Consider the following 113917-nt stretch of genomic DNA (forward strand, 5'->3'; position numbering starts at 1 on the left):
TGGTGCGCACACTGGTAATGATCAGAAAGAGCTTTGGCAACAAAGATTTTGCTCCCGGCGCGTTTTTGATGGAATGGTTTGTGGCCGGGAAAAACCGCTCTTTCTTCAACGAATCGCGATTGAGCCCTGGCCGGACCTGTTCTATTTTTACTCTGGAGGCGCGAGGCCGTGGCTTTAGGGCCTTTATCAAAAGAAGTGACTATTTTCCGCGGCCAACCTCTTTTTTGGCTGCAAAACGTGCTCGCATTCGAGCTTTTAATGTTTTAACCATACCCCTTTCACCTACCGCGTTGAACACTTGATCCATGAGCGATTCGCCCCTTGACCTCGATTTGAAATTGATGCCCGACTGGCTTAAAGAGCCCGCCGATAAAAATCCGTATGCGGATTACGCCGGCGAATCGCCGGATCGCGAACGCCGTGGAGGCGACCGCAACCGCGGCCCCCAGCGTGGCGGCGGCGGTGGCCGTGGCCCCCGCAGCGATTCCGGCTTCCGCCGTGGCCCCCGGCCCGGTGGCGACCGTCCCGGCGGAGGGCCCAGCGACCGTAACCGTGGCCCCCGGCCCGAAGGGCGCGGCGGCCCGCGTGGCGACTTTAAGAGCCGCGGCCCGCGGCGTCCCGATGACCGTGGAGAGCGCCCCGAGCGGCCCTCGACCCCGCGTCCGCCGGAAGTGCAGATCCCGCTCAATATCGAATTTGTCCCCGAGCCCGATGCCGTGGGAGCGCTGGCCAAGCAAATCAAGTCCGGCCACCGCGCCTACCCGCTCTACGGCCTGGGCCGCATGTTCCTTAACAAGCCCGAGCGCCACCGCGTTCGCGTGACCTCCAACGCGCCCGCCTACCCGCTCTACCAGGTCGGCGAGGACGGCCCCGTGACCACGCACCGCCCCGCCGCCGAGCGCGAGGCCTTCCGCGCGTGCAAGGACCAGTTCTACGCCGAGGAAACGACCCAGGTGGAACCGCCCAAGGGCAACTACACCAACGTCGCCCGCTGCCGCCTGAGCGGAGTGCTCCTGGGGCCCACCAATCACCACGGCTACCAGCCCGCGCTGCGCCATCTTTACGAGGCCCGCTTCAGCCGCCGCATGGATTTCAACGAATTCCTGCGCCAGGTGGAGGTCGTCAACGATCCCGCCGTCATTGAGGAATGGAAAAAGCAGGTCAGCAGCGTCACCGTCTTCCGCACCACGCAGGAGGCCGAGCCGGTTGAGTTTAAGACGCTCGCCGACGTGGAGACCCACTTTAAGGCCCACTACCTGGAGAAATCGCTCAAGAGCGCCCGCACCCTCGAAATGAGCGGCGTCGTCAGCCGCAACGTCGGTGACCGGCAGATCCGCGAGGGCATCCGTGCCGCTTGGGAAAAGGAACGCGCCTTCCCGGCCCAGACCGTCAACCGACTGCGCCCGCAGTTCCAGGAAGCCGGTCTGCACATCTGGAAACACCGCAAGCGCATCCTCTTTGTCTCCACCGTGCGTCCCGTGCGGTTCGGGTCCGAGACCCGCAGCGTTTCCAACCACGTGGCCGACCTACTCAATGTGATTGAAGCCTCTCCGAAGTGCACGCGCTCGGACATCTTCACCCACCTGCTCAAGCCGCATGAGGCCGAGCCCGATTTCGCAAAGCTCAAGGGAGCGCTGGCCGCCGATCTCCATTGGCTGACCGGCTCCGGGCACGTCATCGAATTCCACGACGGCACATTTGACCTCCCGCTGGCTCCCAAAGAAGCCGCGAAAGAGGAGGCCAAGGCGGCTGGCAAACCGACTCCCGAAGCCCAGGCTGAAGCGGGTGTGGAAACGCCCGAAGCCGAGGCCGAGGCCGCCCCGGAAGCTCCTGCGGAAAACGCTCCGGAAACCCCGGAGGCTGTGGTTGATCCGGTGACGGTCGAGCAACCGGTGACGGTTGAGCAACCGGTGGCCGTCGAGGCGCCGGTTGAGGAAGCGCCCGCGACCGAGGCGGTTGTGGCCTCCGAAGAGCCCAAGGCCGAGGCCGAGCCGAAGCCCGAAGAGGCCAAGCCCGCAGAACCGCAGGCCTAGAGGTGCGCGCGCATCAAAGCGCACAAATCTCCTCGCGCCGTGTTTAGCAAATCCTCGTGTCCCAGTTTGAACTGGGGCACGCAAGGAAGCGGCGAGAGCAGCGAGATTTATCACCCGATTCCAAATAAAAAACCCAGGGCAACGCACTCGCGCGACCCTGGGTTTTTTTATGATCGGAATTGGGAAACGCGTCTACTTGGTCAGGACCACCACTTTGAGCCCTTCCTGCCGGATGTTCACCTCCATCGCCTCCGTGATTTGGTCCAGCGGGAAGCGGTGGGTGATGAGTTCCTCCACCGGCAGCCCGATCCCTTGGGCCCGCCGCAGGAAATTGTAGGAAACCGGGTATTCCTGCACCGTGTAGAGCCACGAGCCCACCAGCGTGATCTCTTTGTTGCAGAAATCGACGTGCGGATTGACGGTGCACGACCCGTTATCGACAAAGAAGCCGACTTCGCAGACGCCGCCGCCCCGTTGGACGAAATGGTAAATATTCGAGGCGGCTGCCGGTACCCCCGTGCATTGGAAGGCAAAGTGGGCTCCGCGCCCCTTGGTGACCGTCTTGACCGCCTCCACGAGTGAAGCCTGGTCCTTGTGCTGGCGGAAATTGATCGTGTGGTCCGCACCCATTCGCCGGGCCATCTCCAGGCGCTGCTCGTCGCCGTCCACGGCCACGATGTGCTGAGTGCCCGCCGCGCGCACCACGGCTAGCATGAGGAGCCCGATCGGCCCGCACCCTTGGATCACGACCCGGCTGCGGAAATTAAGCAGCCCCGTGCTCTTGGCCCGCTCCCAGGCGTGGATGGCCACCGTGGTCGGCTCCATTAGCAGGCGCAGGTTGAGGTTCAGGTCATTGACCACGAAGAACGACGTCCCCTTGCGCACGATCATGTACTCGGCAAAGTAGCCGTTCAAATGAGTGGCGTCGTCGGGGATCAAGCCCTGCACGGAAACGTCTTCGCAGAGGTTGAGGCGGCCCGGCGTATAGAGGCAGGCCGGGCATTTGCCGCAGGTCGTCACGCTGGTCACGATCTTGTCGCCCACGCGCACCGTTTTGCCCGAGTTATCGCGCTGCACGTTCTTGCCCAGCCGGACGATCTCGCCCGTCCCCTCGTGGCCGAGAATGATCGGCGCGAGCTTCATCGGGTCGCCCTTATATTCGTGGACATCGGTGCCGCAAACGCCGCACCCTTCCACGCGGATTAAAATTTCGTCGTCGGTAATGTCGCGAATCGGAAACTCGCGCAGCTCAATGCTCTTGGGCCCCGTCAGGAGAGCGCCTTTACACTGGGCCGGGACCGTCCGTGGAGAAGGGGATGGCCGCGCCGATCCATCGGGCTGCGGCTTGCCAAGCTGTTCTGTGATAACCTGCCTGACGACACGGCTGATCTCTTCTGAATTCATCGTGGCTGGATATTAAATGATCGGGGTCGATCATTACCAGCCAAAACCTTGGAAAAATGCGGTTTCCAGAGGTATTCGGGGGGATTTCCAGTTATCGGGCCTGGTGCGCTCAAAACGGAAGGGCGAGTCGTTTAGGTTTTATATGAGCACTCTTTTGGAAGCAGACAAAGTGATCGACCAGATCGACAAGATTTCGCCGTCGAAGGACCAACTGCGGGTGGCTTCGGACGTGGCCCTGGGCCTGGGATTCGCCTCGATTGCGGTCTCTATCGCCACGTGGTTTTTTACCAAGCCCAAAGACGCCGCCCACTCCGAGCGGTTCGGCATCTTTATCGGGCTTTGGGTTCCGAGCTTCTTTATCCTGGCTAACCACCTGGCCCGCCGGGCGGAATCCAAGAAGGATTTCTAGCGGCGACGGACCGGTTGCCCGGGGGCGTTTTTTTTTAAGCCCCCGGCGCCGGAGTCGCCTCGCTGGATTTCGCCGTGGCCCGCTTGGCAAAGCGTCCGCGCCCGGCTCCCTTGGCCTTTGGTTCGCGCGGGGGAAATTCGAAGCCGACTTTCCCCTTTTCGAGCTTCAGGAAGGCGTCGAAAGCCCGGTTGGTCTTGGACGAGATGAACTTGGTGATCAAGTCCGTCTTGCCGGTTTCAATCAGCTTGCGGGCCTGCTCGACGGGGATCTCTTTTTTAAGGATCAGCCGCCCCATGCGGAAGGTGCACTCTTTGGAGGGCGTTTTTTCGCAGATGTAGGCGGTATCCGTCTCGCGTACCGGCGCTTTGCAGATGGGGCACTGGCCGATGATCGGCAGGGCGCTCAAATCGGCGGGCGTCGTATCCTCTTCCTTTTTCTCGAACTCGAACTTTGGCTTGTGCTCCTCGTCGAGGAAGAGCGCCGCCTTGAAGGCCCGGCCCATCTTGGAGCGGAAGCCTTCCAGCGGCCCGATTTTGTGTTCGGTTAAGAGCGTCTGGACCTCCTCGGGAGCGAATTCGCGGCCCGCGACGGTTTTGTAGAAAACGTAATCGCACGAGGCGCAGCGGTAGGTGCGGTAGTTCTGCTTGAGCGGGTGCGCGCCGCACTTCGGGCAGGCCACGTCGAGGTCCTCGAAGGCACCCTCGGGCGGTTCCGCGCCGTTGCGGATTTTTTCCACGATCTGCAAGGTGAGCTCGCGGATCTGGCGCATGAATTCCTCGCGGTCGAGCTGGCTCTGCTCCATCTGCTTGAGCTTGAACTCCCACTCGCCGGTCATCTCGGGCTTGGTCAGCGTCTCGATGCCGATGCCTCGTAGGCCGGTGATGAGCGAGATGCCCTTCTGGGAGGCGATCAGCTCGCGACCCTGGCGGCGGATGTACTCCTGGAGCACGAGGCCTTCGATGACCGCCGCGCGCGTGGCCGGGGTGCCGAGGCCGCGGGAGCTCATCGCCTCGCGCAGTTCCTCGTCGTCCACGAGCTTGCCCGCGCCTTCCATTGCGGAAAGCAGCGTGGCTTCGTTGAAGCGGGCCGGGGGCTTGGTTTCGGCTTCCTTGACGGCGATTTCCAGCGTCCGGGCGTCCTCGCCGGGGCGAACTGCCGAGAGGGCCGCGCCGCCCTCCTCTGTGGCCGCTTCCTTGCCGTAGACGGCCATCCAGCCGGGTTCTTTGATCACTTTGCCCTCAGTCTTGAACGGCTCGCCCTCGACGCGGGTGATGCGGGTCGTCAGCTCAAACTGGGCGGGTGGGAAAAAGGCGGCGATAAAGCGCTGCGAGACCAGGCGGAAAATCTTCCCTTCCGCTTCGCTCAGCGCACGCGGGGGCAGGCCCGTGGGGATGATGGCGTTGTGGTCGGTCACCTTGGCGCTGTTAAAAACGCGCTTGTTGGGGCGGATCCACCCGGCGTCAAGCGCCTTGCGGGCGTGGACGGTGAGGCTGGTGTCGGGGAAATCGGACATGATCCGCAGGACGTTGCCCAGATTGTCGTCGGGCAGGTAGCGGGAATCGGTTCGCGGGTAGGTGAGGACCTTGTGCTTTTCGTAAAGCGCCTGGGCGATTTGCAGCGTGCTCTTGGCGCTGAAGCCGAAGCGACCGTTGGCCTCGCGCTGGAGGGTCGTCAGGTCATAGAGCTGGGGGGCGATCTGGCTGGAGGCCTTTTTCTCCTCCGTGACGATGCCCACTTTGCCCTCGCACTTGGCCTGGATGGCGTCGGCCTGCTCGCGGTCCCAGATGCGCTCGGCTTTGAGCTGGTCGTCCTCGGATTTCTTAAACTTTTCGTCGAACCAGCGGCCGGGGTAGGTGCCCGCCTCGACGCCGAAAATGCCGTGGACCTCGAAGTACGGGCGCGGCTTGAAGGCGCGGATGCGCTCCTCGCGCTCGACCAGGATGGCCAGGGTGGGCGTCTGCACGCGGCCCGCCGTGGTGAGGCGGAAGCCCCCCTGCTTGGAGTTGAACCACGTCATGCCGCGCGTGGCGTTGATGCCCACCAGCCAGTCGCTTTCGCTGCGGCAGACGGCGGCGGCGGCCAGCGGGCGCATCTCCTCGTCGGAGCGCAGCCGGTGAAAGGCGGTGCGGATGGCCTCGGGGGTCATCGACTGGAGCCAGAGGCGGCGGATCGGCTTTTTGCAACCGGCCTTCTGGATCAAGTTGCGGAAAATCAGCTCGCCCTCGCGCCCGGCGTCGCAGGCGTTGATGACTTCGTCGATGTCATCGCGCTTGTTCATGAGGCGCTTGAGGAGTTTGAAGCGGCTCTCGGCCTTGCCGTCGGTCGGGGCCAGCTCGAACTGTGTGGGGAGGATGGGCAGATTTTTGATGTCCCACTTGCCACGTTTTGGCTCAAGGCCTTCCGGCACAATAAGTTCCAGAAGGTGGCCGACGGCGGAAGTAATGACGTACTCGTCGTTTTCGAAAAATTCGCCTTCTTTTTTAGCCTTGAGGGTCCGGGCGATGTCGCCTGCGACGCTCGGCTTTTCTGCGATGACCAGTTTTTTGCCCATGAAAATCAAAAAGTATCGGAGGGGTCCTCAGATTACACCGGGGGACGCAGAATTTTCCAAGGGTCTGGAAATCTGCGCAATCTGTGTATTCTGCGGATAACTCATAGTAATTTTACAAAGTGCTGCCCCGGGAGCTGCTTTACGAGCCGCTTGATCTGGAGGGCCAGCAGGGTAGAAGAGACTGCCCCGGGTGGCAAACCGCTTTTCGCAATGATCGCATCGATCGGGGTTTCCTCTTCCTCGATGGCGTCGTATACGGCTTTTTCGTTTCCGGCAAACTCAATCGTTCGACCAGGGGTCGGTTCCAGGGTCGGTTTTTCCGGCAGCAGGATCTGAAGGTCGTCCAAAATGTCCTCGGCGGCCATGACTAATTTCGCTCCCTGCTGGATGAGCCGGTTGCTTCCGGCGGAGGTGGGGCGGTCGATGGGCCCGGGTACGGCGTAGATGTTGCGGCCCTGTTCTTCGGCCTGGCCCGCGGTGATGAGGGCCCCGCTTTTCAGGCCTGCCTCGACGACCAAGAGCCCGTCGCTCCAGCCGCTGACGATCCGGTTACGCTGAGGAAAGGTGCCCTTGTCGGGGGTGGTCAGCATCGGGAATTCGGAGATGACGGCCCCGGACCCGGCGGCGATCCGCTCGGCCAGCGCCTGGTTTTCCGCCGGGTAGAGTTCCATAAGCCCCGAGCCAAGCACTGCGACTGTGCGCCCCTTGGCCGCCAGGGCCCCCTGGTGGGCGGCGGTGTCGATGCCCCGGGCGAGGCCGCTGACGATGGTCATCCCGGCGTAGGCGAGCTGGTAGGAGAGGCGTTTCGCACACTCCAGGCCGTAGTGGCTGGTTTTGCGGGAGCCGACGACGCTGATGGCGTGGCGGTCGCGCTCGGTCAGCTCGCCCCAGACGTAGAGGACCAGTGGCGGGTTGTAGATCTGGCGCAGCAGGGGCGGGTAGGCCGGGTCGGCCTGGGTGATCACGTCGGCCCCGAAATCAACGATCCGGGTCAGCTCGGCCTGGAGATCGACCGTGTCCTCCCAGTGGGAGAAGGCGTGGGCGAGTTCCTGCCCGATGCCCGGGAACTGCCGCAATTCTTCCGCTTTGGCCGTGAGAAGGCGTTGCGGGGATTTAAATACGTCCAGGAAACGCCGCAAGCGCACCGGTCCCAGGTCGGGGATCAGGTTCAGCGCGATGCATGCCTCGGTTTCGTTCACGGCGGGAACGCTACCATAGACCTTACCGCTTCTGGCGAACGTTTTTTTTACCGACGGGTTTACCGACGCCCGATGGGGGGGCCCAGATGGGTCGGTTGCGGGGTGTGCCCCACCTCTCCGACGCGCAGCGTCCCGCGCTCGAAACGGAGCACGGCGCAGCGCTGTTCCTGGCCGTCGGGCGACTCGGCTACGATCGGGATTTCGGAAGTGCTGTCGGGAAAAATAAAGTGATGGCGGAAGGTGCCGTCGGGGTTGAGGGCCACCGGTTTGTTGTCGATCCAGACCTTGGCCTCGGGGTGTGTGCCGCCGTAGAAGATCACCTCGGCGTTGACGTGCATGAAAAACGAGCGCGGTTTGCCAAAGGGCTGCGCGCTCCAGCTTGCGCCAAAGGAGCTCACCCCGCCTGAGCCGCCCGCCCCGGAAGCCCCGCCGAGCCCATAGCCCCAGGAGCTGAGCCAGGAACTCCAGAAGCGGGAGTCGCCCCGCGCGGCCCCTTTCCAGGAGGCGAGCCAGGAGCTTTGGAAAAATGAGGAGACCGACGAGAGCCCGCCCGCCGCGCCCGCCCAGGAGCTGAGCCAGGAACTTAAGCCCGCCGACGAAAACGAGGAGACTCCCCACGAGGCGCCGGACCAGGAACTGAGCCAGGAGCTCCAGAAGGACTCGCCCTTGGCGGCCGCCTGCCAGGAGGAGAGCCAGGAGCTTTGGAACGTCTCGGAAGCGCCCGCTGCGAGGGCCCAGGAGCTCAGCCAGGAACTCCAGAAAGAACTTTGCGCCGCGCCGGGCCAGGAGGAGAGCCAGGAGCTGAGGCTCTCATTTTTGGCCCCGGGCCACGAGGCGAGCCAGGAGCTAAGCGCGCTGCTGGGTGCGCCGATGCCGGGCCAGGAGGAAAGCCAGGAGCTGATTTCCCGGCTGACTTCCGCGCCAGGCCAGGAGGAAAGCCAGGAGGCAAAAGCGCCGATCTCCGCGCCGCTGAGCCAGGAGGAGAGCCAGGAGCTAATTTCGCCCACCTCCACCGCCGCCCTCCACGAGGCGAGCCAGGAGCTGAGGCCCAGGCCCGCGCCGCTAAAGAGGCTGGCCGTGCCGCCAAGGGCCCCTTCGCCGGGGATGAGCCCGCTGGCGCTTTCGCTAAAGAGGCGATCTTTGAGCTGCTGGCGCAGGCGGCGGTCGATCTCCGCCGGAGCGAGCTTGGCCAGTTCGTCCAAATCATTGCCCAGGAGCACGGCCAGGACGCGCCGTTGCTCGTCGGTCCAGTCGGGGATCTGCCCCAGTGCAAAGGCTAGTTTACGGCCTTCGTTTTGGAGCCGGGAGAGCGCGTCGACGAGGGATTCTCCGGGTCTGCGGGCGGGCTCCACCATGTCGAGCATCTTCTGGAAGGCCAGGTGGTAGGGGATCGTGGCAAAGGTGTCGGCCACCTGTTCGGAAAGGCCGTCGGAGGGGGTCGTCGTTTCGTTCGAACGGGCGATGACCTCCCACGTTCCCGCTTGGTTGACGAACCCGATCTCAGCGTAGAATGTGGCGTTGCCGTGACCGGCTGAAATGTACCAGTTGCGGGCTTCGGGGGTCACCTCGGCGCGGTAGGTTTCTGCCGCGGTTGCCGCGTCGTAGACCCGGAGGTGTACCTTGCCGTCGGAGAGGCGCGAGAGGGGGTATTCGGCCCAGTCGATGTCCCAGTAGCAGAAGAGCCAATGCGGGTCGCGGGCAACGAGGAAGAGGGACTTGGAGCCGTAGGAGGCTGGCAGGGGGCCGAGATCTTCGTAGGCAGGGGGGGCGGTTTCTCCGGAAGGCGCTTCCTCTAACGTCACCTCGTATTTGTGAACGTTTTCGTCCGGCCTGCCATGAACGACCGGCTGTTTTGAAAGGTGAAAAGCACCCTTCTTTCCGGTTGCTGCCGATCCCGAAATATTCCCTGTGTGAATTTTGCCCATAGCCAAAATCGTTGCTCCTGATTTTCCGCCGACGGTGGTGATCTGTTCGCGATGCTAAAGTCAAGCGGAGACAACGCAATCAAATTCCTCCAAATCAGGTTTCGCCCTAAAAGTTTTCGGCAAGGATTTCCCGAACTTGCCGAGGAGGGCGGCAAGCGGTACCTTCTGCGCTTCATCATGTTGACCAAACGCATCATTCCCTGCCTCGACGTCCACGACGGAAAGGTGACTCGCGGCGTCCAATTTGGAAAAGCCGAAGCCGGTGAACTCCGCAACGTGGGCGACCCCGTGGAGCTGGCCATTCGCTACAATGAGCAGGGGGCCGATGAGATGGTTTTCTTCGACATTACCGCCACCGCCCAGGGCCGCGCCTCGATGATCGGGGTGATCGAACGAACCGCCGATCAGTGTTTCATGCCGTTGACCGTTGGCGGGGGGATCCGCAAGGTGGAGGATATGAGCCTGATGCTCAAGGCCGGGGCGGACAAGATCAGCATCAATTCCTCGGCCATTGCCACGCCGGAATTGATCGGCGCGGGGGCGGAACGTTTTGGCAGCCAGTGCATCGTCGTTTCCATCGATGCCAAGCGGGTTGCGCCGGATCGCTGGGAGGTTTTTTCTCACGGCGGGCGCAAGGCGACGGGCCTCGACGCGGTGGAGTGGGCGAAAAAGGCCGTGGCGCTCGGCGCGGGCGAAATCGTGCTCAACTCGATTGACGCGGACGGAACCAAGGCGGGATACGATTTGGAGATAACCCGCCGGATCAGCGAGAGCGTTGAAGTACCTGTTGTCGCGAGCGGCGGGGCGGGCAAGCTGGAGCACATGGCGGAAGTATTGGCCGTGGGCAAGGCGGATGCCGTGCTGGCGGCCAGTGTGTTTCACTTTGGGCAATACACCGTGGGCGATGTGAAGCAATTCCTCGCCGGACGCGGCGTACCGGTGCGGTTGACGTAGAATTTTTTTCACCACAGAGGACGCGGAGGAAAAGGCGGGAGTCGCTTTTGCGATTCCCTGTTGTACCAGAGTTGTACTGCCGCATCTTTGGGGGCGAAAAAGAGCGTCTTTTTTGATCCCTCAGAGCGAGTATGCGCCAAGGTGCAGAAAAAAGGCACGGAAACCATTTGGGTCCCCGTGCCTTTCAGATTTTTCCTTAACCGGCGCGCGCTTACGGCGTCTCGGCGGCGACGCACTTGGCGATGATCTTCCCGCTCAAAATGCGGTTGACCGCGTTCAGGTAGGCGCGGGCGCTGGCTTCGATGACGTCCGTGCTTGCCCCCTTGCCGGTGACGAGTGTGCCTTTGCCAAAGTCACATTTGATGGTGACTTCGCCCAGCGCGTCTTTGCCCTGGGTGACGGCCTGCACGTTGTATTCCACCAGGTTGCCCTGCTGGTTCAAGATGCGGTCGATGGCTTTCATTGCGGCGTCGACGGCTCCGTTGCCGGGGCTGGAATCCTGGAGGATTTCGGTGCCGCGCTTCAGGCGGACCGTGGCGGTTGGGATGGTCGAGCTGCCGCTGGCGACGTGGATGTAGTCGAGCGCGTAACCTTCGGTGTGGTCGTCCATGGAGTCGTTGACCAGGGCCGACAAGTCGTCGTCGTAGACGAATTTCTTTTTGTCGCCGATGTCTTTGAAGCGGTCGAAGACGCTGGCCAACTCCTTGTCGCTCAAGCGGTAGCCCAAGTGCTCCAGGCGCTTGGCCACGGCGTGGCGGCCGCTGTGCTTGGTCAGGGGGAGTTCTGTTTCGCCCCAGCCGATCTCGCGCGGGTCCATGATCTCGTAGGTCTCGCGCTTTTTCAAGATGCCGTCCTGGTGGATGCCCGAGCTGTGGGCAAAGGCGTTCTCGCCGACGATGGCTTTGGAACGCTGGACCATCAAGCCGCTCATCCGGCTGACCAGGCGGGAGGATTTGACAATCTCGTGGGTGTTGACGCCGGTAGTGACTCCGCCGAAGTAATCTCCACGCGTCTTCAAGGCCATGACGACCTCTTCCAGCGCGACGTTGCCCGCGCGCTCTCCGATGCCGTTGATGGTTCCCTCGACCTGCCTCGCTCCGGCCTTCACGGCGGCGAGCGAATTGGCTACGGCCAGGCCCAAGTCGTTGTGGCAGTGGACGCTGATGATGGCGTCGTCGATGGCGCGGACGTTCGATTTGAGGTACGAAATCAACGCGGCGTATTGCTCCGGCACGGCGAAGCCGACGGTGTCGGGGATGTTGACGGTGGTGGCTCCGGCTTCGATGACGGCTTGCACGACCTGGGCCAAAAACTCGGGCTCGGTGCGGGAGCCGTCCTCAGGCGAGAACTCCACGTCGCGGCAGAGTGCCTTGGCTCGTTTGACGCCCTCTACGGCCAGGCGGATGATCTCCTCGCGGGCTTTGTTGAGCTTGAATTCGCGGTGGATCGCCGAGGTGGCCAAGAAGACGTGGATGCGTCCCCGGTCGCCCGCCGGTTTGATGGCGGCTCCGGCGGCGTCGATGTCTTTGGAGACGCAGCGGGCCAGGCCGCAGATGACGGGGCCTTTGATTTCGGTGGCGATTTTTTGGACGGCTTCGAAGTCGCCGTCGCTGATGACCGGGAACCCGGCCTCGATGACGTCCACGTTGAGCCGCTCCAGCTGCCGGGCGACTTCCATTTTTTCCCGCAAATTCATGGATGCGCCGGGACACTGCTCTCCGTCGCGCAAGGTGGTGTCGAAAATGATGACTTTATCTGACATAAAAACTCTCTCTGGTTTAAAAAAGGTTCAGGTGGATGGAAACAGGATATGAGGCTGGGCGCCGCACTCCACCAGAGGAGCAGCTGCAGCCGATTACGACGATAAGCTCCGCGAGGACCTTCCGCTCTGAAATATCAGAGGAGCGGAAGCTCGAGGAGCAACGTAAGTCGGCTGGTCAGCAAGTGATGCATTGGTAATGCCAATGCTATAAACCGGTCCGTGGAAAAATCAACCGGAAAAATGGAAGGGCCCGAGCCGGACCCTCTTCCGGGCTAACCGTTCTGGTTTTTTGTTTCGGGAGTCGTCACCGAGCCGGCGCTCAGGCCGCTGGTGGTGGTGGTGTTCCCGGTGGCGTTGTTGATGACGTTGGAGCTGGTCGGCAGGGCGTTGTAAACCTGGCCAGAGTTGACGTTGGTCACGATGGAATCCAGCTTGGTATTCAAGTTGGAGTTATCCGTCTTGAAGGCATCGGCAAAGCCGCTGATGACTTTCGAAACATCGCTGCTTCCCGAGGTGGTCTTGATTACCGATGCGGTGATGCCAACGACTTCGGCGGCTATTTCGGGGTGGCTTGCGGACAGGACGGAGGCGACTTCGCGGCCCACTTGGGCGATGGCTTGCTGGTTGGCCTGGGATTTGCCCGGCAGGGAGGTCACCAGGATGGCGACGGTCTCGGCGATTTCACCATGAAACTGCAAGGCAGAGCCCTTGGCCAGGATGGCGTTGACGAGGGCTTTGGCGATGCTCGGGGCCTCGGCGGCGAGGGCGGGGTTTTTCTCAAATTCACGGCCAATGGCGGCGGCGAGGTAATCACCCCGGATGCCGGTGGCTCTTTCCACGCCCGCGATGACCTCGGCCGCGCTCTTGGGATTGGCGACGGCGTATTCCGCTGTCAGCTGGGCGATTCGCGAGGAAGATTTTCTGGCTTCGGCGACGATTCTCTCAACCGGCTGCTGCGCTGGGCCGTAGCTTCTTTTAGGGGCCTCTTGCGCTCCGACTGGCGGCGGCAGGGTGGTTTGCGGGACGGTCGGCGCCTCGAAAATGTTGCCGTTGCGATCGGTTATGAAGCGGCCGCTCTGCGCGAAGGCAGTCGTGCCGAGCAGGAGTAGGGCGGGGACGATTTTGAGCAGAAGGTGGGTTTTCACGGTGGGATCGGTTGGGTTAGGGTGAAAAATAGAGCAGGGCACGAAAACCTCGGTTTTTTTTTGGAAAGTTGTAGCGGTTTTTTAGCGGTTCATTTCGCTCATGCCGGATTCTGGGTGGTCTAATTTCGGGATACTAGGGTGTTCCGTGCAAAAATCAAACAAATCCTATTTTAGGCACCTCTAGAAACCAGCGGCACGCCACCCATTCTGTCTTTGCGCCCTTTATTGGGGAGGCGTTGCCTGGAGCTCCGGACTTTTGGCCGGGTCGGTGGCGAGGATGGACTGGGCTTCCACGATGCCGATGGTGTGGGCGTCCTTGGTGCCGAGTTTTCGCGCCTGGGCCAGGGCGGCTTTGGCTTCTTCGTCTTTGCCTAAGAGGGAGAGGTGGGTGCTGTAGTAGGCTTGCAGGACGCCCAGGTTCGGGTCGAGCCGGATGGCTTCGAGGTAGGCGCTTTCGGCGGCGTCGAAGTCCCGCGCGCCGTCGAGGGCCTGGCCCATGCGGACCAGGGCGTTCTCGTCGTTCGGGAAGAGGGCGAGGGACTGCCGGTAGGCGGTGACGGCGTTTTCAAACAGGACGGGCCGCATGGCTTTGAGGGGCATTTGCGTGGCGGAGATTCGCCAGGCCTCGCCCAGGTAGAAGTACGGGTAGGGGTCGGACGGGTCGGCCTTGATGGCTTGGTTCGCCCAGTCCTGAGCCTCGCGCAGCAGGCCGTCGCGCAGGGCGGCGCGCGCTTTTTCCGTCCAGTACTCGCCCTCGAAGCGGTAGGCGGCCGCGGCGATGAGCGCGAGGCCCGCCAGGGCGATGCCCGCGCGGGTGAGTTTCAGGGTCGTGTTCCAGGCGGGGGCCTGGTCGGGCTTGCCTGTTCCCGGGTTGGCCAGGAGGCCTAAGATCCACGCAAAGAGCAGGGCGTTGCCCGGGATGTGCATGTTGAAGTCGATCACGGAGTGGGCCATGAGCGTCAGGACGGCGCTGACGGCTCCGACGGTGAGCGCCAGGGCGTCGCTGCGCGGGACGGTCAGCGTATTGCAGAGCCGCCGCAGCGTGATGGTGCGGATGTTGCGCAGGCCGACGCCGAGGTGGAGGCCCAGGAATGCGAGCAAAAGCACTTCGCCGACGACGCCGTACTCGGCGAGCAGCTCGAGGTAATCGCCGTGGGAATGGATCGGGTCGGCCTGGATCTGCGGACGGCGGTACTGGCGTCCGAACCAGAGATGGCTTCCGGCTCCCGTGCCCAGGAGCGGGGCTTCTTTGAATTGATCGAGGGTGGCCTGCCAGTTGTAGATCCGCACGTCCTGGGTGGACTGGGAAATGCGATCCAGCCGATCCCGGACGTGGCGATTGAGGAGCATCAGTTTGCCCGCGCCCGCTGCCAGCAGGACGGCGATGGCGACGGAGATGAGGACGGTCCGCAGGAGCCCCTGGCGGTTATAGATCCCGACGATCCAAAACGAAATCAGCGTGAATGCCACGAGGCCCCCGGCGCTGCTCAGGTAGCCGCCCCGGCTGCCGGTGATGACGACGCCGAAAAAGCAGACCGCTGTGGCGTAGCCTGTGACCAGCTTCGCCCCGGCGCTGAAACGGCTCCAGACGGTGAGGCTCAGGGCCATGATGCCGATGGCCTCCAGATAACCGGCAAGGTGGTTGGGGCAGATGAGCAGGCCGCTGGCGCGCGAGTCGTAGCCGTTGCGCAAAAAGCCGAAGAGCATGAACTCGTTGCCGTTCTTAAACTGGGCGATGCCGATGACGACGTGCACCATGGCTAGCCCCAGCAAGGTGAGGAGGAGCCAGACGCGGGCCTTGGTGGCGTGCAGGTAAAAGGCGGTGATCAGGTAGACAAGCAGGCAGCCCGCCACCATGAAGGCGTCCGTCCGGGCCATGTAGGCGACCGGGGAGAACCAGGCGCGCACGAGAACGTAGGCCGTCAGGAGCACGGCGGAGACGACGCAGAGCGGGGAGGGCTTGGGGGCCGGTCTGCGGATGAAAAAGAGGGCCAGCAGGGCGCTCAGGCCGATCAGCGCGTAGGTGGGGTAGCTGAATAGGAGCCGCGTGCCGCCGATAAGGAATTGAATGAGAACCAGCGAAACGCCAAGCAGGGAGACAAGGAGGTAGTTCACGGAACAAAAAAAAAGGCGGTTCCGAAGAACCACCTTTATTTAAAATCAGCCTAAGCTGGAAAGCTACTATTTCTTGATTTTCTTCAACAGGGGGAGGCCCGTGTTGGAGTTTTCAGAAACTTCGTAGCCCGCCGGGAGCTTGTCGATGGCCGCTTCGCCCGCAACGCCCGCGAAATAGTAAAGGGTCACCTGCTGGCCGCCCTTAAGTTGTTGCTTGCGTTCGTGGAGGAAATACTCCTTGCCACTCTTGGCGCTTTTTACACTGTAAGCCATATTCTTCGATCGGTTTGGTTTGGGTTGGTTAAAAGGTTAGAGAAGCCCTGCCTTCTTGAGGGTGGCGTAAGCCCCGTTTTTGGAGACGGTCTTGAGCGCGCGAGCCGAGAGCTTGATGACTACGAAGGAGTCGAGCTCAGGCACCCAAAGGCGCTTGGTTTTCAGGTTAGGGGTGAAGGTGCGCGGCACATTCTTGGTGACGTGACGGCCGACGCCACCTTTCTTTTTGGCCATACCACGGCGGTGGATGACGCTGCCGCGGGTGATCCCCGCTCCGGTGATGGTGCAAATCTGTGACATAGCGTTTCTATCTGAAAGGGCGCTAAAAGTGGACGTTTAGCGGCCATGGGTCAAGCGTTTTTCTGGAAACAATCGATTTCTCTGTGGATTTACTGGGGAAGGGTGCTGATTCCGGCCTGAATGGCGGCTTTTTGGGCGGCCACGAGCTCGCGGATGCCTTTGCGGCCCAGGGCCAGCATGGAGGCCAGTTCCGCGTCGGTGAAGACGGACTCCTCGCCGGAGCCTTGCAGCTCGACGAATTCCTGGGCCTCGGTCATGACCAAGTTCATGTCCACGGCGGCGTCTTTATCCTCTGTGTAGGCGAGGTCGAGCAGCGGGACGCCGCCCACCATGCCCACGCTGATGGCTGCGACGAGGCCCTTGAGCGGGTTCCGGGAGAGCTTGCCCGCGCGGATCATTTTCTCAAACGCCAGGGCGGAGGCCACGCAGGAGCCGGTGATGGAGGCGGTGCGAGTGCCGCCGTCGGCCTGGAGGACGTCGCAGTCGATCCAGAGGGTGTTGGCCCCCAGGGCCCGCAGGTCTACGACGGCCCGCAGGGAGCGGCCGATGAGGCGCTGGATTTCCGAGGAGCGACCGTCGAGCTTGCCCCGGGCGATGTCGCGCTGTTTGCGGTCAAGGGTGGAGTAGGGGAGCATGGAGTATTCCGCCGTGAGCCAGCCGCCGGGGACCTTCTGTTCCTTCATCCAGCGGGGGACGTCGGGCTGGATGATGGCCGAGCAGATGACGCGGGTGTTGCCCGCGGCCACGAGGACGGAGCCGGTGGCGTTCGGGGCGAAGTGCGGCGTGAAGGAAATGGGCCGGAGCTGGTCGGGCTGGCGGCTGTCGTTGCGGAGCGCGGCGAAGGGGCTGGATGGAGTGGGCATGGGAAAAAGTGTGGTTTGGAAAGCGGGGAAGATGAATCACGCCACCGTGGCGGGCGAGAACTTTTTACCCGGGCCACGCGCGGCATGGGGCGCGGTAAGCGCGGTAAGCGCGGTAAGGATGTGATTCACAAAAGGTTCAACTCTGCTACGCTGGGGGCCGTTTTTCCCATGGCCACCACGCCCAGCACCACGCCAGACCTCTTTTCCTTTTCATCCGAGCCCGCCCCGGAGAGCGCCCGCCAGCGGGTCCAGGCCCTCCGCGCCGAGCTCGACGAGCATAACCGGCGCTATTACCAGGAGGCGGCCCCGACCGTCTCTGACCAGGAATACGACCGCCTTTACCGCGAGCTGGTCGATCTGGAGGCCCGCTACCCGGAGCTGGCCACGGCGGATTCCCCGACCCGCCGCGTCGGTGGCGCGCCGCTCTCGCAGTTCGCGCAGATCCGCCACCAGATCCCGATGCTCAGCCTGGATAACACCTACTCCGAGGAGGAGGTGGCCGCGTTTTTCGTCCGGCTGGAAAAGCTGATCCCCGGCGAGAAAATCGAAACGGTCATCGAGCCGAAAGTCGACGGCGTGGCGATTTCTCTCCTCTACGAGCAGGGCAAGCTCCGCTACGCCGCCACCCGGGGCGACGGCACCACGGGCGATGACGTGACGCAGAATGTCCGGACCATCGCGGGCGTGCCTCACCGGCTTTCCGGCAAGCACGTTCCGGAGCTGCTGGAGGTCCGGGGCGAGATCTACCTGCCCAAGGCTCGCTTCGCCGCCATCAACGAGGAGCGAACCGCTGCGGGCGAGGCCCCTTTTGCCAATCCGCGCAACGCCGCTGCCGGATCGCTCAAGCAGCTCGACCCGGCGATTGTCGCCCAGCGCGGGCTGGGGGGAATTTTCTACGGCCTGGGTGTCGTCAAAGGGGCCGACTGGGCCACGCACCGCGAGGCGCTCGCCGCCCTCCGCTCCCTCGGGCTGCCGGTTCACGACCACGTCTGGATCGCCTCGACGCTTGAAGAGGTCCTGGGTGCCATCCACGAGCTTGACCAGGTGCGCCACGGCTTCCCGTTTGAAACCGACGGTGCGGTGATCAAAGTCGACGCGGCCCGGCAGCGCGAAGTGCTTGGCTATACCGCCAAGTCGCCCCGCTGGGCCATGGCCTATAAATACAAGCCCGAACAGGCCGAGACGCGCTTGCGGGAGATCACGATCCAGGTGGGCCGCACCGGCGTACTGACCCCCGTGGCCGAGCTGGACCCGGTTTTTGTCAGCGGCAGCACCGTTTCCCGCGCCACGCTCCACAACGAAGAGGAGGTGGCCCGCAAGGACATCCGCGTGGGGGATACCGTGGTGGTTGAAAAAGCGGGCGAGGTGATCCCGGCTGTCGTCGAGGTGCGCAAAGAGAAGCGCCCCGCCGATTCGGAAGTTTTTAAAATGCCGGAGACCTGCCCCTCGTGCCATACCCCCGTCGTGCGCGATGCCGAGCAGGTGGCCATCCGGTGCGTTAACCCGAGCTGCCCCGCGCAGCTCAAGCGCCGCCTGGAGCACTTCGCCTCGCGCGGCGCGATGGATATCGAGGGCCTCGGAGAAGCGATGGTGGACCTGCTCGTGGAGCGGGAACTGACGCGTGACCTGGCCGACATCTACCGCCTCAACCTCCTCAAGCTCGCCAGCCTCCCGCGCATGGGCGAAAAGAGCATCTCGAACCTGCTCTCGGCCATCGAGGCGAGCAAACAGCAGCCGCTCTGGCGCTTGATCTTTGGCATGGGCATCCTGCACGTCGGGGCCACCTCGGCCCGGGCGCTCGCGGCGCACTACCGCTTATTGGATCAGCTCATGGCGGCCACCTCGGAGGAGCTCCAGCGCATTCCCGACGTCGGCCCCGTCGTCGGCCCGGCCATCGTCCAGCATTTTGCCAACCCGGGCACGCGCGAGGTCATCGAACACCTGCGGGCCGCCGGGCTCAACTTCGGCGAACGCGACCCCGAACCGGCCCCGGCCACCGGCGGCGCGTTCCTGGGAACCACCTGGGTACTCACCGGTACGCTTAGCCAGCCGCGCGAGGAAGCGGCGGAGCTGATCCGCGCCAAGGGGGGGAAAGTGACCGAATCGGTCAGCAAAAAAACGACCTACGTGCTGGCCGGGGAAGAAGCCGGGAGCAAGCTGGAGAAAGCCAAGAAACTGGGCGTCCGGGTGCTCACGGAGGCAGAGTTCCGGGGGATGCTGGAGGGGGCGGAGTCATCGCATCAAGAAGGAGAAAACAAATGATTAAGTCTTCACATGACCGCGGGGTGCAAGTTATCGAGCTGAATCGCCCGGATAAAAAGAATGCCTTTACCGGGGCGATGTACGACCAGTTGCGCGAGGCCTTGATCGCGGCGGATGCGGACGCGTCCGTCAAAGTGATTCTGCTCACCGGGGCCGGAAACGCCTTCTCGGCGGGGAACGACCTCAAGGACTTCCTCCAGTCCCCTCCGGAGAGCGCCGATGCGCCGCCTTTTGCATTCCTCAAGGCCCTCGCCGGGGTGAAAAAGCCCGTCGTTGCGGCGGTCAACGGCGTTGCGGTAGGCGTGGGGGTTACCCTCTTATTTCATTGCGATCTGGTTTATGCGCAAGAGAGCGCCCGCTTTGCCTTCCCGTTCGTTGCGCTGGGGCTGGTTCCCGAAGGGGCCTCCAGCTTGCTATTGCCCCGGCTGGTGGGGCATCAGCGGGCCTCCGAGATCCTGCTTTTCGGCGACCCCATTTCCGCCAGCGAGGCCCATGCGCTGGGGCTCGTCAATCGCGTCATCGGCGATCAGCCGGTGCTGGATTTTGCGTTGGCGCAAGCCCTTCGCCTGACGCAACTGCCCCTGGGGGCCGTGGCGCGGACGAAAGCCTTGCTTAAGCACCCCGCCGAGGTTCAGGAACGCATCCAACTGGAAGCCGAAGCTTTCGTCGAGCGCACCCAGAGCGCGGCTGCCAAGGAAGCCTTCTCGGCATTCCTGGAAAAGCGGAAGCCGAATTTCTCCGGTTTGGATTAACCGGGCTAAATTCGGAACGAGGGAAAGCCCGCAAACAGGGCGTCCAGGGGTTCACGGAGGCGGAGTTCCGGGCGATGCTGGAGGGGGCGGAAGTTCTTTCAGTTTGATGGATTTGAGTATCCGTTCGACGGCGTCGAGGTTCGCAAGGCTTCGATAGCGTACATGAATATAAAATCCTACATCTGCGGAGGATAGGCCAAAATAAAGGTAATAAGGCCTCTCTGGGTATTCTTTCGGGGAATACTCGGAGTAAATACAAGCGATATCTATTCCTTTGTTGTCCTTTACAGGTGTGACAACGGTCCAGTTCTGTTTGCGCCGAGCGCTCCAAACTGAAACGGCTTGTTCGAATTGCTGCTGTAAACAGGCGGGAATCGAACCAGTCTCGCTCTCAAAAGCTAGCGAAATATCCGGACAGCGGTAAACCTCTTGGATGCTATCGATGGCGATGTGATGGACATCCTTGGCCATTGCTGCTGGAGTTTCCAACGTTGCAAAGCTTCCGTTGCGCTTTTGCCAGGGGGGATCGGAGGCTAGCGAAGCCGCTGCCGCCAGCAGCAATATGACGGCGGCTTTCATGCTTTACCCGATCTGAAACCGGATATCCCTCACCGCGCGCGCTCCGAAGCGCTCTTTGAACTTCGAGAGGATCTTCGTCTTCCAGACCCGGTCCAGCTCGTAATGCATTGTCGGCTGAAGCACCCGGACATAGAGCGTCCCGTGGTCCAGCCTTGCAGGAGTCGCGTGGCCAGCGATGAAATCGCCCACCAGCTCCTGCCACGCCCCCAGCACTTGTTCCTGCCGGAGGCGTTCCCCCAATCCCAGCGACTTCATTACGCCGCCGATCACATCGGAAGCGTTCTTCACGCGGTCCGGCTTGACTTGCGGTTCAGGCAAGCCGCGCCATTCGGCGATCACCAAAGCTCGCTGCCAGGGGGTCATGGGTTAAGATTTAAGTGCCAGAGCGAGGAGGGGAACTATTCCCCGTCGTCGCCGATGGCCTCCACCGGGCAGCCCTCTTTGGCCTCGCGGCAGAGGTTTTCTTCTTCCTCTGTCTCGGGTTGTTTGAGGACGTAGGAGTGGCCGCCTTCGTCGTTGCGACCAAAATTGGCGGGCGCTGTTTCGCGGCAGAGGTCGCAGTCGATGCACTGGTCATCAACATAGTAGCGGCCCAGCACGTTATCTGGATACTTGTTCGCAATGTCAGCCATAGGCCTTAATACTTCGGACGATCGGGGCTGATTGCAACGTTTTTTTAGGATCAACCTGCCTGATGCATGGATCGGGGCCCACCAGCGGCCCTAATAATTGCCGGGGCGCGAGTTTTGGCTTCCTCGCGGGGCCGTTTTGCCCTCATCATTCCCCGCATGCCTTCCTTTGACATCGTATCGGAAATAGACCGGGGAGAAATCGACAACGCCATCAACCAGGCCCGCAAAGAGCTCGCCTCGCGCTTCGACTTCAAGGGCAGCACGGCCAAGATCGAGTGGCAGAAAAACGAGATCGACCTTTCCGCCGAGGACGGCAGCCGCCTGAAGGCCCTGGAGGAAATCCTCGTCGGCAAGCTGGCCAAGCGCAACGTTGACCTGCGCAACATCGAGCGCAAGCCCCCGGCCATCTCCCCCCTGGGCCACGCCACGCAGAAAATCGTCATCAAACAGGGCATTGAAGGCGAAAAAGCCAAGGAAATCACCAAAGCCATCAAAGCCAACACCGCCAAAGTCCAGTGCGCCTTGCAGGAAATGCAGATCCGCGTTACCGGCAAAAAACGGGACGACCTCCAGGAGGTCATCGCCTTTGTCCGGGCCAAGGACTTCGGTGTCGCCCTCTACTTCAAGAACTTCCGCGATTAAATCGCCCAAGATTTGCCGCGACGCCGGGAACCGCTTCCTTTATAATGCGCCCAAGTACCGACTTTTAGCCTCCCATGATAACCAAGCTCCTGCATACCCGCTACCGCGTGGCCGACCTCGAAAAGACGGCCTCGTTCTACCGCGACGTCCTGGGCCTTGAGGAAGTCAGCCGCTTTCAGTCGCCGCGCGGCTCCCAGATCATCTATTTCAAGGCCCCCGGCAGCGAGGAACTCATCGAAATCTGCCAATACGACGCCAGCGGCCCCGTGGTCGTCGGCCCGGACCTCACCCACCTGGCCTTCGCCGTGGACGACCTGGAGGCCTTCGCCCGCCACGCCGCTGCCAAAGGCTACCCGCTGTCCGACGGCCCGATCCAGAGCGGCTCCGGCTCCACGATCGCCTTTATCGACGCCCCGGAAGGTTACGAAATCGAACTCATTCAAGCCCCCCAACCCTGAGCGCACATGGAATTTGACTGGCTCGACGCCCCCTTTGACCTGAAACCGATCCCCCCCAAGGAGATCGAGGAATCCTTCGAAGACCCGTTTTCGCTGCGCATCCTGCCGGACACCGTTCAGGCCACCGAGGCGCGCTACTTTAACCTGGGCCGGGCGATGACCGGACGCGGCATTTTCACCGTCTTCTGGACCGACGGCAAAGCCTACCGGGCCATTTTTTCGCGCGAAATGACACCCGAGGAGACCGCCTTTTACGAACGTAAGAACTCGGAGCTGAGTTAATCTTTTCCATTCTCCCCGCCCCACATGAACGTCATCAATACCTGGTCGGAAGTCCCGCGCTTCGAAAGCGAGGAAGACGAATGCGCTTTCTGGAGAAACACCCGCATCGACGCCCGGCTCATGAACGGCTCGCTCCTCAAGACCGACGCCCGGGAATCAACCACCGTAACCCTGCGCATCGATCCCCGGATGCTGGCGCGCATCAAGCGCCTCGCCCGCATGCGCTACCTTAATTACCAAAGCATGATCAAGCAGTGGCTTAGCGAACGGCTCGAAAAAGAGAACGCGAACTAGGCCGCCTCACGCTTTCAACCTTATCCGCCGGAGGTGCAAAGCGCCCACGGCATCCCTATATTTTCCGTGGAAAACCAGCCTTCCGAACCTTCTCCCGAAACGCCCTCCGCAACCCCAGCCGCACCCGCGCCTGAACCGGTCCCTGCACCTGCGGACAAAACGGCCGATAAACCAGCCGAAAAACCGGCTGCCGAAGCCCCCTCCGATCCGCTCCTGGCCCTGGCCTATGCCGCCAAAGCGGCCCGCCTGAGCCCGGCCGACGAGGAACACGCCGTCACGCTGCTCAAAGAGCGCCTCACCGGGGGCCGCGCCGGAATCACCGCCGCCGTGCCCGCCATGACCGACGGGCTGCCGTGGGTCGTCGCCGTCAACGCCGTCAGCGCCGTTTGGGAAGGGCTTTCAGCGGTCATGCGCCGCCATTTGCTCGCCGCCATCGCCAAAACAGAGACCGAACCGGCCCGCCGCCTCCGGCTGAGCCTGGCCCGGGGCATCTTTAAAATCGACCCGCCCGCCGGGTTAAAGCTCGCCTCCCAAGCCGCCGCCGGGCTCAAAGACCCTGAAAACGGCGCCCTCTCCGGCAAACATAGGCAGTATTTCTTCAACGTCTTCATCGGTAAGGGCAAGCCGTGGCTGCTCCAGCTCCCGCTGGGCGACCTCAAGGCGGGCGACGCCGACGCGCTGGTCCATGCCGCCATCGAGAGCTTCTCCTTCTGCCCGCCCTTCTCGCAGCTGACCATCCTGCGCTGGGTGCACGGCGCGGGTCGGCTCAAGAAAGTCGGCGAAAGCGACCTCGCAGCCATCGTCAAGAGCGTCTCGCGCTGGAACGTCAAGCTCCAGCGGCAGTTGAAGGCCGAGATTCCCGAGCTTCCCGCCGCCGTCGAGGCAGCCCTCAAGCCCGAGGCCTCCCAACCGGCGGCTCCAGAGGAAAAACCCAAACCCGCGGAGAAGAAACCGGCCCCCGAAGTCATCACGATTCCCAAGAAATCCAAGGCCCCCCGTGCTCCGTCTCCCGAAGAACCCGGTGCGCAAGAGCCGCAAGCCGAGCCCCCCGCCGCCGAGGGAGAGGAACCCGGCGAAGCCGAGCCGCAAGCCGAGGAAGGAGAGGCTCAGGCCGAGTCGCCCGCCGCCCAAGCCCGGCCCGAACGCCGCGAGCGCCTCACCCGCGAACAGCGTCACCAGGAAAAAGTGGAGCGCCGCAAACAGGAGCAGGAAGCCCGCCGCGAAAAGCGCGAACAACGCGAACAGCGGGAGCCTCGTGAACCACGTGAGCCCCGCGAACTGCAACTGCGCGACCGTGGCGAACCGCTGCGGATCAGCAGCCGCCCCTTCGATGCCAAGGAAGCCCTTCGCGGCATCGAAGGCTACATCACCGGCCTGCGCAACGAGCTTGAAAACGCCAAGGCCCAGCTTCACCGCCAGGAAAAACAGCGCCCGCGCTCGATCCACGCCGAGGAACCGCTACCCGCCGAGGAAGTCGAGGCGCTGCGGCGTCACAACATCCGGCTCGAATCGACCGTCGCCGAGCTGCGCGCGGAGCTTGAGGACCTCGCGGCCAACCACGAGGCCATCGCCGAGAGCCGCCTGCTGCACACCGCCGAGCCGCTGAGCGAGGAGAGCGTCGGTGCGCTGCGAGCACTGCTGGGCATCAAGCTCCAGGAAGCCTTCGAGACCTACCACGCCATGCGCCTGGAACCGCTCGACAAAGTTTTCCGCCTCGACTACCGCGACCTCCTCGGGAGCGTCTTCGATGTCCTGATGGAGCAGGGCGTACCGCTGAAAAAAGAGCCGCCCAAGTCATAGAACCCCTGATTTTTGCGCCACATCAGCCGCTTTGGCGAAATTCCCTTTCCCAAAAGCGGCAAATGCCGTTAAACGAAAACCATGTCAGTACTCATTGTAGGCTCCATCGGTCTTGATACGATTAAAACCCCGGTTGCGGAACACGGCGATTTGCTCGGCGGCTCGGCTTCCTACGCCGCCGTCAGCGCCAGCTTTTTCTCGCCCGTGAACCTCGTGGGCGTCGTGGGGGATGACTTTCCCAAGGCCCACGTCGACTTTTTTGCCGAACGCAAGATCGACCTCTGCGGCCTGCAAACCGAGCCCGGCAAAACCTTCCGCTGGTCCGGCGAATACCACACCGACCTCAATACCCGCTCCACCCGCAGCATCGAGCTGAACGTCTTCGAGCACTTTACGCCGACCCTGCCGCCGGAGTACAATCATACCGAGTACGTCCTCCTGGCCAACATCGCTCCGAGCCTCCAGAGCCACGTCCTGGACCAGATGTCCCGGCCCCGGTTCATCATCGCCGACACGATGGACCTCTGGATCAACATCGCCAAGCCCGACCTCCTGGCCCTCTTGAAGCGCGTGGATATGCTGATTCTAAACGACGGCGAGGCCCGTGAGTTGACCGGGGAGAATTCGCTCATCAAAGCCGGGCGGCTGATCCGCCACCTCGGGCCGCGTTACGTCGTTATCAAGAAAGGCGAGCACGGCGCGCTGCTTTTCGGCGAGGACGCTTTCTTTTCCTGCGGCGCGTATCCCTTGGAGGAGATCCACGACCCGACCGGCGCGGGCGACACCTTCGCGGGGGGCGTGGCCGGTTACCTGGCCAGCCTCAAGCACACCGATGGCGTCACCTTCCCGATACTGCGCAAAGCGGTCGTCTACGGCACCGTCCTGGCCAGCTTCAACGTCGAAGCCTTCTCGCTGGAGCGCCTGCGCACCCTCAAGCCCGAGGAAATCGAAGAGCGCTACCGCACGATCCGCAAGATCAGCCACTTCGACGCCGAGGTATAGAAGCTTTTTTAGCTGCAAAAAAGCGCAAGATTTTCCTCGTTCCCTATCTTCAGATTGGGAACGAGGACACCCCGCAAAAATCCCCTAACAATCCGCCAGCGTCGCGCCGATCATGTCCGTATTGGCCGCGCCGGGAGGCACGATCGGGAACACATTTTCGTTCGCGTCGATGGCGAGGTTCACCAAGCTTGGCCCGTTGTGGTGGAGCGCCTCGCAGAGCGTCTTTTCGATCTCCGCCCGGGCCGTGCCCGCCAGGATGTCCCACGAGGCCAGGCCGAACGCCTTTGCCAGCGCCGCGAAATCTGGCTGCCGCTCGAAGATCGAAGCCTCGTAGCGCTTGCCGTAGAAAAGCTCCTGCTGCTGGCGCACCATCCCGAGGCGCTGATTATTCAGTACGATCACCGTCACATTGAGGTTCAGCTCCGCCAGCGTCGCCAGCTCCTGCACGTTCATGAGGATTGAGCCGTCGCCGCTCACGCAGACCGTCCGGCGCTCCGGCTCCGCCAGCGCCCCGCCGATGGCCGCGGGCAGGCCGAAACCCATCGTGCCCAAGCCGCCCGAGGTCAGGTAAGTGCGCGGTGCGCGGACCGGGTAGCCCTGCGCCATCCACATCTGGTGCTGGCCCACGTCGGTGGCCACCAGCGCATCGGCGGGAAGCAGTTCCCCTAGCATCCGGCAAAACTCCAGCGGATGAATGCCCGCTTCGCGTTGTGGGATCACAATCGGGTGATCCGCCTTCAGCTCGGCCAGGCGCTTGCGCCACGGCTCGCGGTCCGGCTGCTGCGGCAGCGCTGGAACCAGCCGCGAGAGCACCTCGCCCGCGTGCCCCGCCACGGAGAACGTCGCGAGCTTGATTTTATCGATCTCGCACGGGTCGATCTCGATATGGATAATCCGCGCGTGCTGGCAGAACTTGGCCGCGTAGCCCGTCGCCCGGTCGTCGAAGCGCGCTCCGACAACCACCAGCAGATCCGCCTCGTCCATCAGGTAATTTGTATACGGCGCGCCGTGCATGCCGAGCATCCCGATGGAGAGCGGGTGATCGCACGAGATCGCACCCAGCCCCATCAGCGTACTGGCCACCGGCGCGGAAGTTTTTTCCGCCAACTGGCGCACCCATTCCCCGGCGTCTGCTCCGATCACCCCGCCGCCGATGTAGAGCACCGGGCGGCGCGCCGCCGTGATCAGCTCCGCCATGCGGGCAATGGCTTCCGGTGCCACCGGCTCCGGCTCGGCCGCGCGGCCCGGCTCGGGCCAGGCGTCGATCTCGATCTCGCCCATGAAAACGTCCTTCGGCACATCGACCACCACCGGCCCCGGCCGCCCGGATTGCGCAATGGCAAAGGCCTGCGGGATCGCGTCGAGCAGATCCTCCGTGTGCATCACCATGAAGCTATGCTTGGTGATCGGCAGCGTGAGGCCGAACGTATCGACCTCCTGAAAGGCATCCGTGCGCAAGAGCGAGCGGGCCACCTGCCCCGTGATCGCCACCAGCGGCACCGAGTCGAGCTTCGCGTCGGCGATCGCCGTGAGCAAATTGGTTGCCCCCGGGCCGGACGTGCCCAGGCAGACAGCCGCCTTGCCCGTCACCCGCGCCATGCCCTGCGCGATAAAGCCCGCCCCCTGCTCGTGGCGCGCCAGTACGTGCCGTAGCGGGCTGTCGTAAAGGGCGTCGTAGAGCGGCAGAATCGCGCCGCCGGGAATGCCGGAAAGCGTCGTGATGCCTTGCCGTTCGAGCAATTTGCAGATGATTTGGGCTCCGTTGAGTTTCATTTTATGGCTTATCTTGATGGAATCCGGCGCGCCGTTGGTGGGAGAGATGTGGGTAAAAAACAACCCCCTCCTGGCGGCTGCCGGAAGGGGGTTTCTCGTTCGATTCTTCGCCCTACCGGCTCGCTCTAAGCTCTACATTAAGCACAACAATGCTTACGCCCCCCGCCACGACGGGGAGAAGAACGGCGACATTGTTGAGAGCTTGGCTGCGGAAGTGGCTCATTTCTGATCGGAGGTGTTACGCGGAGCCGGGCGCTTTGTCAACTCCCGGCCCATCGCACCTGGTGAAATTTTTTTTAACGACGGAAAGCCCGATTCACACGATGTTAACAAAAAGATGCATGATTTTTGCTGTCTCCTGGCTTTACTCCTGTTATGAAAAGAGCCGCTATGCCAGAATACGTTGAGTTTCAATTAGAGGGAAAGTGTGTGCGGTTGCCCATCATCGAGGGGACGGCCGGCGAAAAGGCGATTGACATCTCTACGTTGCGAGAACAGACCGGCTACATCACGCTCGACTCCGGCTACGGTAATACCGGCTCATGCGAGAGCGATATTACCTTTATCGACGGCGAACAAGGCATCCTGCGCTACCGGGGCATCCCGATCGAGGAGCTTGCCGAGAAATCCTCCTTTGTCGAAACGGCCTACCTCCTCATGTTCGGCCACCTGCCGACGGGGACCGAGCTGCACCAGTTCTCCAAGCTGCTCACCGAGAACGAGCTGATCCACGAGGACATGAAGTACCACTTCGAGGGCTTCCCCTCCAACGCCCACCCGATGGCGATCCTCTCCTCCATGATCAACGCCTCCGGCTGTTTCCAGCCGCAGATGCTCGCCGCGCACAGCCGCCGCACCTTCGATCTCCACGCCGCGCGCCTCGTCTCGCAGGTGCGCACCATCGCCGCCTTTGCCTACCGGAAATCCCACGGCCTGCCGATCATCTACCCCAAGCCGATCTATAAATACTCGGCCAACTTCCTCCACATGATGTTCTCCGAGCCGTACTGCGACTACGAGCTCAAGCCGGAGGTCGTCCGCGCGCTCGACCTGATCTTCATCCTCCACGCCGACCACGAGCAGAACTGCTCCACCTCCACCGTCCGGATGGTTGCCTCCAGCCGCGCCAGCCTCTTTGCAGGAGCCGCCGCCGGGGTCTGCGCCCTGTGGGGCCCGCTCCACGGCGGGGCCAACCAGGCCGTGCTCGAAATGCTCAAGAAAATCTACGAAGACGGCGACGACGGCACCAAGTTCATCGCCGCCGCCAAGGACAAGAAGAGCAAGAACCGCCTCATGGGCTTCGGCCACCGGGTCTACAAAAACTACGACCCGCGCGCCCGCATCATCAAACAGCGCTGCCACGAGCTGCTCGACGCCCTCAAAATTGACGATCCGCTGCTCGAAATCGCCCTCAACCTGGAAAAAGCTGCCCTCACCGACCCCTACTTCGTCGAGCGCAAGCTCTACCCGAACGTCGACTTCTACAGCGGCATCATCATGCAGGCCATCGGCATCCCGGTGGAAATGTTCACCGTCATCTTCGCCATCGGCCGCATGCCCGGGTGGATCGCCAACTACCGCGAAACCATCGAGGACCGCAACTCCCGGATCTACCGCCCGCGGCAGATCTACCAAGGCTCCCCGCTGCGGCACTACGTCCCCATCGCCGATCGCGAGACGAAGTAGGGCTTATCTATAAGACGCGGAGAAAGAGAGATGTGGAGAGGTGGCGCTGCCAAGTCGCAGCCAGCCTCGGCGTCTCTTTTTCCAGTGGCGCAGTAGCGTCATCTTTCCGTCCCCTCGTCTCCTCTTCTCCGCGTCTTCCTCCGCGCCGGGGTACTTTTTTCCGTTAGGGGTTTGATCTTTTTCCCGGGGACGTTATTCTCGGGCCCTATTCGACTATGTTGCGGAAAACCTCTCTTGCGGCCGCTGGATGCTTGGCGGCTTTTTCATTGGCGGCCCTAGCTCCCGCCCTCATCCCTACGACGGCCTTAGCGGCGGAAACGCCGACCATCACCATCAGTAAAAATGGCTCCGTGGCCATCGCCATCGGCGGCATCTCCGGCCCGGACGGCGCGCAGATCGCCAAGATCGTCCAAAGCGACCTCGCCCTCTCCGGCTTCTTCAGCTTCACCGACCCGGCCAGCGCGCCCATGGTCATCAAAGGCTCCTCCTCCGGCTCCCTGGAAGGCAAAGTCGTCGAACGCTCCGGCGGCAACGTCCTCATGCGCAGCTACGACGGCGACACCGCCAGCAAAGCCCACGCCTTTGCCAACGACATCATCCAGACCCTCACCGGCTCGCGCGGCATGGCTGGCAGCAAAATCGCCTTCATCTCCGGGCGCGGCAGCAAAAAGGAGCTCTACCTCGCCAACTACGACGGTAGCAACGCCCGGCAGCTCACCCAGGACGGCACCATCAGCGCCGCCCCCTCCATCAGCCCCGACGGCTCGAAAATCGCCTACACCAGCTACCTCAAAGGCTACGCCGATATCTATCTCATTAACCTCGCCAGCGGCGCGCGCGAACGCATCGTCAAATTCCCCGGCACCAACAGCGGCGCCTCCTTTTCACCCGACGGCAGCCGCATCGCGCTGACCTGCTCGCGCGACGGCAACCCCGAGCTCTATACCGTTGACATCAACGGCGGAAGCGCCCGGCGGCTCACGCGCACCCCGGGCGTCGAATCCTCCCCCACCTGGTCGCCCGACGGCAGCGAGATCATCTACTCCTCCGACGACGGCGGCTCGCCCCAGCTCTACCGCATCTCCGCGAGCGGCGGCTCCGGCCATCGCCTCTCCACCGGCTACGGCTACTGCACCAAGCCGAGCTGGTCGCCCGACGGCAAACGCATCGCCTTCAACGTCCGCGACGGCGGCTCCTTCCAGGTCGCCGTGCTCGAACTCTCCGGCGGCAGCGTCCGGCTCGTCAGCGGCGGCGGCGAGGCCCGCGACCCCGTCTGGGGCCCGGATTCCCGCCACCTCCTCTTCACCCAGGACGGCAGCCTCGTCCTGCTCGATACCCAAACCAGCCGCCGTTCCTCGGTGATGGGCGGCGTTGGCTCCGCTTCCGAACCCTCCTGGACTCGTTAAACCTCCAATTCTCCAAGACCCAAACCAATGAAAAAATTCCAACTCATCACCCGTCTCGCCCTTTGCGGCGTGCTGGTCTGCACCCTGGACGCCTGCTCCCTCTTCAAAAAGAAAAAACAGTACACCGGCGTCTCTGACAGCGACATGATCAGCGGCTCCCCGCTGCCCGACCGTCCGGAAAACGGCGTTTCCTTCATGAGCGCGAACGTCGACCGCAGCAAATTCTCGCCCGTCCACTTCGGCTTCGACAGCAGCGAAGTCGAGCCCTCCGATCTCGGCAAACTCAAAGAAGTCGCTTCCTTCGCCAAGCACTCCAGCAAGCAGATCATCATCGCTGGCTTCACCGACGAGCGCGGCACCGCCGAGTACAACCGCGGCCTTGGCGAACGCCGGGCCCAGGCCGTGCGCTCCTACCTCCTGCAACACGGAGCCAGCGACGGCAACATCCAGACCACCAGCTTCGGAGCGGAAATGCCCGCCTCCGAAGGGCACGACGAATCCGCGTGGGCCAAGAACCGCCGCGCTGAATTCGGCGTTGTGAAGTAAACCTGATCAACCGCGAAAAACGTAAACGGGCCGGGGCTTTCCAAACGCCCCGGCTCTGCGAAGTACACCCCACTCCCAACCGATCCCCAAAAATTTATGGCCAAGACCGAAGCTCCCGTTGAAGACAAACAGCTCGCCGCCCGCAACAAGAACCTCGACCTGGCCATCCAGCAGATCGAGAAAGACTACGGCACCGGCGCCATCATGCGCCTGGGCGACAAGACCTCGATGGAAGTCGAAGTCATCCCCTCGGGCAACATCCTGATCGACCGCGCCCTCGGCGTCGGCGGATTCCCCCGCGGCCGCGTCGTCGAGATTTACGGCCCGGAATCCTCCGGTAAAACCACCCTCACCCTTACCGTCGTCGCTCAGGCCCAGAAGCGGGGTGGCCTCGCCGCCTTCATCGACGTCGAACACGCCCTGGACCCCGTCTACGCCCGCAAGCTCGGCGTTAACGTCGACGACCTCCTCGTTTCCCAGCCCAGCAGCGGTGAGGAAGCGCTCCGGATTTGCGAAACGCTCGTGCGCTCCAACGCGCTCGACATCATCGTCATCGACTCCGTGGCCGCGCTCGTTACCAAACAGGAACTCGAAGGCGAAATCGGCGACTCCACCGTCGGTGCCCAGGCCCGCCTCATGAGCGCCGCGCTCCGCAAGCTGACCTCGCTCATCTCCAAAGCCCGCACCACCTGCATCTTCACCAACCAGATCCGCGAGAAGATCGGCGTCATGTTTGGCAACCCGGAGACCACCCCGGGCGGCAAGGCCCTTAAATTCTACGCCAGCGTTCGCTGCGACATCCGCCGCATCGGAGCCATCAAGCAGGGCGACGGCACCGTCACCGGCAACCGCACCAAGCTGAAAATCGCCAAAAACAAAGTCGCCCCGCCCTTCACCGAGTGCGAGTTCGACATCATGTACAACGAAGGCATCTCTAGCGTTGGCTCGCTGCTCGACCTCGCGTTGGAAAAGGGAATCCTCGAAAAACGCGGTTCGTGGATGAGCTACAAAGGCGCGCAACTGGCCCAGGGCCGTGACGCCGCCAAGGAAGCCCTCAAAGCCGATCCCGCGCTGTACGAAGAGATCGAGACCGCCGTCAAAGCGAAGCTCGACGAAGACGCCGGTTTGTAAAACGCGTCCCGTCCATCAACCTCACGAAGCCCGGCAGCGATGCCGGGCTTTTTTTGTTTTCACGCCCTGAAAAGGCCTCCGCCCAAATTCCATTCATACCGATTCCCCCCCTTGTGCCCAAACTCCATTTGGGCACGCCCCTGCTCCCTCAATTCCATTGCCACCCAGCGCCCTTTCCGGGCACAAAAAAGGCGGGCCGTTTCCAGCCCGCCTTCTTTGTAAACTGATCTGCCGAAACGCCTAGCGCGGCAGCGGGTAGTGCCGGGTCAGCTCGTGCACCTGAGCGCGGATCTTCGCCAGCGCGGCCTCGTCATCCTTGTGGGTGAGGGCTTCGTGGATGAAGTCAGCGATCTGCATCATCTGCTCTTCCTTCATGCCGCGCGTCGTGATCGCCGGGGTGCCGATGCGGATGCCGCCCGTGAGCGAGATTTTCTCGGTGTCAAACGGGATGCCGTTCTTGTTCACCGTGATGCCCGCTTTGTCGAGCGTCTCGCTGGCCACTTTGCCGTTGATGCCCTTCGGACGGAGGTCCACCAGCATGAGGTGGTTGTCCGTGCCGCCGGAGACGATCCGGTAGCCGTGGTGGATCAGCTGGGCCGCAAGCGCCTTGGCGTTGAGGACGATCTGCTGTGCGTAGGTCTTGAAGCTCGGTTGCAGCGCTTCATAGAGGCAGATGGCCTTGCCGGCCACCACATGCATGAGCGGCCCGCCCTGGATGCCCGGGAATACCTGGGAATCGACGGCCTTGGCGTATTTTTCCTTACACAGGATGATGCCGCCGCGCGGTCCGCGCAGGCTCTTGTGGGTGGTCGTGGTGACGAAATCGGCGAACGGCACCGGGCTCGGGTGCTGGCCCCCGGCGACGAGCCCCGCGATGTGGGCCATGTCGACGAAAAGGTAGGCGCCCACGGAGTCGGCGATCTCCCGCAGACGCTGGAAATCAAACACGCGCGGGTAGGCCGAGGCGCCCGCGACGAGCATCTTCGGCTTGAATTCGAGGGCCTGGGCGGCCAGGGCGTCGTAGTCGATCGTCTCCGTCTCGGGGTTCACGCCGTAGGCGGCGACTTCGAAGAATTTGCCGGAGAAGTTGGCGCTGTGGCCGTGGGTGAGGTGGCCGCCGTGGGCCAGGTTCATGGCCAGGATGCGGTCGCCCGGCTTGAGCACGGAGAAATAGACGGCCATGTTGGCCTGGCTGCCCGAGTGGGGCTGGACGTTGGCGTGATCGGCGCCAAAGAGGGCCTTGGCGCGGTCGATGGCGAGCTGTTCGACGACGTCGACGTTCTCGCAGCCGCCGTACCAGCGCTTGGCCGGGTAGCCTTCCGCGTATTTATTGGTCAGACACGAGCCCTGGGCTTCCATCACGGCGCGGCTGGTGAAGTTTTCGGAGGCGATGAGCTCGATGCTCTCGTCCTGGCGCTTGGCTTCCTTGGCGATGGCTTCGGCCAGTTCGGGATCGACCTTGGCGATGCTGCCGCCGGGCTGGAATTCCTCGCCCACGTGGCCGAGCTTGCTGACGCGGCGCTCATGGCGGTTGCCGCCCTCGAATTTCGTGGAAAGGAAGGCGTCGACGGTCTTTTTCACCGCTTCGAGCTTGGCGTTCTTGGCAGCGAGGCAGAGCACGTTGGCGTTGTTGTGCTGGCGGGTGATGGTGGCTTCCTCGGGGGTGTCGACGAGCGCGGCGCGAATCTGGGGAAAGCGGTTGGCGGCGATGCTCATGCCGATGCCGCTGGTGCAAACGAGAATGCCGAAATCGGCCTTGTTGGCGATGATTTCGTTGGCTACCTGGGCGGCGAAATCAGGGTAATCGACCGACTCGGGGGTGAAAACGCCGAAATCGGCAACGGGAAAGCCCTTCTCGGTGAGGTAGGCATGGAGGGCCGTTTTCAATTCGAATCCACCGTGATCCGCGGCGATCGCGATCCGGGACGTTGGGCTGGTGGCGGGTGTGGTCATGGGCTGAGGCATTTGCTTGGTTTTTTGAATGTGGGAGAGAATGCTCGGGATGGCGGCTTTGATCCTGTCGCGGCATCGCATATAGACATCCACGCTCTGGCCGATGGGGTCGGGGATATCCGAGCGCCGCTGCGGGCCGGGCATGAATTCGGTGAGGAGAAAGGCTTTGTCGGCGGCCTCGGGGAAGAACGTCAGGATGACGTCCAGGTGCCCGCGCGTCATGGCGAAAATGTAATCGGCCTCTTCGACCAGGGCTTCGGTGAGCGGCTGGCTGCGGAATTTGGAAAGGGAGAGGCCCAGGGGGCGCAGGGCGGAGGCTGAATTGACGCTGGCGGGGAAGCCCGGGGCGGCGCTGATGCCCGCGGAGGCGACTTCGATGTTGCCATCCAGGTCCTGCACGGCGTTCCGGAAGAGGGCCTCGGCCATGGGGCTGCGGCAGATATTTCCGGTGCAGACGAAGAGGATGTGTTGGGCTGGTTTCACAGATTGGGCGTCACTCCCTTCGGCCTCCCGGGACGAAGGGGAAAGGTACAACATTTCATGGATTTTTTAGACTGTCGAGGGTCAATGCGTACGATCCATCGGGGAAGGTCCTCTGGATTGCCCCCGGTGGGCCCCGGCTCCCGCCAAAATGGACGGTCTGTTCTTTCATTATTCGAAGAGCCTGCTAGGCTTGCCACGCTGTGGAAAACACTGTTCCTGAACCACCTTCGACGCCCTCTTTGCAATCCAAGGGGCTTGGCTATCGCTTTGCCCTGCTCCTGACGGGGAGCGCCGTGGCGGCCGAGGCGGTGCTGCGCCAGGCGCTGGCTGAATGCTCGGAGGCGCTGGGCCAACTGCGCAGCCGTGCCCGCCGCCGGGCGCTTTTGATTCGGCAAATCCGCGCCGTGGCGGCGAAATGGCGCGAGGAGCACCCGGCCGGACCGGTTGATCTGGATGCGGCGGGCGTCTCGGACCGTGTCGCCGCCCTTCCCGAGCGCGACCGTTGTGCGCTGGCCCTCTTTCTTTGCCTGGAGCCGGAGACGCCCGTGGAAACCATGGCCGAGCTGCTCCATCTGAAGCTTCCCGTTTTTATCAAGGCCATTGCCTCGGCCCGCCAGGCGCTGGCCCCCGCCGCCGTTTTCCCTGAAAAACCGCTCTTGCGCGAACATCGCCCGTGGGGTGGGGATCGCCCGAAGGTTGCCAAGGCCGTGGCCGCCGCCGGGGAGAGCCCCGAGCTGGCCGCTCAAGCCGAGGCGGATGCCCTGCTTTATGCCGATGTCGGCTTTCTGGAAGTCCCCGCGCCGGTTCTCGAACTGGTCCCGGCGGCTCCGGAGCGGCCTCGCCTGCGGGTGCTCCTCTTTCAGCCTGCCGTGTTGGCCATTGTACTGGCCACCCTGGTCGTGCTCGGCACGGTCATCTATATCGTCCAGGCGCGCTCGGCCGATTTCCCGGGACGGGAGACCGCCGAGGAAATCGTGGAACATTCGGGTACCGAGGTCGAGTACGAGCCCTTTGCCGCCACCCCGGCGGGGGACTTGGACGACTGGTTCGTGCTGAAAGGCTTCGCCGGGTTCGGCGTCCCCTCCGAGCTGGAAAAAGCCCGGGCGGTGGGGGGACGTTTATTCCGCTATAACGGCCTGGCGATTGCCGAGGTGGAGCTGGCTGCCAGCAATGCCCGGCTGCTGGTGTTCCATCTTGCGGACCTGAAAAAGACCTCCTTCAACCCCGGCACCAGCTGGCGTTTCTTCCAGGAAGACGACTGGGCGGTGGGGGCCACGCGGGATGACGACAACGGCTATCTACTCCTTTTCGAAGGCGATGCGGCGGCCATGCCCCGGTTTTTTGAGGCGATTCGCAAAGCATCTAATCCGTAGGACCTTTGCGAATTGGTATTGAAGCTGACCGGACAATAGCTTATCCCATGGAGCCCAGATGAAACCTATTCGTTTGATTGCGCCGGTGCTTGCCCTGGCGCTTCTTGTCGGATGCGCCCATATCAGCCGGACCGAGCGCAACACGCTCGTCGCGCACAATGTCAACCCGGCGGTTTACGACCGGATGGTTCGCGGGGATATCCTCACGCTCAGCGACATTATCGAGCTATCCCAGCGGAACGTCCCGCCGCAATTGATCATTAATTACCTCTATTCCACCCGCGCCATTTACGTGCTGGATAAACCGGCGCTCACGCGGTTGAACCAAGCCAGGGTCTCCCAGGAGCTCATCGGCTACCTCTCGCAGACGGAGTCGATGTTCGGCCCGCGCGTTTACAGCCCCCGCTACTACGGCCCGGCGCCCTATTACTACGATCCGTATTACCCGTGGCGTCCCTACCCGTACTATTACGGTCCGAGCGGGGTCGTGGTCATCCGGGGCGGGGGACATTGGCACCACTAAGGCTTTCCCTATTAAATCCGTTCCTATAAGAACCTTCTGTTTATGTCAAACACACCATCCGCTACTTCCTCCAACGCCACCGACCAGATCGAAGACCTCCAACGGCAGATCGAGCAGCTCAAGCACCGCGCCGTGCTTGAGCTGAAGGTTAAGCTGGCCGAGGCCAAGTCCCAGGTGGTCGATCTCCAGGCCCAGATTGAAAAGCTCTCCGGCGAGGTCGGCGAAAAACCGGCCTCCGGACGCCGTCACCGCACGCGCGTGACCATCGGGCAGATCGTGGACGCCATCAAAGGCGGGGCGACCAATTACCGCACCGTTGCCGCCAAGCTGGGCGCTTCGCCCGCCTCCATCGCCAACAAAATCAAAGACGAAGGCAAGGCGGCTGGGATTTCCAGCACCGGCCAGAAGGCTGCCTTTAAGCTGGTGGTGAAATAGGGGCCGGTGAAATAAGGGCGAGGGGGCCGGGACTTGAGCGGAATGCTCCGGTTCGCTATTCGATCTCGCTTTCCACCGCGCCGCGCAGGTCGTAGATCACGCCCCAGCTCCCGGCGGCGGCTACCGGGAGGCGGTCCCGCCACGGGTCGCCATTGCCCGTGCCGTATTTCTCGCGCTCGCGCGGTCCCCAGAAAAGGTAATCCGCGCCGAGTTGCCGGGCGCGCGCGGCCCAGCCCGGCTCCGCCCGCAGGAGGCGCTCCAGCGCGTCGAAATTCGGGCGGTAGGCGATGCCGTGGCTGAAGAGATGCCCTTCGTAACCGGCCACCGCCTTGTGCCCGAGCACGAGCAGCGGGTGATTGTAGGTCGGCAGGCAGGCAAAGGTTGCCGTGACCGGGATGCGCCGCAGCTGGGGTCGCAGAGAGTCGAGTTCCGTCCGGTCGGCGAGGGCGTAGCCTTGGTTCCTGGCGCTCAGCCCGGCGGCCAGCGTCAGCGCGCCCGAGGCAAAGAGCGCCACGCAGGCCAACGCCCGCAATGCCGCGCTCCCTTGCTTTTCCAGCAGGGCGTCAAGCGCGGGGAGTATGGCAAAATAACACCAAATCATGAGCTTGGTATTGTCCCACTCCCACGGCGCGAAGATCACGTAACAGGCGATGGCAAATACCGCCAGCGCCGGGAGCATAAAGGCCGCGTGCTCCAGCATTTCCGGCTCTTGGCGCCGTAGCCAGAGCCACCCCAGCGTCCCCAGCAGCAGGAACGGCAGCACGCCGAAATTCTGCATCGTCGCGTCGAGCAGCGAGAGGTCCTTGCCGATCCAGCCCGCGCTGAGATGGATGGCCCCGCCGCTTTGCCCGAAGCCGGTTACTTTAAATACCAGCCATGTTGCCGGAAGGAGCGCCGTCGCCACGAGCTTGAAGATTTCCTTCCGGGGCGCGGGCCTCCCTGCTGCCGCTGGAACGAACATCCAGGCTCCCAGCATCGCCGAAAGGAACAGGAACGTGTGCAGGTGGAAAAACGGCATCGTGGCGTAAAGCAGCGCCTCGATCCAGAATGGCAGGCCGCGCGAGGCCCGGAAAAACCGTTCGCGCCAGCTCCACAAAAGCGCCAGCCCGGCGGGGATCGCGTAGAGCAGCCCGCGCTGCGTTACGAACAAGGCGAGCGGGATGCTCTTCCAGTCCAGATGCTCCTGCGCGGCGCTGATATCGGGATGCGGCAGGCTTAGGAGCACCGCCAGCCCGCCATTGAACAAAAACGCTGCCAGGGCGAACGCCCCGCACCAGCGCCAGAGCGCGATGGCCGTGGCGAGGGCGGCCAGCAGGCCCGTCCAGACGAGCCCGCGCTGGAGGTCGAGCCCGGTGGAGACCAGTAGGGCGTTAAAGAGATCGACGCCAAAGGGGTAGTGCAGCGCGGCGGAGGAAAAGATCGGGTTCGCGGGCCAGAGCGGTGCGCCGTTGGCAAAGTAGTTGATGTACGTCAGGTGCAGCGAGAGGTCGCCCAGGTTATTCGGCGAAAGGAAGGAGATGTTTTCGTCGTTGTTGAAAATCAGCCAGCAGAAGGCCCGCGCTGCGAAAAGCGCGAACGCGATCCCCATCGCCCATGCCGCCCAGCCGCGAAACGGTTTCCCTGCGGGCAGCCCTTTGAGCGAGGCCCACGCGCCCGCGCCTGCCAGCGCCCCGAGCGCCAGCGCCACGGCGGAGAAGTGCGCGTCGAGCCCGTGGCCGCCCGCAAGCAATCCCGCGAGCGCGGCCACGCACACGGCCACGAGACCTGAAACAACCGCTTTCATTGCGCGGAGGGGCCGACCGGTACGGGTGGACGCTCGGTGGCATCCACGGGAGAGGCCGAAGGGTGGGGGGTGAATTCGGGCGTCCGGCCCGGGAAGACCTGGGCAAAGTGGGCCACGCTAAAGTAAACGCGCCCGCCGTCCATCGCGTCGCGAAGCTGGAAGGGGACGACGAAATACGCCCCTTTGAGCCCCGCCTCCAGTTTGGGGATTTGGCCGCTCTCGGCGACGATCACCGCCGCGTCGGTTTCCTCCGGGGCTCCTTTGTCGTAATAGCCCACGTCGGTAAAGTCCCCCAGCGCCCAGGGGAGCGGATGGTAGCTGGAGAGCAGGATGTGGATCGGCAGATGAAGCGCCCGAGGGTCGGCTGCCGCGAGTTGTTTGAGCGGCTTCATCAGTTTGAAATAGTCGTTGTCCGTCTGGACGTACACATAGGAGGGGAGCGAGAGCGCCTTGAGGCACGCGGACGGGAGCTTCACGGATTCCGGGCAGAGATTAAGCTCCGCGACGCTTCCCGGCTCCACGGTCGGATGACGGTAATTCAGGTCGGCGGAAACCGCAAACGAACCGGCGATCACGCCCGCGGCTGCCAGCGACGTGCTCCAGCGCGCCCCCCAGGCCCGGGAGAGGGCCTCGTCTACCGCTGCGCCGAAGACAAAGAAAAACGGCCAGATGAGCGAGATGATGCACCATGGCGTCTTGTAGGGCACCAGGCTGTAGCCGACAAGCACGCCGCAGCCGTAGATGGCGGTGAAGCGCGCCAGGCGGTTCATCCCGGGCCAAAGCGCCCGCACGCTCCAGAGCAGCCCCAGCAGGACGGGCCATTCGTAACGGACGATGAGCTGTATCCAGTAATACCAGACTTTGCCATGCCCCTCGTCCTTCACCCCGGTATGGCCCCAGGCCATGAAGGCGGTGAAGAAATTGCCCGCCAGCTTTTTCCACGGCGCGGGATCGAGGAAGCCGCCGGAGTAAAAAAACACCAGCAGAAAGAGGCAGCCGATGGCCGCGTCCAGGAGGATTTTCCGGCTCCACTGCCGCGCCGCCGGATGCGCGGGGACGCCCTCTGGCGCGGAGGGGGCGAAGCGTTCCAGGAGCGCCAGCGTGGGAATGGCCAGCGCGAACGCCGCGAAGTGGATGATGTGCGTCTCTTTGTTAAGGATCATCAGCGTCGCGCCGAGCGCCGCTGTCCACAAGCCGCGTGCCGTACCGCGCGTCCAGAGCTCCGCCGCGCCCCACAGGCCGAGGATCATCCCAAAGACCAGCCATGACTCGTGGATCGCGTAGCGGGAGTAGAACATCATGCCCGGCGAGACCGCAAAGGCCAGGGCCGCCCAGGCACACGCCCGCCAGGGCAGGAAGCGCCGGAATTGGAAAATGAGCCAGACGGTGGCCGTGTTGATCAAGACCAGCGGCAGCCGCAGGGAGAGGATGTCGCGCCCGAGCAGCGTTTGGGAGAGAAAGAGGATGTAGAAATGGAACGGCCCGTGGTAGTTCGTCGGGTCGTAGCTGTAGTAGCCGTGGAGGCGCATCTGGTCTACGAACCAGCCGTTGACGCCTTCGTCGAAATGGGGCGGCTTCATGCGCAGCCACAGCAGCCGCAGCACCAGGGCGAGCGCTACGATGGCCCACTGGGTTGCCTTCGCCCAGGGAAACGGCTTCGGGGTGGCCGGGGAAGAAGATGGATCGGACATGCGCGGGGTATTGCAAATAAGTCGCCGCCAGGATTCAAGCCGGAAAACAGAATTTACCGGGGGAGGGGATTATCACGAAGGACACGGAGGGAAGTTTTTGGGTCTGTCTGTCTCTGTGACCTCCGTGCTCGCCGTGTCCTCTATGTAAATCCCTACTCTTTAACCTCCAACCGCTCCAGCAGCCGGGAAAAAACTTCCAGGCCGTCGATCCGGGCCGCCACCTTGCGCAGCGAGGCCAGGGCGGGGGGGATGTGGCCCAGGAAATGCGGGTGCTCCTTGACCAGGCCCAGGAAGCCGTAGGCCCCGAGCGCCTGCATCAGCCGTTGCAGCGCGCAGAGGTCGCAGAGTTCCCGGAAGTCGTCCGTTACCGGCTCGCCCTCTTCGGCGTAAAGTGCCTCCGCTTCGTCGAGCAGTTCCGCGCGCTCTTCGTCCGAGAGGGTCACGTAGGGGTCATAGATCAGCGAGGCCAGGTCGTAGGCCGCCAGCCCGGGGCGCATTCCCTGGAAGTCGATGAGGCAGGCTTGGCCGTTGAGGATCATGATGTTCTGCGACTGGAAATCGCGGTGCACCAGCACGCGCGGTAGCGCCGCCAGCCGCTGGGCGATCTCCTCCAGCCGGGCCCGGCCGCAGCCCAGCTCGATCACCGCGGGCGGTACGCCGAAGTAGCGCCCCGCGCAGTTTTCGAAAAAGTAATGCTGCTCCCAGCGGTAAAGATCGGCGTCAAAGGCGATCTCGAAACGCGGCAGCACGTCCCCCGTCACCCGGTGGCCGCGCGTGTGGAGACGCACCACCTGGCGCAGCGCGCTGCGGTAAAGCGGCTTGCGCTCGCTCCACGGCTCGTCGCGGAATTGCCAGAGGTCGTCGCCGCCCAGGTCCTCCATCCAGATGAGCCCTTCCTGCGTGTCGTGGTGAAAAATCTCCGGTACCCGCACGCCGATCGAGCGCAGAAAGGCCGCGATGTCGCAATAGTGCCGGTTCTCCTCCCGCTGGCTGCCGTATTTGACCAGGATGAGGGAACCCTCGCCACTTAGTGCTATCCGGTAGTACTTGCGATCCGAGCCTCCTTTTTCCAGCGGTTCGATGCGAATGCGGTCGCGAAAGAATTTCGGGAAGCGGGCGGCGGTCTGATCGAGGAGGATGTCGGGAATCATCGGGGAGAGAAACGGGCTGTTTTAGAAATCGGTGTCGGTGTGGGTGCCGCAAGCGGTCTGGTTTTCGGTGACGATGCAGCGGGTCAGGCAAGTTTGGGGAGCAATGTGCGCGCCTTCCCAAAGAACGCAATCGTGCAATTGCGCGTGGGCGCCGATTTTTGATCCCGCCCCGACGTAGGTGGCTCCCGTGAGCCGCGCTGTCGGGTCGATCCGCGCCTCGGGGTGGACCCACGAGGTGCTGGGGTCGGCGGCTCTCAGATCGTGGTGCACGCCGAGGTATTTCTCCCTCGTGCCGAGTTCCCACCAGTCCCCTGCGTCCACGACAATCCCCCCAAGGGTGCCGTTGGCGGCCATGGCGAGAAAGCTGGGAATCACGGAAACTTTTTCCAGTTTCAGCCGATGGAAAAACGTTGGGTCGACGAGATATATCCCGGTAAAGACGTGGGAATTCGCCGTGCGTCCGAGCCGAAAGCCGATATCCGGGATGTGTCCCGTGAGCGGATCGAACGCAATATCAAGCCGCCCGCCGTGGCTGCGCAGAACCAGGGTCACTTCGTTGCCGCTGGAGAAATGATGCGCTAGCGCCGCTTCCAGCGGGAGCGTGGTCAGAATGTCGCCATTGTAGACGATAAAGGGCCCACCGCCGAGCAGGTCCTCGACGTTCTTGATGCCGCCGCCGGTTTCGAGCAAGTCAGGCTCGTGCCGGAACGTGAGCGAGGCCTCTTTATAGTGAGAGGAGAAATACCGGTCGTAAACCGGCGCGCAATGGTGCGTATTAACCACCAGCCGCCGCACCCCCGCCTCCAGCAGGTGATCGAAGGCGTGGGCAATGAGGGGGCGACCAGCCACCGGAATCAGCGGCTTGGGACGGCGCAGGGTCAGCCCCTTGAGGCGCGTCCCGAGGCCCGCTCCGAGGACAAAAGCTTGGGAGATCGACGGGTTCGGCATGGGAGAGAGAAGGGGCTAGTTTAGGCACCAATCGCAGAAATGCTAACGGGAAATGTTTGCCGAGCCCGCCGCGCATAAATCCATTGATCCACACCCTTGCGTGGTGTAATACATGCCTCCATGCCCGGCGTTCGTAACTCCAACAAAGCATTGGCCTCCTTTTGGATGCACAAGGATATCTATACCGCCCTGGGCATTGTGACCAAGGTGACCGACACCACGCTGACCCGGTTCATTTTGGAAGCCATCGCGGAGAAAATGGAGTTCACCCTCGACGAGGCGGGCGACCCCGTGGGCCTGGACCTCGACGCCCTGGCCCGGCGCGCTTTCGAGCAGCGCAAGCGCCCCGTGCGGAAGAAAAAGACCGTTTAGCACTCAGTTGAAAGACTGTTGGCGACTTCGCGCGGAATGCCCGACCGCGGATTGCTTTATTCTCAGGGCGTGTTTCTCTTGAGCGAGAGAGGAATGTATTCTTGAAACGGCCCAAGCGGCAACCTCTTGCGGCGCTTCCGGGGTGACGCTGTCTGGTTTGAGAAACACCTACCAATCGCGATCCATGATCCAGGAAATCTTCGAGATCATCCGTCCACGTATCACGCCCCGTGTACTGGAGGTGGTCAACCAACATCTGACAGACGAGCAAATCGGACTATTGCTCGTCAAACTGATCAACCCCTATGTGGTGCTAACGCAGCAGGAGGAAGCCATACTGCGCGGGGTCAATCGAAAAACTCTGCGCGGGATGAAAGCGCGCGGGGAAGTGCCCGTCCGGCCAGAAGAGACGGCCGGGGGTGTCAATAGGAAAGAACTCCCAATTTTTCCTCAAAAAGCCCCAAAAAGAGCCAAAAGATCCCCACGTGGCGCTGGAGAGGAAAATCCGTTGTAAAAAACAACCAAGATTACCGGATGCCAGGCATGGCTCATCCCCGGTGAAAATTAACATGGAAGTTACTATGATAGACTCAGTCAAACCTGTAAAAACCCGGCGCAATTGCTCCGGTAGCGGCACTCTTTTGTGCCAGTCCCGCGGCCCTTTTTTTCTAGGGGCCAGGGAGCGCCGGGCACTGGCCAAGCTCATCTGCGGCCAGCGGGACGCCTTTTGGGAGGCCGAGACCGGGACGCCCCGCTCGGGCGAGCCCTTTACGCTCGGGGACCTGGCCGAGCTGGAGCCGCTCCTGGGCTGGCTGAATCAGCAGGGCTAAGGGGAAAAAAGAGGAGCGGCCCGGGCCCCGGGAAATCATTGCCCACTTCCCGCGCTTTCGTTCCGCGCGCCGTCCCTGTATCATCCCGGCAATGAGCACGAAACTTCAGTGGGGAGTGATCGGCACCGGCGCCATCGCACGTTGTTTTGCCAGAGGGTTGATGGAGTCCCGCCATGGAACGCTGGTGGCCGTCGGCAGCCGTTCGCGGGAAGCAGCCGAAACGTTTGCACGGGATTTCCCCGCCACCTGCCATGTCGGCTACGAGGCCCTCATCGCCGATCCCGCCGTCCAGGCCGTCTACATCTCCACGCCGCATTGCCTGCACGCCGAGTGGGCCATCCGCGCGGCCGAGGCGGGCAAGCACGTCCTTTGCGAAAAGCCGCTCGCCATGACCCGCGACGAAGCTCACGCCGCCATCGAGGCCGCCCGGCGGCACCGCGTTTTCCTCATGGAGGGCTTCATGTACCGCTGCCATCCCCAGACGCGGCGGCTGGCCGAGCTGGTGCGCGCCCGAGCGGTCGGCGAGCTGAAGCTCATCCGCGCCACATTTAGCTTCTGGCACCCCTTTGACCCCCGCCACCGCCTCTTCGACCCCGCCCTGGGTGGCGGCGGCATCCTGGACGTTGGGTGCTACTGCGTCTCACTGGCCCGGCTCGTCGCCGGAGCGGCCCGGGGGGCGGCCTTTGCCGATCCCGCCGAGATCAAAGGCACCGGCGTTACCGGCAGCACCGGGGTGGACGAGTACGCCGTCGCCTCGCTGAAATTCTCCGGCGGCATCCTGGCCCAGATCGCCGCGGGCGTTCAGCTCGACCTCGAAAACAACGTGCGCCTGGTCGGCTCCGAGGGGAGCATCCTGGTGCCCAACCCGTGGACCATGAATGGCAGCGAGGGCGGCTTTTCCAAAATCCTCGTCTTCAAAGGCCACATCCCGGAGGAAATCGTCGTCCCGTGCGATCGGGGCCTCTACGCCCTGGAAGCCGACCACGTAGCCGAACAGATCGCCGAAGGGGAGCTGGAATCCCCGCTGGTTTCCTGGGAAGACTCCCTGGGAAACATGGAAGTGCTCGATCAATGGCGCAGGCAAGTTGACGGAAACGCCGAGATATAAGAGACTGGGCGCTCCGATGACTTCCTGCCCTTGTTTCCCGATAGCCACCCCGCTTCAGGAGTGGTCCGATATCGACGCTGCCTTTGCCCAGGCCCCCGACCTGCCCCTCCTCCAGCCCTGGCGCACCACCCCCGAGGAATCCTTCCGGCCCTCATTCGCCCGGCTCGGCTACGGCGAAGGCGTCTTTTACGTCAAGGTCGAGCTGGAGGACGACGACGTTTTCAACCCCGTTACCGGCTTCAACGAGCCCGCCTACAAGAGCGGCGACGTCGTGGAAGTCTTCGCCTACGCGCTGGGCAACCCCCGTTACTGCGAAATCCACTCCACCCCCGGCGGCTCGCTCCTCCAGCTCCGCTTCCGCGTGGACCAGCCCCGCATCCCCCAGGCCGACAGCCTCGTGGCCGCGCCCGTTTCCCGCGTCCTAACCCGCCGCACCCCGGCAGGCTGGTCGGCCTTTTTCGAGATTCCCTCCAAGATCACCGGCTCCTTTCCCAGGCCGGGCGGCGAGTGGCGCGTCGCCGTCTGCCGCTACGACTACACCCGAGGCCGCGCCCGCCCCGTGCTCTCCTCCACCGCAGCGCTGGCTAAAGTCGATTTTCACCAGATCGAAAACTGGACCCCCATCGTATTCCAGTAACCGACCAGCAACCGGGTTACTCAATCCTCTCCAGTTTTGCCTATCCTCCTCTTTTGGAGCTAATTCCGCACTTGCCTTTGTCCCTCGCGTATGGCAGGACATTGGGGGTAATCGTCATCCAACGAGTCACTAAAACTCTTCCTCAAAGGGGAAAGAGGGGCGACTCGTTGGCGCCGTAATCGGCTAATGACGAGCTTTCGGTTGTTAAACGTATGCCTAGCATCGGGCGATTTTTCAGGCGTGAACACGGTCCAACTTTCCGTGTGCGCGTCATCGTCCTCTGCTATATGGCAGTCGCGGCGGCCTGGACGCTGCTGGGCAACCGCATCGGCATCGGGCTTTCTGGGGAGGATTGGCCCGTCGCCAAGGCCCTCTTTTTCGTCCTGGCCACGGGCGGGATGCTCTACCTGCTCATCCACCGCTTTGCCTTGCGGCTCAGCCGCGTTAGCGAATCCCTGCGCGCCAGCGAGCATAAATACCGCCTGCTCATAGAGAACTCGCCCGACGCCGTCGTCATCGAGCGTGGCGGCCGCATTGTTTTTGCCAACCCCGCGGCGTCCACCCTCTTTGGAGCCACCGAGGCCACCCAGCTCCTGGGGCAGGATTTCTCGAACTTCGTCGCGCTGGCGGAGCCCCCCTCCGGCAACGAACAGCCTCCCGCCGCCTCAGTCGCCTTGCGGAAAATGACCCGGCTCGATGGCCTTTCGCGCGACGTCGAAATCTCGTCAGTCGGCTACTCCGACCCCGAGGGCCGCTGCGTCAAACACATCCTGCGGGACATCTCCGAACGCGAGCAAAAGGACCGGGAAATCCGCCGCCTCAACCGCATCTACTCCGTCCTAAGCCAGGTCAACCAGGCCGTCGTCCGCATCCCTTCGCGCGAAAAACTCTTCGCGCAAATCTGCAACATCCTCATCCACTGCGGCGGGTTCAACCGCGCCTGGGTCGGGCGCTACGACCCGCAGAAGCGGGAAGTCGTCCCCGTCGCGTGGGAAGGCGCGGAGATGGATCACCGCCTCCACATCCAGATCGGCACCGCCTCCGAGCTCAACGGCGGCCTTGTCGAGCGCGTCATCCTCGACGCCAGCACCTGCGTCTCCAACGACTACATAAACGATCCGCGCACCGTCTCCTGGCACGACCGCGCCACCCGGGAAAAATGGCACTCCGTCATCTGTCTGCCCATCCGCCGCCACCGGGAAATCTGCGGCGTGCTCACCGTCGCCTCCGCCGAGGTCAACTACTTCCAGCATGAGGAAATCCGCCTGCTCGAAGAAGTCGCCATGGACGTCTCCTTCGCCCTCGACCGCCTCGACGAAGAAGAGCTGAGACGCAAAACCCAGGAAGCCCTCGTCAAAAGCGAAGAGCACCTGCGCTTCCTCATCAACCACCTTCACGCGGGCGTCATGGTCGTAAGCTCCGCCGACCGCGTCGTCCTGATCAACTCCGAAGTCTCCCGCCTGCTCGGGCAGCCGCGAGAGGCAATCGTGGGCCGCACCCCAGACGAGTTTGGCTTCAAGCTGCTTGACGAAAGCGGCGAAGCGCTCACCCCGGGCCAGTTCCCCTCCTCATGGGTCATCGCCTCGGGCCAGCCGCTCCAAAGCCGCATCCTCGGCATCTCCCTGCCCGCCGGAACCCTCTGGCTGCACGTCAACGCCTTCCCCGAACGCGACAGCCATGGCACGCTGCGCCAGGTCATCGTCACCTTCGTCGACATCTCCGCCCACAAGCAAGCCATGGAAGCCGTGCGCGAGAGCGAGGAGAAATTCCGCACCCTCTTTTCCTCCTCGCGCGACGCCATCCTGCTCTTCGAAGATGGCGCCTACTTCGACTGCAACCAAGCCGCGCTCGAAATGTTCCGTTGCCCGGAAAAGACCGACCTCCTCAAGCGAAAGCTGGGCGACCTCTCCGCCATCCGCCAGCCCGGCGGGCGCTACTCGGCCCAGGTCGTTCCCCAACTCGTCGAAACGGCGCTCCGCTCCGGGCTCGGCTGCTTCGAGTGGATGTGCCGACGGCTCGACGGCACCGAGTTCATGGCCGAAATGGCCCTCGCGCCCATCGTCCTGCGCGGCCGCACCGTCATGCAAGTCGTCGCGCGCGACATCTCCTGGCGCCGCCAGGCCGAGCAGCAGCTCCGGCAGCTCTCCCGCGTCGTCGAGCAGAGCCCCATCTCGGTCATCATCACCGACATCTTTGGTAACATCCAATACGTCAACCCGAAATTCACCGAGAGCACCGGCTACGCCCGCGAGGAAGTCATCGGCAACAACCCCCGCATGCTCAAGAGCGGCGAACTCGGCCCCGGCAAGTACGAGGAACTCTGGAACGCCATCACCTCCGGCCAGGAGTGGCGCGGCGAATTCCATAACCGCAAGAAAAACGGCGAACTCTTCTGGCAGTCCGCGAGCATCTCGCCCATCACCAACAAAGCCGGAGCCATCACCCAATTCCTCGCCATCGAGGAGGACATCACCGACCGCAAGCGCACCGAGGCCGCGCTTAAGGAATCCGAAGAACGCTTCTTTAAAGCCTTCAACACAGCCCCCGCCATCATGGTCATCATGACCCTCGGCGAAGGCCTCTGCATCGAAGTCAACAACGCCTTCGTCGAAGCCTCCGGCTACACCCGCCAGGAGGCCCTGGGGCGCCATTTCCGGGAACTCGCCATCATGGAGGGGGCCGACATCGACGCCCTTATCGCCAAGCTCCAGAGCCACGGCAAAGTGGTCAACGAAGAATGCGCCGCCTGTCGCAAAAATGGCGAAAAACTCATCGGCCTCGTCTCCGCCGACCTCATCGAAATCAACGGCGCCGCCTGCGTAGTCGCCACCATGCTGGATATTACCGAACGCAAACAGATGGAGGAGAAATTCCTACGCGTCCAGCGCATGGAAAGCATCGGCGCACTCGCCGGAGGCATGGCACACGACCTCAACAACATCCTCGCGCCCATCCTCATGTCGGCCTCGATGCTCCGGGACCAGCGACTCTCCGAACCCGCCCGGCAGCTGGTCTCCGGCATCGAAGAGGCCGCCCAGCGCGGCGCCAACATCGTCAACCAGGTCCTCACCTTCGCGCGCGGCGTCAAAGGCAAACACACCGTCATCAACGCCTCCGAACTGGCCGGTGAAATTGCCAAGATGGTCAAAGAAATCTTCCCCAAATCCATCATCTTTAGCTTCAACGTCCCCAGCGTACTCTGGAACATCAGCGGCGACACCACCCAGCTCCAGCAAGTCTTCCTCAACCTCTGCGTCAACGCCCGCGACGCCATGCCCGGCGGCGGTTCGCTCACCCTCGGCGTCGATAATATCGAAGTCGACGAAGCCTTCGCCCACATGGTCCCCTCCGCCACCCCCGGGCGCTACGTCCAGTTCAGCGTCACCGACACCGGCACCGGCATCCCGGCCAAGATCGTCGACCGCATCTTCGAGCCCTTCTTTACCACCAAGGAACCGGGGAAAGGGACCGGCCTCGGGCTTTCCACGGCCGTCGGCATCGTGCGCAGCCACGGCGGATTCTTGAAAGTCGAATCCGAAATCGGCAAAGGCTCCATCTTCCGCGTCTACATCCCCGCCACCACCAGCGCCGTGCGCAAAAAGGAAAAAGCCGACCAGCCCGCCATCATCCGCGGCAGCGGCGAAACCCTCCTGGTCGTCGACGACGAGCCGGAAATCCTCGAAATCATCTGCAGCATCCTGCAACAGAACAACTGGAAAACCATCTCGGCCACCGACGGCGTCGAAGGCGTCGCCTCCTTCCTCATGCACTCCGGGAAAATCAAAGCCCTCATCACCGACATGGTCATGCCCAACATGGACGGCCTGGGCCTCATCCGCTCCGTGCGCAAGCTCTCGCCCGACCTGCCCATCCTGGTCGCCAGCGGCTTTAGCAACGAAGAAAGCCGCGGCGAACTCGACGAGCAGCGCATCAGCGGATTCCTCAAAAAGCCCTTCAGCGCCCGCCAGCTCGTCGCCCGCGTCGCCTCGCTTCTTTATGAGCCCAAGGGGAAACCCTCAGGACCGCGAAAATAATTCCACCCCACCCACTCAAAATGTGCCGCCATCGTCGAAACCAAGGGTACGATGAAACGCTATCAGTTTATTGGACTGGCCGTGCTGATCCTGGCCGGCCTGAGCCCGGGAACCTACGCCGGGAACGACGGATGGAGATCCCGGGACAACAACTGGGATAGGAATCGGAACCGTTGCGACCGGGGCAGGCGTTGCCCGCCTTGGTGGTGCAACAACAATAACAACGACGACTACTCCTCCGACTACACCCCTAACAACTACAACTACCTCGGCTACCCGCCCTGGTACCGGCTCAACTACTACACCCCCTGGATGTCGGACTACCGTGACGGCACCGCCTGGACGAAAATCCCCACCTCCCACGCCGCCGAAGGCTACGGCCTGCCCTCCTCCTTTAACACCATGCCCTCCGGGTACTACGCCTGGCAAGCCGCCAACGGCGGAGCCGTTAACACAGGCTACGCGCCGAATGTGAGCGACGGCTACCCCGGCGCCGGATACAACAACCCGCAGGCAGGCAACGCGCTCGCAGGCAACGACATCGTCGTCACCGTCCAGCGCGAACTGCGCCGGAGGGGCTTCTACCAAGGCGTCGTCAACGGCATCAGCGACAGCGCCACCCGCACCGCCATCCGGGCCTACGAATCCAGCGCAGGCCTCCCGGCCACCGGTGGCATCATCGGGGTCAACCTCCTGCGGTCACTGAGGCTGATGTAATACGCGAGTGTAATAAAATTATCAAATTCCTCCCGAATCCGACCCGGGATGCGGGAATGTTTTGCCGGGCTGGCGGTCGCTGTAAACGGCCTCCAGCCCGCGCTTTGCAAATCCATAAGGAAAGCCGGTTGACATCGCTTTTGTGTGTCGCGATAGTCGCACGTGTTCAATCGAATTTTGCCCCAGAAAACAGAAACACCTGAGGCTGCCCGTTCACCCGAAACCTTTCAAACCAACGAAATTATGGCCGACATACCCTCTGCAAAAAACCACCTTTCCGCCGACGTCGAAATCAAAGGCTCGATCAAATTCCAGAATGAACTGACCATCGACGGCAAGGTCGAGGGAGAAATCACCTCCCCCGGCGTACTGGTCATCGGGGAAAACTCCGAAGTTCGGGGCGAAATCAAAACCAAGTCCGTCACCGTGCACGGCAAAGTGCAGGGCAACATCACCGTCGAAGAGCGCTGCGAACTCAAAGGCCGCGCGCAGTTGATCGGCGACCTCAAGGCGGCCCGCCTCGTCATCGAAGAAGGCGCCACCTTTGTCGGCAAGTCCGAAGTCGCCCCCAAGGGCGGCATCAAGATCGAAGCTCCGCGTGCGCCCGAGCCGGTCAAGCAGTCTTCGATTCTCGGACGCTAAATTTAGCGGTTAAAAAAAGGTAGCCACCAAAAAGTGTCCGGCCAGACGCCACAGTCCGCTGGCAAGGTTGCCCTGACGTGCCCACATTGCGGCTTCAAACAGCTCGAATCGCCATACGCCAAGAGCACGTTTTGCCGCAAATGCGGAGAGCACTACGAACCGGGCAGGACGAAACCGATCCTGCGCAATGAGCGACCCTCGTTCTTTGCGCGGGTGAGCAAGTACCTCGCGGGGAGAAAAACCCGCGAGATCACCTGTTTCGATTGCGGAGCGGTGCAAACGGTCAGCAGCTCGTCCTCATCGAGCCTCTGCCCGCAGTGCAGCGCGTACATTGATCTGAGCGACTTCAAGATCAACGCCGCCTTCAGCCGCCTGATCCAGACCCAGGGCATCGTAGTCCTCGGCTCCAAGGCCGACGTCACCAGCTCCAAAGTCGCCTGTCGCCAGGCCCTCATCAAAGGCAAACTGCGCGGCAACCTCCTCTGTACCGACTGCGCGACGATCAAGTACAAGGGGAAAATCTCCGGAGCCGTCGAGGCCCGCAAACTCGTCATCGCCCGGGGAGCCAACGTCGAATTTGTCCGGCCCGTCAAAGCGAAGATCGTCGAGATATTCGGAACCGTTTCCGCCAACCTGCACGTGGACGGCATCGTCAAAATCGTCAAGCGGGGCCGCCTGGAAGGCAACGTAGAAGCCCGGGGAATCGTCGTGGAAAAAGGGGGCATCTTCCTGGGCGAGCTCTCCATCGGCAGCAGGGGCTTTGTTCAGCCCGAGCTGACCCCGTCCGAACCTCCGGCCCCCCCGAGCAAAGCGGAACCGGAAAAGCCCAAAGACCTTCCCCCCTCCCAGCCTGGGGGAAAACCCAAAAAAGCGGGTCAGCAGAACCTGGATCTCGGTTTTTAATTCCGGGCGGTATTTCGTGATCTGGTAACATTCAAGCCTGATTTGGCGCGAAGTTTGCTGTACTAAGATGGAATGAAGAGATCCGGTTCCGCCCTGGGAATGCCTCCTCCATCGAAAAAGGAAGGAGGGATGATGGGCTTTACGCTCATTGAAGTCATGGTAACGGTGGGCGTGATCGGGTTGTTTGTCGGCGCGGCTTATCTCGGTTTGCTGAAACTCAACAGCTACGCCACCTCCAACCGCCTCTACACCTGCGCGAGCCAAATGGTGCAGGAAGTGATCGACCAGGCTCTTTCAGTCCGCCCATTCTATCCCACCGTACCCTCCTCGGGAGCCGCGGACCCCTTCGACCAGAGTAGGAACACCGTTTCCGGAGTCAGCGGCGTGCCCTCCGCCTTGATGCTCAGCGGCACGCTCGGAAAGCCGACGGTTACGACGATCCCCGTTTATCTCGACGCCGGGGTGCTTTCGACCGGAACCACCGCGTCCCTTAAAACCGCCTCCCTGGTCCTTACAGCGGCCACCGTCGTTCAGGGCACGCTGACCGTTGTTGCAAACGAGGCCGCCATGACCACCGGGGGGACCACCGCCGCCCCATCGCTCTCGGGAACATCGTACTTAAGAAGGATCAATGTTTCTCTCTCCTATCAATTTTGCGGCCAGACTTTCACGATTCAGAGAACCTGTCTTCGCGCTCCCGATCAATGAAATTGATATTTCCCAGACGAACCCGTGCGGGGATGACGCTTGTAGAAGTATTGGTCACGCTTCCGATCGCCCTGCTTTGCGTAGCCCTCTTGCTCACCGTCATTTGGATCGGCACCAGGCTGGTCGCGCGGAACCTGACCATTAACCTGGCGCATGTCGATGTGGCCACGCCCATGCAGGTCCTTGCCGACGATGTCCACGCCTCCATCGCCATGCCTGTGCTCACAGGCTCGCTAAGCGGTACCGGCGTGCTTCCCCCCGGGCTCGGCGGGGCCAAAACGGCCTCCTCGGGTAAGATGACCACCTGGAGCCTCGCCTCGCCCACGAGCGAAACGGCTCCTGGGCTCACCCTCTATGTCGTGACCTCTGCAACCGGGCTGGCTACTGGATCTTACGGTGGCTACCCTACGAATTACGTTGCGTTTCCCGTGGCTTCCGGGAATTACAGCTCTTCTTCCACTTCGCTTTCGCTGGAAATCAGGCCGACGGATGAGGCTCTTTTTACGAGCGCCGCCAACGGAATGCATCTTTGCATTCCCGGCGCGGGCATCGTCGCCACCACCTCGACGAATATGGCGGATGTAAAGATCTCCAAAGTCAGTTTTTCGGGAACCGCCGGGACCTCGGACAGCAACTGCACGAGAGTTGCCACTTGCACGCTTTCAAACGCCCTCGGAGCGTCGTTTTCCACCTCGGGAGCGCGTTCCACGACCAGTTCCTACATCTACCAGGCCTATCTGGTCGCTCCGGTTACTTACGTCGTGTGCGGTACGGACTTGGTGCGGATCAACTACGACGGCTCATGGAAGATCGTCATGCGCAATCTACTCAAGAGCAACAGCTTGTCCTCGATCGCGCCCTTCTCGCTGCCGTACCCCAACGCTACGGGGGTTTCCTTCCTTACCACGGCAACCGCCGGACGGCGAGCCGTGACGGTTCGCTTTGCCACCACTAACCCGGACTACAGCAACCTCCCCTATGGGACGGCGAGTATGTCCAATATGTTGCTTTACGACGTGACGCTGTGGAGCCGGGCGCAGTTCTACGATGAAATTTCCAGATAAACCATGAAGCTTATATCTCAGAGTAACGAAAAAGCTGCCACTCTGCCGCTTGCGCTCGTGATCATGGGAGTGTTGTCGATCCTTTCCCTGACGGCCTACCAAGTCACGGGAAGCATCGGGCGGAACACCCGTCGCATGATCGTTCGCCAGCAGGCATTGAGCGTCGCGGATTCTTCGCTTGAAGCCCTTTTCTGTCAGTTCAAGTCGATTGTCAGCAATTACAGCACCTCGCTGGGCGACTTGGCCCCCGACCAATCCTACTGCTCGGGAACTACTTATGGCATTGGCTTTAAGACCGCGAAATCCTGGGTGCCCACGGGGGCTGCCTTTCCCGAGCTGGCCAGTTATTATCCCTCCGTTCCGAATTTTAGCGCGCTGCACCTGGACGACCCTTCCGTGGGGGTTATTAAGAACTACGCCCTTACCCCGCTCGACAAGTATGGCCGGACCAGCGACAAGGTCGGCGCCGTGCAGACCGTCACCCCGACGGGCAGTTCCGAGGGGCGGGCCTTCCGCTACCTGGCTACCGTGGACGTGGAACTCCCCACGCCCTCCGGCGATACGGTAAAGGCGCATGCGAGTAGAGTGTTTGAGTACCAGGTCAAATCGTTCTTGAACTACGCGATTTTCAGCAACGTCGACCTCGAGATTAACCCGGGCTCGACCATGGTGGTCACGGGGCCGGTTCACTCCAATGCCAACATATACCTGGGATGCGGTGGCGGGGCGCTCACCTTTACCGACACCCTCACCTCTGCGAGCAACATCATTCTGGGTCCGGCTCCAAACGACCCCGCCCACAGCGGCAGTGGCAGTAATGTGAGCGGGACCGGGTGGACCAACCGAATGAACAACGCGAGTGCGGTGACGCCGCTGGGGGTCAGCTCCTCCTCATTTAGCACCACCGACAGCAACCCCAACAACGACAGCTATCACGAAGTGGTCGAAACGGTCGTCTCTCCCTCCATTTACCCCGACCCCTTCAGCCCCAACGACAACCGGACCAATACGACCACCCAGGCATTCAACTCCAACGATTTACAGACGATGCGCTTTGCGAACGTCGCCGATATTGTCATCACCATCAGCAACTCCAACGGAGGCGGGGCCAACACGGCAGGCGATCATATTACCATATCCTATACCAGCACGACCGACGATTCGTCGACGATAACGCTTGATTCCACCACCGATTCCAATAACGGCATTTTCAAAGCCGTCATGAGCGCGCTGAATGTGGATTCGTCATTCATTGTTGATAATCGCGAAAGCTCGGGCTCCAAATACACGGCGGTGAATCTCACCACGCTGGATGTCTCGGCGCTGAAGAGCGCCCTGGACACTAACAAGATCACGCCTTATGCGGGGGCCAAGAGCGGGCTGGGGGTCTACATTGCCGACAACCGTTCAAAGGTAAACTATAGCAGTACGGTGAACCCCAGAATGAACAGCGGCACGATTTTCCCCGCGCTTTCCGGTACGATGAAGTGGGGCAACAAAACGCTGACCGGCACCTCGACGATTTCCGGCACGTACGCTTCCACGGAATCCGCCATTCGGGTCATCAACGGGTCGGCTCTGCCCGAGGGCGGGCTAACGATCGTTTCCGACAACCCCGTCTACATCCAGGGCGACTACAACACGGGGAGCCCCATCGTCAACGGAACCGTTTCGACCGCCCCGCTCGCGGCCACCACCAGCTCGACCTGGGGGCTCACTCACGATTCCACCACCGTCACTCTGGACCAAGCCAACGCCAACCAGACCTACCAATACAGTTCGGGGGTTCCCTATACCAACGTGAGCGGCTCCACCGGCACCTATTACTGGCAGCCGGCGGCCATCGTTTCGGATGCCGTCTCGGTGCTTTCCAATAACTGGTCGGATTCGAACAGTAATTTGGCTCTTTCGTCCCGGGTCGCCTCGGCCGCCACGACCATCAACGCGGCGTTTATCGCGGGGAACGTGGCGACCACCAGCTCGTCCTACAGCGGCGGAGTGGAGAATTTCCCCCGCCTTTTGGAGGACTGGGGCGGCAAGCGGTTCAATTACGTTGGCTCTCTTATTTTGATGTACAACAGCACCGAGGCCACCGGTAATTGGAACAATGCCAGCTATGGAATCCCAACCCGCCGTTGGGCGTATGACAAAAATTTCCTGGCCTATGGCGTGCCACTTTTGTCCGCGGGGGGGAGCAGTTCGAATGGTGGTGCCGCGGGCGGCGGTAGCCGTAAAACCGTGGCCGCGGGCGGTGGCAGGGCTTTTCAACGCAAGCAGTTTATCTCCAGGGTCGTCCAATAGGCGAAAATTGCGTGGGCTTGCTTCGCCGGGGGTGTTTTGTAACAGTAACCCCCCTTCAACCTTATTTCCCCGTGCGCGCATATCTCGATCTCCTACGTCTCGTTCTTGAAGAAGGCCAATTCAAATCTGATCGGACCGGCACCGGTACGCTCTCGGTTTTCGGAGCGCAGGCCCGGTTCAATCTGCGGGACAGGTTCCCGCTATTAACGACGAAAAAGCTCCACCTCAAGTCGATCATCCACGAGCTGCTCTGGTTTCTGCGGGGCGAGACCAATGTCCGTTCGCTCCAGGAGGCCGGGGTGTCGATTTGGAACGAGTGGGCCGATGCCGAGGGGAACCTGGGCCGCGTCTACGGTGCCCAGTGGTCCGACTGGCGCACCGCCGATGGCCGCTCGATCAACCAGATCGACACCGTGATTGAGCAGATCAAGCGCACGCCGGACAGTCGGCGGCTGATCGTCAGCGCGTGGAACCCGGGCGAGATCGAGACGATGAAGCTGCCTCCCTGCCACGTTCTTTTCCAGTTTTACGTTCACGAGGGGACGCTCTCCTGCCAGCTCTACCAGCGCAGCGCCGATCTTTTCCTGGGCGTCCCCTTTAACATCGCCTCCTACGCGCTCCTCACCCGCATGGTGGCGCAGGTCTGCGGGCTCAAGCCGGGCGATTTCGTTCACACCTTTGGCGACCTGCACATCTACTCCAACCACATGGAGCAGGTGAAGGAGCAGCTCTCCCGCGAGCCGCGCCAGCTCCCGGTGATGACGCTCAACCCGGCCATCCAGGATATCCATGCTTTCCGGTACGAGGATTTCACCCTGAGCGAGTACGATCCGCACCCTGCGATCAAAGCTCCCGTGGCCGTGTAGCCTTCTCTTTTTATTCCCGATGAGCGATTTTCATCCCCAGCTTAAAGCGATCGCCGCGATGGCTCGCAACCGGGTGATCGGCCTCGGCGGCACGATTCCCTGGCGCATCTCGGACGAACTGCGCTGGTTCAAGCGCGCCACCACCGGCAACACCGTGCTGATGGGCCGCAAAACGTGGCAGTCCCTCGGGCGGCCGTTGCCGAACCGGCGCAACCTGGTTGTCACCTCCGGGCCAGAGATCGAGGGCGTGGAGGTGATCCGCGACTTGGCGGCCTTTGACCCCGCAGCGTATGCCGCGCCGGGCACGTCGGTGTTTGTCATGGGCGGCGGGGAGATCTACCGGCAATTGCTGCCGCGCTGCGCGGAATTGCTGCTCACCGTACTCCCGAATGAAGTCGAGGGCGATACGGTGTTCCCGGAGTTTGAGGGCCTCTTTACGTTTAGCGAGACGGTCCTCACGCACCCGGAGTTCGAAGTGCGCCGGTACGTCCATAACCCGTGAGCGGGCAAAACACCGCTCCCGGGGGGGCGCGCCTTGATTACGCCTCGAAATACGTGTCCTCGTGCGCGTAGGCCGGGGCGCAGCAGCAGAGAAACCGCAGGGCCGCGCGCGTGGCCTTCACCGTGTGCCAGGCTCCCGGCGCAATGAGCACCGCGTCGCCGGGGCCGACTTCCCGAGTCTCGCCGTCCACCGTCATTTCGCCCGCCCCCTCCAGGAAAAAGTAAAACTCCTCGCTTAGCTTATGAAAATGGGGCTGCGTGGCCGCCCCGAGGGGGAGGGTCGCCTCGGCCAGGCTCTGGTTCTGTACCGGGGCATTGCTCCGGTCGAGAATCGAGCGGATGGTCGAGGAATCCTTGGTTGTGAACGGTTTCGATTCGTTAAGGGTGCGGAGAATCATCGGCGGAAAGGGTTGATCCGTGCGATTGAAAGAGAGATGCTACCGGCCGTCCACTTCAAAAAGAAGGAGTCTCTATGAATTTGCTCGACCATTGCACCGTCCTCATTACCGGCGCTTCGTCCGGCCTGGGGCGGGAGTTTGCCCGGCAGCTTGCCGCCCGGGCGTCCATCATGGTGCTCGTCGCGCGCCGCGCGGAACGCCTGGAGAGCCTTAAGGCCGAACTCGAACGCCCCGGCCTCACCATCTACAGCCGCCCGGCGGATCTTTCGGACCCCGCGGAAGTCGAGGCCCTCATCGGTTGGATCGCCGAGACCGGCCTGCAAATCAACTTCCTGGTCAACAACGCCGGGCTGGGGGATCACGGGCGCTTCGAGACAGCCGATTGGGAGCGCCTCCGCCAGATGATCGAAGTGAACATCATCGCCCTTACCCGCCTCACCCACGCCCTCCTGCCCACCCTTAAGGCCCAGGCCGGGGCGGCGATTTTGAACGTCTCCTCGGTTGCTAGCTTCATCCCAATCCCCAAACTGGCCGTCTACGCCGCCACCAAGGCCTACGTCACCAGCTTTTCCGAAGGGCTCCGGGCGGAGCTGAGCGCCTCGGGCGTCCGGCTCACGACGCTCTGCCCCGGGCCGGTGCCGACGGAATTTGGCCGCGTGGCGGAGCGGACCGAGAACCCCGAGCCGGTGGAAGCCGTCGGAGGCCTCTACGTGCCGCCCGCGAAAGTCGTTGCCGACGCCCTGCATGCCGTCGAGTGCGACCAGGCCCGCGTCGTCCCCGGCTGGAAAGTGGCCCTCACCATGGCGTTTGCAGCGGCGATCCCCATGGCGATTTTCCGTTGGTTCCTAAATCGCCGGGGTCGGGCGTAGGAAGTTCCCTGGAAGAAAGCCGTTCTCGCCTGCCCGGTTTGACTTCGGGGGAGTGAATCGCTAGGTTTTCCATCCCTGACCATGACCCATCGCCGCGCTTCCGCCGTTTCCCTTTCATGAACGAGGATCTTTTCAGACGCGAATTCCGCACAGTGCCGAACCCGCCCAGAAGGGACAATCTTTTCATCTGGACGGTCGGCATCATCCTGCTTATTGGCGTTGCCCTGGCCTGCTGGCTGGGCACTTATTACATCTTTGGCCACCCCGAGAAGCCCGATAGCTACCACATCCTCAAGGACGTCCTGCACAAGCTGGAGCCGCCGAAGCGCTTTGAGCTGACCGCCGCGCCCACCGGGACCTTCTTAAACCCCCAGAAGGCCTTCGAGACCTTCGGCAGCATGTCGCACTACGAGCTGAGCCGGAAAAACACCGAGCTTCTGCGCGACTACATCAACAACTACCAGAGCACCAAGAACCTGGTGCCCTACATCACCGGTCGCTTCAGCATCATGAGCTCCTACGAGCTAAAGGACAGCGACTTCATGGCCGTCGGCATGGTCGCCCTGGCCCAGGCCGCCGATAACCCTCAGGTGGCCATCGAATACCTCTACCCGGCCACGCCGCAGACGCTCCCCATCCTTGAGCAGATGCTCCGCAGCGGGCTCGACATCAAGCTGGAGAAATCGCTCGACCTCTCCGCCGTCATCAATGTCGCCCGCACCCCGGACGGCCGCCTTCTCTTCACCGTCGTCCCGCTCCTTTACGGCTCCTACTCCGTCAAACAGGGCAGCGGCACCTTTAGCCTGGAGCCGCCCCCCGCCTTGAACCCCGGCGCGGGCCTGCCGGTGATCCGCGGCCAGCTCTACGAGGACGCGCTAAAGACCTACGCCGCCTACACGAAGAAATTCGCCCCCGTGCCGTCGCCGACCGCCGGTGGCGTCATCCCGGTGGCCTCCGCCGTGCCCGTGACGACCATTGTGCGGGCGGAAACCCCGACGCCCACGCCCGAGCCCACGGCCACCCCGGCCGCCGTGGCGGTAACGACCCCCGCGCCGACCCCGACGCCCAAGGTTAAGCCGACCCCGAGCCCGGCCGCTGTCGCCTCGGCCAGCCCCTCGGCCTCCGCCTCCCCAGCCCTCGCCGCCGCCTCGCCCAGTGTGAGCCCCTCGGCCACGCCCAAGACGCCCCTTAAGCCCTTCCTGGTCTCAGCCCCCACGCCCGGCGCCACCGTCGGCTCCGGTGGCGGAAATTGGCATACCTACACCCCCGGCAAGATGCCCCGGGGCCGCCTCGTCTCGCTTTCCGACGCCAAGGAGCTCGCCGAACGGGGAACCGGCGGCGAACGCCTCTACCTGCGCGGCAACTTCGTTGTCTCGGCCAGCACCGACAACCGCGCCGTCCTGAGGGCCAGCAGCTCGCTGGGCAACGCTTTTTCCGCCATGACCGGCGGCCCAGCCCCCCGTGTGGTCGTCGATTACCCCGCTGGCTCCACCCCGCCCTCGGCGAACAAGACCTTCTCGCGCGACGACGGGCGTCCGTTTGAAATCACCAGCGTCCGGCGCGACAGCAACGGGCAGATCACCATTTTTGCCCGCGAAGTGACCTCCGAGTAACCCCCACCTTTCCCCAGGCGCGATATTTCCCGGCGGTTTGATCTTGCCATTATCCGGGCATTCCCGGATTGTCGCCCGGTTTGGCATGACCCAAGTTTTTCTCTCCAGATCAGCCAGCACCCTTGTCCTTTGGACCGTGGTGTTGTGGACCATTTTCTCCGGTTGCGAGCTCGGCTTCTTCCTCATGCTCTCCGCTGTGGGCCTTGCCGGGCTGTGGGAGTACTACAAGATGCTCGACCACAAGGGGCTCCCGAATTTCAAGATGGTCGGGATGATTTGCGGCGCCGTCCTGCTCATCGGCTCCTACCACTACTACAGCACCGCGGGCCCCTCGCAGTCGTATGACTGGGAGATGATCTCGCTGCTCGGCTTCCTCTTCACCGTCTTTACCCGGCAGATGTTCAAGGGCCTGCGCGACGTCTCGCCGCTGCCCACCATGGCCTTCACCCTCTTTGGCCTGATGTACGTCATCTGGATGTTCAACTTCATGAACAAGATCGTCTACACCGTGCCGCGCGCGGAAGACGGCCACGTCATGGGGCAGTTTTACGTCCTTTACCTCATCGTCGTGACGAAATTCAGCGACATGGGGGCCTACCTCACCGGCAGCGTCATCGGCAAGCACAAGATGGTCCCCAACATCAGCCCCAAGAAAACCTGGGAAGGCTTTGCCGGGGCCCTGGCCTTTTCGCTCCTCGGCAGCTACGGCATGTACCTGCTCATGCACCCGCACCACCTCACCCGCCTTACCTGGACCCACGCCACCGTGCTCGGGCTGCTCCTCGGGTTCGCGGCCGTGGTGGGTGACCTGGCGGAGTCTATTCTCAAACGGAGTACGGATACCAAGGACTCGGGCCGGTTTCTTCCCGGAATCGGCGGGGCTCTCGACTTGATCGACAGCCTCCTTTTCACCGCGCCATTGTTATTTTTCTATCTCCGGGTCATCATCAAAGTCGGATGAAAAACGTAGTAGTACTCGGGGCCACCGGCTCCATTGGTCAAAGTTCCGTCAAAGTAGCCCGCGACATTCCCGGCCGCATGCGCATCGTGGGGCTCTCGGCCCACCATAACCTCGCGAAAATGAGCGAGCTGGCGCGCGAATTCCCCGAAGCCGCCCTTTGCTTTACCGACAAGGAAGCGCCCATTCCCGAAGGCCTTGGAGACTGTCGACGCGTCTTTCGCGGCGAAGAGGGCCTCGTGGAACTGGCCACGCTTCCCGAGGCCGACATGGTCCTCATCGCCATCGTCGGCACCGGCGGGCTCAAACCGGCCCTCGCCGCCATCGAAGCCGGGAAAGACCTCGCCATTGCCAGCAAGGAAATCCTCGTCATGGCGGGCGAAGCCGTTATGGAAGCCGCCCGGCGCAAGGGCGTCAAAGTCCTCCCCGTTGACAGCGAGCACAACGCCATTTTCCAATGCCTGGAGGGGCGCGATCCCGCCCACGTCCAGCGCCTCATCCTCACCGCCAGCGGCGGCCCCTTCCGGCAGAGCCCGGCGGAAGCCCTCCGCTCCGTCACCCCGGCCCAGGCGCTCAAGCACCCCACCTGGAGCATGGGGGCAAAAATTACCATCGATAGCGCCACGCTCTTTAACAAGGGGCTGGAAATGATCGAGGCTCGCTGGCTTTTTGACGTCGGCATGGACCGCATCGACGTTGTCGTTCACCCGCAGAGCGTCGTCCACTCCATGGTCGAGTTTATCGACGGCTCCGTACTCGCGCAGTTGAGCCGCTCGGACATGTGCTTCCCGATCCAGTACGCCGTCACCTGGCCCGACCGCGTGGGCAACACCTTGAAGCCGCTCGATTTCGCCCAGCTTTCCAAAATCGAGTTCGAAGCCCCGCGGCCCGACGTCTTCCCGGCCCTCAAGCTGGCCCGCTGGGCGGGGGAAGTGGGCGGAACCCTTCCGGCCGTCCTCAACGCCGCCAACGAAGTGGCCGTCGCCGCGTTCCTTAACGGCAAACTTTCCTTCCCGGGAATCTGGGAAACCGTGGGCTCCGTCATGGAAGAACATGAGGTCATTGCCCGCGCGCCACTCGATGCTATAGTCGAAGCTGACCACTGGGCCCGGCGACGGGCTGCCGAAAAGCTTCCGAGCTAAAAAATTTAACCCATGCCCACCTTGCTACACGTCCTGAACTTCCTTTTCGTCCTGCTGGAAGTCATCGTTCTCTTCAACGCCATCATCATCGTCCACGAGTGGGGCCACTTCCTGGCCGCCCGCTGGCGGGGGCTTAAAATCGAGGAATTCGGCGTCTGGTTTGGCAAGCCGCTCTGGAAAAAAGAGATCGGCGGAGTGGTTTACTCCCTGGGGACCATCCCGGCGGGCGGCTTCGTCAAGCTTCCGCAGCTCGCCCCGATGGACCTCATCGAAGGCGAAACCGACACCCCGCGCGAGACGCTGCCGAAGATCTCCGCCCTCGACAAGATCATCGTCGCCTTTGCCGGGCCGCTCTTTAGCTTCCTTCTGGCCATCGTGCTCGCCTGTGGCGTCTGGTTTGTCGGCAAGCCGGTTTCCGAATTCGAAAAGACCACCACCATCGGCTACGTCGAGCCCGGTTCACCGGCAGAAATCGCCGGGCTGAGGCCGGGCGACAAAATCCTCGAAGTTGACGGCCACAAGGTGAAGCGCTTCCTTGGGATGATCAACAGCGTGAACTGGTTCGTGGTTCGCAGCGAGGGGGAGAAGATCCCCTTCACCATCGAGCGCGAGGGCAAAGTGCTCACCGTGGACTCCGGCTGGACCCTGGAGAAGCGCAAATCATGGCAGCGCGCGGGTTTGCGCGAGGTGCATATCCTTCCCGCCCAGCCGACGCGTATTAAAGAGGTGGAGCCGGGTTCGCCCGCCGCCGAAGCCGGGCTCAAGCCGGGCGACGTCATTTCCGCCGTCAACGGCACGCGCATCTTCACCCCGGGCGTCCTGACAGAGGCCATCACCAAAGCCCCCGGCCAGCCCATCGCCCTCACGATCAACCGCGCCGGAGCCCCGCTCGACTTCACCATCCAGCCCAAGCCGCTCTCCTTCCAGGGCGACGCGCCCAAGCCGCGCATCGGCATCCTGTGGGATTTCGACATCAGCCTTGAGCACCCGACCCCCACCCAGCAGATCGTCGACAGCGTCAGCTCCATCGGGAACATGGTCGGCGCGCTCTTCTCGCCCAAGAGCGGCGTGAAGGCCCAGCATTTCAGCGGTCCGGTAGGCATCGGGCGGCTCTACTACCAGATGTTCGAGGCCGAGCACGGCTGGCGCATGGCCCTGGCCTTCAGCGTATTCCTGAACGTCAACCTGGCGATCCTCAACCTCCTCCCCTTCCCGATCCTCGACGGCGGCCACATCGTCCTGGCCGTGATCGAGACCATCCGGCGCAAACCGGTCAGCCTCCTGGTGTTGGAAAAGATCCAGGGCGTCTGCGGCCTGCTGCTTTTCGCCTTCATCCTTTACGTCACCTTCTTTGATATCCAGGACCTCCCGTGGCGCAGACTGACGAGCCAAAAGGAAGTGCCTGCCGCGGTCGAGAAATAGCGCCATTTCTCGCCCTCTCCCCCGGGCCGTCCAGAGTTTTTCCCCTTAAAACTCCAACAACCCAACCACCCCTGCCATGAAGATTGTACGAAACCTCCTCATCCTAGCGGTCCTGGCGCTGATCGCCTTTCTCGGCGTCGCGTTTTTCTCCCTGAATACGCTGATTAAAAAAGGCGTAGAAAAAGGCGGCCCCCTTGCGCTCAAGGCCGAAACCCGCCTGGAGAGCGCCGATATCCTCCCCTTCACCGGCAGCGGCAAGCTTAGTGGCCTCTTTGTCGGCAATCCCGAGGGCTTTAAAACGCCCTACGCCCTCAAAGTCGGGCAAATTCACGTCCAGGCCGACCTGGCCTCCGTCAAGACCGATACCATCGTGATCCAGAGCGTCCGGATTGAATCCCCGGACATCTTTATCGAAGGCGGCCTCAAGGAAAAAAACAACCTGAGCGCCCTTCGCAAGAACATCGCGGACTTTGGCAGCGCCAAAACCCAGGCCAAGGCCGACCCCGCCACGGAGAGCCCGAAACAACCGGCCAAACCTGGCAAAAAAGTCATCGTAAAAGACCTCGTCATCACCGGGGCCAAAGTCCACTGGGTTTCCTCGCTGACCCTCGGCCAGGAGGTGCTCCTCCCGCTGCCCGACATTCACCTCACGAACCTCGGCGAAGACAAACAAGGCCTCACCTGGAGCCAACTCTCCAACGTCGTTGTGGACGCGATCTTCAACGCCGCCGGATCGGTTTCAGCGGAGAACCTCAACAAAGCCGTTAACCAGCTCAAAGAAAAGGGCTTGGAAAACCTCAATAAAGCTGCCGACGGCTTGAAGGGGCTGCTGAAGTAGGCCCTAAGCCGAAAATAGGAGTCCTAGAAAAAAGGCAGAGGGCTCACGCAAAGACGCAAAGGCGCAAAGAAAGGCAGGACGCTTTGCGCCTTTGCGCCTTTGCGTGAGTATCAATATCCCTGTCTTTTTTCATGCCGCGTGGAGCCCCCTCTGCGGGGAATGAGGCCCCTCCTAAAACTTCCGGTTCCACGCGTCGGTGGCGTAGCGGGTGGCGGAGAGCGCTTCCGCCGCCGCCAGTTCGTCTGCGCCGAGCGGGCGGGCGATCACCGTTTTCGCCAGCATTCCGGCGAGATGCGCGGCCAGGCCCTGCGGGATCTCCGTGGCCTGCACGCTCCCCTGGTGGAGCATCCCGAAGCGTGAGCGGCGTTGGGCGGCTCCGGCGATTTTGTGGTCGCCCGCGAGCAGATCGTACTGCGCCGGGTTCTCAAAGCAGGCCTGGGAAATTTTTGGCGCGGCCTGGGGCGTCACGCGGGCCTGGACGCCGCCCGTGCGCATCGCCGCCCCGAGGAGTTCGTGAATCACCCGGTAGGACTCCGCTGTGGCCACCAGCGCGAAGGGGTGCGCCCGCGGCACGATGAGCGAGTACGTCCAGTCCTCCCCGTGGGGCACCACGCCGCCGCCCGTCCAGCGGCGCACGCGGTCGCGCTCCGGGTACTGCGTCGCCACCGGCTCCCAGCGCTCGAAATAGCCGTAAGTCACCGCCAGCCCTTGCCAGCCGTAGACCCGCAGAATGGGCCGCTGAGCGGATTTTAGGAGCACCTCGTCCACCGCCATATTCACCGGGGCGGGGTGGGCCGGGGTGGCCTGTTCGTCGATCAGTTCAATTTCGTCAAAAATCACCCCGCCAGAGTGCCATGACGGGCATAAAATTGCGAACATCCCTTTTTTGCCCATTGGCATTGGCGCCGGCCGGTGGCATAATCGCCGTCTTATGTCCAAAGTCGCTCTCGGAAAAGGTCTCGGAGCCCTCATTCAGCCCCGGGTGGCCACCCCCCAGCCTGAGCCCGGTGAGCGGGTCCAGAAAATCCCCACTTCCGAAATCGTCGCAAGCCCGTTTCAGCCCCGCTCCGAATTCCGGGGCGAGCGCCTCTCGGAATTGGTCGAGTCGATCCGCGAGCACGGCATCATCCAGCCCCTCATCGTCCGGAAGCGAGATAACAAATACGAGCTCATCGCCGGGGAACGCCGTTGGCGCGCCGCCGAGCAGCTCGGGCTCAAGGAAGCGCCCGTGATCGTCCGCGAGGCCAAGGACCAGGAAGTGCTTGAACTGGCCTTGATCGAAAACATCCAGCGCGAGGACCTTAACCCCATCGAAGAAGCCATCGCCTACCAGCGCCTTTCCAAGGAATTCGGCCTCAAGCAGGACGACATCGCCCAGAAGGTTGGCAAGAGCCGCGCGGCCATCGCCAACACCATGCGCCTGCTCGAGCTGGCCCCCTCCGTCCAGAGCTGGCTGACCCAGGGCCGCGTCTCCGTGGGCCATGCCAAGGTCCTCCTCGGAGCCAAGACCCACGAAGAGCAGACCCTCTTGGCCGACGCCATTTTGCGCGGGAACCTGACCGTTCGCGCCACGGAGAAGCTCCTCGCCAGCCACCTGGCCCAGCAGAACAATCCCCGGACCCGCGCCGCCTCCGCCGCCCCGAGCGTTCCCCCCGCTGTAACCCACCTCCAGAACCGCTTACAGCAACATCTTTCGACCCACGTGGTAATCTCGCACGGCGAAAAGCGCGGCAAAATCGAAATTGAATATTATGGGAACGATGACTTGCAGCGCCTCCTCACGCTTTTTGGCATGGCTGAAGAATAGCCACTTCACGCCGTCCCACCGGCCGGTCCTTTACCTCACTCTTTTCCTTCTCCTTTTCTGCGGCGCTCCGGGTTGCAAACGGCACTCCGGCGCGGAAACCAGCGCTTCCGCCACTCCGGCGGGAACGCCGCCCGCGCAGATCTGGAAGGAATTTTCTGCCGACAAAGCCTTCGCTCACGTCAAAGCCCAGGTTGACATCGGGCCGCGCCCCTCGGGCTCCGCTGAACTGGAGAAAGCCCGCGCCCTCATCGTAGCCGAGCTGCAACGCAACGGCTGGAAGGTGGAGCGGCAGGAATTCACCGACACGACCCCGCGCGGCCCGGTCAAGTTCGTCAACCTGATCGCCCGCTACGGCGGCAGCAGCCAGACGCAGCAGTTCATCATCTGCTCGCACTACGACACGAAGATTTTCGACACGATCCACTTTGTCGGCGCCAGCGACGGCGCTTCGAGCAGTGGCGCGCTCCTGGAGCTTTCCCGCGTGCTGGCCCTCGATCCCTCCCTCGCCCGGCGCGTGGAGCTGGTCTTTTTCGATGGCGAAGAAGCCGTGGTGCAGTACAGCCAGAGCAACGGGGTCCTGACGGACGGCCTTTACGGCAGCCGCCATTACGCCAAGGACCTGGCCGTCTCGGGCCGCGCCAAGCAGTTCCGGGCCGGGATTTTGTGGGACATGATCGGCAACAGCCGCCTCAATATCACCCTTTCGCCCGATTCGCCCGCGGTGCTCATGCAGGGCATCCTGGCCTCGGCGGATCAGTTGAAGGAGCGCCGGGCGTTCTCGGTGTTTGACCGGACGATCCTGGACGATCACTCGCCGCTTAACGAGGTGGGCATCCCGACGCTCGATTTGATCGGCTTCGACTACCCGTACTGGCACACCGCTGACGACACCCTCGACAAACTCAGCCCCGATAGCCTGGAAACCGTCGGTGCCGTGACGCTCCATTGGCTCAAAGCCACGGTCAGCCAGCCGGATAAGAAATACGTGGGGCAGTAGGGGCGGGCGTTACTTTGCCCGGAAGTCCCGCAGCGCCTTGAGCTTCTCCAGGGCCTTGCCGGAGTCGATCAGCTCCATGCCGAGCGCGAGCCCGGTTTCGAGATCCGGCGCGACGCGGGTGATGACAAACCCGGCGGCGGCATTGAGCAGCACGATGTCGCGCTTGGGGCCCGGCTTGCCGCCGAGGACGTCGCGCAAAATGGTCGCGTTAGTCCCGGCGTCGCCACCTTTGAGCGCCGAGAGGGGCGCTTTCTGGAAGCCGAGCACTTCCGGGTCGACTGAAAAGGAGTGAATTTCCCCGGCGGTCACTGAGCAGACTTCCGTGAGCCCCAGGGTGGACATTTCATCCATGCCGAGGCCGTGACCCGCGTTGCCGTGGACTGCCCAGGCGTGTTTGCGCCCGAGATGCCGCAGCACTCCGCCGAATTTCGGCAGCGCGGCGGGGGTGAAGACGCCCACGAGCTGGTAGTCGGGCCGGGCGGGGTTCAGGATCGGGCCCAGGAGGTTGAAAATGGTCGGTACGCCTTGCTGCCCCAGCGTTTTGCGAACGGGCGCGATGGCCTTGAAGGCCGGGTGGTAGTGCGGGGCGAACATGAAGCCGCAGCCGACCGTTTCCACGCAGCGCTTGAACTCCGCCGGGGGCAGATCGATGCGGATGCCGAGCGACTCCAGCACGTCCGCGCCGCCGCATTTGGAGGTGATGCTCCGGTTGCCGTGCTTGACCACGCAGACGCCGCCCGCGGCCATGACGAACATTGCCGTGGTCGAGACGTTGAACATTTCCAGCTTATCGCCGCCCGTGCCGCAGCAGTCGAGCAACGGGCCGGGAAGGGAGGCCGGGGCGAGCCCGGGATTGACGGCACGCGCCAGGAACGCCTCGGCAAAGCCGCTGATTTCGGCATCCGTCTCCCCTTTTTCGTTCAGGAAACGGAGAAAATCCGCCTTGAGCGCCTGGTCCCCCTCCGGATCGAGAAGATAGGCCACGGCCCCCTCGATCGCCTCGGGCGAGAGGTGGTTGCGGGCTTTGACGGCGGCGATCCATGCCGCCATGGACTCAGACGAAGCACTCATGGTGTTTGGGGTTTCCGAGGTGGGTGGCCTAGAGCGCCATGCTCTCGTGCGGCTTTTGTGCCCGGAGGTTGAGCTCTTCGAGCAGCTCGCTGTCGGCGTGCGAATCGGCGTTGTCGCTGGTCAGCAGGCGCTCGCCGTAGAAGATCGAGTTGGCCCCGGCGTAGAAAGCAAAGGCCTGGGCCTCGCGGGTGAGCAGGCTGCGGCCCGCCGAGAGGCGCACCTTGGCCTTAGGGAAGGCGATGCGCGTCGTGGCGATGAGGCGCAGCAGCTCGAAAATATCCACCGGCGGCAGGCCTTCGAGCTTCGTTCCGGGCTGGGGAATGAGGCAGTTGATCGGGACGCTCTCCGGGGGCGGGTTGAAGTTGGAGAGCACCTCCAGCATTTTCAGGCGGTCGAGCTCCGTTTCGCCCATGCCGATGATGCCGCCGCAGCAGACGCTCATCCCTTCGGCCTGCACCGCCTGGATGGTGTTGAGGCGGTCCTCGAAGGTGTGGGAGGTGGTGATTTTGGAGTAAAACTCGGGCGAGGTGTCGATGTTGTGGTTGTAGGAGGTCACCCCGGCCTCGCGCAGTTTGCGGGCTTCGGTGGGGGTCAGGTCGCCGAGGGTCACGCAGACCTCGATGCCGAGCGCCGCCACGCCCCGGATGATTTCGAGGACCTGTTCAAAGCGTTTTTCGCCGTCGCGCACGCCGCGCCAGGCTGCGCCCATACAGAAACGCGAGGCGCCAACGGCCACGGCTTCCTTGGCTTTACAGAGCACTAAGTCCTTCTCCATCAACGGCATGACGGGGAGCTTGCCGCCGTTGCGGGCGCTCTGGGAGCAGTAGCCGCAATCCTCTGAGCAGCCGCCGGTCTTGATCGAGAGAAGCGAGCAGAGTTGAACCTGGTCGGCTTTCCAATGCCGCAGGTAAACTTCGCGGGACTGCTGGACGAGTTGGAAGAAAGGCTGTTCGTAGATGCGTTGAAGCTCGGCAAGTTTCATGAGTGAAATGCTGAGCGTAGGGCATCCGGCCCCTTATGGCAAGGCCGAGGACCCTGCCGGGGGCCTCGGCTGGAGGTCAGCCTGCTAGAAGAGTCCCGGCAGCCACATCTCGTTCTTGGGCTTCTCCTGCACGGTTTCCTGATCGGCGAAAAGCTCTTCCAGACGGGTGATGAGCTTGAGGGCGGCGGCTTCGGAGCGGCTCTTGGTGGCCAGTTTTTTAAGCCGGTTGAGGCAGCTCTGGGCCGGGTCCGGGGCGGGCGTCCTCTGGCTGGCGGGGGTCAGCGCGCGGCGGATGAACTGCGCGGTGAGCGGCTGGTCTCCGGCTTTTTTTAAGACGGCTCTCCACTTTTTGACCCGCTCCTGTGGCGAGCGCCAGCGGCGCAGTTCCCGGGCTTGAGCCTCGTTCTGCGGCAGGGAGGGGATGTCGCCGATGGAGGAGAGATCGGCCATGACCTGTGCGCTGTCGATGAGCTCATAGGCGCGGGGACGGCTCAGGGCGAGGACCGATTTGACGTATTCCCCGAAGCTGGGGTGCGTCCGGCGGTACAGGCGGGCGTCGCGAATCTCCATGAGGGCCTTGCCGACTGCGACAAAGGTTCCCATGCCCTCGCGGATGGTTTTTTCGCAGACCTCCAGACGACGTAGCTCCTCCTCCGAAAGCTCGTTTACGGAGGGAACAACTTCGAATTGGGGAGTTTGGATGGCCGTGGCTTCGTCCGGCCCTTTAATGGCGGTGTGATTGCCCATTGCCTCCTGCATATCACGGAATTCCCGGGAAGGGAAGTTCCTGCTTTCCCCGATGGAATTTTCGCCTTATGCTCAGGCTCTTACGATGCATTGTAGCACCCGGCAGTTCCTTTTTATCAGTGTTTTGGTTGGTTTCGTCCTCATGCACGAAACGCGCACGGAGCCCTTCGACAAAGCGGAGGGGGCGTTCGCTTCGTGGCTGGAGGCCTATTCTCCCCGGCCCAGCCCGGCTCCGCTCGCCGTGGTCCGGATCTCGGACGAGGACCTGAAAAACTCCCAGTGGCCCTGGCAGCCCGTCGATTATTCCCTTTTTCTAAATGCCGCGCTCCCGTTTCATCCGTCCGTTTTGGGCATCGAGCCGGTGCTCGCCTGGGATAAGGCCGATGGGGTCGAGACGCTCCACCACAAGGCGCTAAGCACGCCCAAGCTGCTCCTTGCCGCCGAGCTCGGCTCGCTCGAGGACCCGGCGCTCGTGCCTCCGATGCAGGAGGTGCCCGTGCTGCGCCATGTCGAGGGAAGCGTTTCGGCGATTGACGAATACCAGCTCGTTTCCGCCCAGCCGGGGGAGGATCTGCGCCACTCGGCTGCGGTTGGGTTCTTTGGCCCGGTGGGCAACCGACCGATTACCCGCGTGCCGCTGCTTTACCGTTACCACGGCGAGGTGGTCCCGTCCTTCGTGCTCCAGGCCGCCATGCTCTGGTATGGCGTGAGCGCCGAGGAGGTGCGGGTGGTGCCCGGTTCGTATGTGGAGCTAGGGAAAGCCGCCCGCGTGCCGATCGACGCCGATGGCACCATGGCCGTGAACTTTACGATCCCCACCGCCGCCTTCTCCTACCCGGATCTGCTCCTTTCCGCCGAGCAGCTGCAAACGGGCCACGAGACGGCCATCCCAGCCGGGCAACTCAAAGATTCGCTGATTTTGCTGACCCGCGTGGACCAGGAAGCGCGCAAGCTCCCGCTCGCCAACGGCAAGCAGAGTTCGCGCGGTGAACTGGCCGCCGCGGCCATTGCCACGATCCAGCAGCAGCGTTACGCGGGGGCGGCTCCGGTCGTCGTGTCCGTGGCGGTGCTGGCATTTTTCCTCGGCGTCGGCTGGGCGATGAGCCGGGTGCGTAAATTTCCGGCCACGGTCATTTGCGTTGGCGCGTTGGCGCTTTATGTTTTGGTCTCCCTGGGCATCTTCGCCTCCTGGCAGATAGCGCTGCCTTTCGGGCTCCCCGTGGGGATGTCTTTGTTCCTGCTCCTTTTCCGCCAATTCGAATAGATCATGCAATTCACGAACCACACCCGCCGGGCCGAGATCGGCGCCAATTGTTACTCTTTGGAGGCGGCGGGAAAGCGGATCGTGCTGGATTGCGGAATGCACCCGCGCCTGGAGGGGCTCGAAGCGCTGCCCGAGCTGGAAGCGCTCCCTGACGACAGCGTGGATGCCGTGATCCTTTCCCATGCCCACCAGGATCACCTCGGGGCCATGCCCGTCCTGATGCGCCGCCATCCGCGGGCCCCGCTTTTCGCGACCGATGCCACCCGGCAGGTCGGCGACGTGATGCTGCATAACTCAGTCAACGTCATGCTGCGCATCCGCGAAGAGCAAGGGGTGACGTCCTACCCGCTTTTTACCCACCGCGAGGCCGACAACACCATCAAACGCTGCCAGCCGGTGCCGCTGCACCAGCGCTGGAGCCTGGAGGGGGAGCGGCTTGGCTTTAAAGAAGAGTCGCCCTTCAGCTTCGAGTTTTTCGATGCCGGGCATATCCTCGGCTCCGCCGGGGTGCTCATCCGCGCCGAGGGGAAAACGATCTTTTACACTGGCGACGTCAATTTCGAGGACCAGACCATCTCCGCTGCCGCCCGCTTCCCCAAGGAGGGCGTGGACATCCTCGTGCTGGAGACCACGCGGGGCGACAGCCCGCTGGCCCCCGGGTTTACGCGGGCGTGTGAAGTGACCCGCTTTAGCCAGGCCATCTTGGAGGGGCTGGCCCGGGGCGGCTCGATCCTGGTCCCCGTTTTCGCGCTCGGCAAGACGCAGGAACTCCTCGGGATTTTTGCCGAAATGCAGCGCGTGGGCGAGCTGGCCAAGGGCATCCCCATCTACATCGGCGGCCTCAGCGCCAAGCTGACCGAGCTTTACGACAAACTGGCGGGCCAGACCTGTCGGCTCGAACCGTGCCTGCAACTCCTCGACACCGTGGCCCCGTTCGTAGTTGGCGGCGCGGATATCGAGACGATCCCCGTGAAGCCCGGCCGCATCTATGCCTTCACCAGCGGCATGATGACCGAGAACACCCTCTCCAACCTTTTCGCCACCCGCTTCATCAGCGACCCGGCCAATTCGCTCTACTTCGTGGGCTATGCCGATCCGGAATCCCCCGGCGGCAAAATCCGCCACCTCAATCCGGGCGACCCGGTGCGGCTTGATTCCCGGCACAAAGAGCAGACGCTCGCCTGCCGCGTGGAGACCTTCAACTTCAGCGCCCACGCCTCGCGCGAGAGCATCCGCGCGTGGGTCAACGAAGTGAAGCCGAAGAAAATCGTGCTGGTCCACGGCGACGCCCCCGCGCTCGAATGGTTCCGGGAAACCCTGGCCACCGACCTGCCCGGAACGGAAGTCGTCGTCTCGGTGCCGGGCGTGCCGCTCGATTTGTAGGGGTTTGTAAGGCTTTGCGAATGCGGGGAAAAAGGGTAATTTTTCGTTGTGACGAGCGCTCAGCAAAAACGGTTTGAAGAACCGATCTTAAATCATATCCGGCGTGATTTCGGATTATTGCGCCAGGAATGGACCGTCCAGCAAACGCTCGACCACCTTCGCCAGCTCGACGTCGGCGACAAGATCATCTACTTCTACGTCGCGGGCGAGGACGACAAGCTGATGGGCGTCGTCCCCACGCGCAAGCTGCTCCTCTCCCATGCCGATGAAAAGCTCGGCGACATCATGATCCGCCGTGTCGTGGCGATTCCCAAGACCGCCACGGTGTTCGACGCCTGCGAGTTCTTCGTCCTGCACAAATTCTTTGCCCTGCCGGTCGTTGATGAACAGCGCCGCATCCTGGGCGTGGTGGAGATCAACCTCGTTACCGAAGAGGTGCTGGAGGGGGACAATGCCGCCGAGCCGCAGCAGGGGCCGCCGGACGACGTCTTTGAGCTTCTTGGCTTTCACCTCGCGCAAGCCCGCAACGCCGGGCCGCTGATGTCCTTCCGCTACCGCTTTCCCTGGCTCGTGGCGACGATCCTCAGCGGCACCCTTTGCGCGGTCATCACGGGGCTTTTTGAGGAGACCCTGGCCGAATTGCTCGTCCTTGCCTTTTTCCTGCCGCTGGTCCTCGGCATGGGGGAGAGCGTCAGCATGCAGTCGATGACCCTTTCCATCCAAAACCTTCGCGCCAACCGGCCCACGCTTAAGTGGTACCTCTCGGCGCTGCGGCGCGAGGCGGCCACGGCCACGCTGCTCGGGCTGGCGTGCGGGTTCGCGGTTTTCCTGATCATCTGGGGTTGGCGGGGCGCCCCCGGAGCCGGGGCGGCCATCGGGGCCAGCATCTTGCTCTCGTTTGAGACGGCCTGCCTGCTGGGCTTGAGCGTCCCCTCGCTGCTCCACGCCCTAAAGCTCGACCCGAAGATCGCCGCCGGGCCGATCACGCTCGCCGTCGCCGACGTTGCCACGCTCGTCTTCTACTTCGGCGTGGCGGCGATTGTGCTGCGATAGCCTTTCCGAAGGCCGCTGGACACCCGCCCTCGGCTGGGTTAAGCTGTCCATCCTTTTCGTTCAAAACCCACCATCTATGAATAAGCCCCAGGTTACGATCTACGACACCACCCTTCGCGACGGTACGCAAGGGACTGGCATTTCGTTTAGCGTCCTGGATAAGATTCGCGTGGCAGAGAAGCTCGACGGCTTCGGCGTGCATTACATCGAAGGCGGCTGGCCGGGGTCCAACCCGAAGGATGCCGAGTTCTTCATGCAGGCTGCCAAGCGGACCTGGAAAAGCGCCAAAATCGCCGCCTTCGGCAGCACCCGGCGCGCGCATATCAAGGTGGAGAAAGACCCTCAGGTCCAGGCCCTCCTCGACGCGGAAACGCCCGTCATCGCGATCGTCGGCAAGAGCTCGCTTTTGCACGTTCGCGAGGTCCTCAACGTCACGCCGGAGGAAAACCGGGCCATGATCCGCGAGACCGTGGCTTACCTCAAAGCCCACGGCCGCGAGGTCTGCCTCGATGCCGAGCATTTCTTTGACGGTTACAAAGAGGATGCCGAACACGCCCTTGCCGCGCTCCACGCCGCCGTGGAGGGGGGCGTCGATATCCTCGTCCTCTGCGATACCAACGGCGGCACCCTGCCGGAGGAAGTGGAGCGCATCACGCGCGACGTCGTTGCCAAAACCAACCGCCCCGTTGGCATCCATACGCATGACGACTGCGGCCTCGGCGTGGCCAATGCGCTCGCCGCCGTCCGGGCCGGAGCGGTGCAGGTCCAGGGGACCTTCAACGGCTACGGCGAACGCGTCGGTAACTGTAACCTGACGACCCTTATCCCGAATTTGCAGCTCAAAGCGGGCATCCCCATGGTGCCCGACCTGACCCGCCTGCGCGAGGTCTCCCTCTTCGTCGACGGCGTGGCCAATAGCCAGCACTCCCTTCGCGCCCCGTACGTCGGCGCCACGGCCTTTGCCCACAAGGGGGGCATCCACGTCAACGCCGTCCAAAAGCTAGCCCGCAGCTACGAGCACATCCGGCCCGAGGAGGTCGGCAATACGCAGAACATCCTGGTTTCCGAGCTTTCTGGCCAGAGCAACGTGCTCCTCAAGGCCGAGGCGCTGGGCATCCACCTGGAAAAAGGTTCGCCCGAGGTGCATAAAATCCTCCAGGAGATCAAGCGCCGCGAATCGCTCGGTTACGAGTTCGAAGCCGCCGACGGATCGTTTGATTTGCTTATCCGCAAAACGCTTCAGCCGCCCACGGCCCCGTTCTTCGAGCTGCTGGAGTACCACTGCACGTTCCGCCGCTTCGGGCCGAGCTTCCGCAGCCACGATACCTGCGAGGCCACCGTCAAGCTGCTCGTCAACGGCGAGCGGGTCTACACCGTGGACGAAGGGGACGGCCCCGTGAACGCACTCGACGCCGCGTTGCGCAAATCGCTGCGCCCGTTCTACCCGCAGATCGACGAAATCGCCCTTGAGGATTACAAAGTGCGCATCCTCGACAGCCGCGGAGGCACGGCCGCCCGTACCCGCGTCCTCATCACGTTCACCGATGGCAAAAACGACTGGGGTACGGTCGGCGTCTCGGGCAACGTCATCGAGGCAAGCTGGCTCGCGCTCGTTGATGCGATTGAATACAAGCTGCTTACCGCGTAGTCTCGGGGCGTAATCCCGGCTCCGTCCCGCCGGAACGCCAGAAAATAAGAAGCCCGAAGCTCTCCCTCGTGGGAGTCGCCTCGGGCTGCTTTGCGCGAGTGTAGATCAACGCAAAGAAACCGAACTAAGAAACCGCCATCAATTCTTCGCGAGGTAGTCGGCCACCCCGTCGAAGGACGGCTTGAGGGCCGCTTCGCCCTTGTGCCAGTTGGCCGGGCAGACCTCGCCGTTTTTTTCGAAAAATTGCAGCGCGTCAACGATGCGCAGCGCCTCCTCCACCGAACGGCCCAGCGGGAAGTCGTTCACCAGCTCGTGGCGCACGACGCCCTTCTTGTCGATGATGAAAAGGCCACGATAGGCGATCAGCTCGTTGTCGGCCTGGAGGTTGCCCTCCTCGTCCACCTTATATTCGCCGCTCAGCACGCCGTAGGCCGAGGAGACCGTCTTATTGGCATCGGCGATGATCGGGTACTCGACCCCCTTGATGCCGCCGTGCGCCTTGGGCACTTGCTGCCAGCCCCAGTGGCTCTCGGCGGTGTCCGTTGAAGCGCCAACGACCTCGACGCCACGCGCTTTAAACTCGGCCAGAGCGGCCTGGAACGCGTGAAGTTCCGTCGGGCAGACGAACGTGAAATCCTTGGGATAGAAGAAGAGAAGCACGTAGCTCTTCTCCTTAAACTGATCGAGAGAAAAGGTTTCTTCGATGCGGCCGTTGGTGACGGCGCGGGTAGTGAACTGCGGAGCAGGTTTTCCAACGAGTGTTGCCATAGCTTTAGTTGAGATTGAGATTAACTCGCAAAAAGAAAAGACGAGAACGGAAGGTTGTTCAAGCACTTTTTTGCGGATTTCTTTGGAAACAGGGGGATGCGCCAGGGCGAGGCCTGAATGTGTATTAATTTGACCAATTTGTGGTCGAAGTGGCTAAAACAGCTCATCCTTTCTCCACCTACCCAGTAAGGGGAATCTCGATGGGGTGTATAGAATTTTCCCGGATTTCCTCTGGTAATCGAGAGGCATTTGTTCATACTAGGTGCGGCTGTATGGGTTTTGGCAAGGAACCTGCTGAACTGGGGCCAGCCGAAAACGGCTCCTCAAATCAACAGCCAACAAGAACACAACAACCAATATTACTATGGCCCTAATCAAAAATCTGACCCTCGGCGCGATCGCAGGCGTTCTCCTGCCTGCCTCGCTGTTTGCAGGAACGGAATCGAAAGCGGTAGTTGAAACCACCACGAAGTCCATCATCGCTGGCGATCTCGGCGTAAACTTCGTCTCGGAATACATCTCCCGCGGCGTGCTTCAGGAGAAGCAGGGTGTTATCGCCCAGCCGTACATCGACTTGTTCCTTACCGTGTATGAGGGTGCCGACACCGACGCCATCAACAAGGTGACGCTGAACGTCAGCGCCTGGAGCAGCTTCCACTCCAAGCACACGGGTGCAAGCAAAGACAGCAACGTCTCCTCCTGGTACGAGGACGACATCATCCCCGGTGTTTCCGTTACCTTCCTGAAGAACTGGACCGGTACGGTCTCCTACGCTGAGTACTTCAGCCCGAGCAACGCTTGGGACGTTTCCCGTAACATCACGCTCAACCTTGCGTACAACGACACGGATCTGCTCGGCGCTTTCGCTCTGCACCCGCACGTTGCCTACCTGCGTGAACTCCAGGGCAGCGCTCCTTACGGCACTTCCTACGGCGCCGTGATCGATGGCTACAACAAGGCGGTTAACGGACATGGCAACTACTACGAATTCGGTATCGCTCCGGCTCTCCCTGCCTTTGGCCCCGTGACGGTTTCCTTCCCGCTCAACGTCGGCTTCGGCAGCGGCGACTTCTATGTCGACAACAAAGGCTTCGGATACTTCAGCGGTGGCGCTACCGCCACGGTTGCTCTTCCGTTCGTCCCGACCGCCTACGGCGCTTGGGCAGCTAACGCTGGCGTGACCTACTGGCGCCTCAACAACCCGAACGGCGACCTCGCCGGCGGCGACCAGAACCGCGTGGTTTACCAGGCGGGTCTCGGCGTGAACTTCTAAGTTCAGCCTCCGCTTAATCACAAAATTATTTGTGTTTCCATCCGCCATCTCCGAAAGGGGGTGGCGGGTGTTTTTTTTGTCTTTTTTTGGCCACCGGGAGGGGGGCACTCCGGGATCAGCTCTCCAGCTCCGTGTGGATGCGGATGAAGTGGAGCAGGTCATGGCGGGTGATGATCCCGACCAGCTTCTGGGCGCTGTCAGTAACGGCCAGGCGGCCCTGCCCCGCGACCAGGAGAATGCGCAGGGCGTTGGAGGCGCTGGTTTCCACCGGGATGACCAGGCTGCCGTCGTTTGCCTCGGCCACCTCGCCGCTGAGCGTGTAAGGCCATTTCTCGCGCGGCACGGCTTTGAGGAACTCCAGGCGTAGCAGTCCCCGGAAGCGCCAGTCTTCGTCCACTACCGGGTAGGCCACGTGGTGGTGGGTGAGAAAATAGTCGTCCACCGCCAGGCTGAGCGGCGTGGAGGAGGGGATCGTCAGCGGATTGGCCGTCATGAGATCAGCCACGCCGACGCCGTCCAAGATTTCGCGCGAGAGCGCCTGGTTGTAGCCGGATTCCGCCGCGCTTTTCAGGAAAATCCCGATCACGAGAAAGATCAGGCCCTGGCCCCATCCGCCTCCCAGGAGCGTGAACACCCCCAGTATGATCAGCACCCAGCTAAAGCCGACCCCGACGCGCGAAGTGATGAACGTAGCCTGGCGAAAGCGGCCGGTGCGCATCCAGATCAGCGCCCGCAGAACGCGTCCGCCGTCGAGCGGGTAGCCCGGGATCGCATTGAAGATGACCAGTAGCAGATTGACCGTTGCCAGCCATTTGAAAACGAGCGCCCCCTCGGGAAGCGTGGCAAAATCGCATCCCCAGGCCATCACGCGGAAGACCACTACCAGCGCGAGCGAAACCAGCGGCCCGGCGATGGCGATTTTGAGTTCCGTGGCGGGGTCTTCCGGTTCGCGGGAAATCTCCGCCACGCCGCCGATGAAAAGCAGCGTAATGGAAGGGACCGGGATGCCGCAACGCTGACTTACCAGGCTGTGGCCCAGTTCATGCAGGAGGATGGAGAGGAAAAAGAGCAGCGTGGCGACCGTCCCCATCGTGATGTAAACCGCCGGGTCGTGTCCCGGGAGTTGGAGGGGAAAGAGGTAGGTCGCCAGGGAATAGATGACCAGCGCGACGATGAAAAACCACGAGTAATCGAGGTAAAACCGGATGTCGAAAAACGTGCCAAGAAGGACGCCGGACCTCGCGCGATCTTTTTCGGCCTCGGGTGGGAGAGGAGGAGGATCGGGCGATGGTGGCGGTTCCCGGTTCATGGCGTGGGTTGCGGTGAGGCGGGAGGCATCGCAGCCGGGCTTTCTTCCGGGAAGGAAGGGCCCTGCAAGGGGGCATCAAAATCGTGAGGAAGGCTGGTGAAGTTCTCCGGGAGCGGTTTCGCTCCGGGGATCAAGGCCGGGGCGTCTCCCCAGAAAACGGGGGTCGGCTGGGCGGGGTCTCCGAGGAAATAGCCGTCGAAATTCTTCCCGTCCATCGTTCCGGAGACTCGGGCCACCATCCTCGGCTCGGGGCCGAGGTACCAGGTGCCGCTCTCCAGCTTGCCGGTGAGGTAGGAAAGGGTCATCGGAACGCCGGAGACGGTGACGCTGCCGATCGCGGTGAGCAGGCTGCCGGTGCCGTCCAGGCGGAGATCGGCGCTGTAGAGCCCCTTCTTGAGCGGGAGCGCCTTGGGCGTGGTCACGCCGATGCGGTAGGTCCATCGGTCAAAGGGTGGCTTCAGGCTGATGGCGGGCGCAGGCACACTGATGGTTTCGGGGTTGCCGCTGGATATGAGCGCCCCGAAATCAACTGTAGGCGCGGCGTCAAGCGCGGTAATTTCAGCGGTGCCGACGGCGGTGGCGGTGGTCTGCGTGCCGGTTAGCGCAAGGGCCAGGCTGGCCGTCCCCTCCCAGGAGGGACCGGCGTTGAAGTGAACCTTGTCGCCGCGAACCAGGAAATCGTAGGAGGGGGTCTCGAATTTCGAAAAATCCAGCGAGCCGGTGGCGGAGAAATCGCCCAGCGGATTGCTTGCGGAGACCTTGGAGAAGCGCAGCACGTTGCCGTCGATGTCGGCCTCGGCCTCCAGTTTATCCAGGGCGGGGAGGAGGTCGGAGGCGGGGATCTGCCCCTTGGAAAGCTTCACCGAGCCGGTCATGGCCAGGGCCCGCAGCGTGCTTTCGGTCTTCAGCGTGCCGGTGATGAGCCCCCGGATCGGGATCGGGCGGCCCGTGAGGTGGGCGACTTCCTCAAGCTGCACCCCTTTGGCGGAAATCTGGGCGTTGAAGGGGGCATCGGGAGCCAGGGCGTCGAAGCTCGGGTTCACCCACCATTGGAAGAGGTTGAAGGGGAGCGTGGCATCGCCTTCGAGCCAGAGCGCCTTCTTTTGCGTCAGCTTGACGCCTTCGAGCTTGAGTGTTTTTTCGTCAGCGGCCACCCGGCCCTCCACGCGCGTGTCGCCGTTGGCCAGAACGCACTGGCTGATCGAGAGTCCGCCCGGGGCGTAGGTCCCCTCCAGGTCGGCGTCGATGGGGAGCGTGCCGGGCGCGCCCTCGGTGCCGAGGGTCCTCAGCTTGCGGAAATGGGCGCTGAAAGCTCCGGAGTGAGCCCCGGGAGCGCCGTCACCGGACCAGGTGACGTTGAGGCCGCCGCCGGGAGGCGCGGGGGCGATCGGCTTTTGCAGCAGGGCCCGGTAGGCGGCCAGTTCCTCGATGGAGGCGTTGAGTTCCCCCTGGTAACGGCGCTCGCCGAGGATGCTCAGCGTCCCCTTGCCGCGCACAAAGTCCTGCCCATGAGCAGCTTCCAGGTTGATGATTTGCAGTTCGTTGCCGTCGAGCTTGATCCCGGCGTTGAGGAGGTCAAAGGGGACGCCGCGCCAGGTCAGCTTGGTGCCTGCGACGATGAGCTGGCCCTGGTAGGACTTGGCTGTGCCGCGAATGGAGCCGTCCACGGTCATTGCGCCCGAAGCGTCGGCGAACTGGGGGCCGAAGAGGGCCGAGAGCTCGCCCAGGTTCTGGATCTTGGCGGCGATGTTGAAATTGAAATCCGTGAGCCACCACGGGGTCTTTTCGTCTTCCGGCAGCACGATTTCGCCATCGAGATCGAGCGTATTGTGGGCCTGCTGGAGCTTCAACTCGGGGATCTGCACGCGGCGGTTGACGATGGTGGCCCCCATGGCGAGGGAATTCCACTGGCGGCTGCCCCAGCGGAAGTCGGTGGCTTCAAAGCGGGTGGAGACGGTGGCGTTTTCCAGTTCGTAGGGGGAGCCCTGGAAGGTGAATTTCCCTTCTTTGATGACGCCGCCGGTTTTCTCCTGGACGTGGAGGAATTTCCCCAGCGCTTCGACGGCGATGTTGGAGAAGTTGCCGACGATCTCGTAATCCGGCTCGCCGGGGGTGGCGTTTTTCAAGAGGTCGCCGCGAACCGACCCGCTGAAGGCTGCAATGTCGAAATCGACCTGCAAATTCCCCTTGAGCATGTCATCGAGGTTGCTGGAAACGCTGCTCAAAATGACGCCGTCGCTCAGGTTCAGATCGGCGACGCGCCAGCGCGCTCCCTGGAGGGCGGTGGTGCCGCGCAGGACGTCGAAGTTGCGGCTGCCGCGGCTGTTTTCGAGCGTCAGGTGCTCCACGGCGATGACTCCGGGCTCGAATGGGCTGATGGTAAAGCGGACGTCGGCAAAGGTGATCTTGCGCTTGCCCATGTGAAAGACGAAGGCGGAATTGGCCACCTCGATGCGCGCCGGGGTGGGGAACCAGGACCGGGTGGGTGCGGCGGCGGCGGTGGTGGTGCCCGAGGGCCCCGCGGGCTGGTCCTTGCGGTGGGGGTGAAAGGCGAAGTCGGCCTCGGTGTGATCAAGGGTTAGGCGGCGGAAGAACGCGCCTCCTTTGGTGAAGGGCAGGAGGGCCCGCCAGGAGAGGACGACGCGGGCGGACCCGGCGTTGATGCTGGAATCGACCGCTCCGCGCGATGCTTCCATGCGCAGGTCGTGCAGGATGATGGGTTCGACGAGGCTGCCTTCGACGGAGCCGATTTCAAGCGCGATGTCGTTGCGCGCGGCTTCCAGGAGCACGGCCCGCTTTACCAGAAAGCAGAAGGAATGGGGTTCGACGAGCGCGAGGATAGCCAGGCCGAGGAGGACCAGGAGGCAAAGGCGGATCCGATGAAAGAGCGATGGTTTGGTGGATGCGGGCACGGAGTTTGAAGACCTTGGAATCGTTAATTTTCAATGAGAAGGCGCTCGGGTGCAAGCCCCAAGGTGGGGGGAACCTTTAGTACCCCTTGTGGCAAAGGGCCCGTCTGATAAAAATCTTTTGACGCGTGGCGTTCTCTGGCAACATTGATGCATGCCGGTTCATGCCTTTTGGGGACTTGATGTTCAGTCCGCCGGGCTTGCCGCAGATTGATCCAATGTCCAACAGTTCCGATTCCGCCAGCAGCCCCGTTCCATCCGGGGTGCCTTCCTCCACGCCCGCACACGATCCTTATAAAGCCTGGAGGGAGCCGGGGTTCCGGGGATTCCTGATCGGCAACGCGGCCTCGGTGATCGGGCGGCAGATGACGGCGCTGGCGGTGGGCTGGGAGATTTACCGCCGCACGCATTCGGCGACGCTGCTGGGCCTGGTGGGCCTCTGCTCGGCGCTGCCGCTGTTCTTTTTCACGATCCCCGCCGGGCAGATGGCCGACCGCCTGCCGCGCAAGCAGATCATTCTGGTGACGCAATGGCTGGAGATTCTGGCGGCTACGTGCCTGGCGGTGCTCTCCTCCTGGCACGGGCTTTTGCCCCACTGGCCGGTGCTCGCGGCGGCGCGGCGCGGGCTGGAGTGGATCGTCATTCACATCGAGCACTCGGCGGCCCCGACCATCGACTGGGGCATCCCGCTGATGCTCGGGCTGCTGCTCTTCTCCGGCGTCGTGCGGACCTTTAGCTGGGCGGCGCGTACGTCGCTGGTGCCGACCCTGGTGCCGCAGTCGGCGCTCCAGAACGCGATTACGTGGAATTCCAGTGTCTTTCAGGCCTCCGCGGCGGCGGGCCCGGCGCTTTGCGGCTTGCTGGTGGCCAAGACGAGTTTTTCGACGGCCTACGCGATTGATGCCGTTTGCGCCTTCCTCTTTTTCGTTTTGCTGGCCCCGGTGAAGGTCCGGAAACCGGCACCCGAGGAGAATGTGAAGACCTCGATTGCCAAGGGAGACCTGCTCGGCGGGTTGCGCTTTGTCTTCCAGACTAAGCTGGTGCTGGCGGCGATGACGCTGGATATGTTCGCGGTGCTGCTGGGCGGGGCGACGGCGCTTTTGCCGGTGTTCGCCGAGCGTCTGCATGTGGGCGGCGTGGGCCTGGGCTGGCTGCGGTCCGCCGATGCGATCGGGTCGATCTCGATGAGCCTGCTCCTGGCGTACCTGCCGCCGATGAAGCACGCGGGGCGCAATTTGCTCTTCGCCGTGGCGGCCTTTGGCGTGGCCATTGTCGGCTTCGGCCTTTCGCCTTATTACTGGCTTTCGTTCCTCTGCCTGCTCTTCTCGGGCGGCTTTGATGCCATCAACGTGGTGATCCGGCATACGCTGGTGCAGATGGCGACGCCGAACGAGCTTCGCGGGCGAGTTTCGGCGGTCAACAATGTCTTTATCGGCAGCTCCAACGAGATCGGGGCCTTTGAAAGCGGGATGACTGCGGGGCTCTTCGGGCCGGTGGCTTCGGTGATCGGCGGCGGCATTGGCACGATCCTGGTCGTCCTGGGCGTGGCTTCGCTCTGGCCGCAGTTACGCCGGTTCACGACGCTGGAATCCGCCGCGCCGAAGGCCGCGAAGGAAGCTCTATGATTAGCGACCAACAGATCGATGGGGGAAAGGGGTTCGATTGGGGGAAAACTTCGGCGGATTACGCAAAGTATCGGGATATTTACCCTCCCGAATTTTATCGAAAAATCTTGGACGCGGGGCTTTGCGTCGCCGGGCAAAACGTATTGGATCTTGGGACCGGAACGGGGGTTTTACCGCGGAATCTCTACCGGTATGGGGCTCATTTTGTGGGCACTGATATTTCTCAAAACCAGATTGAACAGGCCAAAGAGCTGGCTAGCTCCGCCCATATGGACATCGAGTTCCAGTGCGCGCCTGCAGAGGAAAGCAACTTCCCCGACGGTTCGTTTGATGTTGTGACAGCCTGCCAGTGTTTCTGGTATTTCAATCACCCGGTCCTGGCTCCCACGCTTTTCAGGATTCTAAAACCCGGCGGCCGGTTCGCGGTGCTCTTTATGGCATGGCTTCCGCGTGAGGATAAAATCGCGGGTGAAACCGAAAAGCTTGTTTTGAAATTCAACCCGGCATGGAACGGTTGTGGATTGACCAGAGATTCTTTTGCGGTGCCCGCGATGCAGGCTTACGAAAAGTATTTCGAGATCGAAAACGACCTGCGTTTTGACGTCCGGGTGCCTTTTACGCGGGAAAGCTGGAATGGCCGGATCAGAGCGTGCCGTGGCACGGGTGCGTCCCTGGATGAAAAGACCCTGGAGCAATTCAACCGTGAGCATGTGGACTTACTCCAATCCATCGCTCCGGAAAAGTTCGATATCCCGCATTACTGCGTGATACGGATATTGCGTTCTAAAAAGACGGTTTAAGCCGCCGGGCCGGGCCGTTTTTTTAACGCACGGGCTGGGTGGCCGACGGCTACCATTCCCGGTGGAACATCGTGGGTGACGAGCGAGCATGCGCCGACGACCGAGCGGTCCCCGAGCGTGACGCCCGGCATGACGAAGGCCCGCGCGCCGATAAAGACGTCCTCGCCGATAGTGATCTTGGCGACCTGCAACGGGGTATTCGGGTCTGCGAGGTCGTGCGTGCCGGTGCAAAGGTAGGCCTCCTGAGCCACGACGCTGCGCGCGCCGATCTCGATTTTGCCCAGCGTGTAGGCGTTGGCGCGGTCGCCCAGGCAGGCGCGGTCGTGCAAGGTGAGGTTCCACGGGATCTGGATGCGCGCCCGCTGGTGGACGAAGGGGGTGCCGTGGAGTTTCGCGCCGAAGCGCCGCAGCCAGAAGAGCCGCCAGCGGTTGAGCGGCTTGGGCGTCCACTGGCAAAAGAGCGCCCACACGGCGTCCCAAAGCAGCATCCCCACGCGCTCGCGCAGGGACCATGGGGAGGCGTAGGCGTTGGCTTGGGCAAAGGTTTTCACGCGGAGAGGAGGGATTCGAATAACTCCAGATACTGCTTGGCCTGGCGCCGAAGGTCAAAATGTTCTTCGGCAAACCGGCGGCAGGCGGGTCGCGGCCAGGCCCCGTTTCGGAGCGCCTGGAGCCCCTGGTCGAGCGTGGCGGCGAAGCTCTCGGCCGAGAAGCTCCCGGCCAGCCAGCCGGTCTCCCCCGGCTTGACCATCTCCGGCACGCCCCCGACGGCGCAGGCGACGACCGGGGTGCCGCAGGCGAGCGACTCGGCCACGGTGTTGGGCAGGTTATCGACGGGGGCCATGTGCAGGAGGACGTCGGCGGCGGAGTAGATGACCGACTTCATGAGGTCGCTCGGGATGTAGCCGCAGTGGATGTGCCGGATGCCTTCGTGGCGAATCTCCGGCGGCCAGTGGCCGAGGGTGAGGAGCTGCAAGGGGCGGGTTTGCGTGGCGGCGAGCACGGCGTCGATGAGGTTGCCCCCCTTGCGGCGCTCTTTGAGGTAATCGGCCACGAGCAGCACGGTGGGGAGGTGCGGATCGAGCCCGAGGGCGGCCTGGGCCGAGGCGGCGTCTGCCGGTTTGTAGGCTTCGAGGTCGAGGCCGTTGGCGATGACTTCAACGCGGTTCTTGCGCCAGAGGCCCCGGCGGGCTTCCCCGGCGATCCAGCACGAGGGGCAGGCGGCGACGATGTTCGGGTGGGCTTCGAGCACGGTTTGCCGCGCGGCCCAGGCAGCGGCGATGCGATGCGGAGCCAGCGCCGGGTATTCGGAGGGCGTGGGGCACGAGGCGTCGCACCCGGTGACGAATTTCTCGCAGTCGTAGGCGTAACAGCAGCGGCCGGTGGTGCTCCAGAGGTCGTGGAGGGTCCAGACGACGGGGGCGTGCGCGGCGCACTCTTCGACGAGCCCGATATCCCAGCCCGCCTTGTGGAGATTGTGCAGGTGGATGACGTCCGGTTTCTCCCGGGCGATGGCTTGGCGGAGCTGCCGCCGCACGCCATGGTTGGAGAGGCGCTCCTCGACGCGGCCGAGGCCGAATGCGTGGGCCAGGCTGGTGACGCCTTCGAGCCTGCGACCCGGGGAGAGGAGAAACTTCTCCTGCGTGGGCGCGCCGCCGTCCATGGCGCCTACGGCCCGCACGCAGTCCACGCCGAGGCCAATGAGGCCTTGCGTGAGGCGCTGGCAGGCGATCGCCGCGCCGCCGGTGGATTCGAGATCGGAGAGAATGAGGAGCTTCATGGAGGTAATCCCAAGTCCTGGACTTGGTATAATCGCCTATTTTCGGAAAAGAAGATGCTTTTTGAGCCAACCTCCGAAAATTTTCGCGTGGTTCCAAACGTTCAGCGGAAAGGCGGCTTGTTCAAGGAAAACGGTGCGAAAAGTGTGGCGGTCGGCGGCTGTGTTGCGAACGATGCGGGCGGGGTGGGTCAGCCGCCCGATCTCCCGTCCGGGAAGCTGGCGCGAGTTGCTGGCAAAAAGGTGCGTGGAGTGAGCGCCGAAGCCGATGTTCTCGACGAGGTTGCGCTCCGGGTAGACGGCGAGGCCCCCGTGGGCCCAGCAGGTCAGCATCCACGAGTAATCCCAGGTATTGGGGCGCGTGGCGGGGGAGGGGATGGTGTCGAAGATGGCCGACCAGTAGGCGCGCTCCTCGGGGGTGTCGAAACCGGCTTCGATGCGGGCGCGGGAGGCCGGGTCGCTCCAGCAGGCGGCGTCGCGGTCGATGAGCTTCCAGGCGCGCCGCCACGTGGCCCAGCCCCAGATGTGGTTGTATTTGCTGAAAAAGTAGCTTTTCCAAGTCCGCCGCCGCCAGCCCTGGAAGTTGTTGGCTCCGATGTGGAGGACTCGTGGTTCGTTGCGGTAGCGTTCCAGCAGCGTTTCGCAGAAAGTAAAAAACGACGGGTGCGGCAGGCAGTCGTCTTCCAGAATGATGGCCTCCTCCACCAGGGAGAAGGCCCAGTCCAGCCCGCTAAAGACGCGCTCGCGGCAGCCGAGGTTGGTTTCGGCGTAGTCGGTGAGGACTTCGCATGGCCAGTCAACGCCCTCGCTGATGATGCGGCGCACGACGGCGACCCTCGCGGCGTCGGCGGGGACCTGGGGCCTGGGGCCGTCGCACACGACGAGCAGCCGGGGCGGCCGGGCTTTGCGGATGGCCTCGAAGACTCGGGCCGTGGTTTCGGGCCGGTTGAACACCAGGAAAATAACGGGGGTATTCATACGCTTCGGGGCCACTTGACCCAGCCGCGCTGCTCCAGGGCCCAGAGCAGGTAGAGGGCTTTTTGGTAAACCCACGGGATCTGCGCGTGGTGGATGCAGAGGTGCTTCAAATACCCCTGCATGTGCAGCACGTAAAACCGGACGCGCTCGCCGGTGGCCTCCTGGGTGCCGTAGGGGTGTGGGCCTTCAAAGGTGATGGCCTTGAGCCCGTCGGCTCCCGTGAAGCCTTCGAGGTTGCCGAGGGCGAGGTCGACGCGCGGGTTGCCCTGGTTGAGCTTGGCGTAGCGGAATAACCCGGAATCCCGCGCGAAGGCGAGGAAGTCCATTTCGCAAATGCCAAAGGAGGGATCGAGGGCCTTTTTATGTTCCCAGAGCGCCCGGAGTTTCTCCCGGCCCGCCTCGGAGCCGAAGGATTCCAGGAGCTTCTTGCAGATCCAGTCGCAGACCTTGGGCGTCAGGAACATACAGTGCGGGGAGACGGTTGCGTGGTCGTCGAGCTCGCAATCGGTGCCCGAGAAATCGCACGGGTAGGCTTGGGCCAGCTCGCCCGGGGTGGAGAAGAGGAGCAGGTCGGAGTCGAGAAAGAGGATTTTCTCCAGCCCATGAGTTTCGAAGAGCCCTTTAATGGCGAAGAATTTCTCGAAGATGATCGCCGCGTAGGCGGGCGGGTAGCTGCTGTAGTTGACGAAGACGGAGCGGAACTCGCGCGCGCCAAAACGCTCGGCGTTGGAGAAAGGGTAGCGCTCCACGCCGGGGATGAGCGCCCAGGGGCCGAGGCGGTCGCTGATGACGAAGATGCGCCGTGCCCCTGCCGCCTTCGCCTGGGCCACGCATGCCGTGACGATGACCTGGGCAGCGCCGGTATGAACGAATACGACGGGAGGTTCAGGTGAAGTCGGGCTCAGGGACGGCATAGCGTGGTGAGGACGTAATTAAGGCACTGCCGCGCTTTCGGGGCAAGGTTGCTTTGGCCGCAGGCGCGCAGGGCATGGCGCAGCGCCGTCCAGCGGTGGCCCCCCTCCACGGCCCAGTAGGCCCAGAGGATCTCCTGGTCGCCTTTTTGGTTCACCGGGGGATGTTCGAGGGGCCGTTCGAGCGGCGGCAGGCCCCGGCGCAAGCGGTGCTCGGTCAGGCAGCGGTCCATTAACTGGCGTTGGAGCACGTGGTGAGTGCCGTTGGTGCTGGCGGCGTGCTGGCGGTAGCGCAGGAGCGGCTCGGGGAGGTTGCCCAGGTCGCCTTCGTCGAGCAGCCGTTGGAAGAGGTCGAAGTCCTCCACGAGCTTGTATTCCTGCTGGTAGCCGCCCACGCGCTCCAGCACGGCGCGGCGCACCAGCAGCGTGGGGTGGATGATGCCGATGTCGGTGGCGGCGATGAGCCCTTCGCGGATGAGGTCCGGGTCGGTCTGGGGTTTGAAGGCTTTCAAGGCCCGCCCGGCGGGGTCCACCATTGTTGCGCCGCAGCCGATGGCGACGAGGTCCGGGTGGGTTTGCAGGTAGCGGAGCTGCGCGGCGAAGCGCCCGGGCTCGCAGACGTCGTCGGCATCCATGCGGGCGATGAATTCGCCCCCGGCCACGGCGAGGCCGTCGTTGAGCGCGCCAACGATGCCGGTGTTGGGGCGGCTCAGCACGCGCAGGCGCGGATCGCGGGTGGCGTAGCGCCGCAGGGTGGCCAGCGAACGGTCGGTCGAGCCGTCGTCCACGGCGATGAACTCGAAGTCGTCGAAGGTTTGCGCCAGGACGCTTTCCACCGCTTCGGCGAGGTAGGGGCCGGCGTTGTAGACGGGCATCAGGACGCTGATGGGCGGGTTCATTTTCGGAGGGCCTCCAGGATCGGGCGGTAGCAGGTTTCGGCGGAAAGGTGGGTGCGCACGGTTTCCCGCACCCGCGCTTCCAGGGCTTCGCGGGACGCCGGATCGGCGAGGAGCTCGGCGACGGCTTGGGCGAAGGGGGCCGCCTGCGCCTCGACGCGAACGCATTCGGCAAGCACCGGGACGCCCTCGGTGCCGATGGGGGTGCTCACGCAGGCTTTGCCGTGGGCGAGGGCTTCCATGAGCTTGATTTTTACCCCACTGCCGCGCAGCAGCGGAACGATCACGACGGAGGCCTCGCCGTAGGCCGCGCCAAGGTCCTCCACGAATCCGCGCCGGACGACGCCCGGGGGATCGCCGGGCGGCAGCGCGCGGCAGATGGTGCCGCAAAGGTGCAGCTCGGCTTGCGGGTGGGCTTGGCGAACGAGGGGCCAGGCTTCGCTCAAAAACCAGCGGATGCCCTCCAGGTTGGCCTCGTTTTCCGCAGCGATGAAGAAGCAGCGGCCCGGGATGGGCTGGGCGAGGGTGGGCCGGGGGGTGCTGGAGGGGAGGGCGCAGAGGACGGTTTTCCCAGGCAGCATTTCGCGGAAGGTCTCGGCGTCGTCTTCGCGGATGGCGAGGGTGACGTCGCAGCGTTGGAGGTAGTCGGTTTCGAGCGCGCGGCTCAGGTTCTCGCAGGCGACGCGGCGGATTTCCCCTCCCTCCAGTACGCTCAACTGATGCCGGAGGTCGCAGGTGATGGCGAACGTGCGCACTCCGGCTGGGAGGTGGTCGGCCAGCGGGGTCATCCAGCAGTAGGTGAAAAAAACTGCGCCGGGGCGAAGCCGGGTGGCGGCTTGGGCGATGAAATCGTATTCGTAACCGTCCGGCGGGCGATCCCAGCGGTAGGGGGGCTCCGGGGCGGTTTGCTGAGCAGGCTGGGGCGGGGCGGGGGCGGTTTTTTTTCGCAGGCCTAAAGTGGTGAGGATGGTTTTCCCGATCCGCCGGAGGGTGGCGCGCAGCGGGCCGGTCCAGAAGTCTGGGAAGAGGCGCAGGCGGGGCCCGAGGCAGACCGCGCCGGGCATGAGAAGTGTGGCGGCTTGGGCGAAGTCAGCCGGGACGAGGAACCACCCCCGGCGATGGGCCGCGGCGGGGCGTTCGCTCCAGCAGACGGTGATTTCGCAGCCGTTGGCGCGGAGGTAGCTAAGGATGGAGAGGAGGTAGGTGCCGGTGCCCGAACCGCCCAGGGGATTGAAGCGCGTGACGACCAGGAGGCGGCTAGGGCTTGCTTCCTGCATGGCACGGGATGAGTTCCACCTTCGGCTCCATGCGGCAACCGCCCGAGCTGCGGTCGCTCCAGAGGTCCTGGTCGCTGGTGCGCACCTGCCAGACGGCGATGGGATCGAGAATGTCGTAAAAGAAACCGCTCCCGGCCAGCGAGGCGCTGCAATGGTAGAAGCCGGGGTGCAGGGGGAGATCGTCGAAGCGGAACCGGAGGATGTGGCGACCCGGCTGGAAGTCCAGGAAGTTGCCGCGGATATCCGAGTCGAGCGTGAGGACGCGGGTGCCTTCCAGCGAGTTGAAGGCGAGGCCGACCATGGCTTCGCGCACCGGCTTGGTGCATTCGATGGTGAACTCGATTTCCAGCGGTTTGCCAAAGGCGAGGAGCTGCGGGGAGACGACTCGTACGGCTTCGAAGCGCAGGATGCGCCCCTCGGTACCCCAGTTGCGCGGGCGCTCGGAGACGTCGAGGTTGTACTCGGACTCGGTGAGGTTGGAGGTGTAGCGGGCGATGGCCGGTTCGATGTCCAGGATGGGGGAGCTGACGCCGTGGTCGAGGACGACGCACTTCTGGCAAAGCCGCCGGATGGCCGCCATGCTGTGGCTGACGAAGAGGATGGTCCGCCCGTCGCCGGAGGAGATTTCCTGCATTTTGCCGAGGCACTTGGTCTGGAACTGCTGGTCGCCCACGGCGAGGACTTCATCCAGGATTAAGATTTCCGGCTCCAGGTGGGCGGCGACGGCGAAGGCGAGCCGCACGTACATGCCGCTGGAGTAGCGCTTGACCGGGGTGTCCACGAAGCGCTCGATCTCCGCAAAGGCGATGATTTCGTCGAATTTGCTGCGGATCTCGGCCTTGGTCATGCCGAGGATGGCGCCGTTTAGGAAGACGTTTTCGCGGCCGGTGAGGTCGGGGTGAAAGCCGGTGCCGACTTCGAGCAGGCTGCCCACGCGGCCTCGGATGCGGATCTCGCCGGTGGTCTGCCGGGTGATCCGGGAGAGGATTTTGAGCAGGGTCGATTTGCCCGCGCCGTTGCGACCGATCAAGCCGATGACCTGCCCTTGTTCGACGTCGAAGCTGACGTCGCGCAGGGCGGCGAATTCACCTTCTTTGCTCGGCTCGGCGCGGCCCCTCACCCGGGCCCAGGCGCGCCCGAGTTCGTCCTTCAGCGACGTCGCCCCGATGCTTCCCAGTCGGTAGACTTTCGAGACGTTGCGGATTTCTATGGCAGGGCGGGTCATGGCGTTTTTTTATACCGTGTCGACAAACGTTTTTTCCACGATGCCGAAGAGGATCAATCCGGCAACCAGCGAGATGAGGGTGAAGATGACTGAAATGACGATATTGAGCGCCGAGACGGTGCCGGTGCCGAGGAGCATCAGGCGGAAGGACTCGACGACGGAGGTCATCGGGTTAAGGGCCACGACCCACTGCCATTTTTCGGGGAATTTGGAGAGCGGGATGATGACGGGCGTGGCATACATCCAGAGGTTGATGAGCAGCGGGGTGAGGTGGACCAGGTCGCGGTACTTGGCCGTCAGCGCTGACATGATGAGGCCCAGGCCGAGGCTCAGCGCGGCGCTTTGCAGTACCAGCAGCGGCAGGAAAACGACCGTCCAGCTGAGCTGGAAGCCGCCGACGTGCAGGAAGTATTTGAAGTAGGCGAAAAAGGCAAAGAAGGTCGCCGCCTGGATGACGAAGGTGAGCAGGTTGGAGACGAGCGAGGCGAGCGGGACGACGAGCCGGGGGAAGTAGACTTTGCTGAAAAGCCCGGCGTTGTTGGCCAGCGTGGAGGCGTTGGCGCCGAAGTTCCCTGAGAAATAGTTCCACCCGAGCTGGCCGCAGAGGTAAAAGAGCAGCGGCGGGAGGCCGTCGGTGGAGAGCTTGGCGACGTTGCCGAAGATGATGGTGAAGACGACCGACATGACCAGCGGCTGGACGATGAACCAGAGGGGGCCCAGGATGGTTTGCTTGTATTTGGCGACGAAGTCGCGCCAGACGAGGAGCGAGAGCAGGTCCCGGTATTGCCAAATGCCCTTCAGTTCGACTTGGAGCCAGCTTTTGTCAGGACGTAGGACAACCTCAGAATCAGGGTTTTGCATGAGCAATGGGGTGCCCTTTGGTTTAGATGGGGCGGGCCATTCTGTCAAGGGAAGCGCATGGGGGAAATCTGGAAACTCTGCCCGGAGCGAGCCTCCCGGGACAAAAAAAGGGTGGAGACCTTTCGATCTCCACCCTTCGAATCTGTGACGAGCTGCTCTGCTAGATCTCGGAAACGGCTTCGCGCGCGGCGGCGAAGACGTATTCACGGTTCAGCATGGAGATAAAGGAGCTCTTGATCTCCGCGGGGCAGACGGCCTCGCACTCGTAGTAGTTGGTGCAGTTGCCGAAGCCTTCGGCGTCCATGGTCTTGACCATCTTGACTGCGCGGCGGGTCCGCTCGGGCTGGCCTTGCGGTAGTAGCGCGAGGTGGGAGACCTTGGCGGAGACGAACAGCATGGCGGACGAGTTCGGGCAGGCGGCGACGCAGGCTCCGCAGCCGATGCAGGCGGCGGCGTCCATGGCGCAGTCGGCGTTCTGCTTCGGGATCGGCACCGAGTTGGAGTCGGGCGCGGATCCGTTGCGGGCGCTGATGTAGCCACCGGCTTGCTGGATGCGCTCGAAGGCGGTGCGGTCGACGACGAGGTCTTTGATGAGCGGGAAGGCCACGGCGCGCCACGGCTCAACGTAGACGGTGTCGCCGTCCTTGAAGTGCCGCATGTGGAGCTGGCAGGTGGTGGTGGCTTTCTCGGGGCCGTGGGCGACGCCGTTGATGACGAGCGAACACATGCCGCAAATGCCTTCGCGACAGTCGTGGTCAAACGCGACGGGCTCGATGTTCTGCGCAACGAGGGTTTCGTTGACGATGTCGAGCATTTCCAGGAAAGAGCAGTCCGTGGGGATGTTCTTCGCCGGGTACTCAACGAATTTGCCGGGCGTGCTGGCGTTCGGCTGCCGCCAGACCTTCAATGTAAGATTGATCGTATCAGACATGGTTATTTGTAGCTGCGGACAGCCAGGTGGACGTTCTCGTAGTTAAGCGGTTCAACGTGACGCACGGATTTGGAAACGTCTTCGGTGTTGTGTTCCCAGGCGGCGACGTGGGCGAATTTCTCGTCGTCGCGCTTGGCCTCGCCGTCGGGGAACTGGTGTTCCACGCGGAAGTGGCCGCCGCAGGATTCCTCGCGCTGGAGGGCGTCGAGGCACATCAGTTCGGCAAATTCGAGGAAGTCGGCGACGCGACCGGCCATTTCCAGCGACTGGTTGAGGTCGTTGGCGGAGCCGAGCACGTTGACGTTTTTCCAGAATTCGTCGCGGATGACGGGGATCTGGGCGAGGGCTTTCTTGAGGCTCTCTTCGCTGCGGGCCATGCCGCAGTTTTCCCAGAGGAGCAGGCCGAGCTCGCGGTGGAAGGAGTCGACCGAACGCTTGCCTTTGATGGAGAGGAGCAGGTTGGTGCGGGCTTCGACTTCGGCGACGGCTTTTTTGAATTCGGGGTGATCGACGGTGACTTTCTGCGACGCTTCACGCGGCTGCGTGGCGAGGTAGTTGGAGATCGTCGAGGGCAGGACGAAGTAGCCGTCGGAGAGGCCCTGCATGAGGGCCGAGGCGCCGAGGCGGTTCGCGCCGTGGTCGGAGAAGTTGGCTTCACCGGCGACGTGGAGGCCGGGGAGGTTGGACATCAAGTTGTAGTCCACCCAGAGGCCGCCCATGGTGTAGTGGACGGCGGGGAAGATGCGCATGGGCACCTTGTAGGCGTCTTCGGCAGTGATCTTGTGATACATGTCGAAGAGGTTGCCGTAGCGTTCACGGATGGTGTTCTCGCCGAGGCGGCTGATGGCGTCGGCGAAGTCGAGGTAGACGCTCTGGCGGGTGGAACCGACGCCGCGGCCGTCGTCGCAGGCTTCCTTGGCGGCGCGCGAGGAGATGTCGCGAGGGGCCAGGTTGCCGAAGGACGGGTACTTGCGCTCGAGGTAGTAGTCGCGGTCGGCCTCGGGGATTTCGCTCGGGTGTTTGCCGCAGTCTTCTTTTTTCTTGGGCACCCAGACGCGGCCGTCGTTGCGGAGGGACTCCGACATGAGGGTCAGCTTGCTCTGGAAGTCGCCGTGTACGGGGATGCAGGTCGGGTGGATCTGCGTGTAGCACGGGTTGGCGAAGAAGGCGCCTTTCTTGTGAGCGCGCCAGGCGGCGGTGACGTTGCAGCCTTTGGCGTTGGTGGAGAGGTAGAAGACGTTGCCGTAACCGCCGGTGGCGAGGACCACGGTGTCGGCGGCGTGTGCCTCGATCTTACCGGTGATCATGTTGCGGACGATGATGCCCTTGGCGTGGCCGTCGACGACGACGAGGTCGAGCATTTCGGAACGCGGGAACATCTTGACGGTGCCAGCCGCGATCTGGCGGCTGAGGGCGGAGTAGGCGCCCAGGAGGAGCTGCTGGCCGGTTTGGCCGCGTGCGTAGAAGGTACGGGAGACCTGAGCGCCGCCGAAGGAGCGGTTGGCCAGGAGGCCGCCGTATTCACGGGCGAAGGGAACGCCGAGGGCGGTGCACTGGTCGATGATGGCGGAGCTGACTTCGGCCAGGCGGTAGACGTTGGCTTCGCGGGCGCGGAAGTCGCCGCCTTTGACGGTGTCGTAGAAGAGCCGGTAGACGGAGTCGCCGTCGTTGGGGTAGTTCTTGGCGGCGTTGATGCCGCCCTGGGCTGCGATGGAGTGGGCCCGGCGGGGGCTGTCCTGATAACAGAAGCACTTGACGTTGTAGCCCTGTTCGCCGAGCGTGGCCGCCGCGGCGCCACCGGCGAGACCGCTGCCCACCACGATGACGGTGTACTTGCGGCGGTTGGCCGGGTTGATCAGTTTGCTTTCAAACTTGTGTTTTTCCCACTTCTTCTCAATGGGGCCGGACGGAATTTTGGAATCGAGAATGGCCATGGTTAGTGCGCGAGAGGTTGAAGGATCGGGAGGTTAAGATGTTGGGCCAGGAGGACGCCAACGGGAATGGAAGCATACCCCAGGAAGAGGAGCCCGGCAAGGTAGGGGCTCGCGGTGGTGAGCGGCTCGGCGATCTTGCGGCTGCGCAGGCCGAGGGTCTGGATGAAGCTCTGGATGCCGTGGCTCAGGTGGGTGGCCAGCAGGAAGACGCCGACCAAGTAGAAGAGCGACTCCAGCGGGTTGCGGAACCCGGCGATGACCAGCGAATAGACGTCATGGCGCCCATCGGGGTCTTCCCAAAGTTTCCATTCCGGATGAATGGAGAGGGCGGTGAAGTGGAGAATATGGAAGACCAGGAAGCAGATGATGATCAGACCGCTGACGATCATTGTGCGGGCTCCGATGGAGCCGGCCTGGGGATTGTTAACCGCGTATTTTTGCGGTTTCGCAGCATTGTTTTGAACCCACAGCAGCACGGTGGTGATGATGTGGACTATGATACACGCGGCGAGTACGCCACGGATGACCCAGAGGAGCTCTCCGAGCCCCTGAAGGAATGCAGCGTATCGGTTGAGGGCTTCATGACCGAGAAAGACTTGGAGATTGCCGATCATGTGACCGGTTACGAAGCCGACCAGCACCAGGCCGGTGAGCGCGACAATCCATTTCTTTCCGATAGACGATTGGTAGAAGGAGATAATGGCTTTCACAGATTTTCGACCATCGGAGGGGCTGTTGGGACCCCGTGCCGACGAAGCCGTTAGTTCTAGGCCGATGGCGGTTTTTGGGCACTCCTTTTTTTGCGGAATTCTGACCCCATATTGTGTGAGGGGTGTTTTTGACCTATGCCGCTTCTCTGGCGTTGGCCGTTTCTGGACAAGGCTGCGGCTAAAGACCCCTTGCGCGCGAACCGAGTTCCATTTTAGGATGGCACGACTTCGTTTATGCAACCTTCGATATGGAAAGCGCTCCGGTACCGCTTGGAGTGGCTTGGATGTACGGCTTTGGCGGGGCTGATTCCGCTCTTACCCCACCGGGTATGCCTGGCTCTGGCACATGGCTTGGGCTGGCTGGCTTACCACGTGGATGCGCGGGGACGGCACGTTTCGATGGCCAATCTGACGTGTGTTTTCCCCGAGCGTTCTGAGGCCGAGCGGCGGCTGATTGTGCTGCGTTCGTACCAGAATTTCGCCCGCTCGACGATGGACCTTTTCTGGTCACGGCGGCTTACTCAGCAAAACTGGAGGCGCTTTATTGAAACGGATGCCGATGCGGAGAAGCTGCAAGAGGAGGTGAAGGCGCATGGCGCGGCGTTTTTGTGCATTCACTGGGGGCATTTCGAGTGGGCGAGTCTCGGGGTGGGGTTTATGGGGGTGTCGGCGCGGATTGTGACGGAGGCGTTTAAGAATCCGCGGCTCAATGCGTTCTTCAGCAAAGGCCGGGCGGTCTCGGGGCATGTGACGATCCCGCGCGAGAATGCGATGATCAGCCTGCTGAAAACGGTTAAGCGCAAGGGGGCGGCGGGGTTGCTGGTGGACTTGACGCTGCGGCCCGACCAGGCGGCGGTGCCGATTACGGCTTTCGGGCGCAAGATGTCGGTGACGTTCCTGGAGTCGCTCCTGGTGCAGCGGGGCAAGGGGCATCTCATTCCCCTGGATGGGATTCCGCTGCCGGACGGGCGATGTCGGCTGGTGGTCAACCCGTCGCTGAAATTCCCGCCCAACGCGAGCTTGCAGGAGATTGCGCAGGCGTGCTGGGATTTCTTCGAACCGCGCATTCTGGAGCGCCCCGATCTCTACATGTGGGCTTATAAACATTTCCGTTACCGTCCCATGAACGCTGATCCTTCTTTTTACCCGGCCTACGCCAACGTCTCTCCCGCTTTTGATGAGATGCTGGAGGCTTTTTCGGAGCCGAAACCCGGTTCCGCTGTCCCACGATGATCGTTATTGCCTTTGCCCTGCCCGAGGAGAGCCGGGATCTTGTTGCCGCGCTGGAGCACCCGGTTCGCTCGGGCTCGAAGGCGCTTCCGGTGATCCGGGGGACCTACGCGGGGCGCTTGGTGACGGTGTTTCACACGGGAATTGGGGCCGCCTCGGCTCGCGAACGGTTGCGGGGGTTCTGGGAGCAGTATGAAGGGGCTTTGCCGCAAGCCGCGATTGGCACGGGATTCGCCGGGGGGCTGGATCCCGCGCTGGCCCCTGGGGCTCTGATTTTGGCGGAGAATTACCCGGATTGCCTGGCGGCTGCCCGGAGCCGGTTGGGGGCGGAGCGCGTCAGTGTGGGGATGCTCGCGAGCGCCTCTGCGGTGTTGGAAACGCCGGAGGCGAAGGCGACCCATGCGCTGCAAACCGGGGCGATTGCCGTGGATATGGAAACGGCGACGGTGGCGGCGTTTTTCCGCGAAAAAGGGGTGCCGTTTTTGGGGCTGCGGGCGATCTCCGATGCGGTGGGCGATCCGCTGCCGGTGCCGTCGTCAGTCTGGTTCGATGGGCGTACGCAGCGGCCCCGGCCTCTGGCGCTGGTGGCGTTTTTACTCTGGCACCCGGGGCGGATTGCTCCGTTTGCGCGCTTTGTGGGGAATGTCAACCGGGCCCGGCGAACGCTCACGGCGGCGCTGCTGGAGGTGATCCCGGTGCTGTGATTGGAGGAGCGCTGCGCTTGGACTATTTCACCCCGGCGAGGGCCGGTTGGCTTTCGAGCGCCTCGTACCATTGCCAGAATTTCTCGGCTCCCGCCTCCAGCGATACTGCCGGGGAGAAGTCGAGCAGGCGGCACGCTTTGCTGATGTCGGCGTAGGTGGTGGGGGTGTCGATGTCGGGCGGCAGTACGGGGAGGAAATGCCCCTGCTTGCCAGCGTAGGCTTCGAGGTGGGCGATGAAATCGGCCACGAGGACGGGCTTGCCGCCTCCGAGGTTGATGAGTTCGTAGCCGAGCGGACGGTCCAGCGCGGCGATGAGGCCTCCGATGGTGTCGTCGATGTCGATCCAGTCCCGCTGGAATTGTCCCCGGGCGAAGAGGCGCATGGTCTTGTGGCTGGTGATGGTTTCGGCCAGTTGGAAGGGGAGCCCCGAGGGGTGGTTCCGCGGCCCGTAGACTTCGAAGAGCCGCAGGGCGGTGAAGTTCAGGCCGTAAAGGTGGTGGAAGGTGTGCCCGAGCATTTCGGCGGAGCGCTTGCTCGCGCCGTCGGGGGTCAGCGGGCGCTCGCACGGGTCGGCCTCGGTGTAGGGGATGGTCTCGGAGTCTCCGTAAACTGCTCCGGTGGAGGCGAAAACGAAGTTGCCAAGCCCTCGGTGGGCGGCGGCGTTGAGCAGGTTGAGGGTGCCCTGGACGTTGACGTCGCAGTGGAGCAGGGGGGCTTCGATGGATTCTACGGTGCCCCGAAGCGCGGCGAGGTGGACGACGGCGTCGAAGGATTCTTCTTCGAAAAGGCGGGGGATGAGCGCGGTGTCCCGGATGTCGCCCTGGACGAACTTCCAACCCTCTCCAGCCGAGGCTTCTACGGCGGCCAAGTTGGCTTGTTTACGGGCGGGTGCGTGGGACGCATCAAGGTTGTCGAGGCCGACCACGCGGTCGCCACGGCTTAAAAGGGCCTCGGCCAGGTGGCTGCCGATGAATCCGGCGGCCCCGGTGACTAAAACGGTTTTTTTCATGCATTCGGGTTCCGTCCCGCGGGCGGTTTTAGTGCCCGGATTCACAACGGTAACGGCTTCTGGGGTGGTGGTTCTTATTGGCGAACGTGGAGAGCGCCATCAGGGGGAAGTTGTTACGGTACATGTCGTAATTAAGGTAGAACACGCACGGGAAGCCCGTGCCGGTGGTCTGCGGCTCGTCCCAGCTGCCGTCGCGGTTCTGACGCGAGAGGAGCCACTGGATGCCGCGGGAAATGGAGGGGCGCGTGAGGTCGCCGCAGGCGCACAGGCCCATGAGGGCCCAGGAGGTCTGGGAGGGGGTGCTGTCGCCCTGGCCTTTGAGGGAGGGGGTTTTGTAGGTTTGCGGGGATTCGCCCCAGCCGCCGTCTTCGTTCTGGCAGCTCTCGAACCAGTCCCGGGCGCGGGTGATCCACTCCTGGTCCATCGGTTCGCTGATGGCCTGAAGGCCCCGGAGGACCTGCCAGGTGCCGTAGAGGTAGTTGACGCCCCAGCGGCCGTACCAGGAGCCGTCCTTTTCCTGGGTGCGGCGCAGGAAGCCGATGGCGCGGCGGACTTCGGGGCGGTGGCGGTCGTAGCCGATGTAGCCGAGGAGTTCGAGCATCCGGCCGGTGAGGTCGCTGCACGAGGGGTCGAGGATGGCGTTGTGGTCGGCAAAGGGGATGCTTTCGAGCCACTTTTGCGTGATGTCTTTGTCGAAGGCCGCCCAGCCGCCGTCTTTGCACTGGAAGGAGAAGAGCCACGGCAGCGCGCGCTTGAACAGGCTGCGCACTCGCTCGTCGCTCAGGCACGAGGGCGGGGTGAAGCGCAGCGCCATGAGGACCATCATGGTGTCGTCGGTGTCGGGGTAGTAGTCGTTGCGGTATTCGAAGGACCAGCCGCTGGCTTCGGGGTGGGGGTTGCGCCGGGCCCAGTCGCCCCGGATGCGTACTTCGCGGTCGAGGAGCCAACGGGCGGCCTTGGCGCAGGCGCCGCCCTCCTGGGGCTCTTTCAGGCCGCTTTCGGTGAGGGCGATCAGGTTGATGGCGGTGTCCCAGACGGGCGAGAGGCAGGGCTGGATGCGGAAATCCTCCGGGTCGTCGACGAAGAGGCTTTCAAAATCCCGGAGCGCCTTGGCGAGGTCGGGATGCGAGTCGTCGTAGCCCATGGCCTTGAGGACCATGATCGAGTTGAGCATGGCCGGGAAGACGGCGGCGAGGCCGTGGGAGCCGGAGCCCATGCGCTCAATCATCCAGTCGAGGGCGACTTTCAGGGCGCGCTTGCGCAGCGGTTTGTAGTCCTGGCTGTCGAATTTTTTCAGGATGCGGTCGACGACGAGGAAGAAATTGCTCCAGCGCAGCCAGGGCCGGGCGATTTGCGGGGAGAGCTCGAGCTCGTCGGTGTCGGGCGGGAAGAGTTCCTTAATCTCCAGGGAGGGATGGAGGCGCTTGGTGGGCCGCAGGTGGTTGAGGATGGCCAGGGGGACGATCATGGCCCGGCTCCACGACGACATGTTGTAGAGGTTGAAGGGGAACCAGTCGGGTAAGAGGACGATCTCGACGGGGATTGTGGGGAGCTTGTCCCACGGGAACTGGCCTAGCAGCGCCAGGTAGAGCTTGTCGTAGGTGTTCATCCGGGGGATGCCCCCCAGGTGAAGCGCGGCGGCGCGGGCCTTGCACATGACGGGGGCCTCGGGGGCTTCTCCGGCAAGTTTCAGGGCGAAGTAGGCTTTGACGGTGGCGTTGACCTCGCTGGGGCCCTCGTAGTAGATGTTCCAGCCGCCGTCGGGGAGCTGGCAGCGCTTGATGTGCGCGGCGCATTTCTCCTGGAGCACCCGGTCGACGTTCCCGGCCCAGTGCATGAACATGATGTAGTCCGAGCAGAGGGTCGTATCGACGATCAGCTCGCCAGCCCAGTGGCCGTCCGCATTCTGGAGCCGCAGGAGGTTCTGCTGCGCCCGCGCGATCGCTTTTTGGAGGAGGCTGGGGGCCTCCTGCGCGGGAGAATGGGGTTCGGGTTGGTTGTGAGATGACGCAAACATGCGAGGGATGGGCGCTTACTTGTCGCCGTTGTAGGCGTTGACCTCGCGCGGTTTGACGCGCGGTTTGGGGCCGAAGTTGAAGCGGATGTTTTTCCAGGTGTCGCCGGGCAGCGCGCCGATGCCAAGGGTGGCGGTCGGTTCGTAGCCGCAGTGGACCATGCAGTTCTCGCAGCGCGGGTCGGTGGCTTTGCCCTGTACGCGGCCCAGGCGGCTCCAGTCGGTTTTTTCCAGCAGTTCTTTGTAGGAAGTGTAGTGGGCGTCGGCGACGAGGTAGCACGGGCCCCGCCAGCCCCGGACGTTGCGGGTCGGGATGGCCCAGGCCGAGCAGGAGAGGTCGCGCTTTCCGGCCAGGAACTCGAAGTAAATCGGCGTGCCCAGCAGCGGGTAATCGCGGCTCCACTTCAGGATGTCGGTGAATTTTTTGATCGTTTCCCCGCGGGTGAGGAAGAAGTCTTCCGGGCGGCCCTTGCCGGTGCGGATCATGTCCTCGGCGGCGTCGCTGTAGTCGTAGCCGGGCGAGAGGGTATGGCCATCGACGCCGAGTGAGCCGAGGTAGGTGAGCAGGTCCTCCACCTCTGGCATGTGGGTCTCTTTGTAGACGGTGGTGTTGGTGGCCACCTGGTAGCCGAGGATCTTGGCCATGCGGATGCCGAGGATGGCTTCCTTGAAGGTCCCTTTGCGCTCGACGATGAGGTCGTGGGTGGCCTCGATGCCGTCGAGGTGGACGTTCCAGTAGAGCCATTTGGTCGGCTCGATGATCGGTTTGGAGGGGTCTTTGGGGCCCTGGCGGATGGTGGCGGCGTCTTCCGGCGAGATGAGCTCTTCGGCGACGAGGCGGTCGATGAGCGGGCCGTATTTCGCGGCGTTTTGCTGGAACTGGCGGGCCAGGTATTCCTTCAATTTACGCCGCAGTAGCAGGGCGTTGGTGCAAATGTAGACGATGCGTTTCTGCTCCCGCAGCCCGGCGACCAGGGCTTCGATTTCCGGGTAAATGAGCGGCTCGCCGCCGCAGATGGAGATCATCGGGGCGTCGCATTCGGTGGCGGCATCCAGGCATTCCTGCAACGACATGTGGTCCTTGAGCGTCGAGGCGTATTCGCGAATCCGGCCGCACCCGGTGCATTTCAGGTTGCAGGCGTGCAGCGGTTCGAGCTGGAGCACGGTGGCGAACTTCGAAACGCCGCGCAAGCGGTTGCGCAGGAGGGTCGATGCGATTTTGAGCGTAAGAGCTAAGGGAAATCTCATGTAATAATGCTAAAAATGCGCCTGGGTGAAGGGCCTATTGTAGGTCCTCTTTCCGAGCGATTTAGCCCTCCCGTTTTAGGGCAGACGGGGCGAAGCGTAAAGTGTTTCCTGAATTTCAGGGGGGCACAAAATTCGTATCGCGGGGCAAATAGGAAATTTATTCCTGGGAGCGGCTCAGGAGTAGACCGGCGCCGCCGCAGGTCAGCAGCGCGCCGAGGGCCAGGAAGACCAAGTCGCTGACGATGAAGGAAAAATCGGCGTTTTGGAGGCTGATGAGCCGGAAGGCGTGGCAGAAGTGGGTGAGCGGGAAGGTCTGCGAAATGTACCGGATGGCCTCGGGGAGCTGCTCCAGGGGAGCGAACGCGCCCGAAAGCGGGAAAACCGGCAGCAAAAAGAAGACGGCGAACTGGATGGCCTGCGTCTGGGAGTTGGAAAAGGCCGAAATCAGGAGCCCGAGCCCCAGGGAGCAGATCAGGAAGAGCAGGCAGATGAGCGCCAGGACCCCCGGCTGCTGGAAGCGCACGGAGAAGTGGAAATAGGCCACGGCGACGGCGCTCGCGATCAAAAAGATCGAGATGGCCAGGTAGGGGAGCACTTTGCCGATGACGATCTCCGCCCGGCGCAGCGAGGTGATCATCAGCTGCGAGAGGGTGCCCGCTTCCCGCTCTCGGGTGATGGTGCAGGCCATGAGGGTGACGGTGAGGAGCTGGAGGACGAGCCCGATGATGCCCGGGGTGACGTAGTCGATGTAGCGCTGGCGCGGGTTGTAGAGGATCTGGCTGTGCACGGTCCACGGTTCCATGGAGGAGACGAACTCCTTGCGCACTTTCGCCGGGAGCTGCTGGGCCAAGTCCAGGACTTCCTGGGGAAGCTGTTCGATCATTTCGTCGCGGTGGGCGAGCTGGAATTCACCCAGGGTCTGCTGGACGGCTCCCTGGAGCTGCTGGGCGGTGGTGGTGTCGCTGCCGTCGAGCTGCATTTTCAGCGGCTTTGGGTTGCCGTTGGCGAGGCTCTTGCCCCAGCCGGGGGGGATGATGAGGGAGGCCTGTACCCAGTTGCGCAGGAGATCGGGCTCTTGCAGGTTTGCGCCCGTTTCCTGCCGCCAGGCGAAGGTGGGGCTTTTGGTGATCCGCTCGATGAACTGCTGGCTCTCGGGGCTCTGGTCGCGGTCCTGGAGGAGCGCCGGGGCGTTGGTGAGGGTGGTGGCCTCGAAGGCGTGGCCGAACATGAGCGTCATGAGCGGCGGCAGGAGCAGGATGAGGACGAGGATGCGGCGGTCGCGCAGGATGTGGATGAACTCCTTGGTGACGACGCTGGATATGGCTTGGGCGCTGGCGATCAAATTCATTGGGCGAGAATCTCGTGGTAGTTTTGCGAATAGGCCTTGAAGACGTCCTCCATGTCGGCGTCGGCCCAGTCGTGGCCCTGGTATTCGACTTCTTTGAAGGGCCAGTTGGCCTTCCACTGGGAGAGGAGCGCCTCGGGCTCGGCGGCGTAGATGCGCGCGCGGCCGCTGCGCAGGCCCACGCCGAGGACGCCGGGCATTTCGCGCAGCCGGGCGAGAGCGGGCATGATGGGGGCGAGCTGCAACTCCAACAGGCGGCTCTTGAAGGTGCACTTGAGCCGGTGGGGGGAGTCCATGGCCAGGAGCCGCCCCTGGTGGAGGAAGCCAACCTTGGTACAGCGGTCGGCCTCGTCCATATAGTGAGTGGTGACGAAGATGGTGGTGCCGCCCATGCTCAGCTCGTAGAGGAGATCCCAGATGCGCTGGCGGTGCACGGGGTCGAGCCCGGCGGTCGGCTCGTCCAGAAAGAGGAGCAGCGGTTCGTGGATGAGGGCGCAGCCGAGGGCCAGGAGCTGCTTCATGCCGCCGGAGAGGCTGCCCGCGGTGGCGTCGCGCTTGGGGCCCAGGTCCATCTGGTCCAGGAGCAGGGCGATGCGCTCGCGCAGTTTGGCGGGCGGCACGCGGTAGGCTCCGCCGAAAAAGCGGAGGTTCTCAGCCACGGTCAGGTCCGGGTAGAGGCTGAACTTCTGCGCCACGTAGCCGAACCGGGCGCGGATGGCGTGGCGGTCGCGCCAGACGTCCTTGCCCGCGATGGTGGCATGGCCTCCGCTGGAGCGCGTCAGGCCGCAGAGCATCCGGATGGTGGTCGTCTTGCCTGCGCCATTGGCTCCGAGGAAGCCGAAGATTTCCCCGGGGGTAATGGACATGGAAATTTTGTTCACGACGGTGGCGTTACCGTAGTTTTTTTGCAGCTGGTCCAGGACAATAAGTGGCTCGGGCATGGGGAAAGACCTTCCAAATTAAGGAACCGGCCTGTCCGACGCAAGTACAGCGTTGGGTTTCGGAAAATCCGCGATCCGGAAGCTCAAATTGACAATCCGGCCCGGCTTCATTTAACTAGACCCCCTATTTTGAAACTCATGCTTACCCAGTCCGTCACCGGTGTTGTGATCCGGCGACTTTGTCTCATCTTTTTATTTGCTCTCGGTGCGTTTTCCCTCCCGGTGGCCGCCCGGGCGGACGCGGTAGCCGAGGTGCAGGCGTTTTCGGGGATTCCGGGGCTCGACCTCTCCCGGCTGGAGTCGGGCAAGGTGCTCCAGGCCAAGGGCGAGGCGATGAATTTCCCGCGCGGCATGGGGGTCCAGGCGTGCTACCTGGTGGCGTTGCCCCTCCAGAAGACGGTCGATCTGCACCGTCAGTGGAACGCGGCCCGTTACCCGGAATTGAAGGTTTACCTGCACCGCGACCTGACCGGTAAGGCGACTCCGGCGGATTTTCTGGAGGCCCTGGCCACGGTGAAGGAGAACGCGGCGGTGCGCTCGCTGGTGGCCGCTACGCAGAAGCTCGCCTCGGGCGCCGGGGAGCTGCAATTGAGCGCGGCGGAGGCAAAACAATTTGGCAAAGAGGCCGGGGCAGGCGCGGCGAGCGGGCCCTTCCCGGCTCCGGTGGCGGCGTTTTGGAGCAATCTTCTGGCCCAGCGCACGGCGGCGTTCGCGGCGGGCGGCGCGGCGAAGGAGCCAGCCTACGAGATTGCCGGGGAGACGATCCGGGTGGGGGAGGAATTCGCGCGGCTTCTTAAAGAGCAGCCGAAGGTGAGGGATCGCTTTAAGCCGATCCTGGACGAGGCTTCGCTGGCCAGCGGCGGCGGGAAACCGGCGCTTTATTCGGAGCTGATCGACGTGGAGGGGCGGGCTTCCTTTGTGCTCGGGGCGACCTACTCCAAGGCTGTTAAAGACGGCTGGCAGGCGCTTGATGCCAAGTACTATAGCGCCGACGGTTTCCTGGCGATGCTCACGTTTTACCAATTCTGGCCCGTGACGACGAGCGGGGGGCAGCCCGCGACGCTCGTTTGGCGCGGCGACTTGATTTCCTCCGCCTCTCTGGCGGAACTTCACGGGGTGGAGCGGCTGGGCTCGGCCGGGGCCATGATGAAAGAGATCCAGAAGAATACTGACTTCCTGCAACGCGATGCGAAGCGCTAGAAGTGCCCATTTTCCCATGCTGAAACTGCTCTCGCTTGCGTTTCTCGCCGCCGTCGCCGCGTCTTCACTGGCGCGGGCGGGCGAGGTTTCCTACGAACTTGGCTCCAATTACTCGCTGACCGGCGGCGCGCGGACCAAGTTTGGCGACTTCCAGGATGTCAAAAACGGTTATGTTTCCGAGCAAAGCGCGCTTTTCCGCTTTGTCGCCTCGCCGCAGTTGACGGACTCGGTGCTCCTGCGCGTGGGGGCGGGCTGGCAGCATTTTGCCTTTGGCCTGCCGGAGGGCGCGCCGTTACCTAATACGCTTCAATCCGCCAGCCTCATCCTGGGGATGGATGTGCAGGCTTTCGGGAGCTGGCTTTTCCGCATCGAGGCCGCACCCGGGTTTTACAGCGCTTCGAACCGGTTTGACGCCGACGATCTTAATGTGCCGTTCATTCTGGGGGCGTCCTATATCGCAAGCCCGGATCTCCAGTGGATTCTCGGGTGCGAGGTGAATATCCGCAATGTCTGGCCGGTGCTTCCCGGCGCGGGTGTCCGGTGGAAGTTTGCGGAAAAATGGGTCTTCAACGCCGTGCTGCCCACGCCCCGGCTGGAGTATTTGATGAGCCGTTCGCTGACGCTCTATGGCGGGGGCGAGCTTAAGGTGGGCTCTTACCGGCTTGAAAACCGCTTCGGTTCGGAGCACGGCTTGCGCGAACTCGACGGCGCCTGGGTGGATTATACGGAGCTGCGGGCGGGCTGCGGCGCGGCCTGGAAGGTAACGCGCAAGCTGACGCTGGAGGCCGAGGGAGGCGTTATGGCTTACCGGAACTTCGACTACCACCACACGGCCTACGAAGTGGAGAACTCCGGCGGGGCCCCCTACGCGCAGATTTCGCTGGGCGGGCGGTTTTAGGGGATAGCCGCAAGAAGGCGCAAAAAGCGCAAAAGAAAGACCTGCTCTGCTGCCAGCAGAAGGCAGGCGCGTTTCATCTTTGCGCGGTTTTGCGGCGAATCCTGTTTCCTTACGGCGTTGCCGTCAGCAGTACGCGCAGTTTTTCCTGTAATTCTTCGATGCGGAAGGGCTTTTGCAGGAAGTCCGTGGCGCGGTCGAAGTTCCGGAGCTGCCCCTCGCGCATGTAGCCGCTCATGAAGAGGATCGGTACGTCGGGGCGGATCTCCCGGATGCGGTCGAGCACTTCCAGGCCGCTCATCTGCGGCATGGTGACGTCGAGCAATACCGCCGTGATGGCGGCGGCGTTCTCGGCGAAGCGGTCTACGCCCTCGCGGCCGTCGTTGGCGGTGATGACACGGAATTCAAAGCTCTCCAGCATCCGCGAGGTGAGGGCGCGCACGGCTTCCTCGTCGTCCACGACCAGGACCAGGCCCTCGCCGCTCCAGTGGGGCGAGGCGACGTCGGAATCGCTGAACTCGTCCTCGACTTTCTCCGCGCTGACTCCGGCGGAGGGGAAGAGGAGCGTAAAGGTGGTGCCCTCGTCCTCCTTGCTCTCCAGCTCCAGGGTGCCGCCGTGGCCGCGCACGATGCCGAGTACGGCTGCGAGGCCCAGGCCGCGGCCCGTGAATTTCGTGGTGAAGAAGGGGTCGAAGATGCGGGACTTGGTTTCCTCGCTCATGCCGCAGCCGGTGTCGGCGATTTCGATGAAGACGTAGTCGGATTCATCGGGCTTGCCGGTTTCCGAGATGCCCCGGAAGAGTTCCTTGGCCCGGTGGACGACGCCGGTGGAGACCCAGATGGAGCCTTCGCTGGCGGTGATGGCTTCCGAGGCGTTGATGACCAGGTTCATGAGGACCTGGCGGATCTGGCTTTCGTCGCCGCGAACGGCCGGGAGGTCGTGGGCGAGGTTGAAGGAGAGCTGGACTTTTTTGGCTACGGAGATCCGCAGGAGCTGGCTCATGTCGCGGATGGTCCGGTTCAGGTCCAGGAGGTGGACTTCGATCTGCCCCTGGCCGGAGTAGGCGAGCATCTGTTTGCAGAGGTCGGCGGCTTGGACGGAGGTGCGCTCGATCTCCAGCAGGTAGGGCTGGAGGGGCGAGGAGTGCTGGAGCTGGAGCCGGGCGAGCTGGGCGTTGCCGAGGATGGCGGTAAGGAGGTTGTTAAAGTCGTGCGCGATGCCCCCGGCGAGCACGCCGAGGCTTTCGAGCTTCTGCATGTCGAGGAGCTTCATCTCCAGGTCGTGCCGTTCGCGTTCGGCCAGCGAGCGGTCGGTGAGGTCCATGCCGAGGAGGAGATGGAGGCGGGCGTCGTGGTAGAGGACGTTGCGACAGCTCCAGGAGATGGTCCGCTCGCCGCCGTTGCGGGTGACGAGGAGGGTTTCCACGAGCCCTACGATCTCCCCGTGCATCATGTCCCGCAGGCCCGCCCGGGCGGGGGCAAAGTCTTCGCCCGGGAAGAGGGTTTCCATCCAGGTTACGGCGAATTCGTCGGAGAGGTGGTAGCCGGTGATCTCCTGGGCGCGTTCGTTAAAGAGGCGCAGCTTGCCGGATTCGTCGACGGCCAGGATGAGCATGGCCGCGGCTTCGATGAGTGTGGCGGCGAATTGCTGGGCTTGCTCGGCTTGGTGGACGACCAGGGCGGCTTCGCTGCGTTCGTCCTCGACGGCGGCTACGTTGCGGGCCAGGAGATCCATCTTCTCCTCCGAGGAGTGAAGGCTGGCTTCCGTGGATTGCAGCTTTTGCCGCGAAACCCGGAGGCGGCGCGAGCACTCCCACGCCAAGGCAATGGCCCCCGCTGTTGCAAACAGTGCGGAGCCGAGCGCCCAGTCGATGGCTGGAATAGGGGTCACAAGGTATTTAAGGGGTTGGGCTAAGGGGCCTTGGGTAGAATTTACACCAAGCGGAGGTTGGGATCAATGTCCATGGTGATGGGGGAAAATTCGCGACGGGTGAGCCGGTGCATGGCCACGAAGCTGATCATCGCGGCGTTGTCGGTGCAAAGCGCCCCTCCGGCGAGCTTGAGGGTGAGCTTTTTCTGCGCGCAGGCGGCCCCGAGGGCTTCGCGCAGGCGGCCGTTGCAGCTGACGCCGCCGCTGACGGCCACCAGCGAGCGCCCGGCCTGGCGGGCCGCCGCGAGGGTCTTGGTGCTCAGGACGTCTACCACGGCTTCCTGGAAGGAGGCGCAGACGTCGGCGAGGGTGGCTTCGCTCCGGTCGGGTAGTTTGGGCAGGAGGTAGCGCACGGCGGTTTTGAGGCCGCTGAAGCTAAAGGCGAAGTCGCCCGAATCGAGCATGGAACGGGGAAAATCGAACCGCGCCCGGTTGCCGTGGCGGGCGAGTTGGTCGATGACGGGGCCCCCGGGGTAGGGGAGGCCGAGGAGTTTGCCCACTTTGTCGAAGGCTTCCCCGGCGGCGTCGTCGCGGGTGGTGCCCAGCAGGCGGTAGCGCCCGAAGCCTTGGATATCGACCAAGAGGGTGTGCCCGCCGCTGACGACGAGGCCGAGGGCGGGGGGGATTTCCTCGGAGAAGGGTTCGTTGTCTCCGGGAAAAAACGGGGAAAGGAGGTGCCCCTCCAGGTGGTTGATGGCCAGGAACGGTTTTTTAAGCCCGAGGGCGAGGCCCTTGGCTGCCGAGAGGCCGATCATGAGGCTGGTGGCCAGGCCGGGCCCGGCGGTGGCGGCCACGGCGTCGATGTCCGAGAGGCGCAGGGCGGCCCGTTCCAGGGCGGTATCGACGACGGGGCGCAGGTGGGTGAGGTGCTGGCGGGAGGCGACTTCGGGCACGACGCCGCCGTAGGTCCGGTGGATGGCGATTTGCGAGGCGACCTCGCTGGCCAGCAGCCCGCGCTCGGAGCAGAAGATGGCCGCCGCTGTTTCGTCGCAGGAACTCTCTAGGGCTAAAACTCTCATGGATGAAGTCCACCACCATCCGAAAACCGCGTCTGGGATGCAAGGATTCTAACTCAACGGTTCGATCGGCTCGACGACGATACGCGCTCCCTCGACGGCGACGACCCGGACGCGTGTGCCGGGATCGACGAACTGGCCGCCGGTCAGCACGTCGTAAAGTTCGCCCGCGAACTCGGCCTTGCCGCTGGGGCGCAGGATGGAGCGGGCCACGCCCTCGGCTCCTTTGCTGAGCCGGGTGTATTCGCTCTTGCCCTCGGGGAGAGAGGCTCCGGGGGGCTGGCTCGTCTCCAGCACTAGGCCGCCGAAAAACGAGCTTTGCGGCAGGTACTTGGCCAGCAGCGCGATGGCGATGGCGGCCGCCGCCACGGTGAGGCCGAGCTTGGCCAGGGGGAGCAGGAGCTGCTCGCCGGTCGGCACCAGCGGGGTGCCCGGGTAGCGGTCCACCATGGCCCAGATGACCGCGCAGATCATGAGCGTCAGGCCCGCCAGCCCGGGGAGGATGGTGCCCGGGTGGATGAAAAGCTCGCCCAGGACCAGGGCCAGGCCGAAGAGGAAGATGACCGGCGCTTCCCAGCCCGCCAGCCCGGCGACGAAGTGCCCGAGGAAGAACAGGGCGAAGCAGATGATGGCGACGATCCCCGGCAGGCCGAACCCGGGCATTTTGAATTCCAGGTAGGCTCCGAGGATTCCCCCCAGCAGGAAAAGCGGGGCCAGCGTCGTGACCCAGAAGGCCAGGACTTCAAACCCCGTCGGCTCCATTTCCCGGACCTCCGCCCCCTCCAGCCCGGCGGCTTTGAGGAGCGCGGGGAGGTTCTCGGCGATGCCCGCGGAGAGGATCGGCTTTCCATCGACCAGCCGCGTGGCTTCCTGGGCGCTCAAGGTCAGGACGGAGCCTTTTTCGTGGATCACCTGCCCGCCCGGGAGGGTGACGGTGACGTTGCGGTCGATGAAGGCCCGGGCGATGTCCGGGTTGTGGCCGTTGGCCTTGGCGACGCTGGCAAAGTAGTTGGAGTAGAAGGAGACGCTCTTGTCGCGCAAGGTCTCGGCGATTTCCTGGCCGCCCGGCATGACCGGCGCGGCGGCTCCGATGGCGCTGATGGGGGCCATGTAGATTTCCTTGGTCGAAATGGCGATCAAGGCTCCGGCGGACCCGGCGTTGGGGTTGATGTAGGTGAGTGTCCGGAAGCCGACCCGGGAAAGGGCTTTCTGCATTTCCACGCACGCGGAGAGCTCGCCGCCGTAGGTGTCCATGTCGAGGACGACGGCTTTGGCATGGTCTTTCTGCGCCTCCTTAAGCGCGCGCCTCAGGAAGTAGAACCGGGCCGTGGAAATCTCCCCCTTGATGGGAATGACGACCACCTCGCCGCCCTCCGGGACAGCCGCCCGCGCCTGTCCGAGTCCACCGACCGAGGCCACGAAAAAGGCCATCGCCAGAATCCCGCGTAAAAGCGCCTTCATGAGGACCTTATTTCACCCCGGAAGGGCCTTGGTTACAAGCGGATTCGAAGGCGAAACGCCGGGCGGTGAAATCGGAGGCATCCGCACCCGGTGGGAGAGACGATTCCTTAATCTTCTCTTGAATTATTTCGTAGATGTGGGAAAAAATTCCCCCCTCTATGAAACACATCATTCTTGCTGCGATTTTCGCCGCCGCTACCCTCACCGCCTGCTCTCACAAGCCCGCTCCGGCTCCGGTTGACGCCAAGTGCGTGAAGACCTGCAAAAAGGCCAAGTAAGCTGTTGGAGCCACGCAGCGCGTGGTGAAATCATCTTGAGAGCCGGGTTCTTTGTTGAGCCCGGCTCTCTTTTTTTGTGCCCAGGGGGAGCGGTGGGGAGGGCGGATCGAACCTTGACAACGGTAAGCCTCCTGATAATTAGGTTGCTGAACTATTAGCCGCCTAATTGAATGTTTCGCTAGATTGTCCTATGCCCCTGTTGATGCTCAAAGACCTACCGCAATACGAGTGTATCCTAGAAGCCGCCAAGCATTACCCCACGCTTGAGCCGACCGCCAATGAGGCGTTTCTGCACCTGTTGCGCACGGCTGATCTGGTCAACGAGGACAGCCAGCACTTTTTCAGCAAGCATGGCATGAGCCAGGGGCGCTTTACGGTAATGATGCTGCTTCATCGCCCGTGGATCAAGGTCAAGACGCCTGCCGCGCTCGCCGACTGGGCCGGAGTGACCCGCGCCACGATGACGGGCCTCCTCGATACGCTGGAAAAGGACGGCCTGGCGATTCGCCGCCCCGATCCGAACGACCGCCGCATTACCCAGGTGGAGCTGACCGGCGCAGGCATCCAGCGGCTGGAGGAAATTTGTCCCGACTGTTTTCGCTCGATTGCAAGGATCATGGCCCCTCTCGATGACGGCGAGCGCAAGCAGTTCGTCGGTTTATTGCAAAAAATCCAAGCCGGGCTGACCTCCGGTGAACCGAGGCCGGAAGCGGCCCAGCTCTCTTAAGCGCATATGAACTTGACCGACCTTTTCATCCGCAGGCCCGTGGTTGCCACCGTGATCAGCCTGCTCATCCTGCTCGCGGGCATCCAGGCCACGCGCATCCTCAATGTGCGCCAGTATCCCAAGAGCGACATCGCGGTGGTCTCCGTGACGACCACGTACGTTGGCGCGAATGCCGACCTGGTGCGCGGCTTCATCACGACGCCGCTGGAGCGGGTGATCGCCAGCTCGGACGGCATCGACTACATCGAATCGACCAGCGCGCAGGGGCAGAGCACGATCCTGGTGCACCTGAAGCTCAACTACGATACGAGCGCCGCGCTGACCCAGATCCAGTCCAAGGTTGCGCAGGTCCGCAACGACCTCCCCTCCGATGCCCAGGAGCCGGTGATCGACCTGCAAACCAGCGATGACCGCTTCGCCTCGATGTACCTGGCCTTTTCGTCCAACGACCTCGACCAGAACCAGATCACCGACTACCTCACGCGCGTTGTGCAGCCGAAGCTGACGGCCGTGAGCGGCGTGCAGCGGGCCGACATCCTGGGCGCGCGCACGTTCGCGATGCGCATCTGGCTCAAGCCCGACCGCATGGCGGCCCTCAACGTCTCGCCGACCGAGGCGCGCAACGCTCTGGCCGCCAATAACTACCTTTCCGCGCTGGGAGCCACCAAGGGGTCGATGATCAGCGTCAATCTCGTGGCCAATACCGACCTAAAAACGCCCGAGGAATTCGCCCAACTGGTCATTAAAGAGAGCAACGGGGCCATCGTGCGCCTGAAGGACATCGCCGACGTGGCGCTCGGGGCCGAGAACTACGACTCCGACGTGCGCTTCGACGGCAAGAAGGCGACCTTCATGGGCATCTGGGTGCTGCCGACGGCCAATTCGCTCGATGTCATCAAGGCCGTGCGGGCGGAGCTGCCTGCCATCCGGGCCCAGATGCCCGCGGGCATGTCGGTCGATATTCCGCACGACTCCACGGAGTACATTCAGGACGCCATTCACGAGGTCTGGGGGACGCTCTTGGAGACGCTGCTCCTGGTGGTCATTATTATTTTCCTCTTCCTGGGTACGGTTCGCTCGATCCTGATCCCGGTAGTGGCTATCCCGATTTCGCTCATCGGCGCGGCCTTCCTGATGCTCATTTTCGGGTTCACGATCAACCTCTTAACCCTGCTGGCCATCGTGCTGTCGGTGGGGCTCGTGGTGGACGACGCCATTGTGGTGGTGGAGAACGTGGAGCGACATTTGCAGGAGGGCAAAACGCCCTTTAACGCCGCTATCCAGGGGGCGCGCGAGCTGCTGGGGCCGATCATCGCCATGTCGATCACGCTGGCAGCGGTCTATGCGCCTATCGGCATCCAGGGCGGGTTGACCGGGGCGCTCTTCCGGGAGTTCGCCTTTACGCTGGCGGGAGCGGTGGTCGTTTCGGGCGTCGTGGCGATTACGCTTTCGCCCATGATGTCCTCCAAGCTGTTGCGCGCGGGGGATTCGCACAAGGGCTACGCGGGCTGGATCAACGCGCGCTTCGACCGCCTGCGCGATGCCTACCGCGGCTCGCTTTCCAATACGCTTCGGTGGCAGCCGGTGACGCTGGCGCTGTTCTTACTGATTTTGCTGCCTTTGCCGGTCTTTTTCCTGATGTCGCCCAAGGAGCTGGCTCCCAAGGAGGACCAGGGGATCGTTTTCGGCGTGGCGCAGGCTTCGCCCAACTCGACCATCGAGCAGACGGCGCTCTATACCGAGCAGGCGTTCAATCTTTTCCAGACCTTCCCCGAAACCGCGCACGTGTTCCAGATCACGCAGCCGACGCAGGGGTTCGCGGGCATGGTGGCTAAGCCGTGGAGCCAGCGCAAACGGACCATGCAGGCGATGGAACACGAGGTCAGAGCGAAAGCGGCGGGCATCGCGGGCATTAACTTGATTACCATGACCCCGGCGGCGCTGCCTGGGTCGAGCAGCTTCCCGGTGGAGATCGTGCTGAGCACGACAGCCGAGCCCAAGCAGCTCCTGGAGTTCGCCGATCAGCTCGTCACTGAAGCCATGGCGAGCGGGCTCTATTTCTTTGCCGATACGGATCTGAAATTCGACCAGCCGCAGGCGGAGGTGGTCTTTGACCGCGATAAGGTGGCCTCGCTGGGGCTCAATCTCTCCCAGGTGGGCGCGGATCTCGGAACAATGCTCGGCGGCAACTACGTCAACCGCTTCAGCATCCAGGGACGCAGCTACAAGGTGATCCCGCAAGTGAAGCGGGGCGAGCGGCTCAATACGGACCAACTGAAGGATTTCTACGTCAGCGGCCCGAATGGCAAGCTGGTGCAGCTCTCGACCTTCGCCAACCTGCG

Annotated in this window: 100 protein-coding genes (1 of these 100 cut by a window edge); 54 read left to right on the forward strand and 46 right to left on the reverse strand. The window is 62.9% G+C overall.

The features are described from left to right. The first annotated feature begins 17 nt into the window (after window positions 1-17). Together B2828_RS08010 and B2828_RS08015 are read left to right on the forward strand one after the other, a co-directional pair. Window positions 18-302 (forward strand): hypothetical protein, encoded by a 285-nt coding sequence (locus tag B2828_RS08010; RefSeq protein WP_479633191.1) that lies wholly within the window; start codon window positions 18-20, stop codon window positions 300-302. 3 nt (window positions 303-305) lie between these two features. Beyond that, window positions 306-2033 (forward strand): hypothetical protein, encoded by a 1728-nt coding sequence (locus tag B2828_RS08015; RefSeq protein ID WP_479633192.1) that lies wholly within the window; start codon window positions 306-308, stop codon window positions 2031-2033. Window positions 2034-2225: 192 nt separating this feature from the next. On the opposite strand, the gene B2828_RS08020 is transcribed toward B2828_RS08015, so the two are convergent. Then, on the reverse strand, window positions 2226-3437 hold the full coding sequence (locus B2828_RS08020; protein WP_479633193.1) for a zinc-dependent alcohol dehydrogenase: 1212 nt from the start codon (window positions 3435-3437) through the stop codon (window positions 2226-2228). A gap of 142 nt (window positions 3438-3579) precedes the next feature. Between B2828_RS08020 and B2828_RS08025 the strand changes: the two genes are divergently transcribed. Next, on the forward strand, window positions 3580-3846 hold the full coding sequence (locus B2828_RS08025) for a hypothetical protein (RefSeq protein WP_479633194.1): 267 nt from the start codon (window positions 3580-3582) through the stop codon (window positions 3844-3846). Window positions 3847-3880: 34 nt separating this feature from the next. On the opposite strand, the gene B2828_RS08030 is transcribed toward B2828_RS08025, so the two are convergent. From B2828_RS08030 to B2828_RS08040, 3 genes are all read right to left on the reverse strand, one after another. Next, complete coding sequence (locus tag B2828_RS08030; RefSeq protein ID WP_479633195.1) at window positions 3881-6397, reverse strand: DNA topoisomerase III; 2517 nt, start codon at window positions 6395-6397, stop codon at window positions 3881-3883. A 101-nt stretch (window positions 6398-6498) separates the two neighbouring features. Further along, on the reverse strand, window positions 6499-7596 hold the full coding sequence (dprA, locus tag B2828_RS08035; RefSeq protein WP_479633196.1) for a DNA-processing protein DprA: 1098 nt from the start codon (window positions 7594-7596) through the stop codon (window positions 6499-6501). 59 nt (window positions 7597-7655) lie between these two features. Next, on the reverse strand, window positions 7656-9521 hold the full coding sequence (locus B2828_RS08040) for a DUF4912 domain-containing protein (RefSeq protein WP_479633197.1): 1866 nt from the start codon (window positions 9519-9521) through the stop codon (window positions 7656-7658). A gap of 177 nt (window positions 9522-9698) precedes the next feature. On the opposite strand from B2828_RS08040, the gene hisF reads away from it, so the two are divergent. Continuing rightward, on the forward strand, window positions 9699-10475 hold the full coding sequence (hisF, locus tag B2828_RS08045; protein ID WP_479633198.1) for an imidazole glycerol phosphate synthase subunit HisF: 777 nt from the start codon (window positions 9699-9701) through the stop codon (window positions 10473-10475). Window positions 10476-10686: 211 nt separating this feature from the next. Here hisF and B2828_RS08050 read toward each other — a convergent pair whose 3' ends face one another. The 6 genes from B2828_RS08050 to rph form a co-directional block, all read right to left on the reverse strand. Then, window positions 10687-12237: a 2-isopropylmalate synthase gene (locus tag B2828_RS08050; protein WP_479633199.1), complete on the reverse strand. Its 1551-nt coding sequence runs from the start codon at window positions 12235-12237 to the stop codon at window positions 10687-10689. Window positions 12238-12509: 272 nt separating this feature from the next. Then, the gene (locus tag B2828_RS08055; protein ID WP_479633200.1) at window positions 12510-13382 is read right to left on the reverse strand and encodes a hypothetical protein; all 873 of its coding nucleotides are present in this window, start codon (window positions 13380-13382) and stop codon (window positions 12510-12512) included. A 222-nt stretch (window positions 13383-13604) separates the two neighbouring features. Further along, window positions 13605-15497 carry an O-antigen ligase family protein gene (locus tag B2828_RS08060; protein WP_479633201.1) on the reverse strand — a complete coding sequence of 631 codons (1893 nt, stop codon included), beginning with the start codon at window positions 15495-15497 and terminating at the stop codon, window positions 13605-13607. A gap of 66 nt (window positions 15498-15563) precedes the next feature. Continuing rightward, window positions 15564-15770 carry a hypothetical protein gene (locus B2828_RS08065; RefSeq protein ID WP_479633202.1) on the reverse strand — a complete coding sequence of 69 codons (207 nt, stop codon included), beginning with the start codon at window positions 15768-15770 and terminating at the stop codon, window positions 15564-15566. 36 nt (window positions 15771-15806) lie between these two features. Beyond that, complete coding sequence (gene rpmB, locus B2828_RS08070) at window positions 15807-16070, reverse strand: 50S ribosomal protein L28 (RefSeq protein ID WP_479633203.1); 264 nt, start codon at window positions 16068-16070, stop codon at window positions 15807-15809. 89 nt (window positions 16071-16159) lie between these two features. Beyond that, a complete protein-coding gene (rph, locus tag B2828_RS08075; protein ID WP_479633204.1) occupies window positions 16160-16933 on the reverse strand; it encodes a ribonuclease PH in 774 nt (257 codons plus the stop codon). A gap of 168 nt (window positions 16934-17101) precedes the next feature. Here rph and ligA point away from each other — a divergent pair, with 168 nt between their 5' ends. Both ligA and B2828_RS08085 read left to right on the forward strand, forming a co-directional pair. Then, window positions 17102-19195 (forward strand): NAD-dependent DNA ligase LigA, encoded by a 2094-nt coding sequence (gene ligA / locus B2828_RS08080; RefSeq protein ID WP_479633205.1) that lies wholly within the window; start codon window positions 17102-17104, stop codon window positions 19193-19195. Beyond that, window positions 19192-19947, forward strand: a complete 756-nt coding sequence (locus B2828_RS08085; RefSeq protein WP_479633206.1) for an enoyl-CoA hydratase — start codon at window positions 19192-19194, stop codon at window positions 19945-19947. Before ligA ends, B2828_RS08085 begins: the two co-directional genes overlap by 4 nt. A gap of 51 nt (window positions 19948-19998) precedes the next feature. On the opposite strand, the gene B2828_RS08090 is transcribed toward B2828_RS08085, so the two are convergent. From B2828_RS08090 to B2828_RS08100, 3 genes are read right to left on the reverse strand one after another with little or no spacing between them, the layout of a single operon-like run. Further along, on the reverse strand, window positions 19999-20526 hold the full coding sequence (locus tag B2828_RS08090) for a hypothetical protein (RefSeq protein WP_479633207.1): 528 nt from the start codon (window positions 20524-20526) through the stop codon (window positions 19999-20001). Window positions 20527-20529: 3 nt separating this feature from the next. Next, the gene (locus B2828_RS08095) at window positions 20530-20889 is read right to left on the reverse strand and encodes a DciA family protein (protein ID WP_479633208.1); all 360 of its coding nucleotides are present in this window, start codon (window positions 20887-20889) and stop codon (window positions 20530-20532) included. 35 nt (window positions 20890-20924) lie between these two features. After that, window positions 20925-21158 carry a ferredoxin gene (locus B2828_RS08100; RefSeq protein WP_479633209.1) on the reverse strand — a complete coding sequence of 78 codons (234 nt, stop codon included), beginning with the start codon at window positions 21156-21158 and terminating at the stop codon, window positions 20925-20927. Between the two features lie 156 nt (window positions 21159-21314). Between B2828_RS08100 and B2828_RS08105 the strand changes: the two genes are divergently transcribed. The 6 genes from B2828_RS08105 (at window position 21315) to B2828_RS08130 (ending at window position 25636) form a co-directional block, all read left to right on the forward strand. Further along, a complete protein-coding gene (locus B2828_RS08105; RefSeq protein WP_479633210.1) occupies window positions 21315-21800 on the forward strand; it encodes a YajQ family cyclic di-GMP-binding protein in 486 nt (161 codons plus the stop codon). Between the two features lie 74 nt (window positions 21801-21874). After that, entirely contained in the window at window positions 21875-22258 is a 384-nt protein-coding gene (locus B2828_RS08110) for a VOC family protein (RefSeq protein WP_479633211.1), read from the forward strand. A gap of 6 nt (window positions 22259-22264) precedes the next feature. Continuing rightward, entirely contained in the window at window positions 22265-22540 is a 276-nt protein-coding gene (locus B2828_RS08115; protein ID WP_479633212.1) for a BrnT family toxin, read from the forward strand. A gap of 24 nt (window positions 22541-22564) precedes the next feature. After that, window positions 22565-22834 carry a CopG family antitoxin gene (locus tag B2828_RS08120; protein WP_479633213.1) on the forward strand — a complete coding sequence of 90 codons (270 nt, stop codon included), beginning with the start codon at window positions 22565-22567 and terminating at the stop codon, window positions 22832-22834. 66 nt (window positions 22835-22900) lie between these two features. Beyond that, window positions 22901-24634: a hypothetical protein gene (locus tag B2828_RS08125; RefSeq protein WP_479633214.1), complete on the forward strand. Its 1734-nt coding sequence runs from the start codon at window positions 22901-22903 to the stop codon at window positions 24632-24634. An 81-nt stretch (window positions 24635-24715) separates the two neighbouring features. Continuing rightward, window positions 24716-25636, forward strand: a complete 921-nt coding sequence (locus B2828_RS08130; RefSeq protein WP_479633215.1) for a PfkB family carbohydrate kinase — start codon at window positions 24716-24718, stop codon at window positions 25634-25636. Between the two features lie 84 nt (window positions 25637-25720). On the opposite strand, the gene ilvB is transcribed toward B2828_RS08130, so the two are convergent. Further along, a complete protein-coding gene (ilvB, locus tag B2828_RS08135; RefSeq protein ID WP_479633216.1) occupies window positions 25721-27409 on the reverse strand; it encodes a biosynthetic-type acetolactate synthase large subunit in 1689 nt (562 codons plus the stop codon). Window positions 27410-27799: 390 nt separating this feature from the next. Between ilvB and B2828_RS08140 the strand changes: the two genes are divergently transcribed. The 4 genes from B2828_RS08140 to recA all read left to right on the forward strand — a co-directional run bounded on the left by B2828_RS08140 (window position 27800) and on the right by recA (window position 32178). Next, on the forward strand, window positions 27800-29095 hold the full coding sequence (locus tag B2828_RS08140) for a citrate synthase (RefSeq protein WP_479633217.1): 1296 nt from the start codon (window positions 27800-27802) through the stop codon (window positions 29093-29095). Window positions 29096-29346: 251 nt separating this feature from the next. After that, complete coding sequence (locus tag B2828_RS08145; protein ID WP_479633218.1) at window positions 29347-30501, forward strand: biopolymer transporter Tol; 1155 nt, start codon at window positions 29347-29349, stop codon at window positions 30499-30501. 27 nt (window positions 30502-30528) lie between these two features. After that, window positions 30529-31047 carry an OmpA family protein gene (locus B2828_RS08150; RefSeq protein WP_479633219.1) on the forward strand — a complete coding sequence of 173 codons (519 nt, stop codon included), beginning with the start codon at window positions 30529-30531 and terminating at the stop codon, window positions 31045-31047. Between the two features lie 96 nt (window positions 31048-31143). Next, complete coding sequence (recA, locus tag B2828_RS08155; RefSeq protein ID WP_479633220.1) at window positions 31144-32178, forward strand: recombinase RecA; 1035 nt, start codon at window positions 31144-31146, stop codon at window positions 32176-32178. A gap of 240 nt (window positions 32179-32418) precedes the next feature. On the opposite strand, the gene rpiB is transcribed toward recA, so the two are convergent. Further along, window positions 32419-34614 (reverse strand): ribose 5-phosphate isomerase B, encoded by a 2196-nt coding sequence (gene rpiB, locus B2828_RS08160; protein WP_479633221.1) that lies wholly within the window; start codon window positions 34612-34614, stop codon window positions 32419-32421. Between the two features lie 239 nt (window positions 34615-34853). Here rpiB and B2828_RS08165 point away from each other — a divergent pair, with 239 nt between their 5' ends. The 3 genes from B2828_RS08165 to B2828_RS08175 are packed head-to-tail and all read left to right on the forward strand — an operon-like array spanning window position 34854 to window position 36945. Next, complete coding sequence (locus B2828_RS08165; protein ID WP_479633222.1) at window positions 34854-35987, forward strand: hypothetical protein; 1134 nt, start codon at window positions 34854-34856, stop codon at window positions 35985-35987. A 58-nt stretch (window positions 35988-36045) separates the two neighbouring features. After that, window positions 36046-36510 (forward strand): hypothetical protein, encoded by a 465-nt coding sequence (locus tag B2828_RS08170; protein ID WP_479633223.1) that lies wholly within the window; start codon window positions 36046-36048, stop codon window positions 36508-36510. A 42-nt stretch (window positions 36511-36552) separates the two neighbouring features. After that, window positions 36553-36945 carry a hypothetical protein gene (locus tag B2828_RS08175; protein ID WP_479633224.1) on the forward strand — a complete coding sequence of 131 codons (393 nt, stop codon included), beginning with the start codon at window positions 36553-36555 and terminating at the stop codon, window positions 36943-36945. Window positions 36946-37000: 55 nt separating this feature from the next. Here B2828_RS08175 and B2828_RS08180 read toward each other — a convergent pair whose 3' ends face one another. The 4 genes from B2828_RS08180 to B2828_RS08195 all read right to left on the reverse strand — a co-directional run bounded on the left by B2828_RS08180 (window position 37001) and on the right by B2828_RS08195 (window position 42518). Further along, entirely contained in the window at window positions 37001-38728 is a 1728-nt protein-coding gene (locus tag B2828_RS08180) for a hypothetical protein (RefSeq protein WP_479633225.1), read from the reverse strand. Beyond that, complete coding sequence (locus B2828_RS08185; protein ID WP_479633226.1) at window positions 38725-40419, reverse strand: flippase activity-associated protein Agl23; 1695 nt, start codon at window positions 40417-40419, stop codon at window positions 38725-38727. Before B2828_RS08185 ends, B2828_RS08180 begins: the two co-directional genes overlap by 4 nt. Window positions 40420-40571: 152 nt before the next feature. After that, on the reverse strand, window positions 40572-41570 hold the full coding sequence (locus B2828_RS08190; protein WP_479633227.1) for an aminoglycoside phosphotransferase family protein: 999 nt from the start codon (window positions 41568-41570) through the stop codon (window positions 40572-40574). Window positions 41571-41591: 21 nt separating this feature from the next. After that, on the reverse strand, window positions 41592-42518 hold the full coding sequence (locus B2828_RS08195; protein ID WP_479633228.1) for a nucleotidyltransferase family protein: 927 nt from the start codon (window positions 42516-42518) through the stop codon (window positions 41592-41594). Between the two features lie 120 nt (window positions 42519-42638). Here B2828_RS08195 and B2828_RS08200 point away from each other — a divergent pair, with 120 nt between their 5' ends. The 14 genes from B2828_RS08200 to B2828_RS08265 all read left to right on the forward strand — a co-directional run bounded on the left by B2828_RS08200 (window position 42639) and on the right by B2828_RS08265 (window position 57202). Continuing rightward, on the forward strand, window positions 42639-42890 hold the full coding sequence (locus B2828_RS08200; protein ID WP_479633229.1) for a hypothetical protein: 252 nt from the start codon (window positions 42639-42641) through the stop codon (window positions 42888-42890). Between the two features lie 184 nt (window positions 42891-43074). Next, window positions 43075-43404, forward strand: coding sequence for a hypothetical protein (locus tag B2828_RS08205; RefSeq protein WP_479633230.1), 330 nt, complete (start codon window positions 43075-43077; stop codon window positions 43402-43404). A 127-nt stretch (window positions 43405-43531) separates the two neighbouring features. Continuing rightward, a complete protein-coding gene (locus B2828_RS08210; RefSeq protein WP_479633231.1) occupies window positions 43532-43720 on the forward strand; it encodes a hypothetical protein in 189 nt (62 codons plus the stop codon). 91 nt (window positions 43721-43811) lie between these two features. Next, window positions 43812-44828: a Gfo/Idh/MocA family protein gene (locus B2828_RS08215; RefSeq protein ID WP_479633232.1), complete on the forward strand. Its 1017-nt coding sequence runs from the start codon at window positions 43812-43814 to the stop codon at window positions 44826-44828. Window positions 44829-44844: 16 nt separating this feature from the next. Then, complete coding sequence (locus B2828_RS08220) at window positions 44845-45465, forward strand: DOMON domain-containing protein (protein WP_479633233.1); 621 nt, start codon at window positions 44845-44847, stop codon at window positions 45463-45465. A 263-nt stretch (window positions 45466-45728) separates the two neighbouring features. Continuing rightward, window positions 45729-49499 (forward strand): hybrid sensor histidine kinase/response regulator, encoded by a 3771-nt coding sequence (locus B2828_RS08225; protein WP_479633234.1) that lies wholly within the window; start codon window positions 45729-45731, stop codon window positions 49497-49499. 51 nt (window positions 49500-49550) lie between these two features. Further along, window positions 49551-50216, forward strand: a complete 666-nt coding sequence (locus B2828_RS08230) for a peptidoglycan-binding domain-containing protein (RefSeq protein WP_479633235.1) — start codon at window positions 49551-49553, stop codon at window positions 50214-50216. Window positions 50217-50459: 243 nt separating this feature from the next. After that, the gene (locus B2828_RS08235) at window positions 50460-50858 is read left to right on the forward strand and encodes a bactofilin family protein (RefSeq protein ID WP_479633236.1); all 399 of its coding nucleotides are present in this window, start codon (window positions 50460-50462) and stop codon (window positions 50856-50858) included. Between the two features lie 33 nt (window positions 50859-50891). Further along, complete coding sequence (locus B2828_RS08240; protein ID WP_479633237.1) at window positions 50892-51761, forward strand: bactofilin family protein; 870 nt, start codon at window positions 50892-50894, stop codon at window positions 51759-51761. Window positions 51762-51860: 99 nt separating this feature from the next. Then, a complete protein-coding gene (locus tag B2828_RS08245; RefSeq protein WP_479633238.1) occupies window positions 51861-52469 on the forward strand; it encodes a type II secretion system protein in 609 nt (202 codons plus the stop codon). A gap of 32 nt (window positions 52470-52501) precedes the next feature. After that, window positions 52502-53533 (forward strand): hypothetical protein, encoded by a 1032-nt coding sequence (locus B2828_RS08250; protein WP_479633239.1) that lies wholly within the window; start codon window positions 52502-52504, stop codon window positions 53531-53533. A gap of 3 nt (window positions 53534-53536) precedes the next feature. After that, window positions 53537-55834, forward strand: coding sequence for a hypothetical protein (locus B2828_RS08255; RefSeq protein WP_479633240.1), 2298 nt, complete (start codon window positions 53537-53539; stop codon window positions 55832-55834). 71 nt (window positions 55835-55905) lie between these two features. Beyond that, the gene (locus tag B2828_RS08260; RefSeq protein WP_479633241.1) at window positions 55906-56700 is read left to right on the forward strand and encodes a thymidylate synthase; all 795 of its coding nucleotides are present in this window, start codon (window positions 55906-55908) and stop codon (window positions 56698-56700) included. Between the two features lie 19 nt (window positions 56701-56719). After that, on the forward strand, window positions 56720-57202 hold the full coding sequence (locus B2828_RS08265) for a dihydrofolate reductase (RefSeq protein WP_479633242.1): 483 nt from the start codon (window positions 56720-56722) through the stop codon (window positions 57200-57202). Window positions 57203-57239: 37 nt separating this feature from the next. Here B2828_RS08265 and B2828_RS08270 read toward each other — a convergent pair whose 3' ends face one another. Continuing rightward, window positions 57240-57599, reverse strand: coding sequence for a cupin domain-containing protein (locus B2828_RS08270; protein WP_479633243.1), 360 nt, complete (start codon window positions 57597-57599; stop codon window positions 57240-57242). A gap of 74 nt (window positions 57600-57673) precedes the next feature. Here B2828_RS08270 and B2828_RS08275 point away from each other — a divergent pair, with 74 nt between their 5' ends. The 6 genes from B2828_RS08275 to B2828_RS08300 all read left to right on the forward strand — a co-directional run bounded on the left by B2828_RS08275 (window position 57674) and on the right by B2828_RS08300 (window position 64441). Continuing rightward, on the forward strand, window positions 57674-58468 hold the full coding sequence (locus B2828_RS08275; RefSeq protein WP_479633244.1) for an SDR family NAD(P)-dependent oxidoreductase: 795 nt from the start codon (window positions 57674-57676) through the stop codon (window positions 58466-58468). Between the two features lie 116 nt (window positions 58469-58584). After that, window positions 58585-60081: a hypothetical protein gene (locus B2828_RS08280; protein ID WP_479633245.1), complete on the forward strand. Its 1497-nt coding sequence runs from the start codon at window positions 58585-58587 to the stop codon at window positions 60079-60081. A gap of 85 nt (window positions 60082-60166) precedes the next feature. Further along, a complete protein-coding gene (locus tag B2828_RS08285) occupies window positions 60167-61042 on the forward strand; it encodes a phosphatidate cytidylyltransferase (RefSeq protein ID WP_479633246.1) in 876 nt (291 codons plus the stop codon). After that, window positions 61039-62181, forward strand: coding sequence for a 1-deoxy-D-xylulose-5-phosphate reductoisomerase (locus B2828_RS08290; protein WP_479633247.1), 1143 nt, complete (start codon window positions 61039-61041; stop codon window positions 62179-62181). The genes B2828_RS08285 and B2828_RS08290 overlap by 4 nt, the downstream gene beginning before the upstream one ends. A 12-nt stretch (window positions 62182-62193) precedes the next feature. Beyond that, window positions 62194-63603 carry an RIP metalloprotease RseP gene (gene rseP, locus B2828_RS08295; protein WP_479633248.1) on the forward strand — a complete coding sequence of 470 codons (1410 nt, stop codon included), beginning with the start codon at window positions 62194-62196 and terminating at the stop codon, window positions 63601-63603. Between the two features lie 76 nt (window positions 63604-63679). After that, window positions 63680-64441, forward strand: coding sequence for a DUF748 domain-containing protein (locus tag B2828_RS08300; protein WP_479633249.1), 762 nt, complete (start codon window positions 63680-63682; stop codon window positions 64439-64441). A gap of 171 nt (window positions 64442-64612) precedes the next feature. Here B2828_RS08300 and B2828_RS08305 read toward each other — a convergent pair whose 3' ends face one another. Continuing rightward, window positions 64613-65320, reverse strand: a complete 708-nt coding sequence (locus B2828_RS08305; protein WP_479633250.1) for a lipoyl protein ligase domain-containing protein — start codon at window positions 65318-65320, stop codon at window positions 64613-64615. 52 nt (window positions 65321-65372) lie between these two features. Here B2828_RS08305 and B2828_RS08310 point away from each other — a divergent pair, with 52 nt between their 5' ends. Continuing rightward, window positions 65373-66248: a ParB/RepB/Spo0J family partition protein gene (locus tag B2828_RS08310; RefSeq protein WP_479633251.1), complete on the forward strand. Its 876-nt coding sequence runs from the start codon at window positions 65373-65375 to the stop codon at window positions 66246-66248. Beyond that, window positions 66202-67245: a M28 family peptidase gene (locus tag B2828_RS08315; protein WP_479633252.1), complete on the forward strand. Its 1044-nt coding sequence runs from the start codon at window positions 66202-66204 to the stop codon at window positions 67243-67245. Before B2828_RS08310 ends, B2828_RS08315 begins: the two co-directional genes overlap by 47 nt. A gap of 9 nt (window positions 67246-67254) precedes the next feature. On the opposite strand, the gene trpD is transcribed toward B2828_RS08315, so the two are convergent. The 3 genes from trpD to B2828_RS08330 form a co-directional block, all read right to left on the reverse strand. After that, on the reverse strand, window positions 67255-68316 hold the full coding sequence (gene trpD / locus B2828_RS08320) for an anthranilate phosphoribosyltransferase (protein ID WP_479633253.1): 1062 nt from the start codon (window positions 68314-68316) through the stop codon (window positions 67255-67257). Window positions 68317-68344: 28 nt separating this feature from the next. Beyond that, complete coding sequence (gene bioB, locus B2828_RS08325; protein ID WP_479633254.1) at window positions 68345-69298, reverse strand: biotin synthase BioB; 954 nt, start codon at window positions 69296-69298, stop codon at window positions 68345-68347. Window positions 69299-69382: 84 nt separating this feature from the next. Then, on the reverse strand, window positions 69383-70045 hold the full coding sequence (locus tag B2828_RS08330; RefSeq protein WP_479633255.1) for a hypothetical protein: 663 nt from the start codon (window positions 70043-70045) through the stop codon (window positions 69383-69385). 52 nt (window positions 70046-70097) lie between these two features. Between B2828_RS08330 and B2828_RS08335 the strand changes: the two genes are divergently transcribed. The 4 genes from B2828_RS08335 to cimA all read left to right on the forward strand — a co-directional run bounded on the left by B2828_RS08335 (window position 70098) and on the right by cimA (window position 75393). Beyond that, a complete protein-coding gene (locus tag B2828_RS08335) occupies window positions 70098-71309 on the forward strand; it encodes a CHASE2 domain-containing protein (RefSeq protein ID WP_479633256.1) in 1212 nt (403 codons plus the stop codon). A 3-nt stretch (window positions 71310-71312) separates the two neighbouring features. Next, window positions 71313-72692, forward strand: coding sequence for an MBL fold metallo-hydrolase (locus B2828_RS08340; protein WP_479633257.1), 1380 nt, complete (start codon window positions 71313-71315; stop codon window positions 72690-72692). A gap of 48 nt (window positions 72693-72740) precedes the next feature. After that, window positions 72741-73745 (forward strand): magnesium transporter, encoded by a 1005-nt coding sequence (locus B2828_RS08345; RefSeq protein WP_479633258.1) that lies wholly within the window; start codon window positions 72741-72743, stop codon window positions 73743-73745. A gap of 76 nt (window positions 73746-73821) precedes the next feature. Continuing rightward, entirely contained in the window at window positions 73822-75393 is a 1572-nt protein-coding gene (gene cimA / locus B2828_RS08350; RefSeq protein WP_479633259.1) for a citramalate synthase, read from the forward strand. 138 nt (window positions 75394-75531) lie between these two features. Here the strand turns inward: cimA and B2828_RS08355 are convergent, their stop codons facing one another. Next, the gene (locus tag B2828_RS08355; RefSeq protein WP_479633260.1) at window positions 75532-76161 is read right to left on the reverse strand and encodes a peroxiredoxin; all 630 of its coding nucleotides are present in this window, start codon (window positions 76159-76161) and stop codon (window positions 75532-75534) included. A 364-nt stretch (window positions 76162-76525) separates the two neighbouring features. Here B2828_RS08355 and B2828_RS08360 point away from each other — a divergent pair, with 364 nt between their 5' ends. After that, a complete protein-coding gene (locus B2828_RS08360; RefSeq protein ID WP_479633261.1) occupies window positions 76526-77434 on the forward strand; it encodes a hypothetical protein in 909 nt (302 codons plus the stop codon). A gap of 115 nt (window positions 77435-77549) precedes the next feature. Here the strand turns inward: B2828_RS08360 and B2828_RS08365 are convergent, their stop codons facing one another. Then, the gene (locus B2828_RS08365) at window positions 77550-78743 is read right to left on the reverse strand and encodes a site-2 protease family protein (RefSeq protein ID WP_479633262.1); all 1194 of its coding nucleotides are present in this window, start codon (window positions 78741-78743) and stop codon (window positions 77550-77552) included. Continuing rightward, on the reverse strand, window positions 78740-81655 hold the full coding sequence (locus B2828_RS08370) for a hypothetical protein (protein ID WP_479633263.1): 2916 nt from the start codon (window positions 81653-81655) through the stop codon (window positions 78740-78742). The genes B2828_RS08365 and B2828_RS08370 overlap by 4 nt, the downstream gene beginning before the upstream one ends. A gap of 215 nt (window positions 81656-81870) precedes the next feature. On the opposite strand from B2828_RS08370, the gene B2828_RS08375 reads away from it, so the two are divergent. Together B2828_RS08375 and B2828_RS08380 are read left to right on the forward strand one after the other, a co-directional pair. Beyond that, on the forward strand, window positions 81871-83277 hold the full coding sequence (locus B2828_RS08375) for an MFS transporter (protein ID WP_479633264.1): 1407 nt from the start codon (window positions 81871-81873) through the stop codon (window positions 83275-83277). After that, a complete protein-coding gene (locus tag B2828_RS08380) occupies window positions 83274-84077 on the forward strand; it encodes a class I SAM-dependent methyltransferase (protein ID WP_479633265.1) in 804 nt (267 codons plus the stop codon). The genes B2828_RS08375 and B2828_RS08380 overlap by 4 nt, the downstream gene beginning before the upstream one ends. Here the strand turns inward: B2828_RS08380 and B2828_RS08385 are convergent. The 11 genes from B2828_RS08385 to B2828_RS08435 form a co-directional block, all read right to left on the reverse strand. Beyond that, a complete protein-coding gene (locus B2828_RS08385; RefSeq protein WP_479633266.1) occupies window positions 84074-84628 on the reverse strand; it encodes a DapH/DapD/GlmU-related protein in 555 nt (184 codons plus the stop codon). The genes B2828_RS08380 and B2828_RS08385 overlap by 4 nt on opposite strands. Next, window positions 84625-85857 (reverse strand): glycosyltransferase, encoded by a 1233-nt coding sequence (locus B2828_RS08390; protein ID WP_479633267.1) that lies wholly within the window; start codon window positions 85855-85857, stop codon window positions 84625-84627. The genes B2828_RS08385 and B2828_RS08390 overlap by 4 nt, the downstream gene beginning before the upstream one ends. 36 nt (window positions 85858-85893) lie before the next feature. Next, window positions 85894-86832, reverse strand: coding sequence for a glycosyltransferase family 2 protein (locus B2828_RS08395; RefSeq protein WP_479633268.1), 939 nt, complete (start codon window positions 86830-86832; stop codon window positions 85894-85896). Continuing rightward, window positions 86829-87746, reverse strand: a complete 918-nt coding sequence (locus tag B2828_RS08400; protein WP_479633269.1) for a hypothetical protein — start codon at window positions 87744-87746, stop codon at window positions 86829-86831. The genes B2828_RS08395 and B2828_RS08400 overlap by 4 nt, the downstream gene beginning before the upstream one ends. Then, a complete protein-coding gene (locus B2828_RS08405) occupies window positions 87734-88642 on the reverse strand; it encodes a glycosyltransferase (protein ID WP_479633270.1) in 909 nt (302 codons plus the stop codon). The genes B2828_RS08400 and B2828_RS08405 overlap by 13 nt, the downstream gene beginning before the upstream one ends. Next, the gene (locus B2828_RS08410; protein WP_479633271.1) at window positions 88639-89916 is read right to left on the reverse strand and encodes a glycosyltransferase; all 1278 of its coding nucleotides are present in this window, start codon (window positions 89914-89916) and stop codon (window positions 88639-88641) included. The genes B2828_RS08405 and B2828_RS08410 overlap by 4 nt, the downstream gene beginning before the upstream one ends. Further along, on the reverse strand, window positions 89897-91141 hold the full coding sequence (locus B2828_RS08415) for an ABC transporter ATP-binding protein (protein ID WP_479633272.1): 1245 nt from the start codon (window positions 91139-91141) through the stop codon (window positions 89897-89899). Before B2828_RS08415 ends, B2828_RS08410 begins: the two co-directional genes overlap by 20 nt. Window positions 91142-91150: 9 nt before the next feature. Beyond that, entirely contained in the window at window positions 91151-92002 is an 852-nt protein-coding gene (locus tag B2828_RS08420; RefSeq protein ID WP_479633273.1) for an ABC transporter permease, read from the reverse strand. A 160-nt stretch (window positions 92003-92162) separates the two neighbouring features. Next, window positions 92163-92933 carry a succinate dehydrogenase/fumarate reductase iron-sulfur subunit gene (locus tag B2828_RS08425; RefSeq protein ID WP_479633274.1) on the reverse strand — a complete coding sequence of 257 codons (771 nt, stop codon included), beginning with the start codon at window positions 92931-92933 and terminating at the stop codon, window positions 92163-92165. A 2-nt stretch (window positions 92934-92935) separates the two neighbouring features. Continuing rightward, complete coding sequence (locus B2828_RS08430; protein ID WP_479633275.1) at window positions 92936-94867, reverse strand: fumarate reductase/succinate dehydrogenase flavoprotein subunit; 1932 nt, start codon at window positions 94865-94867, stop codon at window positions 92936-92938. 2 nt (window positions 94868-94869) lie between these two features. Continuing rightward, window positions 94870-95577, reverse strand: a complete 708-nt coding sequence (locus tag B2828_RS08435; protein ID WP_479633276.1) for a succinate dehydrogenase cytochrome b subunit — start codon at window positions 95575-95577, stop codon at window positions 94870-94872. 234 nt (window positions 95578-95811) lie between these two features. Between B2828_RS08435 and B2828_RS08440 the strand changes: the two genes are divergently transcribed. Together B2828_RS08440 and B2828_RS08445 are read left to right on the forward strand one after the other, a co-directional pair. After that, a complete protein-coding gene (locus B2828_RS08440) occupies window positions 95812-96810 on the forward strand; it encodes a lysophospholipid acyltransferase family protein (RefSeq protein WP_479633277.1) in 999 nt (332 codons plus the stop codon). Continuing rightward, entirely contained in the window at window positions 96807-97511 is a 705-nt protein-coding gene (locus B2828_RS08445) for a phosphorylase family protein (RefSeq protein WP_479633278.1), read from the forward strand. The genes B2828_RS08440 and B2828_RS08445 overlap by 4 nt, the downstream gene beginning before the upstream one ends. Before the next feature lie 22 nt (window positions 97512-97533). On the opposite strand, the gene B2828_RS08450 is transcribed toward B2828_RS08445, so the two are convergent. The 5 genes from B2828_RS08450 to B2828_RS08470 all read right to left on the reverse strand — a co-directional run bounded on the left by B2828_RS08450 (window position 97534) and on the right by B2828_RS08470 (window position 104068). Then, complete coding sequence (locus B2828_RS08450) at window positions 97534-98520, reverse strand: NAD-dependent epimerase/dehydratase family protein (protein WP_479633279.1); 987 nt, start codon at window positions 98518-98520, stop codon at window positions 97534-97536. Window positions 98521-98548: 28 nt separating this feature from the next. Next, complete coding sequence (gene shc / locus B2828_RS08455; RefSeq protein ID WP_479633280.1) at window positions 98549-100537, reverse strand: squalene--hopene cyclase; 1989 nt, start codon at window positions 100535-100537, stop codon at window positions 98549-98551. Between the two features lie 15 nt (window positions 100538-100552). Next, on the reverse strand, window positions 100553-101782 hold the full coding sequence (locus tag B2828_RS08460; protein ID WP_479633281.1) for a DUF3463 domain-containing protein: 1230 nt from the start codon (window positions 101780-101782) through the stop codon (window positions 100553-100555). A 157-nt stretch (window positions 101783-101939) separates the two neighbouring features. Continuing rightward, window positions 101940-103130: an ABC transporter permease gene (locus B2828_RS08465; RefSeq protein WP_479633282.1), complete on the reverse strand. Its 1191-nt coding sequence runs from the start codon at window positions 103128-103130 to the stop codon at window positions 101940-101942. After that, complete coding sequence (locus B2828_RS08470) at window positions 103127-104068, reverse strand: ABC transporter ATP-binding protein (protein ID WP_479633283.1); 942 nt, start codon at window positions 104066-104068, stop codon at window positions 103127-103129. Before B2828_RS08470 ends, B2828_RS08465 begins: the two co-directional genes overlap by 4 nt. 138 nt (window positions 104069-104206) lie before the next feature. Here B2828_RS08470 and B2828_RS08475 point away from each other — a divergent pair, with 138 nt between their 5' ends. After that, entirely contained in the window at window positions 104207-105268 is a 1062-nt protein-coding gene (locus B2828_RS08475; protein ID WP_479633284.1) for a hypothetical protein, read from the forward strand. Between the two features lie 16 nt (window positions 105269-105284). Further along, the gene (locus tag B2828_RS08480) at window positions 105285-106166 is read left to right on the forward strand and encodes a DUF6268 family outer membrane beta-barrel protein (protein ID WP_479633285.1); all 882 of its coding nucleotides are present in this window, start codon (window positions 105285-105287) and stop codon (window positions 106164-106166) included. A 109-nt stretch (window positions 106167-106275) separates the two neighbouring features. Here B2828_RS08480 and B2828_RS08485 read toward each other — a convergent pair whose 3' ends face one another. The 3 genes from B2828_RS08485 to B2828_RS08495 are packed head-to-tail and all read right to left on the reverse strand — an operon-like array spanning window position 106276 to window position 110570. After that, window positions 106276-108054: a hybrid sensor histidine kinase/response regulator gene (locus B2828_RS08485; RefSeq protein ID WP_479633286.1), complete on the reverse strand. Its 1779-nt coding sequence runs from the start codon at window positions 108052-108054 to the stop codon at window positions 106276-106278. Window positions 108055-108095: 41 nt separating this feature from the next. Further along, a complete protein-coding gene (gene tsaD / locus B2828_RS08490; protein ID WP_479633287.1) occupies window positions 108096-109112 on the reverse strand; it encodes a tRNA (adenosine(37)-N6)-threonylcarbamoyltransferase complex transferase subunit TsaD in 1017 nt (338 codons plus the stop codon). A 48-nt stretch (window positions 109113-109160) separates the two neighbouring features. After that, a complete protein-coding gene (locus B2828_RS08495) occupies window positions 109161-110570 on the reverse strand; it encodes an NfeD family protein (protein ID WP_479633288.1) in 1410 nt (469 codons plus the stop codon). 468 nt (window positions 110571-111038) lie between these two features. Here B2828_RS08495 and B2828_RS08500 point away from each other — a divergent pair, with 468 nt between their 5' ends. Beyond that, the gene (locus B2828_RS08500; RefSeq protein ID WP_479633289.1) at window positions 111039-111575 is read left to right on the forward strand and encodes a MarR family winged helix-turn-helix transcriptional regulator; all 537 of its coding nucleotides are present in this window, start codon (window positions 111039-111041) and stop codon (window positions 111573-111575) included. Window positions 111576-111581: 6 nt separating this feature from the next. Next, window positions 111582-113917 carry the 5' portion of an efflux RND transporter permease subunit gene (locus B2828_RS08505; protein WP_479633290.1) on the forward strand. It continues 748 nt past the right edge of the window, so the window shows 2336 of its 3084 coding nt (coding positions 1-2336); its start codon is at window positions 111582-111584; the stop codon falls past the right edge of the window.

This window comes from Spartobacteria bacterium UBA695 (genome assembly GCA_002298145.1).
GTDB lineage: Bacteria > Verrucomicrobiota > Verrucomicrobiia > Chthoniobacterales > Chthoniobacteraceae > UBA695.

What these genes read in the sequence shown, in the direction of transcription:
- B2828_RS08425 (WP_479633274.1), bottom strand. Translation starts at nt 92,933, where the DNA reads ATGTCTGATACGATCAATCTTACATTGAAGGTCTGGCGGCAGCCGAAC.
- B2828_RS08500 (WP_479633289.1), top strand. Translation starts at nt 111,039, where the DNA reads ATGCCCCTGTTGATGCTCAAAGACCTACCGCAATACGAGTGTATCCTA.
- B2828_RS08095 (WP_479633208.1), bottom strand. Translation starts at nt 20,889, where the DNA reads ATGACCCCCTGGCAGCGAGCTTTGGTGATCGCCGAATGGCGCGGCTTG.
- B2828_RS08360 (WP_479633261.1), top strand. Translation starts at nt 76,526, where the DNA reads ATGGCCCTAATCAAAAATCTGACCCTCGGCGCGATCGCAGGCGTTCTC.
- B2828_RS08315 (WP_479633252.1), top strand. Translation starts at nt 66,202, where the DNA reads ATGACTTGCAGCGCCTCCTCACGCTTTTTGGCATGGCTGAAGAATAGC.
- B2828_RS08300 (WP_479633249.1), top strand. Translation starts at nt 63,680, where the DNA reads ATGAAGATTGTACGAAACCTCCTCATCCTAGCGGTCCTGGCGCTGATC.
- B2828_RS08215 (WP_479633232.1), top strand. Translation starts at nt 43,812, where the DNA reads ATGAGCACGAAACTTCAGTGGGGAGTGATCGGCACCGGCGCCATCGCA.
- B2828_RS08330 (WP_479633255.1), bottom strand. Translation starts at nt 70,045, where the DNA reads ATGGGCAATCACACCGCCATTAAAGGGCCGGACGAAGCCACGGCCATC.
- B2828_RS08040 (WP_479633197.1), bottom strand. Translation starts at nt 9,521, where the DNA reads ATGGGCAAAATTCACACAGGGAATATTTCGGGATCGGCAGCAACCGGA.
- B2828_RS08405 (WP_479633270.1), bottom strand. Translation starts at nt 88,642, where the DNA reads ATGAACCCGCCCATCAGCGTCCTGATGCCCGTCTACAACGCCGGCCCC.
- B2828_RS08430 (WP_479633275.1), bottom strand. Translation starts at nt 94,867, where the DNA reads ATGGCCATTCTCGATTCCAAAATTCCGTCCGGCCCCATTGAGAAGAAG.
- B2828_RS08400 (WP_479633269.1), bottom strand. Translation starts at nt 87,746, where the DNA reads ATGCCGTCCCTGAGCCCGACTTCACCTGAACCTCCCGTCGTATTCGTT.
- B2828_RS08265 (WP_479633242.1), top strand. Translation starts at nt 56,720, where the DNA reads ATGAGCGATTTTCATCCCCAGCTTAAAGCGATCGCCGCGATGGCTCGC.
- B2828_RS08305 (WP_479633250.1), bottom strand. Translation starts at nt 65,320, where the DNA reads ATGTTCGCAATTTTATGCCCGTCATGGCACTCTGGCGGGGTGATTTTT.
- B2828_RS08015 (WP_479633192.1), top strand. Translation starts at nt 306, where the DNA reads ATGAGCGATTCGCCCCTTGACCTCGATTTGAAATTGATGCCCGACTGG.
- B2828_RS08440 (WP_479633277.1), top strand. Translation starts at nt 95,812, where the DNA reads ATGCAACCTTCGATATGGAAAGCGCTCCGGTACCGCTTGGAGTGGCTT.
- B2828_RS08150 (WP_479633219.1), top strand. Translation starts at nt 30,529, where the DNA reads ATGAAAAAATTCCAACTCATCACCCGTCTCGCCCTTTGCGGCGTGCTG.
- ilvB (WP_479633216.1), bottom strand. Translation starts at nt 27,409, where the DNA reads ATGAAACTCAACGGAGCCCAAATCATCTGCAAATTGCTCGAACGGCAA.
- B2828_RS08010 (WP_479633191.1), top strand. Translation starts at nt 18, where the DNA reads ATGATCAGAAAGAGCTTTGGCAACAAAGATTTTGCTCCCGGCGCGTTT.
- shc (WP_479633280.1), bottom strand. Translation starts at nt 100,537, where the DNA reads ATGTTTGCGTCATCTCACAACCAACCCGAACCCCATTCTCCCGCGCAG.
- B2828_RS08115 (WP_479633212.1), top strand. Translation starts at nt 22,265, where the DNA reads ATGGAATTTGACTGGCTCGACGCCCCCTTTGACCTGAAACCGATCCCC.
- B2828_RS08235 (WP_479633236.1), top strand. Translation starts at nt 50,460, where the DNA reads ATGGCCGACATACCCTCTGCAAAAAACCACCTTTCCGCCGACGTCGAA.
- B2828_RS08250 (WP_479633239.1), top strand. Translation starts at nt 52,502, where the DNA reads ATGACGCTTGTAGAAGTATTGGTCACGCTTCCGATCGCCCTGCTTTGC.
- B2828_RS08355 (WP_479633260.1), bottom strand. Translation starts at nt 76,161, where the DNA reads ATGGCAACACTCGTTGGAAAACCTGCTCCGCAGTTCACTACCCGCGCC.
- B2828_RS08475 (WP_479633284.1), top strand. Translation starts at nt 104,207, where the DNA reads ATGCTTACCCAGTCCGTCACCGGTGTTGTGATCCGGCGACTTTGTCTC.
- B2828_RS08030 (WP_479633195.1), bottom strand. Translation starts at nt 6,397, where the DNA reads ATGGGCAAAAAACTGGTCATCGCAGAAAAGCCGAGCGTCGCAGGCGAC.
- B2828_RS08310 (WP_479633251.1), top strand. Translation starts at nt 65,373, where the DNA reads ATGTCCAAAGTCGCTCTCGGAAAAGGTCTCGGAGCCCTCATTCAGCCC.
- B2828_RS08395 (WP_479633268.1), bottom strand. Translation starts at nt 86,832, where the DNA reads ATGAATACCCCCGTTATTTTCCTGGTGTTCAACCGGCCCGAAACCACG.
- rseP (WP_479633248.1), top strand. Translation starts at nt 62,194, where the DNA reads ATGCCCACCTTGCTACACGTCCTGAACTTCCTTTTCGTCCTGCTGGAA.
- B2828_RS08140 (WP_479633217.1), top strand. Translation starts at nt 27,800, where the DNA reads ATGCCAGAATACGTTGAGTTTCAATTAGAGGGAAAGTGTGTGCGGTTG.
- B2828_RS08375 (WP_479633264.1), top strand. Translation starts at nt 81,871, where the DNA reads ATGTCCAACAGTTCCGATTCCGCCAGCAGCCCCGTTCCATCCGGGGTG.
- B2828_RS08100 (WP_479633209.1), bottom strand. Translation starts at nt 21,158, where the DNA reads ATGGCTGACATTGCGAACAAGTATCCAGATAACGTGCTGGGCCGCTAC.
- B2828_RS08130 (WP_479633215.1), top strand. Translation starts at nt 24,716, where the DNA reads ATGTCAGTACTCATTGTAGGCTCCATCGGTCTTGATACGATTAAAACC.
- B2828_RS08120 (WP_479633213.1), top strand. Translation starts at nt 22,565, where the DNA reads ATGAACGTCATCAATACCTGGTCGGAAGTCCCGCGCTTCGAAAGCGAG.
- B2828_RS08220 (WP_479633233.1), top strand. Translation starts at nt 44,845, where the DNA reads ATGACTTCCTGCCCTTGTTTCCCGATAGCCACCCCGCTTCAGGAGTGG.
- B2828_RS08270 (WP_479633243.1), bottom strand. Translation starts at nt 57,599, where the DNA reads ATGATTCTCCGCACCCTTAACGAATCGAAACCGTTCACAACCAAGGAT.
- B2828_RS08175 (WP_479633224.1), top strand. Translation starts at nt 36,553, where the DNA reads ATGTCAAACACACCATCCGCTACTTCCTCCAACGCCACCGACCAGATC.
- B2828_RS08390 (WP_479633267.1), bottom strand. Translation starts at nt 85,857, where the DNA reads ATGAAGCTCCTCATTCTCTCCGATCTCGAATCCACCGGCGGCGCGGCG.
- B2828_RS08020 (WP_479633193.1), bottom strand. Translation starts at nt 3,437, where the DNA reads ATGAATTCAGAAGAGATCAGCCGTGTCGTCAGGCAGGTTATCACAGAA.
- recA (WP_479633220.1), top strand. Translation starts at nt 31,144, where the DNA reads ATGGCCAAGACCGAAGCTCCCGTTGAAGACAAACAGCTCGCCGCCCGC.
- B2828_RS08050 (WP_479633199.1), bottom strand. Translation starts at nt 12,237, where the DNA reads ATGTCAGATAAAGTCATCATTTTCGACACCACCTTGCGCGACGGAGAG.
- B2828_RS08255 (WP_479633240.1), top strand. Translation starts at nt 53,537, where the DNA reads ATGAAGCTTATATCTCAGAGTAACGAAAAAGCTGCCACTCTGCCGCTT.
- B2828_RS08365 (WP_479633262.1), bottom strand. Translation starts at nt 78,743, where the DNA reads ATGAACCGGGAACCGCCACCATCGCCCGATCCTCCTCCTCTCCCACCC.
- B2828_RS08280 (WP_479633245.1), top strand. Translation starts at nt 58,585, where the DNA reads ATGAACGAGGATCTTTTCAGACGCGAATTCCGCACAGTGCCGAACCCG.
- B2828_RS08285 (WP_479633246.1), top strand. Translation starts at nt 60,167, where the DNA reads ATGACCCAAGTTTTTCTCTCCAGATCAGCCAGCACCCTTGTCCTTTGG.
- B2828_RS08180 (WP_479633225.1), bottom strand. Translation starts at nt 38,728, where the DNA reads ATGAAAGCGGTTGTTTCAGGTCTCGTGGCCGTGTGCGTGGCCGCGCTC.
- B2828_RS08275 (WP_479633244.1), top strand. Translation starts at nt 57,674, where the DNA reads ATGAATTTGCTCGACCATTGCACCGTCCTCATTACCGGCGCTTCGTCC.
- B2828_RS08170 (WP_479633223.1), top strand. Translation starts at nt 36,046, where the DNA reads ATGAAACCTATTCGTTTGATTGCGCCGGTGCTTGCCCTGGCGCTTCTT.
- B2828_RS08105 (WP_479633210.1), top strand. Translation starts at nt 21,315, where the DNA reads ATGCCTTCCTTTGACATCGTATCGGAAATAGACCGGGGAGAAATCGAC.
- B2828_RS08085 (WP_479633206.1), top strand. Translation starts at nt 19,192, where the DNA reads ATGATTAAGTCTTCACATGACCGCGGGGTGCAAGTTATCGAGCTGAAT.
- B2828_RS08195 (WP_479633228.1), bottom strand. Translation starts at nt 42,518, where the DNA reads ATGCCGAACCCGTCGATCTCCCAAGCTTTTGTCCTCGGAGCGGGCCTC.
- B2828_RS08230 (WP_479633235.1), top strand. Translation starts at nt 49,551, where the DNA reads ATGAAACGCTATCAGTTTATTGGACTGGCCGTGCTGATCCTGGCCGGC.
- B2828_RS08245 (WP_479633238.1), top strand. Translation starts at nt 51,861, where the DNA reads ATGCCTCCTCCATCGAAAAAGGAAGGAGGGATGATGGGCTTTACGCTC.
- B2828_RS08450 (WP_479633279.1), bottom strand. Translation starts at nt 98,520, where the DNA reads ATGAAAAAAACCGTTTTAGTCACCGGGGCCGCCGGATTCATCGGCAGC.
- hisF (WP_479633198.1), top strand. Translation starts at nt 9,699, where the DNA reads ATGTTGACCAAACGCATCATTCCCTGCCTCGACGTCCACGACGGAAAG.
- B2828_RS08465 (WP_479633282.1), bottom strand. Translation starts at nt 103,130, where the DNA reads ATGAATTTGATCGCCAGCGCCCAAGCCATATCCAGCGTCGTCACCAAG.
- B2828_RS08090 (WP_479633207.1), bottom strand. Translation starts at nt 20,526, where the DNA reads ATGAAAGCCGCCGTCATATTGCTGCTGGCGGCAGCGGCTTCGCTAGCC.
- tsaD (WP_479633287.1), bottom strand. Translation starts at nt 109,112, where the DNA reads ATGAGAGTTTTAGCCCTAGAGAGTTCCTGCGACGAAACAGCGGCGGCC.
- trpD (WP_479633253.1), bottom strand. Translation starts at nt 68,316, where the DNA reads ATGAGTGCTTCGTCTGAGTCCATGGCGGCATGGATCGCCGCCGTCAAA.
- B2828_RS08340 (WP_479633257.1), top strand. Translation starts at nt 71,313, where the DNA reads ATGCAATTCACGAACCACACCCGCCGGGCCGAGATCGGCGCCAATTGT.
- B2828_RS08335 (WP_479633256.1), top strand. Translation starts at nt 70,098, where the DNA reads ATGGAATTTTCGCCTTATGCTCAGGCTCTTACGATGCATTGTAGCACC.
- B2828_RS08480 (WP_479633285.1), top strand. Translation starts at nt 105,285, where the DNA reads ATGCTGAAACTGCTCTCGCTTGCGTTTCTCGCCGCCGTCGCCGCGTCT.
- B2828_RS08380 (WP_479633265.1), top strand. Translation starts at nt 83,274, where the DNA reads ATGATTAGCGACCAACAGATCGATGGGGGAAAGGGGTTCGATTGGGGG.
- B2828_RS08460 (WP_479633281.1), bottom strand. Translation starts at nt 101,782, where the DNA reads ATGAGATTTCCCTTAGCTCTTACGCTCAAAATCGCATCGACCCTCCTG.
- rph (WP_479633204.1), bottom strand. Translation starts at nt 16,933, where the DNA reads ATGCCCACTCCATCCAGCCCCTTCGCCGCGCTCCGCAACGACAGCCGC.
- ligA (WP_479633205.1), top strand. Translation starts at nt 17,102, where the DNA reads ATGGCCACCACGCCCAGCACCACGCCAGACCTCTTTTCCTTTTCATCC.
- B2828_RS08410 (WP_479633271.1), bottom strand. Translation starts at nt 89,916, where the DNA reads ATGCAGGAAGCAAGCCCTAGCCGCCTCCTGGTCGTCACGCGCTTCAAT.
- B2828_RS08025 (WP_479633194.1), top strand. Translation starts at nt 3,580, where the DNA reads ATGAGCACTCTTTTGGAAGCAGACAAAGTGATCGACCAGATCGACAAG.
- rpmB (WP_479633203.1), bottom strand. Translation starts at nt 16,070, where the DNA reads ATGTCACAGATTTGCACCATCACCGGAGCGGGGATCACCCGCGGCAGC.
- B2828_RS08290 (WP_479633247.1), top strand. Translation starts at nt 61,039, where the DNA reads ATGAAAAACGTAGTAGTACTCGGGGCCACCGGCTCCATTGGTCAAAGT.
- B2828_RS08445 (WP_479633278.1), top strand. Translation starts at nt 96,807, where the DNA reads ATGATCGTTATTGCCTTTGCCCTGCCCGAGGAGAGCCGGGATCTTGTT.
- B2828_RS08190 (WP_479633227.1), bottom strand. Translation starts at nt 41,570, where the DNA reads ATGATTCCCGACATCCTCCTCGATCAGACCGCCGCCCGCTTCCCGAAA.
- B2828_RS08415 (WP_479633272.1), bottom strand. Translation starts at nt 91,141, where the DNA reads ATGACCCGCCCTGCCATAGAAATCCGCAACGTCTCGAAAGTCTACCGA.
- bioB (WP_479633254.1), bottom strand. Translation starts at nt 69,298, where the DNA reads ATGAAACTTGCCGAGCTTCAACGCATCTACGAACAGCCTTTCTTCCAA.
- B2828_RS08185 (WP_479633226.1), bottom strand. Translation starts at nt 40,419, where the DNA reads ATGTCCGATCCATCTTCTTCCCCGGCCACCCCGAAGCCGTTTCCCTGG.
- B2828_RS08065 (WP_479633202.1), bottom strand. Translation starts at nt 15,770, where the DNA reads ATGGCTTACAGTGTAAAAAGCGCCAAGAGTGGCAAGGAGTATTTCCTC.
- B2828_RS08495 (WP_479633288.1), bottom strand. Translation starts at nt 110,570, where the DNA reads ATGAAGGCGCTTTTACGCGGGATTCTGGCGATGGCCTTTTTCGTGGCC.
- B2828_RS08470 (WP_479633283.1), bottom strand. Translation starts at nt 104,068, where the DNA reads ATGCCCGAGCCACTTATTGTCCTGGACCAGCTGCAAAAAAACTACGGT.
- B2828_RS08205 (WP_479633230.1), top strand. Translation starts at nt 43,075, where the DNA reads ATGATCCAGGAAATCTTCGAGATCATCCGTCCACGTATCACGCCCCGT.
- B2828_RS08420 (WP_479633273.1), bottom strand. Translation starts at nt 92,002, where the DNA reads ATGCAAAACCCTGATTCTGAGGTTGTCCTACGTCCTGACAAAAGCTGG.
- B2828_RS08200 (WP_479633229.1), top strand. Translation starts at nt 42,639, where the DNA reads ATGCCCGGCGTTCGTAACTCCAACAAAGCATTGGCCTCCTTTTGGATG.
- cimA (WP_479633259.1), top strand. Translation starts at nt 73,822, where the DNA reads ATGAATAAGCCCCAGGTTACGATCTACGACACCACCCTTCGCGACGGT.
- B2828_RS08110 (WP_479633211.1), top strand. Translation starts at nt 21,875, where the DNA reads ATGATAACCAAGCTCCTGCATACCCGCTACCGCGTGGCCGACCTCGAA.